This is a genomic window from Acidovorax sp., assembly GCF_034519795.1.
GTDB lineage: Bacteria > Pseudomonadota > Gammaproteobacteria > Burkholderiales > Burkholderiaceae_C > Acidovorax.
Genome location: NZ_JAXHOB010000001.1, coordinates 283,004 through 378,814, shown reverse-complemented (window position 1 = coordinate 378,814; position 95,811 = coordinate 283,004). Strand labels below are relative to the sequence as shown.

The window sequence follows — 95,811 nt, the reverse complement described above, 5'->3', positions numbered from 1 at the left end:
CATCCATTGACGGGTTCACTATGCCCCTGCTGTCATCGAAATGCAATCCCTTACCGCCCCTGCCCGCTGGGTTATGCCCGACGAGGTGCCAGCGGCCCGAAAAGGGCGCACAATGGCTGAGTTGGCGGGGAGCCCCACCTCTTTCGCCACGCGATTCAGGCCTTTGCTGCAGTCGCCGGCGCTGCGCCATGCAGCACCAGCCGCCCCACCACCACGATGGACAGCACGCTGGCAACGATGCCCACCACGGCCGCCATCCAGTAGCCCTGCACCAGGCCCTGTGCATCGCGGCTGATCAGCACCCCTCCCACCAGTGACGCCACCCCCATGGCCGCCGACTGCACCGACGCATTGAGCGTCATGAAGGTGCCGCGCAGTTGCGGATTGGCGGCCGAGGTGATGATGGCCATGCCGGGAATCATGCGCCCGCTCATGAAGGCGAACATCAGCGTGGACACGATCAGCACGGTCCACAGCGGCACCCCATGCACCAGCGTGATGCCCAGCAGGCAGGGCCCGACCGCCAGCGCCAGCCAGCGGAAGGTGGCCACCTTGCCGCGCGCATCCGTCAGGCGCCCGAACAGGCGCGCGGTGAACAGGGTCACCACCCCGCCGCACAGGTAGATCAGCGGCACCTGGTCGGTGCGCACGCCGGCATTGGCCTGCATGTAGATGGTGATGTAGGGGATCACCGTGAAACCGGTGAACATCAGCAGGCCCGAGAACAGGAAGGCCTGCCGGTGGTTGGCGTCCCGGAGCACCTCGGCAATGCCGCCCAGCGCCGTGCGCTGCTGGCCTGCGGCCAGGTGGGCGTTCATCGTGGGCAGCGCACGCGCGGCAAACACCAGCAGCAGCAGGCACATGGCGGCGATGGCGAAGAACGGCATGTGCCAGCCTCCGTACTCGGCGAACACCAGCCCCAGCGGCACCCCGGCCACCGTGGACACCGAGAACGAGGTCATGACGATACCCATGGCGCGCCCGCGCCGTTCGAAGGGGATGACATCGGCCACGATGGTCTGGCACAGGGCCGAGAGCACGCCGCCGAACATGCCGGCCAGCACCCGCGCCACCATCAGCGTGGCATAGGTGGGCGCCAGGCCGCAGGCCAGCGTGGCCAGGCCGAACAGCGCGTACAGCGCCAGCAGCAGCCGCTTGCGGCCAAAGCGGTCGATGTAGGTGGAGGCCAGCAGCCCCGAGACGCCGGCCGAGAGCGTGTACGCCGACACCAGCAGGCCGAACTGCGCGTCGCTGATGGAGAAAATCCGCGTGAGCTGTGGGCCCAGCGGCATCATGATCATGAAATCCAGGATGTGGGTGAACTGCACGCCCGCCAGTGTCAACAGCAGCCACAGTTCGCGGCGGGGAGTGAGGGGATGGGAAGTGGGCACAGGGGGTTGCCGGCAAGGGCATGGTGAAAGCAAGCCCGGCAGTGTGCCGCCCCTCGGGATGCGCCACAAGCCCCTGCCCGACCGGACCGCCCGCCCCGGCGCGTAAAATCGCAGATTGCACAGAATGTGGCCGCGCGGGTGCGCGCCCTCCCCCTTTTCCCCAAGGCCTGCCTGCAGCGGACACCGACTGCCCCACACCGACACCATGACCCAGCCCAGCTCCAACGCCCTGCACACCTCCGCCCTGACCTCGCTGCCGCTGCTGGCGCGCGGCAAGGTGCGCGACAACTACGCCGTGGGCGACGACCGCATCCTGATGGTGGCCAGCGACCGCCTCTCGGCCTTCGACGTGATCATGGGCGAACCCATCCCCGGCAAGGGCGAGTTGCTCACGCAGATGGCGCTGTTCTGGTTCGACAAGCTCGGCCATATCTGCCCCAACCACCTGACGGGCGACGCCCCCGAGAGCGTGGTGACGCCCGCAGAAGCCGAGCAGATCCGCGGCCGGTCGATGCTGGTGCAGCGCCTCAAGCCCATCCCGGTCGAGGCCGTGGTGCGCGGCTACCTGGCCGGCAGCGGCTGGAAGGAATACCAGGAATCGCGCTCGGTCTGTGGCGTGCCGCTGCCCGAGGGCCTGACCAATGCGGCCAAGCTGCCGGCGCCCATCTACACGCCGGCCGCCAAGGCCGCAGCCGGCGAGCACGACGAGAACATCACCTTCGAGCGCACGGTGGAGATGATCGGCCTGCCCCTGGCCACGCAGATCCGCGACCTGAGCATCGCCATCTACCAGGCCGCCGCCGAGATCGCGCTCACCAAGGGCATGATCATTGCCGACACGAAATTCGAGTTCGGCCTGGCGCCCGACGGCACCCTGGTGTTGATGGACGAAGTGCTCACGCCCGACAGCTCGCGCTACTGGCCCGTGGAAGGCTACGAAGCCGCGCTGGCCGCCGGCCAGAACCCGCCGAGCTACGACAAGCAGTTCGTGCGCGACTGGCTGGAGCAGGCCCAGGTCAACGGCAAGCCCTGGGACAAGACCCCGCCCTCGCCGCGCCTGCCGCGCGAGGTGATCGAGAAGACCGCAGCCAAGTACCGCGAGGCGCTGGAACGGTTGATCGGCTGATTTCCCGGTCCCCGCAACGAAAAGGCTCCCGAGGGAGCCTTTTGCGTTGCAGGGTGCCCGTCAGCTGAGCACGACGCTCGACAGGCGGCGGCGGTACGTGGCCACCACCGGGTCATCGGGCGGGATCTGGCCGTCGGCTACCTTGGCCTTGGGCTGCTCGATGATCTCCAGGATGGCGACATAGGTCTTGCGCGCCACCTCTTCACCCCAGGCCTTGTCGCGCATGAGGATCTCGAGCAGCTCGTCCATGGCATCCGTCCAGCGCTGCTCGGTGATGAGCCAGCGCGCCTGCGCCAGGCGGGCGTCGAAGTCGCGCTTGTTGGCCGCGATCTTCGCGTCGAACGCAGCCGTGTCGCCCGCGCCCTCGGTGGTCGCCACGGTATCGATGGCGTCCATCCAGACCTTGAGCGCGGCGATCTTGCGCGAATTCGGGGCCTTGGCGATCACCGGGGCGAAGGCCACCTTGGCGTCGTCGTCGCGGCCCAGTTGCAGCAGCAGCTTGACGTAGTCGAAGCGTGCGTCGTCATTGCCCGGGTCGGTGGCCACGGCGTGCTGCAGCTTCTCCAGCGCGGTGCCGGTATCGCCTTCGGCCAGGGCGTCCAGGGCTTCTTCCTCCTGCTCCTCGGCTTCCAGGACCTCGGCCGTGGGCACATGCTTGTCGAGGAATTCGCGCACCTGGCCTTCGGGCAGGGCGCCCATGAAACCGTCCACGGGCTGGCCGTTCATGAGCAGCACGCAGGTGGGAATGCTGCGGATGCCGAACATGCCGGCGAGCTGCTGCTCCTGGTCGGAATCGATCTTGGCCAGCTTGAAGCGGCCGTCGTACTCGGTCTCCAGCTTCTCCAGCACCGGACCGAGCGACTTGCAGGGGCCACACCAGGGCGCCCAGAAATCCACCAGCACGGGCACGTCCATCGAGGCGGCAATCACCTCGGCTTCAAAATTTTCTACGGTGACATCAATCATGGTCGGGGGCCCAGGGCCGGTGAAGCAAGTTGGCGCTATTTTGGCGCATTGAAACAACCCCGTGGCAGGGGGGCCATCGCAAATCGTAAAATCGGGGGTTCCACCTACAGCACTGCGGCAGACCGGAGTCCGCCGCAGCGCCCCCACACACACCATGAAACCCATCCAGATCGGCGTGGTCATGGGCTCCAGCAGCGACTGGGAGACCATGCAGCATGCAGTGCAGATTCTTGAGCAATTCGGCATTTCCCACGAGGCACGCGTGGTGTCGGCGCACCGCATGCCCGATGACATGTTCGCCTATGCCGAAGCCGCTGTCGGCCGGGGCCTCAAGGCCATCATCGCCGGTGCGGGCGGCGCAGCGCACCTGCCCGGTATGATCGCCGCCAAGACCACCGTGCCCGTGCTGGGCGTGCCCGTGGCCAGCCGCCACCTGCAGGGCGTGGACTCGCTGCACAGCATCGTGCAGATGCCCAAGGGCATCCCCGTGGCGACCTTCGCCATCGGCACGGCTGGTGCCGCCAATGCCGCCCTGTTCGCAGTGGCCTTGCTGGCCAGCGAAAACCCGGAGCTGCGCCAGCGCCTGGAAGCCTTCCGCGCCGAGCAGACCGAGGTCGCCCGCAACATGGCCTTGCCACCGGCTGCTGCATGAGCACACTGACTGCACCTCTCCTGCCGGGCGCCACGCTCGGCGTGCTCGGCGGTGGCCAGTTGGGCCGCATGTTCGTGCACACGGCCCAGGCCATGGGCTATTTCACGGCTGTGCTCGACGCCGATCCGACCAGTCCCGCCGGGCTGGTGAGCCACCACCATATCCAGACCGGCTACGAGGACGCCGCCGGCCTGGCTGAGCTGGCCCGCGTGGCCGATGCCGTGACCACCGAGTTCGAGAACGTGCCCGCCACCGCCCTCGCGGCCCTGGGCGCGCTGCGCCCGGTGTCGCCCGCTGCGGGTGCCGTGGCTGTGGCGCAGGACCGCGCGCAGGAAAAAGCCCATTTCGTGCGCTGCGGCGTGCCCTGCGCCCCCTATGCGGTGATCGAGACGGCCGCGCAACTGGCGGCCGTCCAAGCCGACCTCTTGCCCGGGATCCTCAAGACCGCCCGCATGGGCTACGACGGCAAGGGCCAGGTGCGGGTGAGGACCGCCGCCGAACTCGCGGCCGCCTGGGATTCGGTGGGCCAGGTGGCCTGCGTGCTCGAAAAGATGCTGCCGCTGGCGCTCGAATGCTCGGTCATCGTCGCGCGCGGGGCCGATGGCGCCTGCGTTCACCTGCCGGTGCAGCGCAACCTGCACCGCGACGGCATTCTGGCCGTGACCGAGGTGCATGCCGGCAACCTGCCCGATACCTTGGCGCGCCAGGCCATTGCGGGTGCCATCTCGATTGCCACCGGCCTGTCGTACGTGGGCGTGCTGTGTGTGGAGTTCTTCGTGCTGCAGGACGGCAGCCTGGTGGTCAACGAGATCGCCCCGCGCCCGCACAACAGCGGCCACTACAGCCAGAACGCCTGCGATGTCTCGCAGTTCGAACTGCAGGTGCGCACCATGGCCGGCCTGCCACTCACACAGCCGCGCCAGCACAGCCCGGCCGTCATGCTCAACCTGCTGGGCGACCTGTGGTTCGCCGCCGACGGCAGCGGGCAGACCCCACCCTGGGCTGAAATCCTGGCCCTGCCCGGCACCCATCTGCACCTGTACGGCAAGCGCGACGCCAAGCCCGGACGCAAGATGGGGCACCTGAACATCACGGCCGACAGCGCCGATGCGGCACGCGCCACCGCCCTCAAGGCGGCTGCCCTGCTGGGCATTGCGGCGTTCTGAACCGGCCCCGGACCGCATGCCATGATTCTTGACGGCACCCAGCCCGAATCCATCGCCGCTGCCGCCCGTGCGGTGCGCAGTGGCGCCCTGCTGGGCCTGCCCACCGAAACGGTGTATGGCCTCGCGGCAGATGCCAGCAGCGATGCCGCCGTGGCCCAGATCTTTGCGGCCAAGGGCCGGCCCAGCGACCACCCGCTGATCGTGCATGTGGCAGATGCCTCGGGCATTGCCCATTTCGCCAGCGAGGTGCCGGCCTTTGCGCAGGCCCTGGTCGACGCATTCTGGCCCGGGCCGCTGACCATCATCCTGCCGCGCCGCCCCGGCGTGGCAACGGCCGCCACCGGTGGCCAGGACAGCGTGGGCCTGCGTTGCCCGGCCCATCCCGTGGCACATGCCTTGCTGGCCGCGTGTGCGGCCCCCGGCGATGGTGGCGAACTTGGTGGCCCGCCCGTATGGGGCGTGGCAGCGCCCAGCGCCAACCGCTTCGGCCGCGTGAGCCCCACCACCGCCCGGCATGTCGCCGACGAGCTGGGGGAGGACTTGCTGGTGCTCGACGGCGGCCCCTGCGGGGTGGGGATCGAGTCGACCATCGTCGACTGCACGCGTGGCACGCCGGTGCTGCTGCGCCCGGGGGCCATCGCGCGCGCGCAGATCACCCGCGCCTGCGGCATCGCTCCGCTGTCCAAGGAAGACCTGCCCGAGCACACGCCGCGCGCCTCGGGCACGCTGGAAGCCCACTACGCCCCCAACGCCAAGGTGCGGCTGATGGATGCCAAGGCCCTGCAGACAGGCCTGGACCTGCTCGGCGCCGATGCCGCCCACATGGCCATCTATGCCCGCGCGGCGCTGCGCACGCGCTCGTCCAGGCTGCTCATGCGCCGCATGCCCGATGATGCGTCTGCCACGGCCCAGCAGCTGTTTGCCGTGCTGCGCAGCTTCGACGATGCCGGGGTCAAGCTGATCTGGATCGAAGCTCCGCCTCCCACCCCGGAATGGGAGGGCGTGCGCGACCGCCTGCAGCGCGCTGCGGCAGCCTGAGTACCAATATGGCCGCACTGTGACAATGCTTTACATGGCTTGACATGGCGTCGTTAAACTAACCCCCCATTTTCTGGAGAAATACATGGCAGCAAATTGGATGCGCCGCACCGTACTGGTGGCCGCATGCGCGTCGGCCACACTGCTTGCGGCCTGCGGTTCGAGCACGACGGAGTCGGCTTTCAACCCTGAACGCCTGGTGGCCTTTGGCGACGCTTACAACGACATCGGCCAGAAGGGAACGCGCTACTCGGTCAACGATGGCAGCGTGAACAACTGGACGCTGCAGATCGCATCGCGTTACGGCAAGACCCTGGCCGCATCGTCCGCTGCTGGCGGCCGCAGCTACGCCGTGGGCAACGCGCGCGTGGCGATCAAGCCCGATGCCGCCGGCGTGGCGACCACGCCCACGGTAACGGAGCAGATCGACGCCTTCCTGGCCGCCGGCGGCGTTGCCACGAACGACCTGATCGTCATCAACGGGGGCCCGAGCGATGTGATCGCCGGCATGGCCGCCGTGACGGCCGGCACCCAGAGCACCACCGACATGGTGGCTGCTGCGCGCAAGGCTGGGCAGGACCTGGCCACCCAGGTGCGCCGCCTGGTCGCCGCGGGCGCCAAGAACGTGGTCGTCACCGGCACCTATGACCTGGGCAAGACGCCCTGGGCCAAGACCATCAACCGCGAAGCCCTGCTCAGCGATGCCAGCAGCCGTTTCAACGAAGGCCTGCTGGTGAGCATTGTCGACCTCGGTGCCAATGTACTCTACGTGGACTCGGCCTACTATGTGAACCTGTATGTCGGCACCCCTGCCAACTACGGTTTCAACAACGCCACCACGCCCGTGTGCACCTCGCTGGACACCACCAACGGCATCGGCATCGGCGCCGGCCAGGTCAACTCGGCCCTGTGCACGACCTCGACCCTCCTCACGGGTGCCAACCAGGATGCCTACGTGTTCGCCGACAGCGTCTACCTGACGCCCAACGCCCACCGCCAGTTCGGCAACTACGCCTACGACCGCCTGCGCGCGCGCTGGTAAGCGGGTTTCTGCCGGGCCTGGCCCACAAAAAAGGCCGACCCATGGGGTCAATGCCAGTCAGTTAAGCACCCAGGCCGTTAAGCCCCCAGGCCAACTGATGCAGTAAAAAGGTAACGTGTTCAACACGTTCCCTTTTTTGCTTGATGAGCCTGCTTCGGCGCGCACTGCGCGATACCTTGCCCCGAGTTCCAGATCGGCTTGACGAGCTCAGCGCGTTGATAGACCCCGCCTGGATCGAGCAGGCGCTGGCAGCCAGCGGCAAAGCCTCGATCAGGCGACGCAAGCTGCCTGCCGAGCACGCCGTGTGGCTGGTGATCGGACTGGCACTGTTTCGCGATCGGCCACTCTGGCAGGTAGTGCAGCAGTTGGACTTGAGCCTGGATGGGCAAGCACTTCCCGCGCCGAGAGCCAGCGTGCAGGTCCGCCAGCGCTTGGGAGAGGCCCCCCTGGCTGAGCTGTTCTCTTTGCTGACCCAAGCCTGGAGTCGCCCAGTGGCGAATGCAAAGCAGCCCCTGCGCGTGCTGGCCGTGGATGGTGTGGTCTGGTCAGCCCCGGACACGCCCGAGAATCGCGCGCAACTGGGCAGCAGCAGCAACCAGCATGGCCCCTCGCCCTGGCCGCAGATCCGCGCCACCTGCTTGATGGATACCCACAGCGCAGCTTCCCCAGGGTTGTCAAAAATCGTGCTCCCAAATTCCCAACGAAAAAAAATGCCAGTCAGGGTTAACTGACTGGCATTGGACCCGGAGGTCGGCTTTGGCCGTTGGCGCAGCGGCTCGCTTACTTCACGATGATGTCGAACGCAGCACGCGCCTGGGCGTGGCAGAACGGTGGCTCATAGGTGCCGTGGTAGGCACCATAGTAGGTGGCAAAGGCCGCGGAAGTCGGGTCGGTAGGCGCTGCGCCACCGGGGCCGAAGGCGGTCTGGATGGCACCGTCCACATCCACCGAGATCACGTTGGTCACGCCGCGTGCGGCGAAATCGGCGGCCATCACGCGCTGGTGCACGGCAGGTGGCACCGTGGGATCGCCCGAGCCACCGCACAGCAGCACGCGCGACTTGGGCGTCCAGCCCAGAAGGTCGTTCTTCTGCGCTGCCAGATAGAGTGGATCGTTCGCATTCGTCTGGCTGCTGGCAATGAAGGCCGGCTGGAACAGCGCATCGCGCGCCTGGTTGGGTGTGCCGGCCGGCAAGGTGCCCGAGGTCACCAGCGTGGTGTAGTTCATCGTCGGGTTGGGCAGCAGGGTCTCGATGTAGTTCGAGTACGGCGCCTTGAAGGCCAGCTTCACGTCGCTGTAGATGTTGCCGTAGACCTTCTGCCAGGCCGTCACGAGGTAGGGCACGAAGAACTGCACGCCCGCGATCGCATCGGGGATGCGCAGCGAACCCGACAGGTTGTAGGGTCCTGCCAGGTGGGCACCAGCCGCCACGTCGAACTCGTTGCCGTAGTCACGCTCGGCGGCACGGTGGGCGGCCATGGACGCATGCCCCCCCTGCGAGTACCCGGTGAACAGAATGCGGCCCGACAGGTTGCCCCCCACCGAAGCGGCGGCCTTGCGCGCAGCGCGCACCGAGTCGATCACCGAGGTGGCTTCCGAATCGGCATGCAGGTAGGGGTGGTAGCTGTAGCCCGACTTGGCAAACCCAAGGTAGTCGGTGGCCACCACGGCATAGCCCTGCGAGGCGTACATCGCGGCCAGCAGGAAGGTCTCGCTGTCCTGTGGGTTGGCCAGGGTGCGCGGCTTTTGCACGTCGGTGCCCTTGGCGTAGGCCAGCAGGGCGGTCTTTTCCGTGCTGCAACTGCCCGCGGGCACCAGCATCACGCCCGAGGCGTTGGTGAGCTCGCCGGCCTTGACGCCTGCCGTGTAGTAGTTGATCGCCACCACCTTCACATCGCAGCGTGCCTTGCCGGCAATGGCACGCAAGCCGCTGGACGTGGTGCCCGCGTCGATCTGGTCGGCGGTGAGCGTGGTCAGGACGGTGGGGATCTCCACCAGGTCCCCGCGTCCGTGGTCGTCGGAGCCACCGCAGGCGGCAAGCAGGGCCGCTACCGCGGCGACACAGGTCAGGCGAAAATACTTCATGGGCGCATCCTCCGGTCTATAGGTATGTGGTTTGGTCGGTTGATCGTAACGCCGCATCGTGCGCGCACCAGCGCCAGAGCCGCCATTAGGGAATACGAGGACCTGCGGACGCCTGGGCGACACGGGTTCGTGCCCCAAGCCGTCGCCTACTGGTCGCGCGCGGCCCAGTCGGTCAGCGCATCGAGCACCGGGCGGGCGGCACCGGCATTGGCATGGTTGACCATGGCCACCAGCACGTAGCGCCGTCCGCTGGCGCCGTGCACATAGCCGGCAATGGCCATCACATCGCGCAGGCTGCCGGTCTTGAGGTGGGCCGCGCCCCGGGCCTGGCTGCGGCGCAGGGTGCCATCCACGCCAGCGATGGGCAGGGAGGACACCAGCTCGGGCATCACTGGCGAAGCCCAGGCCGATTGGAGCATGCGCGCCAGGCCCTGGGCCGTGATGCGCGCATCGCGGGACAGGCCCGCGCCGTTGTCGGCCACAGGTTGGTCGGTATCGCCAAAGCGCAGTTGCCACCAGCGGCGCAGGGCCTCGCGCGCCCCGTCGAAGGTGGCCGGCGTCCCCTTCGTCCCCAGGGCCAGCGTGAGAAACACCTGCTGTGCCATGACGTTGTTGCTGTACTTGTTCACGTCGCGCACCACCTCGGCCAGCGCGGGCGAGGAGGCCACGAAGGCGGGCTTCAGGCCAGCCGGCACCTTGCCGTCGCGCACGCTGCCCGTGAGCTTGCCGCCCAGCTCGCGCCACATGCCCTCCAGCGCGCGCGCCGCAAAGCCGCGCGGGTCCGACGGCGCAATCGGCCACACGCGCTCACCGCAACTGGCCGGGAACACGCCCTGGAAGGCGATGCGCGCGGGGTCGGCCAATTCCGCCTTCAAGGCGCCGCGCCAGTCGCCGCAGTCCGCCCCAGGCGCGGCCAGCGCCACGGAAGTCTGGCGCTGCACGCCGGCCATCGGGGGGTCGTACTGGATGCGCGCCAGACCGGCGGCGGCATCGGGCACGAAGGTCATGACCTGGGACTTGTAGTTCACCAGCAGCGCATCGGGCGAGGCGTTGTAGGGCCGCAGGGGCTCATTGTCGAAGCTGCCGGGGTCCTGCTCGGGCACGTCGAAGGCCGTGCGGTCGAGCACGATGTCACCCACGATGACCTGGATGCCCTGGCCCTGCAGGCGGCGCAGCAGCAGCCACAGCCGCTCCATCACCAGCTTGGGATCGCCCTGGCCCTGGATGTAGACGTTGCCGCGCAGGCTGCCGTCCTGCACCGTGCCCTGCACGTAGACGGGAGTGTTCCAGGCATAGGCCGGGCCCAACTGATCGAGCGCCGCGTAGGTGGTGACCAGCTTCATCACCGAGGCCGGGTTCATCGGCACCTGGGCGCGGTGCGCTAGGCGCGCGGCCTGGCGCGGGCCGCCCTGGGCATCGACCACCAGCACCGAGAGCGCCTCGCGTGGCAGGCGGGCACGGGAGAGCGCGGCCTCCACCTCGGGCGGCAGCGGCGAAGGGCTGGGCACCTGGGCCTGGGCACCGGGAAGCGCCAGGCCCCACAGCAGCGCCAACGGGGCGGCAAGGCGCCACGCTGGCGCAAAGAATGGCAGGGGCAGGCAGGTCAACGGGCGTACGGACAGCATGGACGGGGAGTCTATCGCCCCCCACCGGCACGGCCTGCCCGGCGCGCCGATAATCCCCGGATGCGCTTTTCTCCCCGCGCCATGGGCCTGCTGGCGGCCCTGGTGACCGTCACCCTCTGGACCAGCTTCATCGTGATCGCCCGCGCCTCGGCCCAGCGCAGCCTCACGCCCCTGGACATCACGCTGCTGCGCATCGTCGGCGCCAGCGTGGTGCTGCTGCCCTGGGGCTGGTGGCTGGTGCGCCGGCGCCGTGCGCTGCTGGGCGCCAGTGCCCCCGCCTCCAGCCTGGGCGGCATCTCGCCGCTGCCGCTGTCCACCACGGCCCTGCTGGGCGTCTTCGGCGGGGTGCTGTACGCCGTGCTGGCCTACGCCGGCTTTTTCCACGCCCCGGCCACCCATGCCGCCGTGCTCATGCCCGGCAGCCTGCCGCTGTGGACGGCGCTGCTGGCCGTGCTCGTGCTGCACGACCGCATCACGCCCTTGCGCGCCATGGGCCTGGCGCTCATCGTGGCCGGCGACCTGCTGGTGGGCGGGCGCAGCCTGCTGGCCGGCTTTGCGGGCGGCGATGTGTGGAAGGGCGACGTGCTCTTCATGCTGGCGGCCGCGAGCTGGGCCGCCTACAGCGTGCAGGCGCGGCGCCTGGCCGTCGATGCGGTGCAGGCCACCATCGCCATCACCGCCTTCGCGCTGCTGGTGTACGCACCCGTGTACGCGGTGCTGCTGGCGCTGGGCGCGGTCACCAGCCACCTGGGGTTGGCGCCGTGGAGCGAAATCCTCTTCCAGCTGATCTTCCAGGGCGGCGGCTCGGTGGTCATCTCGGGGATTGCGTTCACGCGCATGATCCAGCACTACGGCCCCGTGCGCAGCACCATGATCACGGCGCTGGTGCCCGGGCTGTCGGCCATCGGCGCGGTGCTGCTCCTGGACGAACCCATGCACTGGAACCTGGGCGCGGGCCTGGCGCTCGTGACCACGGGTATCCTGCTGGGCGTGCTGCGCAAGAGCCCCGCGCCCGCCTCTGTGCCGACCGCCGCCCCAAAATCCGCAGCCTGATTTCCCCGCCTGCCACCGCCATGAACCTGCTTGCCTTCGATACCAGCACCGATACCCTGTCCATTGCAGTGCAGCACGGGGACGCGGTGCGCGAGCACACGGGCCCTGGCGGCGCACTGGCCTCGTCCACGCTGATCCCGGCCATCAACCGCCTGCTGGCAGAGGCCGGCCTGTCGTTCGCCACGCTGGACGCCATCGTCTTCGGCCGGGGCCCAGGCTCCTTCACCGGTCTGCGCACCGCCTGCGCCGTGGCCCAGGGACTGGCCTTCGGCGCCCGCGGCGGTGCGGGCGTGCCCGTGCTGCCGGTGGACACCTTGCTGGCCGTGGCCGAAGAGGCCCGCCACCAGCATGGCTGCACGCAGGTGGTGGCCGTGCTCGACGCGCGCATGGACGAGGTCTACAGCGCCCGCTGCGAATGGCGGCCCACCGAGAGCCGCTGGCTGGCCGATGCCGACTTCGGCCTGGGCGCGCCCGATGCCGTGCAAGTGCCAGCCGGCTGGAGCGTGGCCGGCAATGCGCAGGCCCCCTATGGAGAGCGCCTGGCGCCCCTGGCCAAGCATGTGCGGGCCCTGCCCACGGCCACCGCGCTGCTGCGCCTGGCGCCGGCCCTGCTGGCCGCAGGGGAGGCCGTGCCCGCCAGCGATGCCCTGCCGCGCTACATCCGCGATAAAGTGGCGAAAACCACGGCCGAGCGGGACGCGTTGCGCGCTGCCCAGGCGGCCGCTACGACCAACCCCTGAACCAACGACTTTCGCCATGAGCGCCGTACCCACCCCGTCTGCGGATGCCCCCGAGGCGCGACTGCAAGCCCTCACGCTGTCCCAGCTCGACGCCGTGCTGGAGGTGGAGCAGCGCGCCTACACCCACCCCTGGACGCGGGGCAACTTCATCGACGCCATGGCCTCGCGCTACGAGTGCCAGTTGCTGATGGGCGGCGACCAGTTGCTGGGCTACTTCGTGGCCATGATGGGGGTGGACGAAGTGCACCTGCTGAACCTCACCGTCACGCCCGAGTTCCAGCGCCAGGGCTGGGCCCGCGTGCTGCTGGACGCGCTGGCCCTGTGGTCGCGCGGCAAGGGTGCCCAGTGGCTGTGGCTGGAGGTGCGTGTGAGCAACCAGCGCGCCCAGCAGATCTATGAAACCCATGGCTTTCGCCGCGTGGGTGAGCGCAAGCGCTACTACCCGGCCCACCATGGCCTGCGCGAAGACGCGGTGGTCATGAGCCTGCCATTGTGAGAACCACCCCATGAGCCTTTCCCTCGATGCGCGCCAGCGCGCCATGCTGCAGGAGATGGGGGTGACCGTGTGGGCCCCCGGTGAAGCCACTGCGGCCCCGCCCGCCGTTGCCTCCGTGGCTGCGCCGGCCGCCCGGGCCGTGCCCGCCCACGACGGAGCAGTGGCCACGGCGCTACGGCCGGCCCCGCAGTCGCCGGCGCCCGCCGCACCGCAGCCAGCGCAGGCGCACGCCCCCGCACCGGCAGCGCCACGCGCAACCGCAGCCAGCACACCGGTGCCCCAGGCCGCTGTAGCAGCGGCCACCGGCCTCTCGCTCCACACACCCCAGGCGCTGTATCCCACGGCAGACCCGGCGCGCACGCCGGCAGGCCTGGGCGGCGGCTGGCTCATCGTGGCCGAAATCCCCCAGCCCGCCGAGCCACTGTCGGGTGATGCCGGCAAGCTGCTGGACAACATGCTGCGCGCCATGCAGCTGCACCGCCACCCGCGGGTGTTCCTTGCGGCGCTGCAGCGCATTGCGCCTGGCGGCCACGGCGGTGATGCCGACGTGGCCGGGCAGTTGTCCGAAGCCGTCACCGTGCTGCAACCGGCCATGGTGCTGGTGCTGGGCCATGTGGCCGCCCGGGCCGCTCTGGCCAGCACCGAGCCCCTGGGCCGCCTGCGCGCGGGGCCGCACACGCTGGCGGGCTGCCCGGCCGTGGTCACCTACGACCCGGCTTTCCTGCTGCGCTCGCAGGACAACAAGGCCGCCGCCTGGGCCGATCTGTGCCGGGCGCTGGCCACCGTGCGCGCAACCACCCCAGCAGCCTGAGGCGCAACCAGGCCCGGTGCTGTCACAGACACGCCTGCGGCCCAATGCGATAATCCGCCGCTTGCACTTTTGACGGAGAACGCTCCTTGGAAACCTACCCGAGTTGGTAGCTTTCAGCTCCCCGGCCTGCCGTGGGGTTGAAAGCAACCCCTGACCCCCCACCGCAGACGCCAATTACCAAGGGAGTGAGCCCATGCTCAACATCTTTACGCTTGCCAATGGCCGGCTGTTCCAGGAAGAGATCGAATCCCTGGAAGAGCTCGCCAGGTTCCAGCCGATCTGGGTGGACCTGGAAGCCCCCACGCTCGAAGAGAAGCGCTGGATCAAGCAGCACTATGGCCTGTCCATCCCCGAGGATGCGATGGACGAGGACATCGAGGAGTCCGCCCGCTTCTACGAGGAAGACAACGGCGAGCTGCACATCCGCAGCGACTTTTTGATCGACGACGACGAGAACCCGCGCTCGGTGCGCGTGGCCTTCATCCTGAACCAGCACAACGCCAACCTCAAGAGCCGGGGCGTGCTGTTCTCCATCCACGACGAGGACGTGCCCGTCTTTCGCCTGCTGCGCATGCGCGCGCGGCGTGCGCCGGGCCTCATCGAGGACGCCAAGGAGGTGCTGCTCAAGCTGTTCGACGCGGATGCCGAGTACTCGGCCGACACGCTGGAGAACATCTACGACGAACTCGAAGCGGTGAGCAAGCAGGTGCTGGCCGGCGATGTGACCGACACCCGCGCCGGCGAGGTGCTGGCCGCCATCGCGCGCCAGGAAGACTTGAACGGCCGCATCCGCCGCAACGTGATGGACACGCGCCGCGCGGTGAGCTTCATGATGCGCAGCAAGATGCTCAACTCCGAGCAGTTCGAGGAGGCGCGCCAGATCCTGCGCGACATCGAGTCGCTGGACAACCACACGGCCTTCCTGTTCGACAAGATCAACTTCCTGATGGACGCCACGGTCGGTTTCATCAACATCAACCAGAACAAGATCATCAAGATCTTCTCGGTGGCCAGCGTGGCCCTGCTGCCGCCCACGCTGATCGCCAGCGTGTATGGCATGAACTTCAAGTTCATGCCCGAGCTCGACTGGTCGCTGGGCTACCCCTATGCGCTGGGGCTGATGCTGGCCAGCGCGCTGGGGCCCATGTGGTACTTTCGCAAACGCGGCTGGTTGAAATAGGCTCCCCCCTGTGGCGCTGCGCGCCTTCCCCCCTGAGGGGGGACGCCACCCCTGGACCGGCAAAGCCGGATCCACGGTGGCGCTGGCAGTTGCACTTCGGGCGCTGCGCACCCTTGTGCTGTCGGGTCACAGCGTTTGCATGAGCACCCGCACCATGTGCTCGGCGTAGCGGCTGGCGACGGTCTGGACGAAGTGGGCGAAGTCGACGTGGGCGGTGTCGTCGGCGCGGTCGGAGATGGTGCGGATGGCGGCGAAGGGAATGCCGTAGTCCAGGCAGACCTGGGCCACGGCTGCGCCTTCCATTTCGACGGCGAGTGCGTTGTGGCCGGCCAGACCCAGGGCTTCGCGCAGTTGCCGGGCTTCCTGGGCACTCGCGACGAACCGGTCGCCGCTGGCGACGAGGCCGTGGTGCACGCGGTGGGCTCCATCGTCCAGACCCGGCAGGCGGGCGGCGCCGGACAGGCAATCGCGGGCCGCGTCGCGCAGCAGGGTGGACAGGTGGAGATCGCAGTCCAGGCGCGTGCGCGCGTAGCCGGGCAGCTCCCAGCGCGGGAACAGCGGCGATGCGTCCATGTCGTGCTGCACAAAGGTCTCTGCCACCACCACGTCGCCCACGTTCACCCCATCGCCCAGGCCGCCGGCTACGCCGGTGAAGACGATGCGCGCCACGCCGAAATGCTCGATGAGCGCCGTGGCCGTGGTCGCTGCCGCCACCTTGCCGATGCCCGAGAGCGCCAGCACCACGGGCCGCTCACACAGCTCGCCGCGCCAGAAGGAGCGGCCGGCGTGCGTGAGGCGCTGGGCGCGCTCGAGCCGGGCAACGAGGCTGGCCTGCTCTTCGGGCAGGGCGCTGAGGATGGCAGTGGTCATGGAACTTCGGGCAAAAAGAAAAAGAGCCTGCGGCCGGGTACGCAGGTCTGCGATTATTCCAGCCGGAGGCCCTCTTCGAACCAGTCGCTCCAGACACCGGATCGTGGTGCCCGAAGGTGGTTGCTCACTTCTTGTCGCGCAGCTCGCGGCGCAGGATCTTGCCCACGGGGGTCTTGGGCAGCTCGGTGCGGAACTCGATCACGCGTGGCTGCTTGTAGCCCGTGAGGTTGGCCTTGCAGTACTCCTTGACCTGGGCCTCGGTGAGCCCCGGGTCCTTCTTCACGATGACCAGCTTGACGGCCTCGCCGGTCTTCTCGTCGGGCACGCCGACCACCGCGCATTCGAGCACACCGGGGCAGTTGGCAACCACTTCCTCGACCTCGTTGGGGTAGACGTTGAAGCCGCTGACCAGCACCATGTCCTTCTTGCGGTCCACGATCTTGAAGTAGCCGCGCTCATCCATGATGCCGATGTCGCCGGACTTGAAGTAGCCGTCATCGGTCATGACCTTGGCCGTCTCGTCGGGGCGCTGCCAGTAGCCGGCCATGACCTGCGGGCCCTTGATGGCGATCTCGCCGGGCTGGCCCAGCGTGGTGACTTCGTGGCCTTCGTCGTCCAGCAGTTTCATCGACGTGCCGGGGATCGGCACGCCGATGGTGCCGGTGTATTCCTTGGCCGTCACGGGGTTGCAGCTGGCCGAGGGGCTGGTTTCCGAGAGGCCATAGCCTTCGCAGATGGGGCAACCGGTCTTCTCCAGCCAGAGCTTGGCCACGGCACCCTGCACCGCCATGCCGCCGCCCACCGAGACCTTCAGGTTCTTCCAGTTGACGGTGTTGAAGTCGGGGTGGTTGGCCAGGCCGTTGAACAGCGTGTTCACGGCCGGGAAGCTGTGGAAGGTGTGCTTGGACAGCTCCTTGAGCACGGCAGGCAGGTCGCGCGGGTTGGGGATCAGGATGGTCTTGCCGCCCGTGCGCATGGACAGCATCATGTTCACGGTGAACGCGAAGATATGGTACAGCGGCAGCGCGCAGACGCTGGTGGGCTGCTCGCCCGAGGGCACCTTGGCCATCACGGGCGCGTTCCAGGCCTCGGACTGCAGCACGTTGGCGAGCACGTTGCGGTGCAGCAGCACGGCACCCTTGCTCACGCCGGTGGTGCCACCGGTGTACTGCAGGAGGGCGATGTCGTCGGGGCGGATGTCGGGTTTCTTGAAGCTGCCGCGCGTGCCACGGGCCACCGCATCGTTGAAGCGCACGGCGCCGGGCAGGTCATAGGTGGGCACCATCTTCTTGACGTTGCGCACCACGTAGTTCACCAGCGTGCCCTTGAGCAGGCCCAACTGGTCGCCCATGGCCGCCAGCACCACGTGCTTGACGGGCGTGTTGGCGATGCACTGCTGCAGCGTGCTGGCAAAGTTCTCGATGATGACGATGGCCTTGGCGCCCGAGTCCTTGAGCTGGTGTTCCAGCTCGCGTGGGGTGTACAGCGGGTTCACGTTGACCACCACGAAGCCGGCGCGCAGGATGGCCGCCACCGTCACGGGGTACTGCGGCACGTTGGGCATCATGATGGCGACGCGGTCGCCCTTGACCAGGCCCAGGCCCTGCAGGTAGGCCGCAAAGGCACTGCTCAGCGAGTCGGTCTGGGCGTAGCTCACGTCCTTGCCCATGAAGCTGTAGGCCACGCGGCTGGCGTACTTGCTGAACGCTTCGTCCATCAGCGCAACGAGCGAGGGGTACTGCGAGGTATCGATATCGGCGGGGACGCCTTGCGGATAGGCGGCCAGCCAGGGGCGGTCGGTCATGGTGCGTGTCTCTCCAAACTTCTCATTGCAATGGAACCCCGGCATTGTCTCTGCCGGTGCGGGTTCCGTGGGTGGTTAGTTTCCCCTAGGCCGCAGGGCTTTTGCCGTAGCACCCAAAGGGTCTCTCGCCGCGGGGAAGGATTACTCAATGGCCTTGCCGATGTCCTCGACGACCTTCTTGGCATCGCCGAAAACCATCATGGTCTTGTCCATGTAGAACAGCTCGTTGTCCAGGCCGGCATAGCCTGCCGCCATGGAGCGCTTGTTGACGATCACGGTCTTGGCCTTGTAGGCCTCCAGGATGGGCATGCCGTAGATGGGGCTGCCCTTGGTGTGTGCGGCGGGGTTCACCACGTCGTTGGCGCCGAGGATGATGGCGACATCGGCCTGGCCGAACTCGCCATTGATATCCTCCATCTCGAACACCTGGTCGTAGGGCACCTCGGCCTCGGCCAGCAGCACGTTCATGTGGCCGGGCATGCGGCCTGCGACCGGGTGGATGGCGTACTTCACCGTCACGCCCTTCTCGGTGAGCTTGGCGGCCAGCTCCTTGACCGCATGCTGCGCGCGCGCCACGGCCAGGCCATAGCCGGGCACGATGACCACGGTCTCGGCATTGCCGAGCACGAAGGCCGCATCGTCGGCGCTGCCGCTCTTGACCGGGCGCTGCTCCTGGGCGCCGCCGGCCGCCGTGGCGGCGTCACCGCCGAAGCCGCCCAGGATCACGTTGAAGAACGAGCGGTTCATGGCCTTGCACATGATGTAGCTCAGGATCGCGCCCGAGCTGCCCACCAGCGAGCCGGCGATGATCAGCATCGAGTTGTTGAGCGAGAAACCGATGCCCGCCGCCGCCCAGCCCGAATAGCTGTTGAGCATGGACACCACCACCGGCATGTCGGCGCCGCCGATGGGGATGATGATCAGCACGCCGAGGATGAAGCCGAGCGCGATCACCAGCACGATGTCGATCCAGCTTTGCGAATGCCAGAAGCCGAAGCAGAAGAACAGCACGGCCAGGCCCAGCACCAGGTTGAGCTTGTGCTGACCCGCAAACTGCACGGGCGCGCCCTGGAACAGGCGGAACTTGTACTTGCCCGAGAGCTTGCCGAAGGCGATCACCGAGCCGCTGAAGGTGACGGCACCGATGAAAGCCCCGAGCGCCAGCTCGATGCGGTTGCCGCCGGGGATGGGCGCGTCCTTGGGCACGATGGCAAAGGCCCAGGGCTCGGCCACCACGGCGACGGCGATGCACACCGCTGCCAGGCCGATCATGCTGTGCATGAAGGCCACGAGCTCGGGCATCTTGGTCATCTCGACCCGGTTGGCCATGATGGCGCCGGCCGCGCCGCCGACCACCAGGGCCCCGAGCACGTAGACCATGCCCTGCGCCTTGCCGCCCGACAGCTCGACGATGAGTGCGGCGGTGGTGAGCACGGCAATCGCCATGCCCGTCATGCCGAAGACATTGCCGCGGATCGAGGTCGTGGGGTGCGACAGCCCCTTGAGCGCCTGGATGAAGCAGACGCTGGCCACCAGGTACAGCAGCGTGACGAGGTTCATGCTCATGCCTGGCCTCCTTCAGCCTTGGGGGCGGCTTTCTTTTCCTTCTTCTTGAACATCTCGAGCATGCGGCGCGTCACGAGGAAGCCGCCGAACACGTTGACCGCAGCCAGTGCCACGGCCAGCACGCCCATGCTCTTGCCCAGCGTGGTCTCGGTGAGCGCAGCGGCCAGCATGGCGCCCACGATGACGATGGCCGAGATGGCGTTGGTCACGGCCATCAGGGGCGTGTGCAGCGCGGGCGTCACCGTCCAGACCACGTGGTAGCCCACGTAGATGGCCAGCACGAAGATGATGAGGTTGATGAGGGTGGGAGAGACGGCATCCATGGAAAGGTGTCCTTCTTCAATTGGCGTTAGGTTCCGGCAGACCAGGGGCCTTTGGCGGCATTCTTCTTGGCGAAATAGGCATCCACAGCGTCGATCAGCTGCTGCTGGGCCGCGTTGATCGGCGGCTCGATCAGAGCTGCCGATCGCATCACGGTCTTGAGCGTTTGCACGTGGTAATCGGTGAACTTGTCGGCGCTGCGCGCCAGCACCTCGGGCAGCTCGGAGAGCGCCAGGGCACGGTTGCGCAGCAGGTGCGCGCTGGCCACCCAGAGGCTGCCGGCATCGCCATCGGTCAGCGCCAGGTGCTCGCGCAGCAGCGCCTGCACGCCGGTCTTTTGCGGCACGGTGATGGCGCCCGTGGTCTGCACCGTGGCCAGGGCCAGCACGGCGACCACGTCCACCGGGTGGTCGAGCGCGTAGAGCGGTGGTGTCGTGACTTTCTTGCGCCAGGCGCGCCGGTGGAAGAAGGTCAGCGGGTTGAGCCAGCCCACGTCGATGCCGAAGCGCCGCAGCGCCTCCATGGCCATGGTGAAAGTGATGACCAGGCCCAGGATTTGCAAAATGGTCCCCATGTTCCGTACCTCCCTTGGCTTTTTTATTTATTGCGGCAGTGCAGCGGGGAACGGCGGCACGGCCAGGAATCCATCGAGCATGCCGACGCTCACGCGCGCCGCCCGGGCCATCTGCTGGCTCCAGACCTCGGCAGGCAAGCCAGCGCGCAGGTAGTCGGGCGTATTGCCTGCGGGCAGCTTCAGCAGGCGCAGGTCGACCAGGGCATTCACCTCGATGTAGGCGCCGCCCTCGGTGGCATAGCGGTAGTTCACATGCGAGTAGGGCTGCGTGAGCGCCACGCCGCGCTCACCGATCCAGCGCACCAGGCCCGGGTGGGCCTTGTCCATGAAGCGGTCGCTGGTGTGGGCCCAGCGCTTGAAGCGCAGGCAATCCACGCGCACCGGGCTGTCGGCAGCGGCATCCTTCACCCACAGGCCCTGCTCCTGCGCACAGGAGGCCGTCCACAGCGCGCGGTCGCGCGGGTCGCTGCGCTGGTGGGACTGCACCAGCATCACCGCCAGCACCTCGTTGCGGGTGCCGCGCAGCGCCACGGCGCGGGTCTGCAGGGGAACATTGGCAGGTGGTGGCAGGACCAACAGGGTCTCGTCGAAACTTCCCAGGTCCTCCCAGGCGGAAGATGGCAGCACCACGCGCGTGCGCCCGGCGCTGAACTCGGCCGGGCCGGCAGGCATCGGTGCGCAGGCGGCGAGAACCGCCAGCGCCGCCGCAGCGGCCAGCAGGCGGGGCAGCAGCGCCCTCATGCGCGCTTCACCGTGCCTTCGTGGGCCATCAGGCAGGCGGCCACGATGTCGTCCTGCAGGTCCATGTGCAGGGCACCTTCCTTGTTGATGATGAGCTTGAGGAAGTCGAGCACATTGCGTGCGTACAGCGACGAGGCATCGGCCGCCACCAGGGCCGGCAGATTGGTCTCGCCCACCAGCGTCACGCCGTGCTTGACCACCGTCTTGCCAGGCTCGGTGAGCGGGCAATTGCCCCCTTGGGGCGCGGCGATGTCGACGATCACCGAGCCGGCCTTCATGGATTGGACCATCTCCTCGGTCACCAGCACGGGGGCGGCGCGGCCGGGGATCAGGGCGGTGGTGATGACCACGTCGGCCTGCGCCACGCGCTTGGCCACCTCGGCCTTCTGGCGCTCCAGCCAGCTTTGCGGCATGGGGCGGGCATAGCCGCCCACGCCCTCGGCGGCGTCCTTTTCTTCCTGGGTCTCGTAGGGCACGTCGATGAACTTGCCGCCCAGCGACTCGACCTGCTCCTTGACGCTGGGGCGCACGTCCGACGCCTCGATCACGGCGCCCAGGCGCTTGGCCGTGGCAATGGCCTGCAGGCCCGCCACGCCCACGCCCAGGATCACCACGCGTGCGGCCTTCACGGTGCCGGCCGCCGTCATCAGCATGGGGAAGAAGCGCTGATAGCGGTCGGCCGCGATCATGACGGCCTTGTAGCCGGCGATGTTGGCCTGGGAAGACAGCACGTCCATGCTCTGGGCGCGCGTGGTGCGCGGCGCGGCTTCGAGCGCATAGGCCGTCACGCCAGCTGTGGCCAGGCGCTGCAGGCCGGCGGCATCGAAGGGGTTGAGCATGCCGACCAGCGTGCTGCCTGCGCGCAGGCGTGGCGTCTCGGCTTCGGAGGGGCAGCGCACCTTGAGCAGCAGGTCGGCGCCCCAGGCACCTGCGGCATCGGTGATCTCACCACCGGCAGCCTCGTAGGCGGCGTCGGTGACGCTGGCGGCGATGCCGGCACCGGCCTCGATGCGCAGGGTATGGCCCTGGGCCTTGAGTTTCTTGACCGTCTCGGGCGTCACCGCGACCCGGGTCTCTCCGGCCATGGACTCTGCAGGCACACCAATCAGCATGTCGTCTCCTTGCTCAGGGGGTAAGGTCAGTGGAATTACTTACTTGCTGACCATGAGCTTACATGAAGAAACTTTGCTGCCTGCCGCTTTCGCCTGATGTAGAGGGAACTCCCCATCGCAAAGGAGACACTTCGGGCCAGAAAAAAGCCCGCGAGCGCAGGGCTGGCGGGCTTTGCGGGGGCGGGACCGGGTCAGTGCACGACCTGGGCCAGCGTACCGGCGGCGTACTGCTGGGCCACCTGCTGCAGGCTCAGGCCCTTGATCTTGCTGCCCTGGCCTTCGCAACCGAATTCGAGGTAGCGCGCCTTGCAGACCTGCTTGGCGGCTTCGCGGGCGGGCTTGAGCCATTCGCGCGCGTCGAACTTGTCGGGGTTCTCGGCCAGGAACTTGCGCACCGCGCCGGTCATGGCCAGGCGGATGTCGGTGTCGATGTTGATCTTGCGCACGCCGTACTTGATGGCTTCCTGGATCTCCTCGACGGGCACGCCGTAGGTCTCCTTCATCTTGCCGCCGTACTGGTTGATGATGGCCAGCAGCTCGGCGGGCACCGAAGAAGATCCATGCATCACCAGGTGGGTGTTGGGGATGCGCTTGTGGATTTCCTTGACACGGCTGATGGCCAGGATGTCGCCCGTGGGCTTGCGGCTGAACTTGTAGGCGCCATGGCTGGTGCCGATGGCGATGGCCAGGGCGTCGAGCTGGGTGGCCTTGACGAACACAGCGGCTTCCTCGGGGTCGGTGAGCATCTGGCTGTGGTCGAGCTTGCCCTCCGCACCGATACCGTCTTCCTCGCCGGCTTCACCGGTTTCCAGGTTGCCCAGGCAGCCCAGCTCGCCTTCGACGGTGACGCCGACCTTGTGCGCCATGTCGACGACCTTGCGGGTGACTTCCATGTTGTATTCGAAGGACGAGGGGGTCTTGCCATCTTCCATCAGCGAACCGTCCATCATCACCGAGCCGAAGCCCAGGTCGATGGCGCCCTGGCAGATCTTGGGCGAGGTGCCGTGGTCCTGGTGCATCACCAGGGGAATGTGCGGGAAGGCTTCGACGGCGGCCTGGATCAGGTGCTTGATGAAGGGCTCGCCGGCGTACTTGCGCGCGCCTGCGCTGGCCTGCAGGATCACCGGTGCGCCCACTTCGTCGGCGGCCGCCATCACGGCCTGGACCTGTTCCAGGTTGTTGACGTTGAAGGCAGGGATGCCATAGCTGTGGGCGGCGGCGTGGTCGAGCAGTTCGCGCATCGAGACGAGAGGCATGGTCGTGGGGTCCGTTCAGGTTGAGGGGCGCCTGGGGCCTTGGGGGCAGGCAGTGCGCGGTTGGTAACCGCTTGGTAACCTGCGATTTTACCCGCCCGCCGCCGCAGAGGTTGTAGGAAATTCCAGCCGGTAGCAGGTGGTAAAGGGCGCAGGCGCGGACATGGCGCCAAAAGTGGCGCCATGCACCTCGGCCACCCGGCGCACGATCTCGTGGCCCAGGTGCAGGCTGTCGGCAGGCGCCACGGTGCGTTCCGCACCCGCATTGCGGGCCCCGTCGTCGCAGACCTGGAGCCACGCGGCACCGGCATCGGTCCAGCCCATCTGCACGGCGATGTGCGTTCCCTCGGGGGTGTGCTTGAGGGCGTTTTCCATCAGGTTGCGCAGCGCCAGGTCCAGCAGCACGGGGTGCCCCAGCACGGCCATCGTTTCGGGCCCTGCCAGCGCGATCTCGTCGCCCCGCTGCCAGGCGGCCTGGGCGTAGTCCGCGCACACGGCCCGGCTGATGTCCACCAGGTCCAGCGGCGCCTTGGCGTCGTGCAGCTCGGCCCGACTGGCGCGTGCCAGGGCCAGCAGTTGGCTGAGCACATGGCCTGCGCGCAGCGCGTCCTGTCCGATGCGTGCCACCGCCTGGGCCTGGCCATCCGCGTCGAGCCCCTTGCCCAGCGCACTGGCCTGCAGCGCGATGGACGACAGCGGCGTGCGCAGCTCGTGCGCCACCTCATTGGCCAGGCGGCGCTCGCGCGCCAGCATGGCCTGCTGGCGTTCGAGCAAGGTGTTGATGGAGGCCACCACCGACTCGAACTCGCTCCAGGCATGGCGCGCCGTCAGCCGCCCGGCATTGGCAGGATCGAGCCTGGCCACATCGCTGGACAGGTCGTACAAGGGCCGCAATCCACGCCACAGCGCCAGACCCAGTGCCAGTGCGACCACGGGCAGCAGCCACAGGCCCGGCTCCACCATCTGCTCGGCGATGTCCTCGGCCAGGTCGTCGCGCTCGCGCAGGTCCAGCAGCACCGAGATCTTGCGGCTGCGGTCCGACGACCATTGGCCGAAGCTGCGCCATGCCGTGGCATTCGGACCGAGGGAGAGGTTGGAGAATCCTTCGGCGGCACTGAAGGGCGGCAGCGGCGCACTTCCGATGTGGGTCAGCAGCCGACCCCGGGCGTCCCATTGCACCACGCTGATGGATTGCTGGTAATCGTGCGCCTTGAGCCACGGCATGGCAGCGCGCTGGGTGGTGTTGGCGGCATCGACCTCGCCCGCCACCTGCAGGTTCAGCAGCAGCGCGGCCACGCCGGCCAGATGGCCGTCGGTGAGCTCATCGGCCTCGTGGATGCCTGTCTGGTATCCCAGGTACACGAAACTGGCCCATACCGAAATGAGGGCCCCGAGCGACCACAGCAGCAGTTGCCGCGTGAGCGAGGGACGCCCCGCCCCTCGCAGCAGGCGCCGACCCAGGGCCTTCATGTATTTCCCTGCGGCATGAAGTAGCCCACGCCACGCATGGTCTGGATGCAGCTGCTCCCCAGCTTGCGGCGCAGGTGGTGGATGTAGACCTCGATGGCATTGCTCTCGATGGCCATGTCCCAGCTGTAGAGGCGCTCCTCGATCTGCGGGCGTGACAGCACGCGCCCGCGCGCATCCATCAGCACCCAGAGCACCGAGAACTCGCGCGGCGACATCTCCACCAGTTGCCCGGCCTGGTGCACCGTGCGCGCTCCGGGGTCGAGTTCGATGTCGGCATGGCGCAGCGTGGGCGTGGCCCGGCCCGTGGCACGGCGCAGCATGGCGCGCAACCGGGCTTCGAGTTCGTCCACGTTGAAGGGCTTGACCAGGTAGTCGTCAGCCCCCTGGTCCAGGCCCGCAATACGTTCGGTGACATGGTCGCGCGCCGTGAGGATCAGCACCGGTGTGGCCGGGTCCGGCAGCGCCACTGCGGCCTGTGCGCCGGCCGTGGCAGCCGGGCTGGTGCGCAGGCGGCGCAGCACCTCGCTGCCATCGCCGTCGCGCAAGCCCAGGTCCAGCAGCACGGCGTCGAAGCGCTCGGCGCGCAGGGCCGCCCAGGCACCGGCCACGCGATCACACAGGTCCACGGCATAGCCACGCTGCTGCAGGTTGGTACGCAGGCCGCTGGCAATGCCGGCATCGTCTTCCACGACAAGGATTCGCATGCGCGGATTGTGCCTGCGGACTTTAAGACGGCCTTAAGAGCCCGCTTCTATCGTCGCGCCATGCCTTTGCCGCCCGCTCTCCACCCGCAGCCTTCCCACCGCCAACGCCACCGGGCACTCTGGACCCTGGCGGCCCTGGCGCTGATCGCGCTGTGGGATGCGCTGGGCCAGGACCCACTGCTCGCCCGCCTGTTCGGCAGTGCATCGGGCTTTCCGCTGCGTGAACAGTGGTTCTTCGTGCACGTGGCGCATGAGGGGGCGCGCCGCCTGGGTTGGCTGCTGGTGCTCCTCCTGGCGCTGGGCGTGTGGTGGCCGCTGGGCGTGCTGCGCAGGCTGGACACGGGCGAGCGCCTGCAATGGGCCGTGAGCACGCTGCTGGCCCTGGCGGCGGTCAGCATCGCCAAGAACCTGAGCAACACCAGTTGCCCCTGGGACATGACCGAGTTCGGTGGCGTGGCGCGCTACACCTCGCACTGGGCGTGGGGACTGGTGGATGGCGGCGGTGGGCGGTGTTTTCCGGCAGGCCACGCCTCGGCCGGATTCGCCTTTGTCGGCGGCTACTTCGCGCTGCTGCGTGCGCAGCCCAAGGCCGCACGCATTTGCCTGGCCGCCTCGCTGGCATCCGGGCTGCTGCTGGGCCTGGCCCAGCAGGCCCGAGGCGCGCATTTCATGAGCCACACCCTGTGGTCGGGCTGGCTGTGCTGGGCGGCGGCGTGGATGTGCGACATCGGGGCCAGCCTGCTGCGCGGGCGCTTCGGGCAGCCGGCCGCGCACACCGCACCGGCGGCCTCCTGACAAGGCCCGGCGGGCCGCTCAGCTGGCGCGGCAGATCTTGAGCATGTTGGTGCCGCCCGGCGCCCCCATGGGCTCGCCACAGGTGATGGCGTAGACGTCGCCCTTTTGCACGATGTTGCGCGTCTTGAGGTGGCCTTCGGCCTGCTCCAGCGCGGTGTCGCGGTCGGCGCTGGTGTCCATCAGCAGCGGGCGCACATTGCGGTACATGGCCATCTTGCGCTGCGTGGCCACCTTGGGCGTGAGCGCGTAGATCGGGATGTGGATGCGGTGGCGGCTCATCCACAGCGCCGTGGCGCCGCTGTCGGTCATGGCCACGATGGCCTTGGCGCCCAGGTGGTGGGCCGTGAACAGCGCGCCCATGGCGATGGACTGGTCGATGCGGCCAAAGGTCTGACCGGTGAAGTCGGCGTCCAGCGGGTGGTCCTCGGCGGCCTCGGCGGCGGCACAGATGGTGGCCATCTCCATCACCGTTTCCAGCGGGTACTTGCCAGCCGCAGTTTCGGCGCTGAGCATCACGGCATCGGTGCCATCGAGCACGGCGTTGGCCACGTCGCTGACCTCGGCGCGCGTGGGCACGGGGTTGGTGATCATGCTCTCCATCATCTGCGTGGCGGTGATCACGACCTTGTCCAGGTCGCGCGCCATGCGGATCATCTTCTTTTGCAGCGCTGGCACGGCCGCATTGCCCACTTCCACAGCCAGGTCGCCGCGCGCGACCATGATGCCGTCGCTCACGCGCAGGATGGCCTCCAGGTGCGGGATGGCTTCGGCGCGCTCGATCTTGGCGATCAGGCCCGGCTTGTGGCGGAACTCGGACGCCGCCACGTTGCACAGCTGGCGCGCCATCTCCATGTCGGTCGCGTTCTTGGGAAAGCTCACAGCCACGTAGTCGGCCTGGAAGCTCATCGCGGTGCGGATGTCCTCCATGTCCTTGGCCGTGAGCGCGGGCGCCGTGAGACCGCCGCCCTGCTTGTTGATGCCCTTGTTGTTGGACAGCTCGCCGCCGATCTTGACGGTGGTGTGCACCTCTTCGCCGCGCACGGCATCCACGGTGAGCACGATCAGCCCGTCGTTGAGCAGCAGCACGTCGCCGGCCTTCACGTCGCGCGGCAGCTCCTTGTAGTCGAGCCCCACGCCATCGTTGTCACCGGGCTCGGTGCGCGAGGCATCGAGCACGAACGGGGCACCCGACACCAGTTGCACCTTGCCCTCGGCAAACTTGCCGACGCGGATCTTGGGACCCTGCAGGTCGGCCATGATGGCCACCTCGCGCCCCGCACGCTGGGCAGCGGCGCGCACGGTGGTGGCCCGGTCGATGTGGTCCTGCGCCTTGCCATGGCTGAAGTTCAGGCGCACCACATTGACGCCCGCGCGGATCATCGCCTCCAACAGTTGCGGGTCGCTCGAAGCGGGGCCCAGGGTGGCAACGATCTTGGTGGCGCGGCGGGTTTGCATGGGCTTGTCTCTTTCGTCGGTTATGTAATCGAATTTCAATTTTCACACGAAAGCGGTTACATGCCGATTACCAGCAGCCCGGCCGGGCCATCGCCTGGGCACCCGCCTGGATGCAGCGACCACAGAAAACACGCACGACTGTTTCCAAAACTGGAACAGTCAGTTCGCGACTGGATGGTTTTTCTTTGATCACCTGCGGCGTACAGTTCAACCCATCGATGAGCCGAACCCGCAAGGCGACTCACCGAACCCGGTTCGAAATGGTTTTGTCCCGGTTTTTTGAGTCACTTTTTTCTTCCAAGGATTTCATCATGAACACGACCGCACGCTTCCTCTCCATCGCCGCTGTTGCCGCTTTCGCTTCTTTCGGTGCCCAGGCCGACGAAGCCGATGCTTCGCAATTCGCCACGAAGTTCGAAACCAACCGCACCCGCGCCGAAGTGGCCGCTGAGGCCGCTACCGTGGCCCAAACCCGCAGCATCGAGCCTGCTGGTTCGCGTGTGGTGACCTACAAGTCGACTGCTGACCGCGCTGCCGTGCGTGCCCAGGCTGCTGACGCGGTGCGCACCGGCCAGATCTCTTCCGGCGAAATCGGCGCTCTGTAAGCCGCCCCGAATCGAACTGACCTGACCCCCTGTCAAACCCAACAAAGAATCGAGATCACCATGAACAAGACGGCACGTTTCCTCTCCATCGCCGCTGTGGCTGCTTTCTCCGCTTTCGGTGCCCACGCCGACGAAGCCGACGGCTCGCAGTTCGCCCTGAAGTTCGACACGAACCGCACCCGCGCCGAAGTGGCTGCTGAAGCTGCTACCGTGGCACAGACGCGCAGCATCGAGCCAGCAGGCTCGCGCGTCGTGACCTACCAATCGACGGCTGACCGTGCTGCGGTGCGTGCCGCTGCGGCCGAAGCCGTGCGCACTGGCCAGATCCCTTCGGGCGAAATCAGCGCGATGTAATTCGCGCCGGGTGGGTTGCTGCCCCCGCAGCAGCATCCTGCCACCATGCAAAAAGGCCGGAGCCCCCTGGAGGGTTCCGGCCTTTTTGCATTGGTGATGCAGCGCTTTCACTCAACCACGTCGAAGTGGAACACCTTGCTCACAATCTGCCAGCGCCCATCGAGCTGCACCAGCGTCAGGAAATCGGTGAAGAAGCGCGGCGCAATCGCGCACTCCACCCGCGCAAAGGCCGTGACCGGGCCTGCGAACTCGATGGACAGGATACGGTCGCGCCGGGCCTGCCCACGGCTGGCAGGTGACGGGCGCTGGTCCACGAAGGGAAAGTACTCCGCCATGCTCCGGTGCAGCAATGCCCCCTCGGTGGCGCAGCAGTAGATCGCCTGCGGATGAAAAACCTGCGCCAGCCGGCCGGTATCGCTGTGGTGCAGGCCGTCGAAGTAGGTGTGCAGCGCAGCGGTGACGCCGCTGAAATCGGAGGCGGCGCTCATGGCTTGCGCTTTCGGAACTCGGCCACGGGCAAGCCGCCCACGCCCCAGTTGTCGAGGTCGACCTCGTCAATCACCACATGCGTGGTCGCGGGATTCTTGTGCAGCACGCGCACCAGCAGCTCGGTGACGCCGGCGATGAGCTCGGCCTTCTGTTCGCGCGTCACGCCTTCGCGGGTGACCTGGATGTGGACGTAAGGCATTGCCAATCCTTTCAGTCGATGCGGCCGGCAACTTGCGCAATGCGCTCGCCGAACGCCCGGGCGGTCACCAGGTCGCCGGCGACCATCTCGTCAGGCGTTGCGTCGGAGGGCGTGGCGGTCATCAGGCCGGCGAAGGAGGCCAGGTAGTTCAGGTCATCACGCAGCGCAGCCTTGGTGTTGCTGGGCGCCATGGCCGTGCCCGCCCAGAGCATGCCGTGCTGCTGTGACAGCGAAAACAGGGTGTAAAGAGTGCTGAGCTTGTCCCCGTTGATCCCGGCACTGTTGGTGAAGCCGGCGGCCAGCTTGTCCCGCCACCCCTGGCGGGCCCAGACGGCGGAACTGGCGTCCACGAAGCGCTTGAACTGCCAGCTCACGTTGGCCATGTAGGTTGGCGAGCCAAACACGATGGCGCGCGAGGCATCGAGCTGCGCCCAGCCTTCTGGGGAGAGTTCGCCCTGGTCGTCGATGGCCAGCAGCATGCCGCCGCTGCCCGCAGCGACCGCTTTCGCGACCTCGCGGGTATGGCCGTAGCCACTGTGGAAAACGATGGAGATGGGAGGGTTCATGGGGCTTCCTTGCCAACAAAAAGAGGAAGCCCCAGGTTATGGAATACATACGAATCGATAAACAGGCCCACAATCACTTCATTCATTACATGGAGTAATGTATGGCCCGCGAATTTGGCGATGTGATGCTCGGAAGCATCGAACTCTTCTGCCTAGCTGCCGAGGCCCAGAGCTTCACGGCCGCCGCCCGGGAGGCGGGGCTGACCCCGGCGGCGGTGAGCCGCTCCATTGCGCGGCTGGAGGAGCGCCTGCAGGTGCGGCTTTTCGTGCGCAGCACGCGCAAGATCCGCCTGACCGATGGCGGCCGGACCTACTTCGACCAGTGCCGCCAGGCACTCAACCGCCTCAGCGAGGCCGAGCGAGAGCTGACCGGCACGCAAGCCGAGCCCGCCGGCAAGCTGCGCATCAGCGTGCCCACCACGCTGGGACACTGCCGCGTGCTGCCGGCGCTGGTGGGTTTTCGCGCGCGCTACCCCAAGGTGCAGGTCGAGGTGCAGTTGAGCAACCGCAATGTGGACTTCACGGCCGATGGCTTCGATCTGGCGGTGCGGGCACGGGCCCAGGCCGATTCAGGCCTGGTCGCAAGAAAGCTGATGGATGCGGAACTGGTCGTGGTCGCCACCCCGGGTTACCTGCAGTCTGCGGGTCGGCCCCGGAGCCTGGCCGATCTGGCGTCCCATGAGTGCATCCAGTTCTTGCTGCCCAGTACCGGGCAGGCGGTTCCCTGGGTCTTTCGCCAGGACGGGCAGGACGTCGAGGTCGGCACCGCTGGCAGCCTCACCTGTTCCGATGATCTGCTGGGCGTGGCCACCCTGGCACGCCATGGCGCGGGGCTGCTGCAGACCTACCGCTTCATCGTGGAGAACGACCTGCGGCAGGGCACCCTGGTGGAGGTGCTGCAGGACCTGGGCGGCCGCTCCCGGCCGTTTTCGATCCTCTACCCAGCGACGCGCCACATGCCGCTGCGCATGCGGGCTTTCATCGACCACCTCGTTGCCAGCGTGTAGCCGCGGCGGTTCCTGGCGCGGGTGCCAGCCTCGTCAGCCGCGAATCAGCGCATCAGCGCCTCGATCTCGTCCGCATCCACCGGCACGCCACGCGTGATCAGCTCACAACCGGTGGCGGTGACAATGGCGTCGTCCTCGATGCGGATGCCGATGCCGTGGAACTGCGCGGGCACGCCCTCGGCGGCGCGCACGTACAGGCCCGGCTCGATGGTCAGCACCATGCCGGGCTGCAGCACGCGGCTCGGGCGGTTGAGGATGATTTCCCCCGAGAGCGGATCCTTGCGCTCGGTGGTCCGGTCGGCCTCACCGGGCTCCACGTAGCTGCCGCAGTCGTGCACGTCCATGCCCAGCCAGTGGCTGGTGCGGTGCATGTAGAACGGGAAGTAGGCACGCTTGTCGATCACGTCCTGCACGCTGCCGACCTTGTTGGCGTCGAGCAGGCCGAGGTCCAGCAGGCCCTGCGCCAGCACGGCGATCGTGGCATCGTGCGGATCGTTGAAGCGGGCACCGGCGCGGGTGGCGTCCACGGCCGCCACCTGGCTGGCCAGCACCAGGTCGTACAGCGCGCGCTGCGGCCCGGTGAAGCGGCCATTGGCGGGGAAGGTGCGCGTGATGTCGCTGGCATAACCGTCAAGCTCGCAGCCCGCGTCGATCAGCACCAGCTCGCCGTCACGCACCGGCGCGGCATCGGCCCGGTAGTGCAGCACGCAGGCGTTGGCCCCGGCCGCCACGATGGAGCCGTAGGCCGGGTACTGCGAGCCGCCATCGCGGAAGGCGTGCAGCAGCTCGGCGTCGAGGTGGTACTCGCGCACGTCCTCGCCGGCGCGCAGCATGCGGGCCGAGCGCTGCATGGCGCGGATGTGGGCGCGGGCGCTGATGTCGCTTGCGCGGCGCATGATGTCCTGCTCGTGCGCGTCCTTGATGAGGCGCATCTCGTCGAGCGGCCCACACAGGTCCTGCTGCACGGCGGGGCACTGGGCGCCGTAGCGCACCCGGGCGCGCACGGCGTTGAGCCAGCCTTCCACGCGCGCGGCCAGGCCGCTGTGCGTGGCATAGGGGTACCACACGGCCTGGCGGTTTTCCAGCAGGCGCGGCAGCTGCGCATCGAGCACACTGCTCGAATGGGCCGCATCCACGGCCAGCACACCGGGCGCCGCCTCCGGGCCCAGGCGGTAGCCGTCCCAGATCTCGCGCTCCAGGTCCTTGGGGCGGCAGAACAGCGTGCTGTGCCCTTCGGCCGTGAGCACCAGGCAGGCACCGGCCTCGGTAAAGCCGGTCAGGTAGTAGAAGTAGCTGTCGTGGCGGTACAGGAAATCGGTATCGCGATTGCGCGGGTACTCGGGTGCCGTGGGAACGATGGCGATGCCCCCGGCACCCAACTGGGCAGCGAGGCGCGCGCGGCGCTGGGCGTAGATGGAATGCGAGGACAGTGAATTCATTCGCCATTTTTATCGCGAATCCACGTCCCCTCGCGGCCACAGGCCATCCGCCTTGCAAACAATTCCAAAAACCCAACGAACCCTGGATTTGTTGACAAACGCATTCACATGAATACCATTGCATCCAACCCCACTTCGGATGGACGCCATGGTCACCACCTCCACCACGATGGAGCCCCTCTCCGCACGCATACCGAGCGATCTCTACCTCTGGCTGGCCCAGCTGCAGGTCGAGGGCGCAACCACCAACAGCGACAAGCTGCGCGTGCTGCTGGGCCAGCTCAAGCGCCACCATGACGGTGCGCTGGACTACGTGGCCGCCCATGCCTGGGCGCGCGACATCACGGGCCGGCTGCGCGAATCGCTGGTGCGCACCGAGGGCCAGACGGGCCGGCATTCGGACGTGCTCAACGCCATGCTCGACCATGTCACGACCTGCCTGGCCATCGTCGTGAGCAACGCCCCCGCCTCGGAGCAGGAGGCCGCGCGGCTCGAAGACCTGCTGGTACGCCGGGGCTTTGCGCTCAGTGAGATGCTGCTGCGCCAGGCAACCACCGCGCAGGCCAGCGCGTACGATCCGGCCGTCGTGCAGCGCCATGCCGCCGCAACCCTGGAGCTGGCCCAGACCATTCGCTCCCCTCTCTCGAAAGGAGCCTGAGATGGCAGATTCGCTCAAGACACGTGTCGGCCGCATCATTGCCGGCAGCGTGCATGCGCTGGTGGACCACCTGGAGAACCATGCCCCGCTGGCGGTGATGGAGCAGTCGCTGCGCGAGGCCGACACCGTGATCGGCGAGGTGCGCCACGAGCTGGGCCGCACCAGTGCCAACCGGCACCTGGCCCAGCAGCAGCATGCCCACCTCAACGGGCAGCACGGCAAGCTCGCCGAGCAGATCGACCAGGCCCTGGCCGCCGGCCGCGAAGACCTGGCGCGCGCCGCGGTGGCGCGCCAGCTCGACATCGAGGCGCAGATCCCGGTGCTGGAGACCACGCTGGCCGACTTCGCCCGGCAGGAGAGCGAACTCACAGGCTACGTGGCCGCCCTGCTGGCCAAGCAGCGCGAGATGGCCGACGCGCTCGAAGGCTTTCGCCAAAGCCGCGCCAGTGCAGCGCAAGCCCCAGCAGCCCCCCCGGGCAGCGCCGCCAGCCGCATGGACGCCGTCACCGGCGCCTTCGACCGCCTGTACGCACGCCAGACCGGCCTGTCGGGCACCGACCGCAGCCACACACTGGACCAGGCCGCCAAGCTCAAGGAGCTCGATGAGCTGGTGCGCGAGCACAAGATCGCCGAGCGCATGGCGCGCCTGAAGACGGGCCAGCCGTGATCACCTCGCTGTTCACCGCCCCGGAGACCTGGCCCTTCGGCGTGGCCTTTGCGCTCATCGTCGGCATCGCGCTGATCGAGGGCCTGGGCATGCTGGTCTCGCTGAGCCCGAGCAACTGGCTCGATGACCTGCTGCCCGATATCGACGGCGATACCGGGCTGGACCGGGTGCTGGGCTGGCTGTACATCGGCAAGGTGCCCTCGCTGGTGCTGCTGGTGCTGTTCCTCACGGGCTATGCCATCTTCGGCTACAGCCTGCAGAAGGTGGCCCACGGCCTGCTGGGCGGCTACCTGCCCGTGTGGCTGGCGGGCCTGGTGGCCGTGGCACCCGGCATGGCCACGGTGCGCAGCCTGGGCGCGCTGATCGCCCACATCATCCCGCGCGATGAAACCTCGGCCGTGAGCGAGATGTCGCTGATCGGGCGGGCCGGCATTGTCTCGGCCGGGGCCGCGCGCCGGGGCCTGGCCGCGCAGGCGCGGGTGCGCGACGCCCACGGCCGCACCCACTACCTGATGGTGGAGCCCGACGTGGACGACGAGGTCTTCGACGAAGGCGCGCAGATCCTCATCGTGCGCAAGGCCGGGGCCTTCTACCGCTGCATTGCCAACCCGCATCCGGGCTTGATGTAGCCGCAGATTCCCATCACCATACCAACACCAACCGAGGGAGCCACCGAGAAATGACCAACCTGTTCGAACTGGGCGTAATCGCCGCCATTGCCCTGCTGGCGCTGCTGACCATCGGCATCGTCCTTGCGCGCCTGTACAAGCGCTCCACCAAGGAGACCGCCTTCGTGCGCACCGGCCTGGGTGGCCAGAAGGTCATCATGGATGGCGGCGCCATCCTGCTGCCGGTGTTTCACGAGCGCGTGCTGGTGAACATGAACACCCTGAAGCTCGAAGTGGTGCGCCGCGCCAAGGAAAGCCTGATCACCAAGGACCGCATGCGCGTGGACGTGACGGCGGCCTTCTTCGTGCGCGTCAAGCAGACCGAAGAGGCCGTGAGCATCGCCGCCCAGACCCTGGGCGCGCGCACCATGAGCCCTGAGGAGCTCAAGGCGCTGGTGGAAGACAAGTTCGTGGATTCGCTGCGCGCCACGGCCGCCACCATGACCATCCAGGAGCTGCAGGACAAGCGCCGGGATTTCGTGCAGGCGGTGCAGAACGCCGTGGCCGAAGACCTGGAGAAGAACGGGCTGGAGCTCGAGTCCGTGTCGCTGACCAGCCTGGACCAGACCGACAAGCAGTTCTTCAACCCCAACAACGCCTTCGACGCCGAGGGCCTGACGCGCCTGACGGAGCAGACCGAAGCCCGCCGCAAGCAGCGCAACGACGTGGAGCAGGACACCGAAGTGCAGGTGCGCACCAAGGACCTGGAGGCCACGCGCCAGAAGCTCACCATCGAGAAGGACCAGGAGTTCGCCTCGCTGTCGCAAAAGCGCGAGATCGAGAACACCCGCGCCGAGCAGTCCGCGCTGATCGCCACGCAGCAGGCCGAGCGCAGCCGCGAGGCCGAGGCCTCCAAGATCGAGGCCGAGCGCCAGGTGAGTCAAAAGCGCATCGAGGCCGAGCGCGAGATCAAGGCCGCCGAGATCGAGAAAAACCTGGTGATCCAGACGCGCGAGATCGAACTGGAGCGCCACACCGAGACCAAGCGCGCCGAGCAGCGCAAGCAGGTGGAGATCGCGCGCCAGGACACGCAGATCGCGATCGCCAACAAGTCGCGCGAGCAGTCGGACGCCGATGCCGCCGCCAACCTGGCGCGCGCCGAGGCCGTGAAGGCCGAGGAAGCCGTGAACACCGCGCGCCAGGTGGCCGTGGCCGAGCGCGACAAGAACATCCAGCTGATCGAGGCATCGAAGGACGCCGAGCAGAGCGCCATCTCGGTCAAGGTCTCGGCATCGGCCGAGAAGGAAGCGGCCCTGGACCGCGCCGAGGCCATCACCATCGAAGCCCGCGCACGCCAGGCGGCGGCCCTGGCCGAGGCCGAGGGCAAGCGCGCATTGAACGAAGCGCTCAACACGCTGTCGGCCGCCCAGGTGGACCTGCAGGTGCGAACCCTGCTGCTGCAGCAACTGCCGCTGATCATCCAGCAGGCCGTGCGCCCGATGGAGAAGATCGACTCGATCCGCATCGTGCAGGTCGGCGGCCTGCCCGGCGGCGCGGGAGGCCAGGGCACGGGGCAGCAGGGCGGCAGCGGGTCCCAGGGCACCTTCCCCGAGCAGGTCATGAACTCGGCCCTGCAGTACCAGATCGCCAAGCCCATCGTCGACGCAGTGATGAAGGACGCTGGCCTGTCCAACGAAGGCATCACCGGCCTGGCGCACAGCCTGGCCGGCATGCTGGGCAGCCCGCCGCAGGCCGCGCAGGCGCCTGCCGGCCACGCCGCAGAGTGAGCCTCCGGCCCCACGCGGCATAGCACGGCCTGGCGGGCCCCACCGCCAGCCTGCGTGGCTTGTGCGCCACGCAGGGCCCTGCCGCCCCGGCCGCCCTGGCCACGGGCGTGGCAGACTCGGGCACCATGCTTCTCCTGCTCGGCTCCCTGTTGAACTTCATCTTCACGCTGCTGCTCCCTGTGCTGGGACTGGCACTGACGGGGGCCTTGCTGGTGTATGCCGCCTACGTACGCTTCGTGGACATTCCACAGAAATGGATGCTCACCCGGCGCGCGCTGCAGGTCCTCTGCGCCGTGGCCGTGCTGTGCCATGCGCTGATCGTCCTGAAGTGGTACCTGTCCGTTCGCACAGAGCAGGCGCGGCAGGACGGTGCCCTGGTGCGCGCCAGCCGGGAGCGCTTCGTGCTGCCCGCGGATTTCCAGTACGGTGAACTGCTCATCCCGGCCGGTAGCCTCATCAACCGCAGCGACCCCTTCGACAAGGGCGAGCCGGGCAAGCCGGTTGCGCTGCATGGACTGGAAGCCGTGCGCTTTGCGCAGCCCGTGGAGATTGCCGGCGCCTGGGTCAGCGCGCTGCAGACCACGCCGCTGCGCCTGGAACTGGCGCAGGACCAGACGCTGGGCCCCGTCTACCGCTTCGACAGCAACACCCAGGGCTGGGTGGAGCACAAGCTGGTGCCCGCCTTGGCCTGCCGCAAGGGGCAGATGGCGGTGTTCCAGGTGCCCCCCATTGCCTACGATGTGCAGGCGGAAGTCGGCAAGCCCGCGCCCGATGGCCCCGACGCGCGCTTTCGGCCCAGCGAATGGCTGCTGCGCGCCTGCGAGAACGGCCCGGCCATTGCCGTGCAGCCCGCACATGCGGCAGCCAGCGGCGCGGGCCAGTGACCCCCGTGTTCAGCGGTTGAGTTCAGCCAGTCGTTCGGGGGTGCCCACGTCGGTCCAGCGTCCCGTGTAGAGCGAGGCGCCCACGCGGCCCGCGTCCATGGCCCGCCGCAACAGCGGCGCCAGCGGCGCCTTCACCCCGCCCGGGTTGCCCACGGGGATGTCGCACCATGGCGTGAAGAACAGCTCGGCATGCAGCAGCGCGATGGTGCTGTAGGTATAGCGCGGCGCCGGGTCATCGGCCGGCAGGTTCAGCGCCAGGCCTTCGGGCGACAAACCGAAATCGCCGCGCGGGTGGTGCTCCGGGTTGGGCACCAGCCACAGGTGGGCCAGTTGCCGGCTGGCTTTGAAGGCCTGCACCGCCCGGGCATCGAACACGAAGTCCGGCACATACACGTCCCCGGCCGCGAGCCAGAAAACATCGGACTCCACCAGCGGCAGCGCGCGCGCGATGCCGCCTGCCGTCTCCAGCGCGCCGCCGAAATCACGGCCCTCGCGCGAATAGGCGATCTCGATGCGGTGGTTGCCCCGGCGCGAATGGTGCGTGCCGAAGGTGGTGCCGCAGTGGGCTTCGATCTGCTCGCCCAGCCAAGCGGTGTTGATCACCACCTCGCCCACGCCGGCCTCGGCCAACGCCTGCAGGTGCCACATCAGCAGCGGCTGGCCTTGCACCGGCAAGAGGGGCTTGGGCGTGGAGTCGGTCAGTGGCCGCATGCGCTCGCCACGGCCGGCGGCCAGCAGCAGGGCGGGTACCTGGGCGGCCGCGCTCATGCTGCCACCCCATGGGAGACGGCCCCACGCTGCAGCGCATGGCGCTGCACGCGGGTGGGCTCGAACAGCGCCAGCAACGCATCCATGAGCGCGCGCGCCCGGCCCGAATGGTCGGCGCCGAAGTTGCAGACATAGACGTCGAGCGTCACGGCGCGCTGCTCGGGCCAGGTGTGCACGCACAGGTGCGACTCGGCCAGCAGCACCGTGGCCGTGACCCCACCGGGCCCCTGGGCGGTGGCCGGGAAACCATGGAACAGTTGGCCCACGGGCTGCAGGCCCGCAGCGCGCACGGCGTCCGTGCAGGCGCGGCCCAGGGCGGCGGGATCCAGCAGCCATTCGCAGGCGCAGCGGCAACCATGGAGATCAGCGGTGAGGTGCAGTCCTTGCATCAGCCGCACTGTAGTGCATCGGCTGCCGGCCCGGGCGCAGGAACGTGTTTACCGCCATGGAAACAGGCGCTCGGGCGGGCACCGGTAAAATAGCGGGTTTCCCCTGAACCTCCCCCCACCCGGAGCCGCTCTTTCCATGGCCAACACCCTGCAAAACCAACCAATGGCAAACGCGATCCGCGCGCTGGCCATGGACGCCGTTCAACAAGCCAACTCCGGCCACCCCGGCGCCCCGATGGGCATGGCCGACATGGCTGTGGCCCTGTGGGGTCGCCACCTCAAGCACAACCCGACCAACCCCCAGTGGTTCGATCGCGACCGTTTCGTGCTGAGCAACGGCCATGGCTCCATGCTGCTGTACGCGCTGCTGCACCTCACGGGCTACGACCTGCCGATCGGCGAGCTCAGGAACTTCCGCCAGTTGCACAGCAAGACAGCCGGCCATCCCGAAGTGGGCATCACCCCCGGCGTGGAAACCACCACTGGCCCGCTGGGCCAGGGCATCACCAATGCCGTGGGCTTCGCGCTGGCCGAGAAGCTGCTGGCCTCCGAGTTCAACCGTGATGGCCATGCCGTCGTGGACCACAACACCTACGTCTTCCTGGGCGATGGCTGCCTGATGGAAGGCATCAGCCATGAAGCGGTGTCGCTGGCCGGCGCCTGGAAGCTCAACAAGCTGATCGCCCTGTACGACGACAACGGCATCAGCATCGACGGCCAGGTGGCCCCCTGGTTCGCCGACAACACGCCGCTGCGCTTCGTGGCCAGCGGCTGGAACGTGATCGGCCCCATCGACGGCCACGATGCCGAGAAGGTGGCCACGGCCATCGCCGACGCCAAGAAGCAGACCGAGCGCCCCACGCTGATCGTCTGCAAGACGCATATCGGCAAGGGGAGCCCGAACCGCGCCAACACTGCCAAGGCCCACGGCGAACCCCTGGGCGCCGAGGAAATCGCGCTGACGCGTGAAGCCCTGGGCTGGAGCCACGAGCCTTTCACGATCCCCGAAGACGTGTACGGCGCCTGGAATGCCAAGGACACCGGCCAGGCCGCAGAAGCCAGCTGGAACGAGCGCTTTGCCGCCTACACCACCGCCTTCCCTGAGCTGGCCGCCGAGCTCACGCGCCGCATGCAGGGCCAGTTGCCCGCCAATTTCGCCCAGGTGGCTGTGGACACCGTGGTCGCCGCCCACACCAAGGGTGAGACCGTGGCCAGCCGCAAGGCCAGCCAGTTGGCACTGGAGGCCTTCACCGCTGCCCTGCCCGAACTGCTGGGCGGCAGCGCCGACCTGACCGGCTCCAACCTCACCAACACCAAGAGCACGCCCAACCTGCGCTTCGACATGCAGGGCAACGTGGTGCAGACCGAAGTGGCCGAAGGCCAGAAGATCGGCGGGCGCCACATCAACTACGGCGTGCGCGAATTCGGCATGGCCGCGATCATGAACGGCATCGCGCTGCATGGTGGCTTCATCCCCTACGGCGGCACCTTCCTGACCTTCAGCGACTACAGCCGCAACGCCATCCGCATGGCCGCGCTGATGAAGCAGCGCGTGATCCACGTGTTCACGCACGACTCCATCGGCCTCGGTGAAGACGGCCCGACCCACCAGTCGGTGGAGCACGCCGCCAGCCTGCGCCTGATCCCCAACCTGGACGTGTGGCGTCCCGCCGATACGGCCGAAACCGCCGTGGCCTGGAGCGTCGCGCTGACCAACAAGGACAAGCCGACCGCTCTGCTGCTGTCGCGCCAGAACCTGCCTTATGCACCCAAGCGCGACTTGGGCGACATCAGCCGCGGCGCCTACGTGCTCAGCGAGCCCGCCGACGTGGGCCTCAAGAAGAAGGCCGTGGCCGTGATCATCGCCACCGGCTCCGAAGTGCAATTGGCCCTGAAGGCGCAACGCCTGCTGGCCGACCGCAAGATCGCCGTGCGCGTGGTCTCCATGCCCAGCACCACCACCTTCGACCGCGAAGAGGCCAAGTACAAGAAGTCTGTGCTGCCCGCCGGCATCCCCCGCGTGGCGGTGGAAATGGGTGTCACCGACGGCTGGTGGAAGTACGGCTGCGCCGCCGTGGTGGGCCTGGACACCTACGGCGAATCGGCACCGGCACCGGTGCTGTTCAAGCACTTCGGCTTCACCGAAGAGAACGTGGCTGCCACCGTGCAGACCGTGCTCAAGGGCGGCCGCTGACAGGACACGGCGGAGCAGGAACGTAACATTGTGCAAATATGCAGAGGTTTCGCGTGACTTACAGCACGTTGCGGCCTCTTTGCATGCTTGACGCCGTTACATGTGACCGGCACGCTTGGCGTCTTCATTGACTTTCCTTCCAAGGAGCTGCCATGACCCCGACCCTGTTCACCCGCAAGACCCTGGCCACTGCCGCCCTGCTCTCGCTGGCCTGTCTTTCGGCCCACGCCCAGTTGGAGATCACCGATCCGGCGGCAGACCATAACTTCGGCAAGATCCCGCTCAATGCCGAGTTCGCGACACAGTATTTCTCCGTGTTCAACCGAGGAGGCTCTGCGGTGCAACTGGGCAAAGTGATCTCCAGCGGCGCCGGGGTCTCGACCTGCGCGGGCATCGGTTGCCCCGTCATCTCGCCCACGGACTTCCTGATCCCTGCGGGCTCGGACGGCTGCAGCAACGCCGTTCTGCAACCGGGCCAGGGTTGCTCGACGCTCGTGAGCTTCTCTCCCAAAGAGCCTGGTGCGCGGATATCCGAGTTGGTCATCCCCCTGAGCAACGGTGCGCCCGGCACGACGCGCATCATGCATGGCACGGGCGTCTCCAAGCCTCTGGACTGCGTGCTCGACTGGGCCGAGAAGAGCTTCCCGCAGCTGCTGACCACGCCCACCGGTACGGCCACCGTGTCGCCCTTCCACCTGCGCTGCTACGCCAACGGCACGATGTGCCTGGGGGCCGACACGGCCGTGCCCACCTTCGACCAGCCCAGTGTCTACTTCTACCAGACGCAGCCCACACCTTCGGTGCAGCGCCTGGGATACCTCTCGACATTCGCACAGGCGGCGCAATGTCAACCCTGATTCCTTAACGTTTGGAGAACCTTGGAAATGACGATCAAGATTGGCATCAACGGCTTTGGCCGCATCGGCCGCAACGTGCTGCGCTCCGCCATCCAGAATTTCAGCGACATCGAAGTCGTTGCGATCAATGACCTGCTGGAGCCCGAGTACCTGGCGTACATGCTGCAGTACGACTCGGTGCATGGCCGCTTCAAGGGCGAGGTGTCGGTAGAGGGCAATACCCTGATCGTCAACGGCAAGAAGATCCGCCTGACGCAAGAGCGCGACCCCGCCAACCTCAAGTGGAACGAGGTCGGCGCGGACGTGGTGATCGAATCCACCGGCCTGTTCCTGGACAAGGTCACGGCCCAAAAGCACCTGGATGCCGGCGCGAAGAAGGTCATCCTGTCGGCGCCTTCGAAGGACGACACCCCCATGTTCGTGTACGGCGTGAACCACACGAGCTACAAGGGCGAGGCCATCGTCTCCAACGCGTCGTGCACCACCAACTGCCTGGCCCCCGTGGCCAAGGTGCTCAACGACAAGTGGGGCATCAAGCGCGGCCTGATGACCACGGTGCATGCGGCCACCGCCACGCAGAAGACGGTGGACGGCCCCTCCAACAAGGACTGGCGCGGCGGCCGCGGCATCCTGGAAAACATCATCCCATCGAGCACCGGCGCTGCCAAGGCCGTGGGCGTGGTGATTCCCTCGCTCAACAAGAAGCTCACCGGCATGTCCTTCCGCGTGCCCACCAGCGACGTCTCCGTGGTCGACCTGACCGTGGAACTGGAAAACGCCGCCACCTACGAAGAGATCAAGGCCGAGATGAAGGCCCAGTCCGAAGGCGCGCTCAAGGGCGTGCTGGGCTACACCGAAGACAAGGTGGTGGCTACCGACTTCCGCGGCGATACCCGCACCTCCATCTTCGATGCCGACGCCGGCATCGCGCTCGATGGCACCTTCGTGAAGATCGTCAGCTGGTACGACAACGAATGGGGCTACTCGAACAAGTGCCTGGAAATGGTGCGCGTGGTGGCCAAGTAAGCCGCCCTCGCTACTGACAAAGGCCGGCCGCCCACAGGGGTGGCCGGCCTTTTTCAATGGTGCCTGCGGCCTCAAGCGCCACAGTGCAGCGCCCGCTCGAAGAGGCCTTCCCGCCCCATCTCGCTGGCCGAATCGCGGCGTGCCCGCGGTCACGGAGATCTCGGAACTGGGGCAACTCGCAGCGCGTGGGCTACGTGGGCATGGACAACCGCGCCGCGGGGCCGCACCGCAGGCTACCTAATCGGCCGTTTCATTGGCGCGCGCGATGTCAAGGTGGCGCTGGTGGCCGGCTTCCTGCATGTGCTCGAAGAGCTGTTCCCACAGCTCGCGGTAGTCGGCCTGCGCGAAAGGCCTGACGACTCCGAGAAGCGCTGCCACCAGACCCGCGCCCTGCTCAAGCGCCATCCGGACCAGGCCTGCCTCTACAACGGTCGTGGCGCCTCGCAAGGCATTGCACAAGGCGTGGCGTGGAGACCGCGCGCAGCCAGGGGATCTTTCGCCAGAACCTGCCCCGACCGACCTTGGTGACCTCCTGCGCCTGCGCGGACCGGGCATCGGCTCGACACGTAAGCCGATGTAAGACCTGGCCCACAGGCGAACTGAGGCAGGGACTACGCGGCTTGAAGGTCCCTGCACGAACAATGCATCTGAACCAGCAGCGTCTCCTGGTCGCCCTCTCGCCCGGCATGCCGGCATCGGGGAGGGCAGATCCCATCCCCCCCTTCACAGGAGTTCAGAACACCATGCCTTCATCCGCACCCATCCGTCTTGCCATTGCCGTCCTCGCCCTGGGCGCCCTGGCCGCCTGCTCCTCCACGCCGCCGCCCACGGAACAGATGGCCGTGAGCCGCACCACGCTGACCCGCGTGTCCGCCGCGCCCAGCGTGACCGCGACCGCACCCGTCGAACTGCAGCGTGCCCGCGACAAGCTCATGGCCGCCGAGAAGGCCATGGGCGCGCAGGACTACACCGCCGCCCGCCGCCTGGCGGCCGAGGCCGAAGTGGATGCCCGTGTGGCAGAGACCCGCGCCGACGCCGAGCGCAATGCCGGCAGCCTGGCCCAAGTGCAGGACGGCATCCGCGCGCTGCAGGAGGAAATCAACCGCCGCGCCGCGCCCACCCGCTGATCGCCCCAGCCCCCACTGCGCCAGCCGTCACGCCCCGTGACCCCGAATCTTGAAGGAATACCCACCATGCACCCCATTCTTCGCCGTACCACTGCCCTGGCCACCAGCCTGATCGCTGCGGGCCTGCTGGCCGCGTGCGCCAGCACCGCCCCCTCCGCCGCCTTGGAACAGGCCCGCACGGCGGTCAGCCGAGCGGGTACCGATCCCGCAGTGGCCCAGTATGCCCCCCTGGAACTCAAGCAGGCCAGCGATGCGCTGGCGCGCGCTGACCGCTTCTGGGCAGACGAGCGCGACGAGTCCGAGACCAACCACCTGGCCTACATCGCCACCCAGCGCGCCGAGATCGCCACCAATGCCGCGCGGGCCCGCATGCTGGACGCCAGCATCCAGAGCGCCAACTCCGAAGCCGACCGCATCCGCCTGCAGGCCCGCACCCGCGAAGCCGACGAAGCGCGCCTGCGTGCCGATGCCCAGACCCGCAACGCCCAAATCGCCCAGGCCCAGGCCCTGAGCGCCGAACAACGCGCTGCCCAACAGCAGGCGCAGGCCAATGCCGCCCTGGCCCAGGCCAGCGCCGCCCAGGACCGCGTGCGCATGCTCGAAGCCCAGTTGCGCGAGATGGAAGCGCAGCAGACCGAGCGCGGCCTGCTGGTCACCCTGGGTGACGTGCTGTTCGCCTTCAACAAGGCCGAGTTGTCTGCGCAAGCCGGGCCTCGACTGGACAAGCTGGCCGACTTCCTCAAGCAGTTTCCCGAGCGCAAGCTGCTGATCGAGGGCTACACCGACAGCGTGGGCTCGGACGTGTACAACCAGGAACTGTCGGCACGCCGTGCCGGTGCCGTGCGCGATGCGCTGGTGGCGCGGGGCGTGGACACAGGCCGCATCACGGCGCGTGGCTACGGCAAGGTCTACCCGGTGGCGGACAACGCCTCACCCGAGGGCCGGGCCATGAACCGCCGCGTGGAGATCGTGATCGCCGACGACAAGGGCAACCTCAAGGGCCGCTGACGCCCGCTTCTGAAGTGGCCCGCCGCCGCTTCGGCCTTCACCCGGACCGCACCGTTCCTACCGTGCGGTCTTTTTCATGCCCACTGCTGGACCGCCCCGACCAGAAGGTGGATTCATCTAAGTGAGCGGTCACCTATATGTAACATTTCGCGCGTTGCCCATGGTGCATGGGAATGGTGCAGGCACCGCGTGCTGGTAACACCAATAACCCACCAGGGTAAGCCCCATGCGGGGCGGCACAGCTTTTGCTGTTCAATTTCTGCCACGGGCGGGTCACATGCATCTGTTACATATGGAGCCGATGCAGACCACGCCTTTCAGCGTCTTGAAGGAAACAGCCACCATGCATCCCATGCTCCGCAGCACTACCGTTCTCGCCATCAGCGCGATGGCCGCAGGGTTTCTGTCCGCTTGCGCCACCGCCCCGTCCATGGCCCTCGAAAGGGCCCGCACGGCGGTCAGCGCCGCCAGCGCCGACCCGGCTGTCGCCCGGCACGCGGCCCTGGAACTGAAGCAGGCCACCGACGCCCTGGCCCAGGCCAACCGCATCTGGAGCAAGACCAGCGACGAGGCAGAAACCAACCACATCGCCTACATGGCGGCGTTGCAGGCCGAGGCCGCCACCAATGCGGCACGCGCGCGCATGCTGGCGGCCAACATCCGCACCGCCAACTCCGGCACCGCCCAGGTCAGCCTTCACACCGACGCCCAGACGCGCCGCTGATGCGATCCGCCCTGCAGTGGTGCAGGGCACTGCATTGTTTCAGGCAAACGTCTCGGTATCCACCTCGCTGGCGCTCTGGGCACTGTAGCGGGGGCCCACGACGTTGTGCTGGCCGATGACACTGTCGAGTGCGGCCATGGTCGCCGCATCGAGTTGCACGCTGGCGGCACCCAGGTCGTCGTGCAGATGCGCCACGCTGGTCGTGCCCGGGATGGGGATGATGTGTTCGCCCTGGTGCAGCAGCCAGGCCAGCGCCAGTTGCGCCGGGCTGCAGCCGACCTGGCGGGCTATCGCAAAGTAGCGGTCCAGCAGCGCCAGGTTGGCCGCGTAGGCTTCGGGCGCAAAGCGCGGCATGGCGCGCCGGATGTCCTTGGCGTCCAGGGTGGACACATCTTTCAGGTCGCCGCACAGGTAGCCACGCGCCACAGGGCTGAAGGCGACGAAGGCCACGCCGAGCTCACGGCATGCGTCGAGCACCGCGATTTCGGGGTTGCGCGTCCACAGCGAATACTCCGTCTGCAGCGCCGCGATGGGGTGCACCGCATGCGCGCGCCGCAGCGTGGCCGCCGACACCTCGGACAGGCCGATGCTGCGGATCTTGCCCGCGCGTACCAGGTCGGCGAGCGCACCCACGCTGTCCTCGATGGGCACCTGCCTGTCCCAGCGGTGCAGGTAGTACAGGTCGATCACGTCGGTCTGCAGGCGGCGCAGGCTGTCTTCGCAGGTCTGGCGCAGGGTGGCGGGGCGCCCGTCGATCACGCGCACCAGCTTGCCGTCTCCGGCCACGTCCACGCCCTGCATGCCGCACTTGCTGGCCAGGGTGAAGCGCTGGCGGTGCGGTTTCATCACGCGGCCGACCAAGGTTTCGTTGGCGCCGAAGCCGTAGAGCGTCGCGGTGTCGAACAGGGTCACGCCCGCGTCCAGCGCAGCCAGCAGCACGCGCTCGCCCTGCTCGGGCGAGACGGGGGCGCCGTAGGCGTGGCTCAGGTTCATGCACCCCAGGCCGATGGCGCTGACTTCAAAGGGGCCGAGTTTGCGTGTCTGCATGGTGGTCATTGCTCCATGAAAAACGCCCACAGCGTTCCGTCTGCGGGCGGATTGATTGGTTGATCGGGATGGTCTTAGAGCGGATAACAAAACTCAGCGAAGCGGTTCTGGCCAGGCGCTATACGTCAGATGTATTGCAGGCAGTACGAGCAATACGACAAGACGCGGCAACGACGCCAGAAGAGTTTTGTCAGCCTCTCTTACTGAAGCTGCTGCTCCAGGTCGTGCAGCACCTGGTAGCAGGCCAGCACGCTGGCCACGCTGGAGTTGGGCTCCCGGCCTTCGCGGATGGCGGCAAAGAACTCGCGGTCCTGCAGCTCGATGCCGTTCATCGACACATCCACCTGGCTCACGTCGATCTTCTCTTCCTTGCCGTTGACCAGGTCGTCGTAGCGCGCGATGTAGGTGCCCGTGTCGCCGATGTAGCGGAAGAAGGTGCCCAGCGGCCCGTCGTTGTTGAACGACAGCGACAGCGTGCAGATCGCGCCGTTGGCCGCCTTGAGCTGGATGCTCATGTCCATGGCAATGCCCAGCGTGGGGTGGATGGGGCCCTGCACGGCATTCGCCTTCACGATGGGGCTGCCCGCCTGGTAGGCGAACAGGTCCACGGTGTGGGCGGCGTGGTGCCACAGCAGGTGGTCCGTCCAGCTGCGCGGCTGGCCCAGCGCGTTCATGTTGGTGCGGCGAAAGAAGTAGGTCTGCACATCCATCTGCTGGATGTTGAACTCGCCCGCCTGGATCTTCTTGTGCACGTACTGGTGGCTGGGGTTGAAGCGGCGCGTGTGGCCGCACATGGCTACCAGGCCCGTCTCCTTCTGCAACGCCACAACGTCCTGCGCACCCTTGAGGCTGTCGGCCAGCGGGATCTCGACCTGCACGTGCTTGCCAGCCTTCATGCAGGCGATGCTCTGCTCGGCATGCATCTGCGTGGGCGTGCACAGGATCACGGCGTCCACCTCGGGCAGGGCCAGGCTGTCGGCCAGGTCGGTGGTGACGTGGCCGATGCCGTACTTGGCGGCGACTTCCTTCGTCTTGTCCAGGTCGCGGCTGATCAGCGAGACGACTTCCACGCCGTCGATGTTCTGGATGCCGTCCAGGTGCTTGATGCCGAAGGCACCGGCGCCCGCCAGGGCGACCTTGATGGTCTTGTTGTTTGCAGTCATGTCAGGAGTTCTCCAGGATCAGGTGGCCCACGGCCGTGTTGGACGCAGGCACATGGTAGAAGCGGTGCGCGAGCTTGGGTGGCTTGCCGCCGGCCACGTCGGCCATGGCGCCGCGCGCGATGAGCCACATCACGAGCTCGATGCCCTCGCTGCCGGCCTCGCGCACGTAGTCGATGTGCGGGATGCTGGCGGCGGCCTCGGGGTCGCTGATGAGCTTGTCGAGGAAGGCGTTGTCGAAGTCCTTGTTGATCAGGCCGGCGCGCGGGCCCTGCAGCTGGTGGCTCATGCCGCCCGTGCCCCAGATGTGCACGTTCAGGTCTTCGTCGTAGCTCTCGACGGCCTTGCGGATCGCCTGGCCCAGGTTGTAGCAGCGCCGGCCGCTGGGCACGGGGTACTGCACCACGTTCACCGCGAACGGGATCACCGGGCAGGGCCAGGCGCCGGCCACCGGGTCGGGCTGGCCGCACATCAGCGACAGCGGCACCGTGAGGCCGTGGTCCACGTCCATGCGGTTGACGATGGTCAAATCGAAGTCCTGCTGGATCACCGACTGCGCAATGTGCGAGGCCAGGTCGGGGTGGCCGATGACCTTGGGCACCGGGCGCGGGCCCCAGCCTTCGTCGGCCGGCAGGTACTCGGCCGCCGTGCCGATGGCGAAGGTGGGAATCATCTCCAGGCTGAAGGCCGTGGCGTGGTCGTTGTAGACCAGAAAGACGACGTCGGGTTGGTTGTCCTTCATCCACTGCTTGGAGAAGTCGTAGCCGGCGAACAGCGGCTTCCAGTAGTCCTCTTGCGTCTTGCCCAGGTCGAGCGCGGCGCCAATGGCGGGCACATGCGAGGTGAAGACGGAGGCGGTGATACGCGCCATATTCAGGTTCCTTTCTTTCCCGCAGCACCCTGCGGCTGGCGGTGCGCCTGGGCATCGCCGTCTTCGCCGACCACGCGGTTGCCCTGGGCCGAGCGGCCGCCGCCGATCATCATGTTGCGGTATTCCTCTTCCGTCATGCCGGTCATGGAACCCGCCATCTGCTGGAAGCTCTTGCCATCGGTAGCGCCGATCTTGGCCAGGAAGTAGATGTTGCCGCCCAGGCGGATGCACCAGTTGAGGTCGCGCGCCAGCACGGCCTGCTTCTGCTCCTCGGACATCGCCCACCCGTCGAGGTAGGCGCGCTCGTCGGCCTTGAAGCGGGCGCGGTTGTCGGCCTTCATGAGGCTCATGCAGAACTGGTTGAGCCAGTAGCCCTTGCGGCTTTGCTCGGCGTCGAAGATGGTCGTGCCGGGCACGTCCAGGTAGGGTTTGTCGAGGGACATGGCGTCAGCCTTTTGCTTCTTCCGGCCAGTACAGCCGCATGGGATTGTCCACCAGCAGCTTGCGCTGCAGCTCGGGCGTCGCCGCAATGTGCGGGATGAAGTCGACCAGCAGGCCGTCGTCGGGCATGTGGTCCTTGAGGTTGGGGTGCGGCCAGTCGGTGCCCCAGAGCACGCGCTCGGGGAATTCCTCGACCACGCGGCGTGCGAACGGCACCACGTCGCGGTAGGCCGCCTGCTCGCCATCGAGGGCCTTGGGGCCGGTCACGCTCAGGCGCTCGGGGCAGCTGACCTTGCTCCACACGTTGGGGTGCTGGCGCATGAACTTCAGGAACAGCTCGAACTCGGGCCCGTCCACGGGCTTGGACACGTCAGGACGGCCCATGTGGTCCACCACGATGGTGGTCGGCAAGGCCGTGAAGAAATCCCACAGCTCGGGCAGGTCCACCGCCTCGAAGTAGATCACCACGTGCCAGCCCAGCTTGTGGATGCGCGCGGCGATCTCCATCAGCTCGTCCTTGGGCGTGAAATCCACCAGGCGCTTGACGAAGTTGAAGCGCACGCCGCGCACGCCGGCGTCGTGCATGGCCTGCAGCTCCTCGTCGCTCACCGAGCGGCGCACGGTGGCCACGCCACGCGCCTTGCCGCCCGAGTGCACCAGCGCATCGACCATGGCGCGGTTGTCCGCACCATGGCAGGTGGCCTGCACCACCACGTTGCGCGCGAAACCCAGGTGGTCGCGCAGCGCATACAGCTGCTGCTTGCTCGCATCGCAGGGCGTGTACTTGCGCTCCGGCGCGTAGGGAAATTCGGCGCCAGGGCCGAACACATGGCAATGGGCGTCGACAGCGCCCGCAGGCACCTGGAAGCGCGGCTTGCTCGGGCCGGCGTACCAGTCGAGCCAGCCAGGGGTCTTGGTGAATTCACTCATGCGGTGTACTCCTTGGTGCTCAGTCCAGCGAGACGTTGGCCTTCTTGATCACGTCGCCAAAGCGCTGGCTCTCGTCCTTGACGAACTGCGAGAACTGCGCACGCGTGGTGGGGAACTGCTCGTAGCCGAAGGTCTTGAACTTCTCGGCCACGTCGGCGCCCGTCAGCGCCTGCTCGATGTCGCGCTTGATCTTGTCGGCGACGGCAGCGGGCAGGCCAGGCGGCACGGCAATGGCGTTCCAGCCCGTGACGGCGAAGTCTTTGGGGCCACCGGCTTCGGCGACGGTAGGCACGTCGGGGAACTCGGCCGAGCGCTTGGGGCCTGCAAACGCCAGCAGGCGCAGCTTGCCGGCCCGGTACAGCGGGCCCGCCGTGGCGGCGCTGCCCAGTGCGAAATCGATCTCGCCCGTGGCCACCGAGGTGTACAGCTGCGTGGTCTCCTTGAAGATCACGTGCTCCATCTGCGTGCCGGTGGCGCTCTCGAACAGCTCCGATCCCAGGTGCACGGGGTTGCCCACGGACCAGGAGCCGTAGTTGAGCTTGCCCGGGTGGGCCTTGGCATCGGCCACGATGTCGGCCACGGTCTTGTACTTGCTGCCCGTGCCCACGGTGAAGAAGAAGTGGGTCTTGAACAGTGGCAGCAGGGTGTCGAAATCCTTGGCGACGTCGTAGGGCAGCTTCTTGAACAGGCTGGGGTAGGCGGCCAGGTGCACGTTGTCGAGCACCAGCAGGTCATGCCCGTCCTTGGCGCCACGCTTGAACGCATCGATGGCGATGAAGCCGTTGCCGCCGGGGCGGTTCTCGACCACCACGGGCTGGTTCCAGGCACGGCCGAGCTTTTCGGCCACGATGCGGGCTACGCCGTCCGGGCCGCCGCCCACCGGGAAGGGCGTGATGATGCGCACCGCCTTGGTGGGAAACTGCTGGGCGGCCGCGAACTGCGGCGCCATGCCGGCGGCGGCCAGGCCCAGTGCCAGGGCGGCGCGGCGGGAGAGGGAGGAAGAAAGAAGGCGCATGGTAGGTATCGTCAATATCAAAATAGGTGCCGCGCCGTGCGCAGCGGTGCGACATCCGCCGCGCGGCAGACGTCACTGGAGCGGTTATCGCGTGGTGGCGCTCAGTCGATGTACCTGAGCCCGGCTTTCTCGAGCCCGGGACGCATGTTGTACATGTCCAGGCCGAGCACGCCCGAGGCGAGCTTGGCGCGCTTTTCGCCCTCGAAGCTCTCGCGCTTTTGCGCGGCTTCGAGCGTTTCGACGGCGCGTGCGGCAGGCACGCAGACCACGCCATCGTCGTCGGCCACGATCACGTCGCCCGGCGTGACCCACATGCCGGCGCAGACCACGGGGATGTTCACCGAGCCCAGCGTGGCCTTGATGGTGCCCTTGCTCGAAATGGCGCGGCTCCACACCGGGAAGTTCATCTCCTGCAGCGTCTTCACATCGCGCACGCCAGCGTCGATGATGAGCGCGCGCGCGCCGCGCGACTGGAACGAGGTGGCCAGCAGGTCGCCGAAATAGCCGTCGGTGCATTCGGAGGTGACGGCCGCCACCACCACGTCGCCGGGCTGGATCTGCTCGGCCGCCACGTGCATCATCCAGTTGTCGCCGGGCTGCAGCAGCACCGTGACCGCCGTACCCGAGACCTGTTGGCCGGCATAGATGGGCCGCATGTAGGGCTTGAGCAGGCCCACGCGGCCCATGGCCTCGTGCACGGTGGCCGAGCCCAGCGCGGCCAGGCCGTCGGCGGCGCTGCGGTCGGCGCGGGTGATGTTGCGGTAGACAACGCCTAGTTCATACATGTCAGAGCCCCTTTGCCTTCAGGCGTGAATCGAGTCGGGAGAACACGCGGCGCACGTTGCCTTCGTAGATCTGGTGCTTGTCTTCGCCGCTCAGGATCTTGCTGGCCTCGATATAGCGCTTGGTGTCGTCGTAGTAGTTTCCGGTGGTGGGGTCGATGCCGCGCACCGCGCCGATCATTTCCGAGGCGAAGAGCACGTTCTTCACCGGGATCACGGTGTTCAGCAGGTCGATGCCGGGCTGGTGGTACACGCAGGTGTCGAAGAAGATGTTGTTGAGCAGGTGGTCTTCGAGCAGCGGCTTCTTCATCTCCTGCGCCAGGCCACGGAAGCGCCCCCAGTGGTAGGGCACGGCACCGCCGCCGTGTGGAATCAGGAACTTGAGCGTGGGGAAGTCCTTGAACAGGTCGCCCTGGATGCACTGCATGAAGGCCGTGGTGTCGGCGTTCAGGTAGTGCGCGCCCGTGGTGTGAAAGCAGGCGTTGCAGCTGGTGCTCACGTGGATCATGGCGGGCAGGTCGTACTCCACCATCTTTTCGTAGATGGGGTACCAGTGGCGGTCGGTCAGCGGCGGACTGGTCCAGTGGCCACCCGAAGGATCGGGGTTCAGGTTGATGCCCACGGCGCCGTATTCCTTGACGCACTTTTCCAGCTCGGGAATGCAGGTGGCGGGGTCCACGCCGGGGCTTTGCGGCAGCATGGCCACGGGCACGAAGTGCTCGGGGAACAGGGTGGAGACACGGTGGCACAGCTCGTTGCAGATGGCCGCCCAGGTGCTGGAGACGTTGAAGTCGCCGATGTGGTGGGCCATGAAGCTCGCGCGCGGCGAGAACAGCGTGATGTCGCTGCCGCGCTCCTTCATCAGGCGCAGCTGGTTGCTCTCGATGGACTCGCGCAGCTCGTCGTCGCTGATCGACAGGTCCGCCACCTTGGGCATGGCGGCCGGGTCCTGGATGCCGGCGATCTGCTGGTTGCGCCAGTTTTCCAGCGCCTTGGGTGCCGTGGTGTAGTGGCCATGGCAGTCGATGATGAGGCTCATTGCTTTGTGCTCCTAGGATCTTGTAGGTGGTGTCAGGCGGGTTCCATGCCCTGGCGTTGCTTGGCCTGCGCCGCTGCGGGCGATGCCAGAAAGTCGAGCAGCGCCTTGGCCGCTGCGGGCTGCTGGCTGGCGACGCCCACGCCCGACGAGAAAATGGTGGTGATCTGGATCGCGGGCGGCAGCGGGCCCACGACGGTGATGCCCTCCACGTTCAGCAACTCGCTCAGCTGCTGGAAACCCAGCTCCACATCGCCGCGTGCCACGAGCGAGCCCACGGGCACGCCGGGAGGGGCCTGCACCATGCGGCCCGCCACCTCGTCGGCAATGCCCCAGCGCGCGAACAGCCTGGCCAGCGCCACGCCGCTCGGGCCGGTGGAGTAGCTGATGCTGCGCGCGGCCAGCACGGCGCTGCGCACCGCGTCTTCGGAGGCGATGTCGGGCAGCGGAGCCCCGGCGCGCACGGCCACGGCCACGCCGGAGCGCACCCAGTCGGTCTTGCTCGCGGCATCGATGGCACCGGCGGCGATGAGCTTGTCGATGGCGTCGGAGGCCAGCACCACCACGTCGAAGGCCTCGCCAGCCTGCACGCGCCTGGCGGCGTCCACCCCGCCCACGGCTTCGATGACCGCGCGCTGGCCGGTCTGCTGCTCGTAGGCCACCAGCAACTCGGCCAGCACCTGGCGCGTGGCCATGGACGAAATTCCACGAAGGGTGGGGGCACTCATGGGAGGATGGCAGGCGCTGTATACATGCCGCGATTGTGGGCAGTGCAGGCCCCGATACAAAGCCGGCAGGGACACTACCAGATATATCATTCTTCTATTGTCGAATTGGAGCTATTGCAAATAGCAGAGAGCACACCCCCATGGACCTAAAGCAGATCGAGTACTTTGTGCGCGTGGCCGAACTGGGCAGTTTCACCCGCGCCTCGGTGGTGCTGGACATCGCCCAGCCGGCCCTGAGCCGCCAGGTGCGCCTGCTGGAGGTGGAGCTGCGCCAGAACCTGCTGGTGCGCAATGGCCGCGGGGCCATACCGACCGAGGCCGGCAAGCTGCTGCTGGAGCACGGGCGCGGCATCCTGCACCAGGTGGAGCGCGCGCGCGAAGAACTCGGTCGCGTGCGCGGGGCGCTGGCCGGGCGCGTGGCCATCGGCCTGCCGCCGACCATGGCCAAGGTGCTCACGGTACCGCTCACGCGCGCCTTCCGCGTGCAGATGCCCGATGCCGCCCTGGCCATCAGCGAAGGCCTGACGGTAGCCATGCGCGAATCGCTGACCACCGGGCTGCTGGACATCGCCCTGCTCTACAACACGCCCGCCTCGCCAGGCATCGAGATCACGCCGCTGCTGGAGGAAGACCTGTTCCTCGTGCAGCGCCGCTCCGTGGTCCAGAGCGACGCCGACATCGATGCCCAGGCACGGCAGCCCGTGGCACTGGAGGAACTCACGCGCTTTGCGCTGGTGATCCCCACCCGGCCCAACTCCATCCGCATGCTCGTGGAGTCGGAGCTGGCGGCCCTGGGCCTGCGCCCGCAGATCAGCCTGGAGATCGACGGCGTCGCCGCCATCCTGGACCTGGTGGCCGATGGCGCGGGCAGCGCCGTGCTGCCCATGAATGCGGTCACCACCTCCGGCAAGCCCGAGGTGTTCGGCACCCGGCCCATCGGCCAGGCGGGCGAGCCCCGGCTGCGCAGCAAGCTGTCGATGGCCGTGAGTTCGCAGCGCCCGGCCACGCTGACCCAGCAGGCCATGGCAGAGCTGATCCGCAGCACGCTGCAGGCGATCTACAAGGCGCCCTGATCCCTCTTCGGTGCAGCATCCAGGTGCGCCAGCAGCCGGTCGGCATAGTCCTGCCACGGTGCATCCTTGGGCAGGCCCGCGAACACGCCCTCGCGCGCCATGGCCGCCACCGCCGCCTGCTTGTGCGCAATGGCACTGGCCATCAGCGGCTCCACGCCGGCCTCGCGCACGGTGCGGGCAGCCTCGTGCATCTCTTCGGACCGGCGCTGGCCGTGCTGCACCACGCGGCTGAAGAAATAGCTGCCTTGCTTTTCCCAGTCGATGGAGGGAAAGGTCTCGGCCAGCGTGGGCAGCACATGCGCCTCCACACCGTACTGGCGGGCCGTGGCATAGCTTTCGATCACCAGGGCTTCGAGCCCCTTGATCATCACGCTGCGGCACATCTTGATGGCGCTGGCCACGCCCAGCTGTTCGCTGACCGGCGTGGCGTCCATGCCCCAGACCTGCAGCACGGCGGCCAGCGCAGCGGCCTTGCCACCACCGAGCAGCATGGGCACGCGGATGCCATAAGGCGGCACCGAGGTCATGACGCCCGCCTCCACATAGTGCGCGCCGCGCGCCTCGACCAGCGCGGCTGCCTGCTGCTTGGTGCCGGGCGAGGCGGAGTTGAGGTCCAGGAACAGCGTGCCGGGCCGGATGCTGGCGGCCACTTCCTGCGCCACCTCCAGCGTGCGCGATGCGGTGACGGCGGAAATCACCAGGTCGCTCGCCGCGCACAGTGCAGCCGCCGAGTCGTGGACGACAACGCCGTGCTGCGCGGCATGCGCGAGCTCGACCTCACGCGTGGCAGCCTGGGCGAACTTCAGGTCCCATGCGCCGACACCGGTGACGCCGGGCTGCGGCTGCAGCCCCAGCGCAAAGGTCTTGCCGACTTCGCCATAGCCGATCAGGCCGATGTGCTGGATGGTCATGGTCGGTTCCTGTCCGTGGCCTCACCGGGCCACTCCCAGCAGCCGGTCGAGCAGTTCGGGCTGCGCGCGCAGATCCGCCGCAGTGCCGGTGTGCACCACCGTACCCCGGTCAAGCACGGCGGCGTGGTCCGAGATCGCCAGGATCGCCTGCGGGTGCTGCTCCACGATGATGGCCGAGAGCCCCTCCTCGCGCGTGATGCGGCGGATGGCGCGCAGCAGCTCCTCGACAATGATGGGCGCCAGGCCCTCCAGCGGCTCGTCGAGCAACAGCAGGCGCGGGTTGAGCACCAGCGCGCGGCCCACGGCCAGCATCTGCTGCTCGCCGCCGGACAGCTGCGTGCCCAGGTTGGTCTTGCGTTCGGCCAGGCGCGGGAACATGGCATACACCTTGTCGGGGGTCCACGGCGCTGCCGTGGCGCCCTTGCGGCCGGGCCGTGCCACGGCGGTCAGGTTCTCGTGCACGGTGAGCGACTTGAAGATGTTGCGCTCCTGCGGCACCCAGCCGATGCCGGCGGCCGCGCGTTCGTGCGACGGCAGGCGGTGCAAGGCCACCGGGCCGAGCGCCACCGTGCCCGCATGCTGGCGCGTGGCGCCTGCCAGGGTGTTGATCAGCGTGGTCTTGCCGGTGCCATTGCGGCCCAGCAGGGCCAGGGTCTCGCCCTCGGCCAGCGACAGGGAAACACCCTGCAAAACGACAGCTTCGCCGTAGCCTGCGCTCAGGCCCTCGATGCGCAACAGCTGCTCAGACATGCAAGTCTCCCGCCCCCACGCTCCCCGCTGCGCGTGGTTCGCTGCCCCCCATGGGGGCCCTCGCGCCTTGGGGCGGCCCGGCGTCGCTCGATTGCTCCCCATGCCCCAGGTACACGGCCTTGACCTGCGGGTCGTTGGCGATGGTGTCGGGGTCGCCCTCGGTGAGCACGGTGCCGTTGACGAGCACCGTCATGCGCTTGGCAAAGCTGAAAACCAGGTCCATATCGTGTTCGATCAACAGCACCGAGACGTCGGCGGGCAGCGCCGCCACGGTCTGCAGCAGTTCTTCGCGCTCGCCTGCGGGCACACCGGCCACGGGCTCGTCGAGCAGCAGCACGCGCGGTTCGCAGGCCAGGGCAATGGCGATCTCCAGCAGGCGGCGCTTGCCGTAGGCCAGCACCTTCGTCGGCTCGGCCATCACTGCCGTCAGGTGGAATTGCTCCAGCAACTGCTCGCAACGCTCGTTCACCGCGCGCTGCGCACCCAGTGGCTGCCACCACTTGCCGCCAAGGCCGCACTGCTGCGAAACCGTGAGCGCCAGCGTCTCCATCGGCGTGAGCGAGTCGAACAACTGGTTGATCTGAAAGGTGCGCACCATGCCGCGCTGCACGCGCTGGTGCGGTGCCAGGCGCGTGATGTCCTGGCCTTCGAGCACGATGGAGCCCTCGGTAGGCTCCAGCACACCGGTGAGCAGGTTGATGAGCGTGGTCTTGCCGGCACCGTTGGGGCCGATCAGCGCATGGCGCGCGCCCTGGCGCAGGTTCAGCGTGACATTGTTGGTCGCGGTGATGCCGCCGAAGCGCTTGACCAGGCCCTGCGCGGCCAGCACCACCGGTGCGTCGTTGACGGTGGTGGTGTTCATGCCTTGCGCCCTCCGAACCAGGTCCAGGGGCGGATCAGGCGCTCGCGCCCCACCAGCACCAGCACCACCAGGAACAGGCCGATCCAGAAGGTCCAGTACTGCGGCGTCACGGCCGAGATCATGTCCTGCAGCAGCTTGAAGCCGATGGCGCCGACCACGCCGCCATAGAGCCAGCCCACGCCGCCGATCACCAGGATCAGCATCACATCCGCCGAGCGGTGGAACTCGAACAGGTCCAGCGAGGCAAAACCCGTGGTCTGCGTGAGCAGTGCGCCCGCCGCCCCCGCCAGCGCGGCCGCCAGCGTGTAGACCTGCGCCAGCTTGGTGGTCACCGGGATGCCGATGGCCATGGCGCGCAGCCGGTTGTCGCGGATGGCCTTGAGCGTGGCGCCGAAGGGCGACTGCACGACACGCCGCGCCAGCAGGAACAGCACCAGCAGCACGCTCATCGAGTACCAGGCCGCCGTGCGCCCGAACAGGTCGAACTCGAACCTGCCGAGCACCGGACCCATCACAACGCCTTGCAGCCCGTCGGCACCGCCGGTCAGCCAGTCGAGCTTGTTGGCCAGCTCCAGCATGATCAGGCCCACGCCCAGCGTGACCATGAGGCGCGTGAGGTCGGTGCCGCGCATGACGGTGAACGAGGCCACCGCGCCCAGCACCGTGGCGGCAGCGATGCCCACCGCCAGACCGACCAGCGGGTCGGGCATCACGTGCTTGGCGAACAGGGCCGCCGCATAGCCGCCCATGCCGAAGAAGGCGGCGTGGCCGAGCGAGACGATACCGGAATAGCCCAGGATCAGGTCCAGCGAAATCGCGAACAGCGCCACGATGGCGATCTCGTTGATGATCAGTGCATGGCTGGGCAGGGCTGCAGGCGCGGCAAAGGCCAGCAGCCACAGCACGGGCTCCCAGGGCCGCATGCGGCGGCTGTGCAGCAGCACATTGCGGGTGGCGTCCATGCTATTTGCCCCCCTTGCGCACGAACAGGCCCTGGGGCCGCCAAATCAGGATCAGGATCATGAGGCTGTAGACGATGAAGGCGCCAAGCTTGGGGATGTAGTACTTGCCTGCCACGTCGGCAATGCCGAGCAGCAGCGCGGCCAGCAGCGGCCCGGTGATGGACGAGGTGCCGCCCACCGCCACCACGATCAGGAAATAGATCATGAACTTGAGCGGAAAGCTCGGGTCGAGCCCGAGCACCTCGGCCCCGAGCGCACCGCCCAGACCGGCCAGGCCCGAACCGAAGGCAAAGGTGGACAGGAACACGATGTTCACGTTGATGCCCATGCCGGCGGCCACGCGCTGGTCGTCCACCGAGGCGCGCAGCCGGCTGCCAAAGCGCGTGCGCGTGAGCACGTACTGCAGGCCCACGGTCAGGGCCGCGCACACCGCGATGATGAACAGCCGGTAGTGCCCCATGCCCAGCATGAAGGCGCCGCTGCCGATCTCGGTGCGGCCCTTGAGCCAGGCCGGCAGCTGGATGATCTGGCCCGTGGAGCCCACGAAATAGTCCACCGTGGCCACGGCCATGAACACCAGGCCGATGGAGAACAGCACCTGGTCCAGGTGGGCCTTGTGGTAGAGCGGGCGGTACAGCGTGCGTTCGAGCACCGCCCCCAGCAGCGCCGTGCCCACGAAAGCCAGCGGCAGGCACCACAGAAAGGGCACGTCCAGGCGTTGCATCAGCAGCACCGTGATGTAGCCGCCCGCCATGGCGAAGGCCCCGTGCGCCAGGTTGATGAAGTTCATCAGCCCCATGGTCACGGCCAGCCCCACCGCCAGGATGAACAGCAGCATGCCGTAGGCAACGCCGTCGAAAAGAATGGTCAGCATGCAATCACACTTCAGTCAGGAAACGGCCATGGGCAGACTCACCCCGCTCGCCAAATCGCCCGTGGTTTACGAAACTGGCACGCCGCAAGCCAGCGCCACCGTGGAACTGGCTTCGCCAGACCAGGGGTGGCGTCCCCCTGCAAGGGGATGGCGCGAAGCGACTCAGGGGGTTACCTATTTCGTCTTGCCCGGGTCTTTCACGTCCTTGATCACGTCGAACTCCACGTTGTAGAGCTGGCCGTTGACGCGCTCGACCTTCCGCAGGTACACGTTCTGCACGATGTCGCGGGTCTGCGCGTCGATGAACACCGGGCCGCGTGGGCTCTCGAAGACCTGGCCCTTCATCGCGGCCAGCAGGGCGTCGCCGCCGCCTGCGCCCTTGGTGGTCTTGAGCGCTTCGTAGATCACGCGCATGCCGTCGTAGCCGCCCACGGCCATGAAGTTGGGGCGCAAGCCCTTGTTGGCCTTCTCGAAGGCCTCGACGAACTTCTTGTTCAGCGGCGAGGGGTGTGCGGCCGAGTAGTGGTGCGAGGTGACCACGCCCAGGGCGCCGTCGCCCATGTCGTTGAGCTGGTCGTCATCGGTCACATCGCCGGTGGCGATGAGCTTGATGCCGGCCTTGTCCATGCCGCGCTCCAGGAACTGCTTCATCACCGCAGCGCCCGCGCCCGAGGGCACGAAGACGAACAGCGCATCGGGCTTGGCATCGCGCACCTTCTGCAGGAAAGGGGCGAAGTCGGGGTTGCGCAGCGGCACGCGCAAAGCCTCGGTCACCTGGCCGCCGTTGAAAGTCAGGCGCTGGTTGAAGAATTTCTCGGCATCGATGCCCGGGCCGTAGTCGCTGACCAGGGTCACGACCTTCTTGATGCCGTTCTTGGGCGCCCAGTCGGCCAGGGCCACGGACACCTGGGGCAAGGTGAAGCTGGTGCGCACCACATAGGGCGATGCTTCGGTGATGCTCGACGTGGCCGCAGCCATCACCACCAGCGGGGTCTTGGCCTGCGTGGCCAGCGGCGCCGTGGCCATGGCCGAAGGCGTGATGCCCATGCCGGCAAGCACGTTGACCTTGTCGTTCACCACCAGCTCCTGGGCCAGGCGGCGCGTCACGTCGGGCAGGCTGGTGTCGTCCTTGACGATGAGCTGCACCTTCTTGCCGCCGACCGTATCGCCGTTTTGCGCCATGAACAGGCGCGCCGCAGCCTCGATCTGGCGGCCCGTGGTCGCCTGCTGGCCCGTCATGGGCAGGACCAGGCCGATCTTGAAGACGTTGTCCTGGGCCGCAGCCGGCAGGGCCGTGAGGCCGCCGGCCAGGGTCAGGGCGGCAGCGGCCGAGGCGCGCAGAAGGTGGCGTTTGTGCATGGTGCTTTGTCTCCTGTGGAATGTCGTTGTATACAGCGTGTGCTGGCCGGAGTCTGGTACCGCGCAGGACAACGCACAAGCGGGATTTCGGACTTTTAGATATCGCCGATTGTGATAACTTGCAACAGTTATAGGTCAGGCGCCTTCCCTGATGAGCTGCACCCCGGGCAAACCCTGACCCTGTGATGCCTGCACGGCTGCGAGCAGGTTGCGCCGCGTGATGCGCGAGTGCTCGCGCATGATGGCCTCGGCCCGCGCGCCCTCGCGCCGCTCGATGGCGTCCAGCACCTGGCGGTGCTGGTCCTGCGCCACCACCAGCATGTCGCGCGCGGCGGGCGAATGCGCCTGCACCACCACGAAGGCCGAGGGCGAGGCGAACGGCAGGCCCTTGACCCGGTCGAGCTCGCGCACGATGACTTCGCTGCCCACCATGCGGCTGAGCAGGTGGTGAAAGCGCGCATTGAGCGCCACATAGGCCGAAAAGCCCTCATCGTCGAGCGAGCGCGGCGCCAGCACGGCGTCGATCTCGTCCAGGCACTGCACGCTTTCGGCCATCACGCCCGCGTCCACGCCGCGCTCGGCCGCCAGCCGCGCGGCCAGCCCTTCCATGGTGCCGCGCAGCTCGATGGCATCAGCCACGTCGGTCTCCGAAAAGGTGCGCACCGCATAGCCGCCGCCCGGCAGGCGGTGCAGCAAGCCCTCCTGCTCCAGCCGCATCAGCGCAGCCCGGATGGGTGTGCGCGAGACCCCGAGCATCTCCACCAGTGGCAGCTCGGCAATGCGCGCGCCACCGGCCAGCTCGCCGGCCAGGATCATCTCGCGCAGCCGCAACTGGGCCTTGACCGACTGCGAGGCGCCGGCTTCGGCCGCATCGCCAAGGGCGGCCAGGGCCAGGGGTTCGGGATGGTTCATGGTCGGTGCAGGGGCAGGAGTTCGGGCGCAAAGCCGAATGTATACATAAATCCGGCAAACCTCCATCCCGAATCCGCCTCACTCCATACAAAACAACAACTTACGGGATATGCCAATGAGCGATAACTGATTTATGGCTTTTTTATGTATACAGAAATCCGGCTTTTTCGCACAATCCACCCACGAATACAGCGATCCGCAGGCTGCCTGTATACCAAGCCTGCGGCGCGAGACATCCTTCCCCCACGGAGAGAGACAAGCACCATGTTTCCCAAGAACGCCTGGTACGTCGCCTGCACCCCCGACGAGATTGCCGACAAGCCCCTGGGCCGCACCATCTGCGGCGAGAAGATGGTCTTCTACCGCCCGGCACCCGACCAGGTCGCGGCGCTCGACGACTTCTGCCCGCACCGCGGCGCGCCGCTGTCGCTGGGCAAGGTCTGCGATGGCCAATTGATGTGCGGCTACCACGGCCTGCGCGTGGGCTGCGATGGCAAGGCCGTTTCGATGCCGGGCCAGCGGGTGCAGGGCTTTCCGCGCACGCGCAGCTTTCCGGTGGTGGAGCGCTACGGCTTCATCTGGGTCTGGCCCGGCGATGCCGCGCAGGCCGACCCGGCGAAGATCCACCACCTCGCATGGGCCGAGAGCCCAGAGTGGGCCTACGGCGGCGGGCTGTACCACATCGCCTGCGACTACCGGCTGATGGTCGACAACCTGATGGACCTGACGCACGAGACCTATGTGCATTCCAACAGCATCGGCCAGAAAGAGATCGACGAGGTGCCGTGCAAGACCCGGGTCGAGGGCGACGAGGTCATCACCAGCCGCTTCATGGAAGGCATCCAGGCGCCCCCGTTCTGGCAGATGGCGCTGCGCATGAACGGCCTGCCCGACGACCAGCCCGTGGACCGCTGGCAGATCTGCCACTTCACGCCGCCGAGCCACGTGCTGATCGAGGTGGGCGTGGCGCTCGCCGGCCACGGTGGCTACGAGGCCCCTGCCGACAAGAAGGCATCGAGCATCGTCGTGGACTTCATCACGCCCGAGACCGAGACCTCGATCCACTACTTCTGGGGCATGGCGCGCCACTTCAAGCCCGACGACCCGGCCCTCACCGCGCAGATCCGCGAAGGCCAGGGCAAGATCTTCTCCGAGGACCGCGAGATGCTGGAACTGCAGCAGCTGAACCTGCTGCGCCACCCCGAGCGCAAACTGCTCATGCTCAACATCGACGCAGGCGGCGTGCAGTCGCGCAAGGTGATCGAGCGAACCCTGGCGGCGGAGCAGACCGCATGACGACCGCGCAGGAAACCCTGCAGGTGCGCGTGGTGCGCAAGCAGGCCGAGGCCGAAGGCATTGCCAGCTTCGAGCTGGCCCGCACCGACGGCGCGCCGCTGCCGGCCTTCAGCGCGGGATCGCACATCGACGTGCATGTGCCGGGGGGGATCACACGCCAGTACTCGCTGTGCAACAGCGCCAGCGAGCAGCACCGCTACCGCATCGCGGTGCTGCGCGACGCGGCTTCGCGCGGCGGCTCGGTGGGCATGCACGATGCAGTGCACGAGGGTGATGTGCTCACCATCAGCACGCCACGCAACCATTTCGAACTGCACCCCGCCCAGCGTACGCTGCTGTTGGCCGGCGGCATCGGCGTGACGCCGCTTCTGTGCATGGCCGAACGCCTGGCCCACACCGGCGCCGACTTCACGCTGCACTACTGCACGCGTTCATTGGCACGCACGGCGTTCACCCAGGAGATTGCGGCATCGGCCATGGCGCCCCACGTGCAGGTGCACACCGACGAAGGCGGGCCCGAGCAGAAGCTCGACCTCATGGCCGTGCTGGCCGACATCGCGCCCGATGCGCGCCTGTACGTCTGCGGCCCCGCCGGGTTCATCGACCATGTGGTGAACACCGCCAGGAACCTGGGCTGGCCGGCCGAGCGCATCCACCTCGAATACTTCGGTGCGCCGGCACAGGACACCTCGGGCGACGGCGCGTTCGAGGTGCGCATTGCCAGCACCGGCAGCACCTACACCATACCGGCCGGTATCTCCATCGTCGATGCGCTGCGCCCCCAGGGCGTGGACATCATGACCTCGTGCGAGCAAGGCGTGTGCGGCACCTGCCTCACGCGTGTGCTCGAAGGCGAGGTGGACCACCGCGACATGTACCTGACCGACGAGGAAAAGGCGTCGAACGAGCAGTGCATGCCCTGCTGCTCACGTGCAAAAGGCAGGCTGCTGGTGCTCGATCTCTGAGAGGCTGCGGCCTATTCCGCCTCGGCCGTGCGGATGGTGTCGCGGCCATGGCGGTCCTTGGCGCGGCCCAGGTCCGTGTCGAGCGCGCGCGCCAGCTTGTCGGTGGCGCCGATGAAGGCGTTGGCCATCTTGTCGGCCTCGTCCGTCACGGTCACGGGCTGGCGACCGGTCACGCGCGCCTCGATGCGGCAGCGCTTGTCCTTGGCTCCGGACTTGCCGGCATCGACATCGGACAGGAACACCTCCAGCCGCGTCACATGGTCCTGAAAGCGCGCCAGCCGGCTCTTGGCTTCATCGGTCACCCATTGGGCCAGGGATTCGCTGCCGTTGATGTGGTCGTCGGTGTTGACTTGTACTTGCATGCTGGGCTCCTTGGGTGGTTGCGAGAGAAAGGCGGCGGTGCAGGACCGCAGCCATGGCCTCATGGTGGCTCCAAAGCCGCCACAGCGCGAATCGGCCGCGTAAGAACCTGTGAAACACAGGTTCTTACAACTTGTCCAGCGCAACGGCGGTGGGCCAGGGCACGCCTGCGGGCAGGGTCGCCGCTTCGGCCACGCGGGTCTGCAGGCGCAGGGCAGCCGGGTCGCCAGGGCAACGCTGCAGCAACTGGTCGAGGTGAGCCGCGGCCGTGACCGCATCGCCCCCGTGGAAGGCATCCAGGGCTGCGACAGACAACGCGCAGACCTCGCTGTCGGCGCACAGCGTGAAGACGCGCACCGGCTCGGCCCGGCCCTTGACGATGACCTCGTCGAGCACGCGCACCGGCAGGGTGGCCGGCAGTTGCCGCGCCGTGGCCTGCGACAGCAGGATGCCTGTGCCGAAGGCCTTGTTCGCACCCTCCAGGCGCGCCGCAAGGTTCACCGCATCACCGATCACCGTGTACGAAAAGCGCTGCTGCGAGCCCACGTTGCCCACCACCACCCGACCGGTGTGCAGGCCGATGCGCATCTGCAGCGGCGGCAGGCCGCGCGCGCGCAGGGCGGCCACCAGCGGCTCCATGGCCTGCTGCATCTCCAGCGCAGCACGCACCGCATGCTCGGCGTGCTGCGCATCGTCGAGCGGCGCGCCCCAGAAGGCCATCACGGCGTCGCCGATGAACTTGTCCACCGTGCCGCCGCTGGCGTGGATGATGGGCGTCATGGCGTCGAAGTAGCCCGAGAGCAGTTCCACCGTCTGCTCGGCGCTCAGCTGCTCCGACAGGGTGGTGAAGTTGGCCAGGTCGGTGAACATGACCGTCACCTCGCGCACCTCGCCGCCCAGGCGCATGAGTTCGGGCTCGGCCACCAGGCGTGCCACCACCGCAGGCGGCACGTACTGCGCAAACATGGCGCGGGTCTGAAGGGCCCTCTGGCGCACCGTGGCGTAGATGACCAGCGCCGTAGCGCTGCTCACCCCCAGGGCCGCGACGATGGGCATCAACGGCGGCCACCACAGCCGTGCGTAGGCGAACAACAGCCACGAGGCGAGCCCCATGGCGGCCACCAGGGCCACCATCAACACAAGCGCCCAGCCTGTGTGCAGACGCCGCCCCGCCAGGATCACCAGAGGGACCATCAACAGCACCAACAGCGCTGTCCAGTGCCCCGGTGCGCTGCGCAGGCCATCGCCCGCGAGCAGGTTGTCCACCTGCGTGGCCTGCAGTTCCACGCCGGGAAAAAGGCGGTCGCCTCCGACAGAACCGAAAGGCGAATTGAACAGGTCCGCGCGCGCATTTTCAAGCTCCGAAGCGCTCAGCGCAGACCGCCCGACCAGCACGATCTTGTCCTTGAAAAAGCCAGGCGGCAGCAGCCCGGGCTCCAGCGCCTGGTAGTACGAGCGCGTGTCGAAGGTGCCGCGCGGGCCCCGGTAGGCCAGCCACTCGGCGGGCTGCAGGCCGTTGGCTCCAGCGCCTGCCACCCGGCGCGCCAGCTGCATGGCCAGGCTGTCGGACTCGCCGAAGGCGCGGCGCACCACGAAGTCGTCGTCGGGCTGCACCAGCGCGCTGCCCGCCCGGCCGCCGGCGGCCAGCAAGCGCTGCAGCGGCGGCACATCGGTCCACAGCGTGGCATTGCCGCTGTCGATCTTCTCGCGCGCCGAGGCCAGCACCACCGGCGCGGCCGTGGCCACCGCACGTTCCAGCGCGGCATCCTCCTCTTCGCTGGTCGGGTCGGCGAACACCACGTCCATGCCGATCGCCGCGGCACCATCGGCATGCACGCGCTCGATCAGGCGTGCGTGCAGGCTGCGCGGAAAGGGCCAGTGCTGCTGCAGCTCCTGGAAGCTGGGCTCATCGATCGCGAGGATCACCACGGGATAGGTGCCCCGCTGGGGCGCTGAAAGCGCCGTGAGCACATCGAAGGTCTTGAACTCCAGTGCGTGCCAGGGCCGCGTGAACGTGGCAGCCCAGGCGAGCAGCAGCACCAGCGCGCTGGCGGCAAGCGCCAGGGCCGCTTCGCGCCATGCGCGCCTAAAAACGGTAGCGCGCATCGATCACGTACCGCACGGACTGGCGGTCGGAACGGTCTCCGAACAGGTTCAGCACCCCTGCGCCCACCACCCAGTGCTTGTCCTGCGTTTCCCAGTAACCCGCGATGTCCAGGTTCCAGCCCGCAGGACGGCGTGTGAGGTTCTGCTTGTCCTCGAAGCGCTCGGACCGGTAGACCGCCCGGGCGCTCAGGTACACGCGCTGCGCGCTGGCCCAGGTGGCGCCGACCACCGCCGTGTGGCGCGGGATGTAGGGGATGCGCAGGTCACGCACCAGGCTGTTGCTGGTGCTGTCCAGGTACTGGCTGCTGCTGCGCTGGAACAGGTACTTGGCGTAGCCCGACCATTGGCGGCTGAACATGCGGTTCACGCCGGCGCCCAGGGCCTGCAGGCTGCCCTCCTCGAATCCCGGGGTGCCTTCGAGCACGTCGGTGGTCGACAGATTGACCATCTGCGCGTTGCGCATCTCCTCCAGGAAGGGCATGCTGGGCGTGCGCAGGTCCACGCCCAGCACCCCGGGGTTGCGCACGCGCAGGTGGTCGGCGCGCAGGCTCACGAAAGTGCGCTCGTCGATCTCCATGCCCAGCTGTGCCACCGTGCGCCGATGGCGCCCACCGGCCTCCACCAGCCGGTCTTCGACCGGAATGCCGGCGGTCTCGACGCTGGTGAGGGTGGACGCACTCAGCGGGCGCAGCCAGTCCTGGTAGGCCATGCGCAGCGTGCTGCCCGCCGCCGGGCTGAACACCAGGCCCACGCGCGGGGTGGCCACCCGCTCCGTGTCCGCACGGCGCGCCTGACTCGATTCGCTGACGTCCCGCACCAGCAGGCCCACCGCATTGCCACCGCGCACCCGGTGGCGGATCTGCTGCAGGCCCAGTGCACCATCGAGCAGCAGGCCCGGCGTGAACTGCTGGCTGCCGGCCAGGGTCAGGCCGGTGTAGCGCCGGTCGATCTCGTTGACGCCGGCAAACACCATGATGTCGGGGGCCACGGCGCTGTCCCGCAGGATCAGGGGGCCGTAGCCGCTCACCACGCTGGACTGCTTTTCCGCCACATGCTCCAGCGTCACGCTCAGGCGCTGGCCGGGCTCCGGGTCCACCGTGTGGCGCAGCTGCAGATCGGTGAATGCCTTGTCGGGTGAGGCCTTGAGGCCCATGAGGGCGGCCAGCGGCTGGAACAGGAACAGGGTGGGGTAGTTCTCGGAGCGCGTGTGCTCCGTGCTGCGCCCCAGCTTGAGCCAGGTCTGCTGCACCGGGCTCCAGCGGTAGGACAGCCCCGCCATCCCCAGACGCACCCGGCTGCTTCCCGTGGTCTGCAGCACCTCGGACCCATCGCCCCAGAGGTCGAGCCGGTTGCGCCCCTGCAGCGACACGTCGAACTGGTTGGCATACACGAACAGGTTCAGGCGCTCGGTGGGCTGCATGCCCAGGCCCAGCGTCAGCACGTCGGCCCCCACGTCGGCGCCTCCCGTGGAGTCGTGAAACGCCGGTACGTTGAAGACCCCCACGTCGATCGGAAAGCGCTTGCTGCGGGCGTTCTGCGCCTTGAAGAACCAGGACACCGGCACCTGGCTGTTGTCCATGCCATTGAGCGTGAGCGAGGGCGCGCGCATGCGGTAGAACTCGCGGTCCAGCATCATGCCCATCGCCCCATGGCTGCCTGGCCGCTGCAGCAGTGACGAGTGCAGCTGGCTGGCGCCGAAGGCCATGGGGTCGGTCAGAAAGCCCTGGAACAGCGCCGAGTTCTTGTTGAATTCGCCGCGGTAACGGTCCGCCAGGAACAGATGGCTGCCGCCCCAGTAGGGCGAGAAGCTCTTTTGCGCCAGCTCCAGCGCCCAGTCCTCCATGCCGAAGAAGGCCAGCGAGGCGCCCAGGTTGGCGCTGCCCTTCTGGTCATTGGCCACCTGGTTGAGCGACTTGAGGTAGGGCATGCGCTGCAGGGCCGCGCGCGCGGAGTCGACGGCATCCCCCGGCTGGAACAGGTCCGTCTGGATCTGCGCCAGCAGCAGGTAGGGCAAGGGATCCTTGTCGTCGAGGCTGCTGGCCTGGCGCAGCGTGGCCAGCGCATCGGGCGTGCGCCCGAGCTGGTAGTAGGCCACCGCCGTCCAGACCTTGGCGCGCGCATAGCGCGGCTCCATCACGCCGGCGCGCAGGAAATCGTCGAGCGCGGCCTGCGGCCGGCCTTGCTTGAGGTGCATCAGCCCCTGGCCGGTGAGCGCGACATAGTCGGCAGGGTTGTCGTGCAGGGCGGTCTCGAACGCCAGCCCTGCTTCGGTGAACTGGTTGACGAAGGTCGCCAGCGTGCCCCGCTCACCCTGCGCCCCCGGCGCCTGCGCATCGAGCGCCAGCGCCTGGCCCAGTGCCCTGCGTGCCGGGCCGGTCTCCTCGCGCTCCACATGGGCGCTGCCCAGACCCTGCCAGGCCCGTGCATCGCCGGGCATGCGCGCCGTGGCCTCGGTGTAGGCCGCGATGGCCGCCGGCCCATCGCCCTGGCGACGGGCCAGCTCGGCGCGCACCAGCGCCAGGCCCCCGTCGCCCGTGCCGGCACCTGCCAGCGCGGCCTGCGCTTCGTCCACACGGTCGGTGAGCAATTGCACGCGTGCCAGTTGGGCCACCAGGGCCGGGTGCTCGGGCCAGTGCCGTGCCAGCGCCATGCGCAGGGTGTTCACGGCGGCGGGCCCGTCACCGTCGAGCAGCTGCAGGTCCGACTGCATGAGCCAGGCGGCCAGCACGGGCTGGCCCGCGCCGTCGACCTGCTGCGCAAGCTGGGCGCGGGCGGCCTGCAGGTCGCCCGCCTGCAGCGCCACGGCAGACTCCATCGCGGCGGCCCAGCCTGCGGGCACCTGGCTGCGCATCTGGGCCAATGCGGCGGCTGCAGCGACCGCATCGCGGGCAGCCAGCGCGCGCCGCACCGGGTCCAGCGCGGCAGGCATGCCACCATCGGTACTGCCCTGCGCCGCGAGCGAAGGCAGCGGGTCGGCGCGCAGCGCATTCACCCACTGGATGCGGTCGCGCGGCTGGCTCAGCACCATTTTCACCGGTGCCTGGCCGACCTCGGCGTAGGCGGCCTCGTTGGCCGCCACCGACACCTGCCCCTGTGCATTGCCGAACTCCACCGTGCCCGAGAGCACGGTGATCAGCGTGCGGCCATCGCCGGCGACCTCGATGTCCCAGTCCGTGCCGCGGATCGCGGCCGTGGCGGCCGGCGTTTCCAGCGTCAGGCGGCTGCCGTCGGCGCGGCGCGTCTGCGTCCAGGCCCGGCCGGCGCTCAGCATCAGCGTGGTCATGGGCTGCGCGGGCGTGGCCACGGCCTTGACCTGCAGCACCGTGTTCTGGTGCAGGCGCAGTTGGGTATCGTCGGCGAACAGCAGGGCCATGCGCGCGGCTTCGCGCGTGCGCACGAAGTCACCCGCGGCCAATGCCTGGGCCTGGCGCGCGGGCTTCCAGTCCTGCACGCTGGCTGCGCGCTGATCACCCGGTCCCTGCAGGCCCACGATCTCGGCCGCTGCGCCCGGGGGTACGGCGGCATGGCTGCAGGGCCAGGCCAGGGCCATAAGCGCGGCCAGCGCGGAAAGGTGCATCGTGGAATGGCGCATGGAGGTGCCTTGTTGTCTTGTCGGGCGGGGCGGGCGGCGCAAGTGCGGCCACGGACTCGCTGGCCGCAGCCGGCCACACCCGGTTACCGAAATTATCGGGAGCGGGCGCGGGCCGCAGCACACCGCGTACCGGCGGCAGACCGCCATTTCATGAAGAAAGCCACATTTCATAGCACCGTGTGGCGCAGCCACAGGCGTGCACGGCCCTTTCCTACAGACGGCGCCGGGAGCGGGTGCTACAACGTAAATACCTATTGCCTTGCATGCACAGCCTTCCGTGCGCATGCCTATGGAGCCCCCACCCATGTCCGCCTCTCCCCGCCTCAAGATCGGCCTGTCCGCCTGTTTTCAGCATGCCGACCCCGCCCGCTCCCTGTTCACCAACAAGACCCTGCAGTATGTCGAGCAATCCATCGCGCACTGGCTCATGTCGGCCGGGGCCATGGTGGTGATGGTGCCCTGCCCCACGGGCGAAACCGCGCGCGGCGACGTCACACTGGCCCACTATGCCGACTGGCTCGATGGCGTGGTGATGCACGGCGGTGCGGACGTCTGGCCGGGCAACTACGGCGAGGAGCCCCTGCGCGAGGAATGGGTCGGCGACCGCGTGCGCGACCTGTACGACCTGGCCGTGGTCAAGGCGTTCGCCGAAGTGCGCAAGCCCATCTTCGGCGTTTGCCGGGGCCTGCAGTTGATCAACGTGGCCTTCGGCGGCGCGCTGTACCAGGACATCGAGTTCCAGCACCCCGGCGCGCAGCAGCACCGCAACGCCACCACCTACGACCAGCATTTCCACGACATCCACATCGTGCCCGGCTCACGCCTTGCCCAGCTGTACCCCGACAGCCCGCGCGCACGGGTCAACAGCATCCACCACCAGGGCATCAAGCGGGTGGCACCGGACTTCGAGGTCGAGGCCCTGAGCGAACCGGATGGCGTGCCCGAAGCCATCCGCCTCAAACCTGCGCCCGGGCGCGGCTACATTGCTGCAACGCAATGGCACCCCGAATTCCACAAGGTGGGCTCGGACACGCTGGACGACACCGCCATCCTCGAGGATTTTCTCGCCGCCTGCGCCAAGGCCAAGGCGCAGGCCCCCATGGAGCACCGTGTTTCACCCCTGCGTGACCGTGCCACCCGGCTGCTGCAGCGGGCGTTGCGCAAGGACCGGCAGAAGGCCGGGGAGTGACGGCCGCGAGGCGGTGCCTTGCACGCGTGGCGCGGCAACACCGGCCCATCGCCACCAGGCGCTGAAAAGCAGCCGAAACCGCTGATTTCCTCCCCAGGGCGAGGCTTGCGCTGCGCCCGCCTCTTCTGCCACCGCCCAACATCCTGGATACTTGGTGCTTGTTAAGCCCCCATCCCGCGAGAAGCGAGCCTGCACCATGAGTATCTTCGACCGCCTTCTGGGCGGCATGCGCAAGACGACGGACCGTCCCGACGCACCCCCTGCACGTGCCGCAGAGCCCCTGGAGCGGCGCAAGCACCGGCGTGTCAATGCGCGAAAAGGCACCAGGGTGCTGATCATCGACGACTCGCCGACCGTGGTCGCCGTCCTGCGCAAGACGCTGGTGTCGGCGGGCTATGAAACCCGCGAGGCACTGGATGCCGAGCAGGGCCTGGCGCTGATCGCCGAGGAACCGCCCGAACTGATCTTTCTCGACATCATCCTCCCGGGCATGAACGGGTTCAATGCACTGCGCGCCATTCGCAGGACGCCTGCTTCGCAGCACATCCCGGTGATCATGATCAGCGGCAACGAGCACGCCACCGAACAGTTCTATGCCAATCGGATCGGCGCAGACGATTTCATGAAGAAGCCGTTCTCGCGCCATGAGATCTTCGCCCGCATCGAAGCCTTGCTCGACGCGCAGCTCATTCCCCGGCGCAGCGTTGGCGCGCCGGGCGGTGCTGCGGCGGACGTGCCGCCCGCCCCTTTCTGATACCTCTGCGGCCCCGGGCGACCCCGCTTTGCGCTGGCCGGCTGACCGCCCGCTACAGCCGACCCAATAACCCTGCGCTGGTCAAAACCCTCAGATCACTGTAAATTCATACAGTGATCTTGCAATCCAAACTGGCCATATTGGCCGACGCCGCCAAATACGACGCCTCCTGCGCGTCGAGCGGCGCCGCGCCGCGCGATTCGGTGGGCGGGCGCGGCATGGGTTCGACCGAGGGCATGGGCATCTGCCACAGCTATGCGCCCGACGGGCGCTGCATCTCGCTGCTCAAGATTTTGCTCACCAACTTCTGCCAGTACGACTGCCTGTACTGCGTGAACCGGGTCAGCAGCAATGTGCCGCGCGCCCGCTTCACCGTGCAGGAGGTGGTGGACCTCACACTCGATTTTTACCGGCGCAACTGCATCGAGGGGCTGTTTCTCTCCAGCGGCATCATCCAGAGCCCCGACTACACCATGGAGCAGGTGGTGGAAGTGGCGCGCGTGCTGCGCGAGGAGCATGATTTCCGTGGCTACATCCACCTCAAGACCATCCCCGATGCCTCGCCCGAACTCATGGAGCGCGCCGGCCGCCATGCCGACCGGCTGAGCATCAACGTGGAGCTGCCCACGCCCGAGGGCCTTGCCGCGCTCGCTCCGCAGAAGGACGGCGCAGCCATCGCACGCTCGATGGCGCGCATGGCGGTGCACATCGAGGACGCGCGGCAGGCGCGAAAGGAGCAGGCGGCCACCAAGGCGGTGTCCATGCCCGCCTCGGCGCGCGCCCGCCGGGCCCCGGCCCCGCACTTTGCGCCGGGCGGCCAGAGCACGCAGATGATCGTCGGCGCCGACGCCACCGATGACCGCACCATCCTGGCCACCAGCGCAGGCCTGTACGGCGTGCACCGGCTGCGGCGCGTGTACTACTCGGCCTTCAGTCCCATCCCCGATGCAGCGCGCGCGCTGCCGCTGATCGCGCCGCCCACCGTGCGCGAGCACCGGCTGTACCAGGCCGACTGGCTGATGCGTTTTTATGGCTTCGCGCATGGCGAGATCGTGCCCGCAGGCCAGGACGGCATGCTGGCGCTGGACATGGACCCCAAGCTCGCCTGGGCGATTGCGCACCGCGAGCGCTTCCCCGTGAACCTGAACACCGCGCCGCGCGAGCTGATGCTGCGCGTGCCCGGCTTCGGCGTGCAGACGGTGGACCGCTTGCTGGCCGCGCGCCGCGTGCGCCGGCTGCGCCACGCCGACCTGGCGCGGCTGCGCGTACCGCTCAAGAAGGTGCTGCCTTTCGTGGAGGCTGCGGACTACCGTCCGGGCCGTGCGCTGGATGCGGCCGACCTGGCGGCACGCATGGCCCCGCCCCCCGCACAGCGCGGGCTGTTCGACTGAAGGGCATACGCCATGGGCCAGCACACCATCACCCTCGCACACGCCACCGACTGGCCGGGCTTTCGCCGGGCGGCACGCATGCTGGTGCAGGCCGGCGTGCCGTCGCAGGAGGTGGAATGGTTCACCACGCAAGGCGCGGCGCAGGACCTGTTCGCCGCGCCCGCACCATCGGGCCTGCCCCTGGATGCGCTGCCACGCCAGGCAGGAGGCTCAGCGCCGCGGGTTCCCGAGGATTTTCTGCGCCTGTGCGAACGCCTGGTGCTGCACCGCAACCCGGCGCGCTTTGCCCTCATGTACCGGCTGCTGTGGCGCCTGGCGCACGAGCGCGCGCTGCGCCACGACCCGCTCGACGCCGACCGCATGCAGGCCCACCACATGGTGCGCGCCGTGGCGCGCGACATGCACAAGATGCACGCCTTCGTGCGCTTTCGCCCGGTGACCGACGGGGAGGGCCGCACCGTGCAGGTGGCCTGGTTCGAGCCCGACCACTTCATCACCGAGGCCAACGCCGGCTTCTTCGTACGGCGCTTCACGCAGATGCACTGGGCCATCCTCACGCCCGATGCCAGCGTGCGCTGGGACGGCAAGGCGCTGCACACCGGCCCCGGCGGCCAGCGCAGCGATGCGCCACCGCCCGACGCCGGCGAGGCCCTGTGGCTCACCTACTACCGCCACATCTTCAACCCCGCGCGCCTGAAGACCGACATGATGCGCAAGGAGATGCCGCAGCGCTACTGGCACAACCTGCCGGAGGCCGCGTTGATCACCGAACTGAGCCGGGGTGCCCACGAGCGCAACGCGCGCATGGTGGAGGCCGAGGCCACCACGCCGCGCAAGGCCATCGCGCCACTCATTCCATCGCACGCGCACGCATCGCGCTGAACTGCGGTGCGGGCTCGGCCGCCGTCCAGCGCCAGGGCAAGGCATTCGCGCGCCAGATGCCGCCCAGCACCTGCAGCCGCAGCACGCGCTGCGCGCCGGGCCAGCGCACACGCGAGGCCTCGTCCCAGAGCAGCTCGGCGCGGGCCGCCACATGCAGCAGGCCGCCGTCCTCGTAGTCCAACCACAGCAGCCCGGCCTGCGGGTGCAGCGCGAGGTTGCCCAGGGTGTTGAAGAACAGGTTGCCGGGGTAGTCGGGCAGGGTGAGCACCAGTCCGTCCGCAGTGGCCTGGGCATGCACGAAGCCCGGCTCGCCGCCGCGGTGCGACACATCCACGCCTTCGTTGCGCCGTGTGCCCGGCTGTGCGGCCGAGGCGCTGGCGATGAACATCGTGTCGCTGCGCGCGATCAGGCCCAGCGCGGCGGCATCGAGCCCCACCCCCAACACCTCGGCCGGTGCCGGAGGTGTCACCACCGCGCGCAAACCCGGAGCGCGCGCCTGGATGTACTTGGGGCAGTTGCCAAAGCTCTGCGCCACACTGACCTCCAGTCCGTGGGCACCGAACGCAGCCACGCGCCCATTCATGCGATTGCGCCTGCGCGTGTGCGGCTCCAGCCCGAGCACGCCCACCGGCGCACCGGGCACCAGCCGGGCCAGTACCGGGTCAGCGGCATCGGGCGCCACGTCCAGGTGCATGGACCCGGCATCGGGGGTGTGCACGAAACCGGGTGGACCGGCCACCATGGTCGCCCAGGGCTGGCCCTCGGCATCAAGCGCGCCCAGCAGCAAGGTGGGCAGCTTCTCGAACAACTCGCGGTGCTGGTCGGGCATGTGGTCGCGCAGCACCACGGGCCCTACGGCGGCCATGCGCTCGCGCACGCCCACGCGCTCCTGCAGGGCCTGCTCGCCCACGTGGAAGGCGGCGGCGGGCGCGGCGCTCATGCCGGCACCACAACGCCAGGGGCGGGCAGGCGGTCGGCCAGCGGCACATAGCCCGGCAGGGCTTCCATGCGCGCCACCCAGGCGGCGATGCGCGGATAGGCGGCGAGAGACAGCCCGCCGATCGGCGCCTGCGAGGTGTAGCTCACCATGGCGATGTCGGCCAGCGTAGGGCGGGCACCGCCCAGCAGCCAGTCGCGGCCTTCGAGCGCGGGCTCCATGAAGTCGAACAGCCGGCGGCCGATGGCGAGCGCCGCCTCGCTGGGCTCGCGGCCCGTGATGGCCGCGAAGCGTGCGCTCGATGCCCCGGGCGCCAGCATGCCGGCCGCCAGGCTGAACCAGCGCTGCAGGCCGGCCTGGCCCACCGGGTCCTGCGGCATCCAGTGGCTGCCGGGTGCATAGCGCTGCACCAGGTAGACCAGGATGGCGTTGCTGTCGGACAGCACCAGGTCGCCATCGACCAGCACCGGGATCTGGCCCAGCGGGTTGCGCGCCAGGTGGGCAGCCTGGCGGTGCTCGCCGGCGATCACATCCACATGGACCAGCGCATGGGGCAAGCCGAGCATGGACAGCATGAGCTCGACCCGGTGGCTGTGGCCCGAGATGGGCATGCGGTAGAGCGTGAGGGGTGCGGAGGGGGCCATGGAGAAATGTCCTTGTCAGAGGTGGAATGCACAGAAGACTCGACGATATCCATTGCCAAATCCGCTGTGAATAGCCATATTGCGGCAATCAAAATTGCGGATATCGCAACAATGGACCATCTGGACACCCTGCGCTGCTTCATCGCCGTGGCCGATGCCGGGGGCTTTGCGGCGGCGGCGCGGCGCCTGGGGGTGTCGGCCACGGCCGTCACGCGCGCCATTGCGGCGCTGGAGGCGCGCCTGTCGGTGCTGCTGTTCCAGCGCAGCACGCGCACGGTGCGGCTGACCGAGGCGGGCGAGCGCTTCCTGGTCGACTGCCGCCCAATCCTCACCGACCTGCAGGAGGCCGAGCAGGCTGCCAGCGGGGCGCAGGCCGAGCCCCAGGGGCTGCTGGCCATCACCGCGCCGCAGATGTTCGGCATGCGGCATGTGGCGCCCATCGTGCAGGCCTTTCTGCACGCCCAGCCGCGCGTGCAAGTGCGCACGCTGTTCGTGAACCGGCTGGTGCATCTGCTCGAAGAGGGCATGGACGTCGCGATCCGCATCGCCCACCTGCCGGACTCGGGCCTCACCGCCGTGCAGGTGGGGGCACTGCGCCGGCTGGTGGTGGCCTCGCCCGCCTACCTGGCGCAGCATGGCGAGCCGCGCCACCCCGATGAGCTGGCGGCGCACCGCGCCATCGGTTTCTCGTTCGACAACAACAGCGTCTCGCCCTGGAAGTTCAAGGAGGGCGTGGTCGGCCAGCCGCATTTCAGCTGGATCAGCAACAGCAACGAGGTGGACATCGCTGCGGCCGAGTCGGGCCTGGGCCTCACGCGCTGCCTGGCCTACCAGGCGGCGCAGGGCGTGCGCGCGGGCCGGTTGCGCGTGGTGCTGGCCGCGCACGAACCCCCACCGGTGCCGGTACACATCGTCTACCCTGCGGGGCGGCGCGCACCGGCCAAGGTGCGGGCCTTCGTGGAGTTCGCACGCGAGCGGCTGTCAGCCGAGCCCGTGCTGCAGGGACGCGGCCTCACCCGCAAGGCCTGAAAAGGCCTGCCGGTAGCGCGAGGGCGCCGGCAAGCGGTGCAGGCGGAAATGCCGGCGCAGCGATTCGGGCGAGCCCAGGCCCGCGAGGTCGGCCACCGCGTCGATGGGCATGGCCGGGTGGGTTTCGAGCAGTTCCTTGGCGATGGCCACACGCTCGCGCACCAGCCAGTCCTGCGGCGACAGGCCCGTGCTCTCCTTGAAGCGGCGCTGCAGCGTGCGCCGGCTCATCTGCGCAAACGCCGCCATGGAATCCACCGTGTGCGCCTGGCGCGCGTTCTCGCGCAGCCAGTCGAGCAGGCGGGCGATGCTGCTCACCTCGGCGCTGGGCATGGGCCGCGGCACGAACTGCGCCTGCCCGCCGTCGCGGTGCGGCGACATCACCAGCCGCTGCGCCACCGTGTTCGCCACGCGCGCGCCATGGTCGCGCCGCACCAGGTGCAGCAGCATGTCCAGCCCTGCGGCGGAGCCCGCCGAGGTGATGGCCTGCCCCTCGTCCACGTAGAGCGCCGAGACGTCCACCGTGATGTCGGGGAACTCGTGGGCCAGGCGCTCGGCATGGCGCCAGTGCGTGGTGGCACGCCGGCCCGCGAGCAGCCCCGCATGCGCGAGCACGAACACGCCCGAGCAGATGGAGCAGATGCGCGCACCGCGCCGCCAGGCGCGCTGCAGGGCGCGCAGCAGCGCCTCGGGCGGGCGCTCGGCCGCATCGCGCCAGCCGGGCACCACGATGGTGTCGGCGCGCGACAGCATGGCCAGGCCATGCGGCGCCTGCACCTGCACACCGCCCATGGCGCGCAGCGGGCCGGGCTCCACCGCGCACACGGCGTAGCGGTACCAGTCCACCGCCTCCAGCTCGGGCCGCTCCAGCGCGAACAGCTCGACCGCGCAGCCGAATTCGAAGGTGCACAGGCGGTCGTAGGCGAGGATGGCAACCAGGTGGGGCATGGCGCGATGTTACCGAAGATTGTCATGGCGGCCACTGGCCGTGGAAGGGCCCCATGGCGACACTGGAGCCCTCTGAAACGCCACCCAGGAGCCTGTTGCCATGACCTCTTCCCCCAGCGCCGTCGCCGCCGTTCCCGCCGCCCCCAGTGCCGCAGCGCTCGTGCACTTCGAATCCGCCTTCACCTTCGAGGCCGACTGCTGGGACGTGCACGACGCGATGGACCGTGGCCTGCAGGACTTCGTGCTGCTCGACGTGCGCAGCCATGCGCTGTACGAGGCCGGCCATGTGCCCGGCGCCATGAGCCTGCCCCACGCCAAGATCATCGAATCGAAGATGGCCGCCTATGCGCCCGGCACGCTGTTCGTCGTCTATTGCGCGGGCCCGCACTGCAACGGCGCGCACCGCGGCGCCGTGCGGCTGGCGCGGCTGGGCCGGCCGGTGAAGCTGATGATCGGCGGGGTGACGGGCTGGCTCGACGAGGGCTTCAGCCTGGAAAAGGGCGCGCAGGGCGGGTGAACGCCTGGCAGGTCAGCCCGGCGCGTAGAGCACGTCCGAGCGCAGCACGTACTTCGTGCCCTCGGTGACGGCCTGGCCTTCGTGCCAGGTGTCGTGGATGAAGAGCAGCGCCGCACCGGTGGCAGGCGGCACCACGAAGTCCCTGAAATCGGTGTCCCCGCCCGCAAAGCCCGCGTTGAGGTAGACCAGCAGTGTGAGCCGGCTGGTCATGCCGGATTCGGTCCAGGGCCCGTCCTTGTGCATCTTGAAGCGCTGGCCCGGGGCATAGCGGTAAAAACGCAGTTCCTTGGGCAGGCCTTGCGCCGCTTCTCCATCGAGCAGCGGCAAGGCCACGCCCTGCAGCCGCTGCCACAGGAGGGCCACCCAGACGGCGGACTCGACCAGCACCCGGTCGTTGTTGCGCACCAGGGGCATGGGCTTGGGACCACCTGCCGTGCGCACGCCAGCGGCCTCGAAGCCCTCGCGCTCGGCCAGCACGATGAGTTCATCGCACTCGCCAACCGACAGGAAGCCGGGGATGGAAAAGGCCCTTTCCGAATGGGCAACCGCCTGCAGCGCTGCCATCGCAGGGCTCAATGGTGATGGCCGTGGTCGCCGTGCACGTGGCGGTGGGCGATCTCCTCGGCGCTGGCGGCGCGCACGCTCGCCACCTTGCACGAGAAACGCAGCGCCTGGCCGGCCAGCGGGTGGTTGCCATCCAGGTGCACTTCGGGGCCCTTGATCTTGACCACATTGAACACGGCGGGCTGTCCATCGCTGCCCACGCCCTGCAGCTGGCCGCCGACCTTCACGCCCGGCGGGAATTCGGACTTGGGGATGGTACGCACCAGGCCTTCGTCGCGCACGCCGAAGGCGTCTTCCACGGCCAGATCCAGCGTGGTGCTGTAACCCGCGGACTGGCCTTCGAGGGCGGCTTCGACCTTGGGGAAGATGTTCTCGTATCCGCCGTGCAGGTAGGACAGGTTGCCCGCATCGAGGGGCTTGCCCTCAAGGGTGGTGACCTTGTAGGCGATGGTGACGGCGGTGTCTTTGGCGATGTTCATGGATGGCGCGCTTTCATGCAAGGAAAAGCAGGGGGCGGCAGGGCCGCCGCCCTGCGGATCGGAATGCCGGATTGTCCACGACCCCGCCACCCTCTGCCCGGCTGGGGTGGCAATGCCTCACACCGCGGCAGGCACCTCGTCCTCGGCCTGGCCGGGGTAGCGCGCAAAGCGCCGTGCCTCGGTGCCGTGCACCGGGTCGCTGTCGGGCCAGGGCCAGCCGCCGAACTGGGTGCGGCGGTAGTCCTGCATGGCCTGCATGATCTCCTGCTGCGTGTTCATCACGAAGGGGCCGTACTGCGCCACGGGCTCGCCGATGGGGCGGCCCTGCAGCACCAGGCATTCGGCCACGGTGGCGCCGGTGTTGGTCAGCAGCCAATCCTGGCGCGCATCGAGCTCCAGCGCGGCATGCTCAGCCACGTCCTGCGGGCCCACGCGCAGGCCATCGCCCACGAAGAAGTAGAGCATGCGGCGCGTGCCCTCGCCCTGCGCAGCCGGCATGGGCCACTGGGCACCGGGGTCCAGGCGCAGCGTCCAGATGGCCACATCGGAGCCGGGCTGCGAGGCCCAGGACTCGGGTGGCGGCGCCAGCGGTGCCGGCGCGGCGGGCAGGGCGCCGGCCACCACGGTGGCAGTGGTCGTGCGGCCGGCCTCGTCGTGGTGCACCAGGCGCGGGATGCGCTCGTTCCAGAGCATGGTGAAGTGCGGCTCCACCATCTTGTGGCGCGCAGGCAGGTTCAGCCAGATCTGGAACAGCTCCAGCGGATTGGGCTCGGTGGCGCTGAGCAGCGGAAACATCTCGGAGTGCACGATGCCCTTGCCGGCAGTGACCCACTGCACATCGCCGCCGCCGAAACGCGCAGCCGCGCCGAGCGAGTCGGAATGGTCGATGAGCCCCTTGCGCACCAGCGTCACCGTTTCGAAGCCGCGGTGCGGGTGGCCGGGAAACCCGGGCACGGTCTCGCCGTGGTACATGCTCCAGCCGTCCTTGCGGCTGAAGTCGCTGCCGATCTGGCGGTCGTCCACCGGCACGGCCGGTCCGAAGGCCGCGTTGCCGGCGGGGTAGGCATCGTCGTGGTGGGCGCAGAACAGGAACGGGTCGAGCGTGGGCCACAGCGGGCCGAGCGGCTGGCTGTGCAGGATGGGCGTGGATTGGTTGTTCGACATGGGGCCTCCTTCGGTGGTGCGCCGTCGTGATCGTGAGCGGCATGCCCGCAACAGATGGGGCCATTGCAGCGCCACAGAAGTGCCACCGGTGGAACGGTGCGGTGCATGCCGCAGGACAATCGGCGGGCGACCGCAGCGATTCTAGAGACAAGCGCGCCAGCCCGCTGACAGCGCCCTCACGGCACGCGAACACCGTTTGCGCGCCCTCGGCGGGCACCGCAGCGCCAGCCCGCCGCCACGCCATGTCGGGTGCAGGCTCAGGAGGTCTTGCGGCGGTAGGTCGCCTTCATGAACTCCTTCCAGCTGCCATCGGGCTGCTGTGTAGAGGAGGTCAGCGTGCGCTCGTCGGGGCCGAGGAGGGTGATGGTGTCGCGGTATTTCGCGGTGCCGCCGTCGCCTGCGAAACTCGGGCCTTCGGTCTCGAGCGGGAGCACCTTTTCGGTGGCATCGAGCGTGCCGCGGTAGACCCACATGTGGGTCATCATCGAGCCGATCCAGGTGCCGATGAAGACCGCCTTCTCGGGATCGTAGCCCAGCGTGATCAGCATGCGCGCGTTGCCGCCGCCGGGCAGGGTGCCCGTGCCTTCGCCCAGCACCCACAGATCGCCGAGCTGGCGCACGTGTTCGGTGCCGGTGGTGGTCATGGGCGGCTCGCCGGGGCCGGCGTCGCAGGTGGATTCGCAGGTCCAGTCGCCGAGCAGTTGCTGCAGCCAGCGGTGCTGTGCCTGGGGTTCGGGATTCATCATGCCAAGTCTCCTTCGAGGAACGGGGGGTTACATTGCCAGACCGTCATGGTGGTGCACGGGGATGGCGTCGAGGTCCACGCCGTCGAGCGTGCGCAGGTTCACGGCCGCCATCTTGTGGCCTGCGGGGTGCGTGCCTTCACCAAAGGTGTGGATACAGCAGGCCGGGCCAAAGCGGTGCTGGATGACGTGCTGGTGGAAGGTGTAGCTGGCCAGGTCCGCCGCTGGCGTGGTCAGGCGCAGTTGCCCGTGCGGCACGAACCACAGCAGCGAGCCGCGCCGGCGGCACATGGTGCAGTTGCAGGCCAGGGCGCTGTCGATGCTGCCTTCCACCTCGAACGCCACCTTGCCGCAGTGGCAGCTTCCCTGGTAACGCATAGGTCCGGCTCCTGGTGTGGGGGCGCCCGTCACTGCGGTACCACCAGCATCCACGATACGCCGAAGCGGTCGGCGACCATGCCAAAGGCGGGCGAGAAGAAGGTCTTTCCCAGGGGCATCTGCACCTGGCCACCTGCGGCCAGCGCTTCGAACAGGCGCTTGGCCTCGGTTTCCGTCTCGGGTGCCAGCGACAGCGAGATGCCCTGGAAGCTGGCCTTGCCCGAACCCATGCCGTCGGAGGCCATGAGCTGGGTGTCGCCCACATTGAACGAGGCATGCATGACCATCTCGGGCTGGGGCCCTGCGCCGGCACTGCCGTCGACCGAGCAGCCGGCACCGGCAGCGGGCTCGGGGTTGTCCTTGTAACGCATCAGCATGGTCACCTCGGCGCCCAGGGCCGTGCGATAGAACTCCAGCGCCTCTTCGCAGCGGCCTTCAAAGAAAAGATACGGTTCGACCTTCATGGCGGATCTCCTTAAGTGGGTCAAAAAAAACGGACATCCGCGCATTGTGGACACCGTTCACAAACAATACCAAAGATAATGGACAGTGTCCACATTGAAATCCCCATGTCCGTAACCACCCGCAACAGCGCCCTGCCAGGCGGCCCTTCCTCGCCGCGCAGTACCTACCGCCATGGAGACCTGCGCCGCGCACTGCTGGACGCAGGCATCGAGCTGGCGCGCCAGGGCGGGCCCGATGCCGTGGTGCTGCGCGAGGCCACGCGCCGCGCGGGCGTGGCGCCCAATGCCGCCTACCGCCATTTCGCCAACCGGCAGGACCTGCTGGCTGCAGTGCGCGCCGCCGCCGTGGCTGCGGTGGCCCAGGCCATGGAGGCCGAGATGGCCGGGGTGCCCACCGGCGGCACGCCCACCGAGCAGGCCCATGCCCGAGTGCGCGCCGTGGGCGCCGGCTACATGCGCTTCGCCCATGCCGAGACAGGGCTGTTCCGCACTGCGTTCGGCGGGCAGTTCAGCGTGGAGCAGAACCCCGACCCCGCCATGGGCGGCCTGACCGGCCTGAACCCCTTCGAACACCTGTCGGCCGCCCTCGACGACCTGGTGACCGCAGGCGCACTGCCGCCCGAGCGCCGGCCCGGCGCCGAGTACCTGGCCTGGTCCACCGTGCACGGCATGGCGCTGCTGAGCATCGACGGGCCCTTGCGCGGCACACCCGCCGACATGCTGCAGCTGCTGGGCCAGCGGCTGCTGGACATGGTGGAACGCGGTTTGTAGCGCGGCTCAGCGCAGGCCATAGAGCCGCGCCGTGGCTTCGATGCGCTCCACCAGGGCGCGCCGCAGTGCGGCCGGGCGCAGCACCTCGACCTCGGGCGATTGGCGCATCAACTGGCCGCAGGCGTGGGCCACCGATTCGATGGGAATCGTGAGCGCCACCCGCCCGTCCTTGCGCCGAGAAGGCGGGGCCGCAGCCACCGCGCGGGCCACGGCACTGCTGAGCGCACTCAGGCCCTTGAGGCCTGCAGGTGTGGCCAACAGTTCGGCCTCGCCGGTGTACAGGCCCGATTCGAAACGGCGGATGGACTCGCGCCAATACGCCGGCAGATCGAAGCGCGCCGGTCGCCGCACAGGCGTGCCCAGCGCCGTGGCCGCGCGGATGTTGGACACGCGGTAGGTGCGCGGCCCGCCGTCCGCCGAGACCTTGCCCACGGGCAGTGCCACCAGGTACCAGACACCCGCCTTGAGCACCAGGCCCAGCGGGGCCACCGTGCGCTCCACCGTATCGGCCCAGCTCTCGTAGCACAAGGCCAGTTGCTGGCCGCCCCAGACGGCGGCAGCGACGGTGGCCAGGTGGGGCGTGGGCTCGCTCTCGCGGTACCAGTCCACCGGGTCGAGGTGCAGGCGATCGCTCACGCGCTGCGCATCCTCGCGCCACGGGGCCGGCAGCGCGGCCAGCAGCTTCAGTCGCGCACCCTGCACCTCATCGCCCAGGCCCAGGTCGCCGGCCGGGCCGGGCAGGCCGCCCAGGAACACGGCCTGCGCCTCGGACGGTGTGAGCCCCGTCAGCGTGGTCTTCCAGCCCGGCAGCAGCGCAAAGCCGCCATGGCGCCCGCGCTCGGCAAAGATGGGCACGCCCGCCGCCGTGAGCTGGTCCACGTCGCGGTACAGCGTGCGCACCGAGATCTCCAGCGCATCGGCCAGCGCCTGCGCGCTCATGCGGCCCCGGGTTTCGAGCAGCATCTGGATGGACAACAGGCGGCTGGCACGCATGGGTGGCACAGGTAAAAGCGACGGTGTGCAGTATGCAGCGAATACCTGCCATGCCTTGGCAGGTATTGCGCCGCAGACTGCGGGCTTCTCTCTTTTCGCTTGACCCAAGGAAACCCCGCATGCCCGCCACCCCCTCGATTTCCGACTGCACCATCGTCGAGCTGCGCCAGTACACCCTGCACCCCGGCCAGCGCGACGTGCTGATCGACCTGTTCGACCGCGAGTTCCTCGAAAGCCAGGAGCGCGAAGGCATGCGCGTGATCGGCCAGTTCCGCGACCTCAACCAGCCGGACCTCTTCGCCTGGCTGCGCGGCTTTGCCGACATGGCCGCGCGCCAGCGGGCGCTCGAAGCGTTCTACAGCGGCCCGGTGTGGGCCGCGCACTGCCATGCAGCCAACGCCACCATGGTCGATTCGGACAACGTGCTGCTGCTGCGCCCCGCATGGTCAGGCGCCGCAGCAGAACTGTCGTCCGACCGTGCCGCGCCCGGCGCCAGCGGCTCGGCCCCGGGCCTGCTCGATGCCACCGTGTTCTACCTCAAGGAGCCGGCAACACCCGCACTGCTGGACTATTGCCGCGAGCGCATGGACCCCACGCTGCGCACCGGTGGTGCGCGCCGTACGGCCTGGTATGCCAGCGAAGCAAGCCCCAATACCTTTGCGCGCCTGCCGGTGCGCGAGGGCGAGCCCGTGCTGCTGGGCCTGGCGCTGTTCGACGATGCCGGCGCGCTGGACGCCTTTGCGCAGGGCGGAGCCTGGCAACGCGAGGTGGCCCCGGGCCTGGCGCCCTGGCTGGCGCGTGCTCCCGAAGCCCACCGGCTGCAGCCCACGGCGCGTTCGGCCCTGCACGCATGACGCACACCCATCCCGGAGACACCCCATGCCGATCACCCCACCCACGGGCGATGCCCACGATTTCGACTTCCTGATGGGCCCCTGGCGCATCCGCAACACCCGCCTCGTGCAACGGCTCGCAGATTGCACCGACTGGGAGACCTTCGAGGCCACGGGCACTGCCCGCCCCTTGTCGGTCGGCATCGGCAACTGCGACGACTTCATCCCCGAGGCCTGGAACGCCGGCTACGTCGGCATGGCACTGCGCCTGTTCAACCCCGAGGCGCGGCGCTGGAGCATCTACTGGCTCGACAACGTGACGGGTGGTCTGGACACGGCCACCGGCCTGTTGAAACCACCTGTGATGGGAGGCTTCGCAGGCACCGATCAGGGCCTGTTCGTCGGCGATGACACCTTCGAGGGCCGCCCGGTGCGCGTGCAGTTCCGGTGGAGCAAAAACCTGGAGACCCACGCGCCGCGCTGGGAACAGGCCTTCTCCGACGATGGCGGGCAGACCTGGGAGACGAACTGGACCATGGAGTTCTCGCGTCCCCCGGCCTGAACCACTGGCACGCTGGCAGGGTCAGCGCGTGTTCTGCGTCACCTCGGCCAGCCAGCCCATGACCCTGATCCTCGCCAATGAGCTGCACGGCAGCAACATCACCGTGAATGCCGGCGCCCCCAGCCCCACGGCCACCGCCCTGTTCCTGGACGGCGGGAGGGGGAAGCCCCCGGTGCGGCGGGGCGGCCCTTGCACGGGGGCACTTGCCTTGGCCGCGCCAGTTCCACACGCTGCCGACGGCAAGTAACTATGTAGGGGTTCAGGCTGCGGCTTGCACCGGGAAGTCCGTGGAGGCTGCCAGGTCACGCCAGGCGGCCGTCTCCTTCTCCACGAAGGCGTGCTTGTCGGCAATGGTCTGCAATGTGTCGGTGCCCAGCGGCAGGCGCAGCGGAGGCGTGGGGCTGGCCACCAGCTGCACCACGGCCTGGGCCAGGCGCACGGGGTCGCCGGGCTGGTTCAGGTTGATGCGGCGGGCCGCCTCGCGGACCGCGCCCGCGCTCTCTGCGTAGTCCTCCAGCACCAGCGGGGACACCGACAGCGAAGCCGTGTCGAGGAACTCGGTGCGAAAGTAGCCCGGCTCCACCACCGTGGCATGGACGCCCAGCGGCGCCAGTTCGGCGTGCAGCGCCTCGGTGAGGCCTTCCACGGCGAACTTGGTCGAGCAGTACACGCCGAAGCCTGCTGAAGAGCGCACCCCGCCCAGCGACGATATGTTGATCACATGGCCGGCGCGGCGCGCGCGCATGGCGGGCAGCACGGCGCGCGTCACGTTCAGCAGGCCGAACACATTGGTCTCGTACAGGCGGCGCACCTCGTCGGCCGTGGCCTCTTCCACCGCCCCCAGCAGACCGTAGCCCGCGTTGTTGACCAGCACGTCGATGCGGCCGAAGCGCTCCAGCGCAGCGCCGACGACGTGGCGGGCCTGCGCCTCGTCGGTCACATCGAGCGCCAGGGGCAGCAGCGCATCGCTGGCACCCAGGCGCTCTGTGACGGAGTCGGCGCTGCGCGAGGTGGCCACCACGGCATCGCCCTGGGCCAGTGCAGCCTCGGCAATGCGGGCGCCGATGCCGCGCGAGGCGCCGGTGATCAGCCAGATGCGGGGAAAGGAAGAAGAGGAAGACGTGTGAGCGGTCATGGCAGAAGTCCTTGGGAAAGGGGTTGGTAACGGGGCTCTGGCAGACCTGACGTGCTGCCATGGGGATGAACTGTAGGCACGCCATTGCCATCGTACTAGCCCATAATCATTGACTTCATTCACAAGTAACACTTGTCAATCAATGGCCATCAACGAATTGCGCGCCATCGCCACCTTTGCCAAGGCGGCCGAGCTGGGCAGCCTGCGCCAGGCGGCTTCGGCCCAGGGCATCACGCCGCAGGCGGCCAGCCTGGCGCTGGGGCAGCTCGAATCGCACCTGGGCGTGCGCCTGTTCCACCGCACCACCCGCAGCCTGAGCCTGACCGAGGAGGGGCGCCAGTTTCTCGACGCCGCGCAGCCCGGGCTGGCCACGCTGCAGCGGGCCGTGCACGGCGCCCGGCGCGGGCGCGAGGAGATCGCCGGGCCGCTGCGCGTCACCGCCCCGCGCTCCATGATGCTGGAGGTGATCTGGCCGGTGGTCGACGAATTCGTGCGCCGCTACCCGCTGGTGGAACCCGACGTGCAGCTCGACGACCGCATCGGCAACTGGGTGGAGGACCGGGTGGACGTGGGTTTTCGCTCGGGCTACCCGCCCGAGGGCGGGGTGATCGCCCGGCGCCTGCTGTGGCTGCAGCTGGTGGTGTGCGCCACGCCGGCCTACCTGGCGCGCCATGGCACGCCCCAGCGCATCGAAGATCTGGCGCAGCACCGGTGCAGCGGCTTTCGCCACCCGACCACGGGCAAGCCCATGCCCTGGGAGTTCCGCGTGGGCGAGGACATCGTCGCCCACGCCATTCCACCCGCCTTCTGCGCCAACGACATCGAGCTGGAGGCGCGCGCCGTGCTCGGTGGCCACGCCATCGGCCAGCTGGTGGGTGTGACGGCCGCGCCGCTGGTGCGCAGCGGGCAGCTGGTGCCGGTGCTCACCGATTTCATCCCGCAGCACCTGGGCCTGTACGTGTACTACGGCAGCCGTGCGGCGCAGCCGGCACGGGTGCGCGCCTTCATCGACCTGGCGGTGGAGATGCTGGCGGACAACCCGGTGTTCGGCCTGAGCGCCCAGGAACTGGCGGATGCCGCCAGAAAGCCGCGCCGGCGCAGGCCAACAGCCCCCTGAGCCGCGACCTGCACACCGCTTTTGCCCGGCGAGAAAGGGCAATTGTTCACGGTTTGGCAAACAGTCCGTTGTGAAAAACGGTATTTATCGTTTCGGGCTTCCACAATACAGTCGGTTCACTCACCCCAGGCACGAACCGGACAACGCCCATGACCACCTTTGCCACCACGGTCCAGACGCACATCAAGGCCTCGCCCGCGCAGGCGTTCGGTCACATCGCGCCCATTGATCCCACGACATTGTTCACCGGCTACGGCCCACTGCCGGCGGTGACGGGCACGCGCGACCAGACGGGTGCCTGGGATGCGCCGGGTCAGACGCGCACGGTGGCCATGTCCGACGGCAGCAGCGCGCAGGAGGGGCTCAAGCACTACCGCCCGGCCCAGTACTTCGCCTATACGGTCAGCGGCTTCACTGGGGTGCTGCGCTGGCTGGCGACGGGGGCGGACGGCGCCTGGTGGTTCGACCCGCAGGCCGGCGGCACGCAGACCACGGTGCGCTGGCGCCATGCCTTCCACGCACGCTCGAAGTGGGCCGCACCGGTGCTCTGGCTGCTGGCCAGCGTGCTGTGGCGCGGCTACATGCGCAAGGCGCTGCGCCTGGCCAAGGCGCAGATCGAGACCGCGCCGCGCGCGCCCGTCGGAGCACTGTCGGCCTGAGAGGCTGAGAATCTTTCGTCCAGGCCCACCCTCGCCAAAAAAAATCCCAGCCTCTGAGCAGCCGGCCTGTCAGTTGGCCTTGGCTTCGAAGAAGGGCTTGCCCTGAACGGCTGACGGGCTGACAGTGAAGGTCTTCACAGGTTCCAGGCCCTTGTTCTGGCCGGGCTTGAGCGGACGTGGAACACCGGGCTTCAATGCGGGATCGATGCAGCCACTGCGCACCGCCTTGAGCACCTCGGGGTTCAAGGGCCGGCGCTGGCCCAGGCGGCTGCCGGACAGGAACAGCATCTGGCCCTTGAGCTCGGCCCGCTGGTCCATGAGGGGCATGGCCTGCAGTTCGTCGAAACCTACGCGCACGGAGTTGCCGCTCTCCAGCCGGTACTGCACCAACTTCACCACCGGCGACTTCCCGGGGCTCTCTTCCACGACGTCACCCAGGTAGAAATAGCGCACCGACTCGGCCGGCATGGCGGGCAGCTTGTAGCTTTCGGACCAGTTGCTGTTGCCCTCCGTGAACAAGGGGCGCAGCGTGGCGGGCACCTTGTCGTCCGCCGACACGGCGAACACCGGCGCGCGGGCATTGGACAAGGTGTAGCCATGGAAGTCGAACTCCACCATGGCGCCCTGCGCATCCACCTGGCGGGCGAATGCGGGGAACAGGGTCTGCTCCTGCCGCACCTGCTGCAGCCGGATACCGTTGCCCTCGGCCTTCCAGCGGCCAGCGGCCACCAGGTCCAGCGCACCACCCGTGAAGGCGTAGCAGTAGGTGTTGTCGTCCAGCAGCGCGAGCTGGGCCACGGTGTCCACCGAACCGCCCCGGTATTCGCCCACATAGCCGGACTCGGCCGGGGTGACGGCACCAGTGGTGAAGGCGGCCACCAGAAGGGTCAGGGCCACTGCGGTGGTGCGGGCGTTGCGCGGAAAGCGGGGGGTGTGGTGCACGGCATGGTCCCAAGGTGGAATGGTGGGCCACTATAGAGCCTATCCTTCCAGGCCCCGGTAGCGCGCCATGCCTTCGGCCAGGAAGTCCACGGCTGCGCGCACCGAGGGCAGTTGCCCGCGCCGGTGCGAGATCAGCAAGGTGGTGGTCATGCCCGCGCCATAGCGACAATCCGCCAGCAGCCGCACCAGGCGGCCGGCCTCGATGTCGGGTTGGCACAGGCCGCGTGGCAGGCAGCCGATGCCCACGCCCGCCAGGGCCGCCTGCAGCAAAGTCCAGGGCTCGTCGGCGAAGAAACGCGGCACCGGCCGCACAGCGAAGGATTCGCCACCGCGCTGGAAATTCCACATCTGGGCCGATGGCGCAGGCGAGAGCAGCAGGGCATCGTGCGCAGCCAGATCGCGCGGGTGGAGGGGTGCGCCACCGTGCGCGTCAAGGTAGGCCGGCGAGGCCACCGCGTAGAACGGCTCATAGCCCACGCGCCGCTGCACCAGCTCCGAGTCAGGCAGCGGCGACGAATGGTCGCGCACCCCGATGTCGAAGCCCTCCTGCACCAGGTCCACGAAACGGTCGGTGGCATGCAGCATCACCTGCAACCGGGGGTGGCGCGCCGCCAATGCGGGCAGCAACCCTGCCAGCACCAGTTGCGCCGTGGTGACCGAGGCCGTGATGCGCACGATCCCCGCCGGCTCGGCCTGCAGCCCGCGCACCACATTCTCGGCCGCCTCGGCCTCGATCAGCATGGCCGCCGCGTGGCGGTAGAAGGCCTGGCCGGTGTCGGTCACCACGAACACGCGCGAACTGCGCTGGATGAGGCGCACCCCGAGCGAGGCCTCCAGCAGTGCCACGCGCTTGCTCAGCGTGGACTTGGGCACTTCGAGCGCGCGCGCGGCGGCCGCAAAGCCGCCGTGGTCCACCACGCGCACAAACCATTGCAGGTCATTGAGATTGAGCATGCAGCATCCTCGCCGCCAAACGGCGCGGCCATCGTTCACATATAGGAACGATGAGTCTACTTTTGACGGACTACCGAGGCAAAGGCCACACCCGTATCTTTGGTGCTCCTTCCCTCAACCCCAGGATCTGCAATGACCCCGACCCTTTTCTACGGCGTTCCCCAAGGCTGCTCACTGGCCAGCGTCATCGCGCTCGAATGGCTGGGCGCGCCTTATGCGCTGTCTCGCATCGAGATGCTCGAACACCCATGGCCTGCGGCCTATGCGCGCATCAACCCCTTGAACCTGACCCCTGCCTACGTGGCGGCCGATGGCAGCGTGGTCGCCGAAAGCGTGGCCATCCTGCTGCACCTGGCAGCACAGAGCGGCCACCGACTCGGCTACCCGCAGGGCAGCCCGGCGTACGACCGGCTCAACCAGACGCTGGCCTACCTGGCCACGGATTTCTTCGCCGCCTTCGCGCCGCTGTGGGCCGCCTACGAAATGGCCACCGACCCGCCACGCCAGGAGGTGCTGCGCGAGCTCGGCCGCCCGCAGGTGGCCAAGGGCTGCGCGCACCTCGACGAATTGCTCGCACAGCGCGAGTGGATGGACGGCGGCAGCAAGAAGACCGTGGCCGATGCCTACCTGGTGGCCGTGGCGCGCTGGGCCGAATACCACGGCGTGCTGCAGGTCGATGCCTACCCGCACCTGGCGGCCCACCTGGCAAAGCTGCGCACCGACCCGGGCGTGGCGTTCGCCGATGCCATCGAGCGGCAGCAGCCCGCCACCGGCAGCGGCGGGTTCCAGGGGCATGTGGCGCTGGACGAGGTGGTTTCGCAGTTGCCCGCCTGATACGGATTTGCATTCGGCCGTACAACGAGGCGGGAGCCGCAGACAGTGCTGTAGCACGGCAAGGTGAACCAACGACGGTATACGGTTGAAGGCAAATCCGTATGAGGTCAGGCGGCGAACCCGCCGTCGATGAGCAGGCTGGCACCCGTCACCATGCCCGATTCGGGCCCGGCCAGGTAGGCCACCATGCCAGCGATCTCGGCCGGGTCGGCATGGCGGTTGACCGCCATCATGCCGTGCATGTCCTTGGCCATGGGGCCATCGGCGGGGTTCATGTCGGTGTTCACCGGGCCGGGCTGCACATTGTTCACGGTGATGCCGCGCGGACCCAGGTCGCGCGCCAGGCCCTTGGTGAGCCCCACGATGGCGGCCTTGCTCATGCCGTAGACGCTGAAGCCGGCCCAGGGCAGGCGCTCGGAATTGGTGCTGCCGATGGTGATCACGCGGCCGTAGGCGCCGCCCTGGCCCATGTGGCGCACGGCGGCCTGGGTGGCGACGAACACACCGCGCACGTTGACGGCGAGGGTGCGGTCCAGGTCTTGCAGCGGAAAGCTGCCGATATCGCCCATCACCGCCACACCCGCGTTGTTCACGAGGATGTCCAGGCGGCCCAGTTCGCGCGCGGCACCGTCGATGGCGGCCGTGATGGCCTGGGCATCGGCGCTGTCGGCGCGCAGCGCCAGGGCGCGGCCGCCAGCGGCCCCGATCTCGGCGGCCAGGGCATTGGCCGGTGCCTCGTTGCTGGTGTAGGTGAAGGCCACGGCAGCGCCGTCGCGCGCCAGGCGGCGCACGATGGCGGCACCGATGCCGCGCGAGCCGCCGGTAACGAAGGCGGCCTTGCCGGCCAGGATGCCAGCGGTCGATACGGGGGAAGATGAAGAAGTGGTGGTCATGGTTTGCTCCAGTGGGTGGACCAGTGAATGCACTGGCAACACCTGCAGTGTCGGCAAACCATTGCATGCGCGGTAGCCATGAATCGGCTGTACCAATTTCAACTGCCAGTTGAAAATATGCCGGATGCAACCACTCAGCCACCTCGAATCCTTCGTCAAATCCGCCGAGTCCGGCAGCTTCTCGGCCGCCGCGCGGCTCATGGGACTGACCCCTGCGGCCGTGAGCAAGAACGTCGCGCGTCTGGAGGCCAGCCTGGGCGTGCGCCTCTTCCAGCGCAGCACGCGGCGCCTGGTGCTCACCGAGGGCGGCCAGCGCCTGCAGCAACAGATCAGCACGCCCCTGGCCACCCTGGCAGACGCCGTGGAGCACGCGGCCGAGGCCGACCGCCAGCCGGCGGGCACGCTCAAGGTCAGCATGGGCCAGGCCTTCGGCCGCGCCTACCTGGTGCCGCTGCTGGGGGAGTTTCTCGCGCGCTACCCGGACATCCAGCCCGATTGGCGCTTCGAGAACCGGCAGGTGGACCTGGTCGGCGAGGGCTTCGACGCGGGCATCGGCGGCGGGCTCAACCTGAACCCCGGCATGGTGGCGCGCACGCTGGGCGCCATCCACATCGTGGCCGTGGCATCGCCTGCCCAGCTGCAGGGCCGCAAGGCGCCGCGCCACCCCTCCGATCTGGCGCAGTGGGACGGCATTGCGCGCCGCTCGATCCAGACCGGGCGCATCCCCGTCACCACGCTGCGCAACAAGGCGGGCGATGCGGCAGCGGCCGAACTGCGCCCGCGCATCGTCTTCGACGACCCCGAGGCCATGTGCCAGGCCGCCCTGATGGGCCTGGGCGTGGCGCTGCTGCCCATGCCGTTCGCCCAGCCCTGGCTGGCCAGCGGTGACCTGGTGCGGCTGCTGCCGGGCTGGTGGTCGGACGCAGGACCGACCTCGCTGTACTACCCCGACCGCAAGCTGCTGCCCGCGCGCACGCGGGTGTTCGTCGAATTCATCATCGAGCAGTTCAGCCAGCGCGGGTTTGCGCAGCGGGTGCGGGGGGATTGACCTCCCGCGAGGGTCAGGCGCCAAGCTGCTGCTGGCAGGCGCTGCTTTGCGCAGGGAGGCAAGCGCTGGGCGGTTACGGCACCGGCTTGTTCACGAACGCGATGGACAAGCCTCTGGGCGTGACGCTAATGGCCCCAGGCTGCATCCCCAGGCCGTCGAGCACGCCCAGGTCCTGCGGGCGCAGCCGGTGCAGCACCACTTCGCGCAGCGACTGCTCGGCCAGGGCAGGGCCATAGCTGTTGAGCATGGCCACCACCTCCGGCCGCAAGCTGGGGAAATCCAGCCGCCCCACGCGCAACTGGTGCGCACGCAGGCTGCGGTCAATGGCTTCGTAGCGCAGGGCGAACTCCACCTCCAGCGTGCCGCCATGGCTGCGCCGCAGTGCGGGGCCTGCGGCCTTCAGCGCGAATGCGGCGCTCAGGCGGTTGCTCTCGGGCAGCAGCGACAGGCGCGGGGCCTGCACGTCCACATCCACCAGGCCCGCCACGGGATAACGCAGCGGAAAGCGCTGAGCCACCGCCTCCTGCAGCTGCTCGGCCGAGACGGTGTAGGCCGGCTGGGACCGGGCGCTGCGGGCGGCTACCAGCGCAAGGCTGGCCAGCGCCCAGCGGTGCGCCGCGGCAGCAAGAAAGAATCGGCGGTGCATGCAGTGGCTCCTCGGGTGAGTGGCGGGCCGCGGAAGGCGAACCAACGACGTTGTACGGTCGAAGGCAAATCCGTATGAGCAGCAGGGCGCCGAGCATGCACGGCATCGGGTACTTCACCGCCAGCGGCGTGCGCGCATCGCTGGCCACCGTGTGGCTGCCGGTGTCGGCGCTGTTGCTGTCGGTGGTGTTTCTCGGGGAAGCTATCCGTGCCTGGCAGTGGCTGGGCCTGGGCTGCGTGGTGGCCGCGGTGCTGCTGGCCGCGCTGCCCGGCGAGCGGGGCCCGCAGGCATGAAGGCAGCAGTGGTCAGCGGCCCACCACCGACCAGCCTGCATGCAGGTTGGTCTTGTCGTTCTCGTATTCCCAGGCGGTGCCGCAGCGGTCGCACTGGTAGCGGGTGAAGGTGACTTGGCCGTGCTCGCGGTCTTCCTTGCGGTTGCTGCGCTGCACCAGCTCGGCGTGGCCGGGGGCGCGGCGCCAGTTGCGCTGGATGCCCTTGCAGGGCTCGCACAGCTCCATGGGTTTGAGTTCGGTCTGCCGTTCGTGTTGTTTGGTCATGGGAAAGGCCTTGCCGTTCTGGGATGGTGGGGTCGTGTCGAAGGGGCGCCTGTACCGGGCCACCCCGCTATTGTCCCACCCCTGCGCCGCCGGGCAGAAGCAGCTTGGCCATGCGGGCATTGGCGAGCACCACGCCGTGGCGCTCGACCTGCTGGCGGGCTTCGACGGCAAAGCCGCATTTTGCGAAGAAGGGCTCGGCCGTGAGGCTCACATCGGCCCACAGGCGCCCTGTTCCACGCAGCGCGGCCTGGGCATGGATGTGCGCCATCAGCGCCCCGGCCACGCCCTGGCCGGCATGGGCGGGCGCGACAAAGAAATGGTCGATGTAACCGCTGGCCTGCAAGTCGGAGAAGCCGGCGATTTCCGTGCCGGTATCCGATGCCATTTCAGCCACGAAGGGCTGGTTGGCCTGCAGCCGCGCCCTCCACTGCGCCATGTCGTACACAGGCGGCGCCCAGGCAGCGCGTTGCTGTGGGGAATATTGCGCCCCGGTCAGGCCGTGCACTGACGCGTGGAACAGGGCACGCAATGCAGGCGCATCGCCCGGGCGGAAGTTGCGGATGAGGACAGGCATGGCGGCAGGGCTGGAGAAAGGCAGGCAAAAGGCAGGGGGCGCCGATTGTGCCCTGCCGCGGCCCCGCGGTCAGCCGGCTGCCATGCGCAGGCGGCGTGCCGCCTCTTCGGCGCGGGCGTCGTCGATCTCACGCAGCACGCCCTGCATGTCCACATCGGCGTGCTCGGGCGCGTAGATGCCCGTGAGCGGCGTGTCGTTGGTCAGCAGCCCGCTCTGGTACAGGCTCCAGATCTCGGGGCCGTACTGGGTGGCCAGCAGCTCGGGAGCGAACTGGCCGAAGAAGTCGCGCAGGTTGGCCACGTCGCGCATCAGCATGCGCGGCGCATGGTTGTTGCCGGCGGCATCCACGGCCTGCGGCAGATCGATGATGACCGGGCCCTCTGTTCCTCCTTCGCCCTCTGCGCCATCGGCCCCGGGCAGGTGCGCCAGCAGGATGTTGAACTCCGACAGGTCGCCATGCACCACACCGGCACACAACATGCGCACGACCTCGGCGACCAGCGTGGCGTGGTGGGCGCGCGCCTGTTCGGGCGTGAAGGCCACATCGTTCAGGCGCGGCGCGGCATCGCCGTGCGCGTCGGTCACCAGCTCCATCAGCAGCACGCCTTCGTGGAAGTTGTAGGGCTGGGGCACGCGCACCCCGGCGGCGGCCAGGCGGTACAGGGCATCCACCTCGGCGCTCTGCCAGGCGGCCTCCTGCTCCTGGCGGCCGAACTTGCTGCCCTTGGCCATGGCGCGGGCCGAGCGCGAGTTCTTGACCTTGCGGTTCTCGGTGTAGTCGACCGCCTGGCGGAAGCTGCGGTTGTTGGCCTCCTTGTAGATTTTGGCGCAGCGCGTGTCGTCGCCGCTGCGCACCACGAAGACCATGGCCTCCTTGCCGCTCATGAGCTGGCGGACCACGGTGTCGATCAGGCCTTCCTCGATGAGGGACTGCAGGCGGGGAGGTGCTTTCATGGGCGCATTGTGCGCCCTGGGCGCAGCGCGTCCAGGCGCTGGTGCACCTCGTCGCCCGGGTCCACGGGCAACTGGTGCTTGGACTGCAGGTAGTGGTTGGTGAACACGTCGAGGTAGGCTTCGAGCGTCTGCGCGGCGTGGGTCTCACCCGCGAGCTCCAGGCACAGGGCACCGACCTCGGACGTGCAGAAATGGTCTTCGCGCGTGGAGCGGCGCAGCCGGTAGCGCGAGAGCTGCTCGGGCGCCAGGCTGAGCACCGGGAAGCGGTCCAGATAGGGGCTCTTGCGGAACATCTTGCGCGCCTCAGGCCAGGTGGCATCGAGCAGGATGAACAGCGGGCGCTTGCCGCCTTGGGCACTGTCCACGGCCATCACGACGCGCTCCGGCGCCACGAACTCGCCAGGGAACACCACACAGGGTTGCCATTGCGGATCGGCCAGCAGGGCGAGCAGGGCCGGGTCCACTTCGGTGCGCGCCCAGCCGAAGGCCCAGGTGTCGGCCACCACGTCGGCAATCAGCCAGCCGGTGTTGCTGGGCTTGAGCGGTTCGATGTCGGCCATCAGCAGGCACACGCCTGCCTGCGGAGTGAGCAAGGGGCGCAGCGCGCACAGGCAATGGCTGGGCACCAGGCGGCAGCCCGGGCAGCGCTCGCCGCGCGGTCCGCCCCGGGCCAGGAAGGGCTTGGCGGCGCGCGCCAGCCGCGCAGCACGCAGGCGCGATACGGCATGGGGCAGCGCCGGCACGGGCATGGGGGCAGCCGTCACTGGCCGCCCGCGTGTTCGAGCGCAAACAGCGGCAGTTCGGTCTTGGGGCTCAGCCACACGCCGCCGCCCAG

105 protein-coding genes (1 of these 105 running past the window's edge) are annotated in these 95,811 nt (G+C 68.2%); 44 read left to right on the top strand and 61 right to left on the bottom strand.

Annotated features, from left to right (window positions below):
- Positions 1–155: 155 nt before the first annotated feature.
- Positions 156–1,391: an MFS transporter gene (locus tag U5N23_RS01780; protein WP_322591161.1), complete on the bottom strand. Its 1,236-nt coding sequence runs from the start codon at positions 1,389–1,391 to the stop codon at positions 156–158.
- Between the two features lie 205 nt (positions 1,392–1,596).
- Here U5N23_RS01780 and U5N23_RS01775 point away from each other — a divergent pair, with 205 nt between their 5' ends.
- Entirely contained in the window at positions 1,597–2,517 is a 921-nt protein-coding gene (locus tag U5N23_RS01775; protein ID WP_322591160.1) for a phosphoribosylaminoimidazolesuccinocarboxamide synthase, read from the top strand.
- 60 nt (positions 2,518–2,577) lie between these two features.
- Here the strand turns inward: U5N23_RS01775 and trxA are convergent, their stop codons facing one another.
- Positions 2,578–3,483 (bottom strand): thioredoxin, encoded by a 906-nt coding sequence (trxA, locus tag U5N23_RS01770; RefSeq protein ID WP_322591159.1) that lies wholly within the window; start codon positions 3,481–3,483, stop codon positions 2,578–2,580.
- Positions 3,484–3,637: 154 nt separating this feature from the next.
- On the opposite strand from trxA, the gene purE reads away from it, so the two are divergent.
- The 5 genes from purE to U5N23_RS01745 all read left to right on the top strand — a co-directional run bounded on the left by purE (position 3,638) and on the right by U5N23_RS01745 (position 8,112).
- A complete protein-coding gene (gene purE / locus U5N23_RS01765) occupies positions 3,638–4,135 on the top strand; it encodes a 5-(carboxyamino)imidazole ribonucleotide mutase (RefSeq protein ID WP_322591158.1) in 498 nt (165 codons plus the stop codon).
- Positions 4,132–5,301 (top strand): 5-(carboxyamino)imidazole ribonucleotide synthase, encoded by a 1,170-nt coding sequence (locus U5N23_RS01760; RefSeq protein ID WP_322591157.1) that lies wholly within the window; start codon positions 4,132–4,134, stop codon positions 5,299–5,301. The genes purE and U5N23_RS01760 overlap by 4 nt, the downstream gene beginning before the upstream one ends.
- 21 nt (positions 5,302–5,322) lie before the next feature.
- On the top strand, positions 5,323–6,339 hold the full coding sequence (locus U5N23_RS01755) for an L-threonylcarbamoyladenylate synthase (RefSeq protein ID WP_322591156.1): 1,017 nt from the start codon (positions 5,323–5,325) through the stop codon (positions 6,337–6,339).
- 85 nt (positions 6,340–6,424) lie between these two features.
- Positions 6,425–7,381: an SGNH/GDSL hydrolase family protein gene (locus U5N23_RS01750; RefSeq protein WP_322591155.1), complete on the top strand. Its 957-nt coding sequence runs from the start codon at positions 6,425–6,427 to the stop codon at positions 7,379–7,381.
- 143 nt (positions 7,382–7,524) lie between these two features.
- Entirely contained in the window at positions 7,525–8,112 is a 588-nt protein-coding gene (locus tag U5N23_RS01745; protein WP_322591154.1) for a transposase domain-containing protein, read from the top strand.
- A gap of 49 nt (positions 8,113–8,161) precedes the next feature.
- Here the strand turns inward: U5N23_RS01745 and U5N23_RS01740 are convergent, their stop codons facing one another.
- Together U5N23_RS01740 and dacB are read right to left on the bottom strand one after the other, a co-directional pair.
- Positions 8,162–9,466 (bottom strand): lipase family protein, encoded by a 1,305-nt coding sequence (locus U5N23_RS01740; RefSeq protein ID WP_322591153.1) that lies wholly within the window; start codon positions 9,464–9,466, stop codon positions 8,162–8,164.
- 146 nt (positions 9,467–9,612) lie between these two features.
- Positions 9,613–11,091, bottom strand: coding sequence for a D-alanyl-D-alanine carboxypeptidase/D-alanyl-D-alanine-endopeptidase (dacB, locus tag U5N23_RS01735; protein ID WP_322591152.1), 1,479 nt, complete (start codon positions 11,089–11,091; stop codon positions 9,613–9,615).
- 60 nt (positions 11,092–11,151) lie between these two features.
- Between dacB and U5N23_RS01730 the strand changes: the two genes are divergently transcribed.
- From U5N23_RS01730 to corA, 5 genes are all read left to right on the top strand, one after another.
- Positions 11,152–12,144, top strand: coding sequence for a DMT family transporter (locus U5N23_RS01730; RefSeq protein ID WP_322591151.1), 993 nt, complete (start codon positions 11,152–11,154; stop codon positions 12,142–12,144).
- Between the two features lie 20 nt (positions 12,145–12,164).
- Complete coding sequence (gene tsaB / locus U5N23_RS01725; RefSeq protein ID WP_322591150.1) at positions 12,165–12,884, top strand: tRNA (adenosine(37)-N6)-threonylcarbamoyltransferase complex dimerization subunit type 1 TsaB; 720 nt, start codon at positions 12,165–12,167, stop codon at positions 12,882–12,884.
- 16 nt (positions 12,885–12,900) lie between these two features.
- On the top strand, positions 12,901–13,380 hold the full coding sequence (rimI, locus tag U5N23_RS01720; protein WP_322591149.1) for a ribosomal protein S18-alanine N-acetyltransferase: 480 nt from the start codon (positions 12,901–12,903) through the stop codon (positions 13,378–13,380).
- Positions 13,381–13,390: 10 nt separating this feature from the next.
- Positions 13,391–14,191 carry a uracil-DNA glycosylase family protein gene (locus U5N23_RS01715; protein WP_322591148.1) on the top strand — a complete coding sequence of 267 codons (801 nt, stop codon included), beginning with the start codon at positions 13,391–13,393 and terminating at the stop codon, positions 14,189–14,191.
- Positions 14,192–14,384: 193 nt separating this feature from the next.
- Complete coding sequence (gene corA / locus U5N23_RS01710; RefSeq protein WP_322591147.1) at positions 14,385–15,371, top strand: magnesium/cobalt transporter CorA; 987 nt, start codon at positions 14,385–14,387, stop codon at positions 15,369–15,371.
- 126 nt (positions 15,372–15,497) lie between these two features.
- On the opposite strand, the gene U5N23_RS01705 is transcribed toward corA, so the two are convergent.
- The 10 genes from U5N23_RS01705 to U5N23_RS01660 form a co-directional block, all read right to left on the bottom strand.
- Positions 15,498–16,241 (bottom strand): 5'-methylthioadenosine/adenosylhomocysteine nucleosidase, encoded by a 744-nt coding sequence (locus U5N23_RS01705; protein ID WP_322591146.1) that lies wholly within the window; start codon positions 16,239–16,241, stop codon positions 15,498–15,500.
- A 124-nt stretch (positions 16,242–16,365) separates the two neighbouring features.
- Entirely contained in the window at positions 16,366–18,045 is a 1,680-nt protein-coding gene (locus U5N23_RS01700; RefSeq protein ID WP_322591145.1) for a long-chain-fatty-acid--CoA ligase, read from the bottom strand.
- 141 nt (positions 18,046–18,186) lie between these two features.
- On the bottom strand, positions 18,187–19,611 hold the full coding sequence (locus U5N23_RS01695; protein ID WP_322591144.1) for an NAD(P)(+) transhydrogenase (Re/Si-specific) subunit beta: 1,425 nt from the start codon (positions 19,609–19,611) through the stop codon (positions 18,187–18,189).
- Positions 19,608–19,934, bottom strand: coding sequence for an NAD(P) transhydrogenase subunit alpha (locus tag U5N23_RS01690; protein ID WP_057200753.1), 327 nt, complete (start codon positions 19,932–19,934; stop codon positions 19,608–19,610). The genes U5N23_RS01695 and U5N23_RS01690 overlap by 4 nt, the downstream gene beginning before the upstream one ends.
- A gap of 26 nt (positions 19,935–19,960) precedes the next feature.
- Positions 19,961–20,506 (bottom strand): phenylacetic acid degradation protein, encoded by a 546-nt coding sequence (locus U5N23_RS01685; protein ID WP_322591143.1) that lies wholly within the window; start codon positions 20,504–20,506, stop codon positions 19,961–19,963.
- Between the two features lie 27 nt (positions 20,507–20,533).
- Positions 20,534–21,247: a hypothetical protein gene (locus U5N23_RS01680; protein WP_322591142.1), complete on the bottom strand. Its 714-nt coding sequence runs from the start codon at positions 21,245–21,247 to the stop codon at positions 20,534–20,536.
- Positions 21,244–22,359: a Re/Si-specific NAD(P)(+) transhydrogenase subunit alpha gene (locus U5N23_RS01675; protein WP_322591141.1), complete on the bottom strand. Its 1,116-nt coding sequence runs from the start codon at positions 22,357–22,359 to the stop codon at positions 21,244–21,246. The genes U5N23_RS01680 and U5N23_RS01675 overlap by 4 nt, the downstream gene beginning before the upstream one ends.
- A gap of 191 nt (positions 22,360–22,550) precedes the next feature.
- The gene (fba, locus tag U5N23_RS01670; protein WP_322591140.1) at positions 22,551–23,615 is read right to left on the bottom strand and encodes a class II fructose-bisphosphate aldolase; all 1,065 of its coding nucleotides are present in this window, start codon (positions 23,613–23,615) and stop codon (positions 22,551–22,553) included.
- 87 nt (positions 23,616–23,702) lie between these two features.
- Positions 23,703–25,082, bottom strand: coding sequence for a histidine kinase dimerization/phospho-acceptor domain-containing protein (locus tag U5N23_RS01665; protein WP_322591139.1), 1,380 nt, complete (start codon positions 25,080–25,082; stop codon positions 23,703–23,705).
- Positions 25,079–25,786: a response regulator transcription factor gene (locus U5N23_RS01660; protein ID WP_322591138.1), complete on the bottom strand. Its 708-nt coding sequence runs from the start codon at positions 25,784–25,786 to the stop codon at positions 25,079–25,081. The genes U5N23_RS01665 and U5N23_RS01660 overlap by 4 nt, the downstream gene beginning before the upstream one ends.
- A 60-nt stretch (positions 25,787–25,846) precedes the next feature.
- Between U5N23_RS01660 and U5N23_RS01655 the strand changes: the two genes are divergently transcribed.
- Positions 25,847–26,581, top strand: a complete 735-nt coding sequence (locus tag U5N23_RS01655) for a phosphatase PAP2 family protein (RefSeq protein ID WP_322591137.1) — start codon at positions 25,847–25,849, stop codon at positions 26,579–26,581.
- A gap of 18 nt (positions 26,582–26,599) precedes the next feature.
- Here U5N23_RS01655 and pyk read toward each other — a convergent pair whose 3' ends face one another.
- Positions 26,600–28,036: a pyruvate kinase gene (gene pyk, locus U5N23_RS01650; RefSeq protein WP_322591136.1), complete on the bottom strand. Its 1,437-nt coding sequence runs from the start codon at positions 28,034–28,036 to the stop codon at positions 26,600–26,602.
- Between the two features lie 311 nt (positions 28,037–28,347).
- On the opposite strand from pyk, the gene U5N23_RS01645 reads away from it, so the two are divergent.
- Together U5N23_RS01645 and U5N23_RS01640 are read left to right on the top strand one after the other, a co-directional pair.
- Complete coding sequence (locus tag U5N23_RS01645; RefSeq protein WP_145699468.1) at positions 28,348–28,641, top strand: DUF4148 domain-containing protein; 294 nt, start codon at positions 28,348–28,350, stop codon at positions 28,639–28,641.
- Positions 28,642–28,701: 60 nt separating this feature from the next.
- Entirely contained in the window at positions 28,702–28,995 is a 294-nt protein-coding gene (locus U5N23_RS01640; protein WP_322591135.1) for a DUF4148 domain-containing protein, read from the top strand.
- A gap of 107 nt (positions 28,996–29,102) precedes the next feature.
- On the opposite strand, the gene U5N23_RS01635 is transcribed toward U5N23_RS01640, so the two are convergent.
- The 3 genes from U5N23_RS01635 to U5N23_RS01625 are packed head-to-tail and all read right to left on the bottom strand — an operon-like array spanning position 29,103 to position 30,249.
- Positions 29,103–29,483 (bottom strand): nuclear transport factor 2 family protein, encoded by a 381-nt coding sequence (locus U5N23_RS01635; protein ID WP_322591134.1) that lies wholly within the window; start codon positions 29,481–29,483, stop codon positions 29,103–29,105.
- Entirely contained in the window at positions 29,480–29,683 is a 204-nt protein-coding gene (locus U5N23_RS01630) for a 4-oxalocrotonate tautomerase family protein (RefSeq protein ID WP_322591133.1), read from the bottom strand. The genes U5N23_RS01635 and U5N23_RS01630 overlap by 4 nt, the downstream gene beginning before the upstream one ends.
- 11 nt (positions 29,684–29,694) lie before the next feature.
- Positions 29,695–30,249, bottom strand: coding sequence for a flavodoxin family protein (locus tag U5N23_RS01625; protein WP_322591132.1), 555 nt, complete (start codon positions 30,247–30,249; stop codon positions 29,695–29,697).
- A gap of 101 nt (positions 30,250–30,350) precedes the next feature.
- On the opposite strand from U5N23_RS01625, the gene U5N23_RS01620 reads away from it, so the two are divergent.
- Complete coding sequence (locus U5N23_RS01620; RefSeq protein ID WP_322591131.1) at positions 30,351–31,256, top strand: LysR family transcriptional regulator; 906 nt, start codon at positions 30,351–30,353, stop codon at positions 31,254–31,256.
- Between the two features lie 44 nt (positions 31,257–31,300).
- Here the strand turns inward: U5N23_RS01620 and U5N23_RS01615 are convergent, their stop codons facing one another.
- Positions 31,301–32,695, bottom strand: a complete 1,395-nt coding sequence (locus U5N23_RS01615) for an aminopeptidase P N-terminal domain-containing protein (protein WP_322591130.1) — start codon at positions 32,693–32,695, stop codon at positions 31,301–31,303.
- A gap of 148 nt (positions 32,696–32,843) precedes the next feature.
- Between U5N23_RS01615 and U5N23_RS01610 the strand changes: the two genes are divergently transcribed.
- The 5 genes from U5N23_RS01610 to U5N23_RS01590 all read left to right on the top strand — a co-directional run bounded on the left by U5N23_RS01610 (position 32,844) and on the right by U5N23_RS01590 (position 37,299).
- The gene (locus U5N23_RS01610) at positions 32,844–33,353 is read left to right on the top strand and encodes a hypothetical protein (RefSeq protein ID WP_322591129.1); all 510 of its coding nucleotides are present in this window, start codon (positions 32,844–32,846) and stop codon (positions 33,351–33,353) included.
- Between the two features lies 1 nt (position 33,354).
- Positions 33,355–34,020 (top strand): PspA/IM30 family protein, encoded by a 666-nt coding sequence (locus U5N23_RS01605; protein WP_322591128.1) that lies wholly within the window; start codon positions 33,355–33,357, stop codon positions 34,018–34,020.
- Entirely contained in the window at positions 34,017–34,649 is a 633-nt protein-coding gene (locus U5N23_RS01600) for a YqiJ family protein (RefSeq protein ID WP_322591127.1), read from the top strand. Before U5N23_RS01605 ends, U5N23_RS01600 begins: the two co-directional genes overlap by 4 nt.
- Before the next feature lie 50 nt (positions 34,650–34,699).
- A complete protein-coding gene (locus U5N23_RS01595; protein WP_322591126.1) occupies positions 34,700–36,415 on the top strand; it encodes a flotillin family protein in 1,716 nt (571 codons plus the stop codon).
- 125 nt (positions 36,416–36,540) lie between these two features.
- Positions 36,541–37,299 carry a hypothetical protein gene (locus U5N23_RS01590; RefSeq protein ID WP_322591125.1) on the top strand — a complete coding sequence of 253 codons (759 nt, stop codon included), beginning with the start codon at positions 36,541–36,543 and terminating at the stop codon, positions 37,297–37,299.
- Between the two features lie 9 nt (positions 37,300–37,308).
- On the opposite strand, the gene U5N23_RS01585 is transcribed toward U5N23_RS01590, so the two are convergent.
- Entirely contained in the window at positions 37,309–38,067 is a 759-nt protein-coding gene (locus U5N23_RS01585; RefSeq protein ID WP_322591124.1) for a nucleotidyltransferase family protein, read from the bottom strand.
- Positions 38,064–38,456: an S-adenosylmethionine decarboxylase gene (locus U5N23_RS01580; protein WP_322591123.1), complete on the bottom strand. Its 393-nt coding sequence runs from the start codon at positions 38,454–38,456 to the stop codon at positions 38,064–38,066. The genes U5N23_RS01585 and U5N23_RS01580 overlap by 4 nt, the downstream gene beginning before the upstream one ends.
- Before the next feature lie 136 nt (positions 38,457–38,592).
- Here U5N23_RS01580 and tkt point away from each other — a divergent pair, with 136 nt between their 5' ends.
- From tkt to gap, 3 genes are all read left to right on the top strand, one after another.
- Positions 38,593–40,650, top strand: coding sequence for a transketolase (gene tkt, locus U5N23_RS01575; RefSeq protein ID WP_322591122.1), 2,058 nt, complete (start codon positions 38,593–38,595; stop codon positions 40,648–40,650).
- A 152-nt stretch (positions 40,651–40,802) separates the two neighbouring features.
- The gene (locus tag U5N23_RS01570) at positions 40,803–41,507 is read left to right on the top strand and encodes a hypothetical protein (protein WP_322591121.1); all 705 of its coding nucleotides are present in this window, start codon (positions 40,803–40,805) and stop codon (positions 41,505–41,507) included.
- A 27-nt stretch (positions 41,508–41,534) separates the two neighbouring features.
- Positions 41,535–42,533 (top strand): type I glyceraldehyde-3-phosphate dehydrogenase, encoded by a 999-nt coding sequence (gene gap, locus U5N23_RS01565; RefSeq protein WP_322591120.1) that lies wholly within the window; start codon positions 41,535–41,537, stop codon positions 42,531–42,533.
- Between the two features lie 237 nt (positions 42,534–42,770).
- On the opposite strand, the gene U5N23_RS01560 is transcribed toward gap, so the two are convergent.
- On the bottom strand, positions 42,771–42,911 hold the full coding sequence (locus U5N23_RS01560; RefSeq protein WP_322591119.1) for a hypothetical protein: 141 nt from the start codon (positions 42,909–42,911) through the stop codon (positions 42,771–42,773).
- Between the two features lie 365 nt (positions 42,912–43,276).
- Between U5N23_RS01560 and U5N23_RS01555 the strand changes: the two genes are divergently transcribed.
- The 3 genes from U5N23_RS01555 (at position 43,277) to U5N23_RS01545 (ending at position 45,392) form a co-directional block, all read left to right on the top strand.
- Entirely contained in the window at positions 43,277–43,660 is a 384-nt protein-coding gene (locus U5N23_RS01555; protein ID WP_322591118.1) for a DUF4398 domain-containing protein, read from the top strand.
- Between the two features lie 66 nt (positions 43,661–43,726).
- Complete coding sequence (locus tag U5N23_RS01550) at positions 43,727–44,668, top strand: OmpA family protein (RefSeq protein ID WP_322591117.1); 942 nt, start codon at positions 43,727–43,729, stop codon at positions 44,666–44,668.
- Between the two features lie 343 nt (positions 44,669–45,011).
- Entirely contained in the window at positions 45,012–45,392 is a 381-nt protein-coding gene (locus tag U5N23_RS01545) for a DUF4398 domain-containing protein (protein ID WP_322591116.1), read from the top strand.
- A gap of 39 nt (positions 45,393–45,431) precedes the next feature.
- Here the strand turns inward: U5N23_RS01545 and U5N23_RS01540 are convergent, their stop codons facing one another.
- From U5N23_RS01540 to U5N23_RS01500, 9 genes are all read right to left on the bottom strand, one after another.
- The gene (locus U5N23_RS01540; protein WP_322591115.1) at positions 45,432–46,439 is read right to left on the bottom strand and encodes an aldo/keto reductase; all 1,008 of its coding nucleotides are present in this window, start codon (positions 46,437–46,439) and stop codon (positions 45,432–45,434) included.
- 200 nt (positions 46,440–46,639) lie between these two features.
- Positions 46,640–47,602, bottom strand: coding sequence for a Gfo/Idh/MocA family oxidoreductase (locus tag U5N23_RS01535; protein ID WP_322591114.1), 963 nt, complete (start codon positions 47,600–47,602; stop codon positions 46,640–46,642).
- Between the two features lies 1 nt (position 47,603).
- A complete protein-coding gene (locus U5N23_RS01530; protein ID WP_322591113.1) occupies positions 47,604–48,470 on the bottom strand; it encodes a class III extradiol dioxygenase subunit beta in 867 nt (288 codons plus the stop codon).
- A gap of 2 nt (positions 48,471–48,472) precedes the next feature.
- A complete protein-coding gene (gene ligA, locus U5N23_RS01525; protein WP_322591112.1) occupies positions 48,473–48,913 on the bottom strand; it encodes a protocatechuate 4,5-dioxygenase subunit alpha in 441 nt (146 codons plus the stop codon).
- A 4-nt stretch (positions 48,914–48,917) separates the two neighbouring features.
- Positions 48,918–49,841, bottom strand: coding sequence for an amidohydrolase family protein (locus U5N23_RS01520; protein WP_322591111.1), 924 nt, complete (start codon positions 49,839–49,841; stop codon positions 48,918–48,920).
- Between the two features lie 19 nt (positions 49,842–49,860).
- Positions 49,861–50,856 carry a tripartite tricarboxylate transporter substrate binding protein gene (locus U5N23_RS01515; protein ID WP_322591110.1) on the bottom strand — a complete coding sequence of 332 codons (996 nt, stop codon included), beginning with the start codon at positions 50,854–50,856 and terminating at the stop codon, positions 49,861–49,863.
- Between the two features lie 101 nt (positions 50,857–50,957).
- Entirely contained in the window at positions 50,958–51,641 is a 684-nt protein-coding gene (gene ligK / locus U5N23_RS01510; RefSeq protein ID WP_322591109.1) for a 4-carboxy-4-hydroxy-2-oxoadipate aldolase/oxaloacetate decarboxylase, read from the bottom strand.
- Position 51,642: 1 nt separating this feature from the next.
- Entirely contained in the window at positions 51,643–52,677 is a 1,035-nt protein-coding gene (locus tag U5N23_RS01505; protein WP_322591108.1) for an amidohydrolase family protein, read from the bottom strand.
- Between the two features lie 32 nt (positions 52,678–52,709).
- Positions 52,710–53,369, bottom strand: a complete 660-nt coding sequence (locus U5N23_RS01500; RefSeq protein WP_322591107.1) for a substrate-binding domain-containing protein — start codon at positions 53,367–53,369, stop codon at positions 52,710–52,712.
- Between the two features lie 173 nt (positions 53,370–53,542).
- Here U5N23_RS01500 and U5N23_RS01495 point away from each other — a divergent pair, with 173 nt between their 5' ends.
- A complete protein-coding gene (locus tag U5N23_RS01495; RefSeq protein WP_322591106.1) occupies positions 53,543–54,475 on the top strand; it encodes a LysR substrate-binding domain-containing protein in 933 nt (310 codons plus the stop codon).
- On the opposite strand, the gene U5N23_RS01490 is transcribed toward U5N23_RS01495, so the two are convergent.
- The 7 genes from U5N23_RS01490 to U5N23_RS01460 all read right to left on the bottom strand — a co-directional run bounded on the left by U5N23_RS01490 (position 54,460) and on the right by U5N23_RS01460 (position 61,105).
- Positions 54,460–55,386: an NAD(P)-dependent oxidoreductase gene (locus U5N23_RS01490; protein ID WP_322591105.1), complete on the bottom strand. Its 927-nt coding sequence runs from the start codon at positions 55,384–55,386 to the stop codon at positions 54,460–54,462. The two genes, U5N23_RS01495 and U5N23_RS01490, sit on opposite strands and share 16 nt — an antisense overlap.
- 21 nt (positions 55,387–55,407) lie before the next feature.
- The gene (locus tag U5N23_RS01485) at positions 55,408–56,136 is read right to left on the bottom strand and encodes an ABC transporter ATP-binding protein (protein WP_322591104.1); all 729 of its coding nucleotides are present in this window, start codon (positions 56,134–56,136) and stop codon (positions 55,408–55,410) included.
- Positions 56,129–56,998 carry an ABC transporter ATP-binding protein gene (locus U5N23_RS01480; protein WP_322591103.1) on the bottom strand — a complete coding sequence of 290 codons (870 nt, stop codon included), beginning with the start codon at positions 56,996–56,998 and terminating at the stop codon, positions 56,129–56,131. The genes U5N23_RS01485 and U5N23_RS01480 overlap by 8 nt, the downstream gene beginning before the upstream one ends.
- Positions 56,995–57,960: a branched-chain amino acid ABC transporter permease gene (locus U5N23_RS01475; protein WP_322591102.1), complete on the bottom strand. Its 966-nt coding sequence runs from the start codon at positions 57,958–57,960 to the stop codon at positions 56,995–56,997. Before U5N23_RS01475 ends, U5N23_RS01480 begins: the two co-directional genes overlap by 4 nt.
- Before the next feature lies 1 nt (position 57,961).
- The gene (locus tag U5N23_RS01470; protein ID WP_322591101.1) at positions 57,962–58,834 is read right to left on the bottom strand and encodes a branched-chain amino acid ABC transporter permease; all 873 of its coding nucleotides are present in this window, start codon (positions 58,832–58,834) and stop codon (positions 57,962–57,964) included.
- A gap of 174 nt (positions 58,835–59,008) precedes the next feature.
- Positions 59,009–60,193, bottom strand: coding sequence for an ABC transporter substrate-binding protein (locus U5N23_RS01465; protein ID WP_322591100.1), 1,185 nt, complete (start codon positions 60,191–60,193; stop codon positions 59,009–59,011).
- A 135-nt stretch (positions 60,194–60,328) separates the two neighbouring features.
- On the bottom strand, positions 60,329–61,105 hold the full coding sequence (locus U5N23_RS01460) for a GntR family transcriptional regulator (protein WP_322591099.1): 777 nt from the start codon (positions 61,103–61,105) through the stop codon (positions 60,329–60,331).
- Between the two features lie 264 nt (positions 61,106–61,369).
- On the opposite strand from U5N23_RS01460, the gene U5N23_RS01455 reads away from it, so the two are divergent.
- The gene (locus U5N23_RS01455) at positions 61,370–62,401 is read left to right on the top strand and encodes an aromatic ring-hydroxylating dioxygenase subunit alpha (protein WP_322591098.1); all 1,032 of its coding nucleotides are present in this window, start codon (positions 61,370–61,372) and stop codon (positions 62,399–62,401) included.
- The gene (locus U5N23_RS01450; protein WP_322591097.1) at positions 62,398–63,366 is read left to right on the top strand and encodes a PDR/VanB family oxidoreductase; all 969 of its coding nucleotides are present in this window, start codon (positions 62,398–62,400) and stop codon (positions 63,364–63,366) included. Before U5N23_RS01455 ends, U5N23_RS01450 begins: the two co-directional genes overlap by 4 nt.
- Before the next feature lie 11 nt (positions 63,367–63,377).
- Here U5N23_RS01450 and U5N23_RS01445 read toward each other — a convergent pair whose 3' ends face one another.
- The 3 genes from U5N23_RS01445 to U5N23_RS01435 all read right to left on the bottom strand — a co-directional run bounded on the left by U5N23_RS01445 (position 63,378) and on the right by U5N23_RS01435 (position 69,424).
- On the bottom strand, positions 63,378–63,728 hold the full coding sequence (locus tag U5N23_RS01445) for an HPF/RaiA family ribosome-associated protein (protein ID WP_322591096.1): 351 nt from the start codon (positions 63,726–63,728) through the stop codon (positions 63,378–63,380).
- A 124-nt stretch (positions 63,729–63,852) separates the two neighbouring features.
- Positions 63,853–65,832 (bottom strand): adenylate/guanylate cyclase domain-containing protein, encoded by a 1,980-nt coding sequence (locus U5N23_RS01440; RefSeq protein WP_322591095.1) that lies wholly within the window; start codon positions 65,830–65,832, stop codon positions 63,853–63,855.
- Positions 65,813–69,424, bottom strand: a complete 3,612-nt coding sequence (locus U5N23_RS01435; protein WP_322591094.1) for a TonB-dependent receptor domain-containing protein — start codon at positions 69,422–69,424, stop codon at positions 65,813–65,815. The genes U5N23_RS01440 and U5N23_RS01435 overlap by 20 nt, the downstream gene beginning before the upstream one ends.
- Before the next feature lie 304 nt (positions 69,425–69,728).
- On the opposite strand from U5N23_RS01435, the gene U5N23_RS01430 reads away from it, so the two are divergent.
- The 4 genes from U5N23_RS01430 to U5N23_RS01415 all read left to right on the top strand — a co-directional run bounded on the left by U5N23_RS01430 (position 69,729) and on the right by U5N23_RS01415 (position 73,640).
- Complete coding sequence (locus U5N23_RS01430; protein WP_322591093.1) at positions 69,729–70,613, top strand: type 1 glutamine amidotransferase; 885 nt, start codon at positions 69,729–69,731, stop codon at positions 70,611–70,613.
- Positions 70,614–70,809: 196 nt separating this feature from the next.
- Positions 70,810–71,367, top strand: coding sequence for a response regulator (locus U5N23_RS01425; protein ID WP_322591092.1), 558 nt, complete (start codon positions 70,810–70,812; stop codon positions 71,365–71,367).
- Positions 71,368–71,480: 113 nt separating this feature from the next.
- Positions 71,481–72,758 (top strand): putative DNA modification/repair radical SAM protein, encoded by a 1,278-nt coding sequence (locus U5N23_RS01420; RefSeq protein WP_322591091.1) that lies wholly within the window; start codon positions 71,481–71,483, stop codon positions 72,756–72,758.
- A gap of 12 nt (positions 72,759–72,770) precedes the next feature.
- Positions 72,771–73,640: a TIGR03915 family putative DNA repair protein gene (locus U5N23_RS01415; RefSeq protein WP_322591090.1), complete on the top strand. Its 870-nt coding sequence runs from the start codon at positions 72,771–72,773 to the stop codon at positions 73,638–73,640.
- On the opposite strand, the gene U5N23_RS01410 is transcribed toward U5N23_RS01415, so the two are convergent.
- Entirely contained in the window at positions 73,609–74,580 is a 972-nt protein-coding gene (locus U5N23_RS01410; RefSeq protein ID WP_322591089.1) for a pyridoxamine 5'-phosphate oxidase family protein, read from the bottom strand. The two genes, U5N23_RS01415 and U5N23_RS01410, sit on opposite strands and share 32 nt — an antisense overlap.
- Entirely contained in the window at positions 74,577–75,221 is a 645-nt protein-coding gene (locus tag U5N23_RS01405; RefSeq protein ID WP_322591088.1) for a glutathione S-transferase family protein, read from the bottom strand. Before U5N23_RS01405 ends, U5N23_RS01410 begins: the two co-directional genes overlap by 4 nt.
- Positions 75,222–75,332: 111 nt before the next feature.
- On the opposite strand from U5N23_RS01405, the gene U5N23_RS01400 reads away from it, so the two are divergent.
- Positions 75,333–76,250 (top strand): LysR family transcriptional regulator, encoded by a 918-nt coding sequence (locus tag U5N23_RS01400; protein ID WP_322591087.1) that lies wholly within the window; start codon positions 75,333–75,335, stop codon positions 76,248–76,250.
- On the opposite strand, the gene ftrA is transcribed toward U5N23_RS01400, so the two are convergent.
- Positions 76,203–77,195 (bottom strand): transcriptional regulator FtrA, encoded by a 993-nt coding sequence (ftrA, locus tag U5N23_RS01395; protein WP_322591086.1) that lies wholly within the window; start codon positions 77,193–77,195, stop codon positions 76,203–76,205. The genes U5N23_RS01400 and ftrA overlap by 48 nt on opposite strands.
- A 100-nt stretch (positions 77,196–77,295) precedes the next feature.
- Here ftrA and U5N23_RS01390 point away from each other — a divergent pair, with 100 nt between their 5' ends.
- The gene (locus U5N23_RS01390) at positions 77,296–77,712 is read left to right on the top strand and encodes a rhodanese-like domain-containing protein (RefSeq protein ID WP_322591085.1); all 417 of its coding nucleotides are present in this window, start codon (positions 77,296–77,298) and stop codon (positions 77,710–77,712) included.
- Positions 77,713–77,724: 12 nt separating this feature from the next.
- Here the strand turns inward: U5N23_RS01390 and U5N23_RS01385 are convergent, their stop codons facing one another.
- From U5N23_RS01385 to U5N23_RS01360, 6 genes are all read right to left on the bottom strand, one after another.
- A complete protein-coding gene (locus U5N23_RS01385) occupies positions 77,725–78,276 on the bottom strand; it encodes a 2OG-Fe(II) oxygenase (RefSeq protein ID WP_322591084.1) in 552 nt (183 codons plus the stop codon).
- Positions 78,277–78,284: 8 nt separating this feature from the next.
- The gene (locus U5N23_RS01380) at positions 78,285–78,755 is read right to left on the bottom strand and encodes a peptidylprolyl isomerase (RefSeq protein WP_322591083.1); all 471 of its coding nucleotides are present in this window, start codon (positions 78,753–78,755) and stop codon (positions 78,285–78,287) included.
- Between the two features lie 117 nt (positions 78,756–78,872).
- The gene (locus U5N23_RS01375; protein ID WP_322591082.1) at positions 78,873–79,919 is read right to left on the bottom strand and encodes a pirin family protein; all 1,047 of its coding nucleotides are present in this window, start codon (positions 79,917–79,919) and stop codon (positions 78,873–78,875) included.
- 257 nt (positions 79,920–80,176) lie between these two features.
- Positions 80,177–80,665 (bottom strand): DUF1579 domain-containing protein, encoded by a 489-nt coding sequence (locus tag U5N23_RS01370; RefSeq protein WP_322591081.1) that lies wholly within the window; start codon positions 80,663–80,665, stop codon positions 80,177–80,179.
- Positions 80,666–80,692: 27 nt separating this feature from the next.
- On the bottom strand, positions 80,693–81,040 hold the full coding sequence (locus tag U5N23_RS01365) for a GFA family protein (protein WP_322591080.1): 348 nt from the start codon (positions 81,038–81,040) through the stop codon (positions 80,693–80,695).
- Between the two features lie 29 nt (positions 81,041–81,069).
- The gene (locus U5N23_RS01360; RefSeq protein ID WP_322591079.1) at positions 81,070–81,504 is read right to left on the bottom strand and encodes a VOC family protein; all 435 of its coding nucleotides are present in this window, start codon (positions 81,502–81,504) and stop codon (positions 81,070–81,072) included.
- Between the two features lie 105 nt (positions 81,505–81,609).
- On the opposite strand from U5N23_RS01360, the gene U5N23_RS01355 reads away from it, so the two are divergent.
- On the top strand, positions 81,610–82,275 hold the full coding sequence (locus tag U5N23_RS01355; RefSeq protein WP_322591078.1) for a TetR/AcrR family transcriptional regulator: 666 nt from the start codon (positions 81,610–81,612) through the stop codon (positions 82,273–82,275).
- Positions 82,276–82,281: 6 nt separating this feature from the next.
- Here U5N23_RS01355 and U5N23_RS01350 read toward each other — a convergent pair whose 3' ends face one another.
- Positions 82,282–83,268, bottom strand: coding sequence for a helix-turn-helix transcriptional regulator (locus tag U5N23_RS01350; protein ID WP_322591077.1), 987 nt, complete (start codon positions 83,266–83,268; stop codon positions 82,282–82,284).
- Between the two features lie 119 nt (positions 83,269–83,387).
- Here U5N23_RS01350 and U5N23_RS01345 point away from each other — a divergent pair, with 119 nt between their 5' ends.
- From U5N23_RS01345 to U5N23_RS01335, 3 genes are read left to right on the top strand one after another with little or no spacing between them, the layout of a single operon-like run.
- Positions 83,388–84,122, top strand: coding sequence for an NIPSNAP family protein (locus tag U5N23_RS01345; RefSeq protein WP_322591076.1), 735 nt, complete (start codon positions 83,388–83,390; stop codon positions 84,120–84,122).
- Between the two features lie 25 nt (positions 84,123–84,147).
- Entirely contained in the window at positions 84,148–84,663 is a 516-nt protein-coding gene (locus U5N23_RS01340) for a hypothetical protein (protein ID WP_322591075.1), read from the top strand.
- A 58-nt stretch (positions 84,664–84,721) separates the two neighbouring features.
- Entirely contained in the window at positions 84,722–84,910 is a 189-nt protein-coding gene (locus U5N23_RS01335) for a hypothetical protein (RefSeq protein WP_322591074.1), read from the top strand.
- 12 nt (positions 84,911–84,922) lie between these two features.
- Here the strand turns inward: U5N23_RS01335 and U5N23_RS01330 are convergent, their stop codons facing one another.
- On the bottom strand, positions 84,923–85,798 hold the full coding sequence (locus U5N23_RS01330) for an oxidoreductase (protein WP_322591073.1): 876 nt from the start codon (positions 85,796–85,798) through the stop codon (positions 84,923–84,925).
- 142 nt (positions 85,799–85,940) lie between these two features.
- On the opposite strand from U5N23_RS01330, the gene U5N23_RS01325 reads away from it, so the two are divergent.
- Together U5N23_RS01325 and U5N23_RS01320 are read left to right on the top strand one after the other, a co-directional pair.
- Positions 85,941–86,915 (top strand): LysR family transcriptional regulator, encoded by a 975-nt coding sequence (locus U5N23_RS01325; RefSeq protein WP_322591072.1) that lies wholly within the window; start codon positions 85,941–85,943, stop codon positions 86,913–86,915.
- Positions 86,916–87,064: 149 nt separating this feature from the next.
- Positions 87,065–87,574: an SRPBCC family protein gene (locus tag U5N23_RS01320; RefSeq protein WP_322591071.1), complete on the top strand. Its 510-nt coding sequence runs from the start codon at positions 87,065–87,067 to the stop codon at positions 87,572–87,574.
- A gap of 69 nt (positions 87,575–87,643) precedes the next feature.
- On the opposite strand, the gene U5N23_RS01315 is transcribed toward U5N23_RS01320, so the two are convergent.
- Complete coding sequence (locus U5N23_RS01315; protein WP_322591070.1) at positions 87,644–88,516, bottom strand: hypothetical protein; 873 nt, start codon at positions 88,514–88,516, stop codon at positions 87,644–87,646.
- Positions 88,517–88,555: 39 nt separating this feature from the next.
- Positions 88,556–89,470: a LysR substrate-binding domain-containing protein gene (locus U5N23_RS01310; RefSeq protein WP_322591069.1), complete on the bottom strand. Its 915-nt coding sequence runs from the start codon at positions 89,468–89,470 to the stop codon at positions 88,556–88,558.
- 132 nt (positions 89,471–89,602) lie between these two features.
- Between U5N23_RS01310 and U5N23_RS01305 the strand changes: the two genes are divergently transcribed.
- Positions 89,603–90,304: a glutathione S-transferase family protein gene (locus U5N23_RS01305; protein ID WP_322591068.1), complete on the top strand. Its 702-nt coding sequence runs from the start codon at positions 89,603–89,605 to the stop codon at positions 90,302–90,304.
- A gap of 107 nt (positions 90,305–90,411) precedes the next feature.
- On the opposite strand, the gene U5N23_RS01300 is transcribed toward U5N23_RS01305, so the two are convergent.
- The gene (locus tag U5N23_RS01300; RefSeq protein ID WP_322591067.1) at positions 90,412–91,197 is read right to left on the bottom strand and encodes an SDR family oxidoreductase; all 786 of its coding nucleotides are present in this window, start codon (positions 91,195–91,197) and stop codon (positions 90,412–90,414) included.
- 124 nt (positions 91,198–91,321) lie between these two features.
- Here U5N23_RS01300 and U5N23_RS01295 point away from each other — a divergent pair, with 124 nt between their 5' ends.
- Positions 91,322–92,245, top strand: a complete 924-nt coding sequence (locus U5N23_RS01295; protein WP_322591066.1) for a LysR family transcriptional regulator — start codon at positions 91,322–91,324, stop codon at positions 92,243–92,245.
- A 73-nt stretch (positions 92,246–92,318) separates the two neighbouring features.
- Here U5N23_RS01295 and U5N23_RS01290 read toward each other — a convergent pair whose 3' ends face one another.
- Complete coding sequence (locus U5N23_RS01290; RefSeq protein WP_322591065.1) at positions 92,319–92,891, bottom strand: DUF1439 domain-containing protein; 573 nt, start codon at positions 92,889–92,891, stop codon at positions 92,319–92,321.
- Positions 92,892–92,965: 74 nt separating this feature from the next.
- On the opposite strand from U5N23_RS01290, the gene U5N23_RS01285 reads away from it, so the two are divergent.
- Complete coding sequence (locus U5N23_RS01285; RefSeq protein ID WP_322591064.1) at positions 92,966–93,184, top strand: EamA family transporter; 219 nt, start codon at positions 92,966–92,968, stop codon at positions 93,182–93,184.
- Positions 93,185–93,196: 12 nt separating this feature from the next.
- Here the strand turns inward: U5N23_RS01285 and U5N23_RS01280 are convergent, their stop codons facing one another.
- The 5 genes from U5N23_RS01280 to U5N23_RS01260 all read right to left on the bottom strand — a co-directional run.
- The gene (locus U5N23_RS01280) at positions 93,197–93,448 is read right to left on the bottom strand and encodes a hypothetical protein (protein WP_322591063.1); all 252 of its coding nucleotides are present in this window, start codon (positions 93,446–93,448) and stop codon (positions 93,197–93,199) included.
- A gap of 67 nt (positions 93,449–93,515) precedes the next feature.
- A complete protein-coding gene (locus tag U5N23_RS01275) occupies positions 93,516–94,022 on the bottom strand; it encodes a GNAT family N-acetyltransferase (RefSeq protein ID WP_322591062.1) in 507 nt (168 codons plus the stop codon).
- A gap of 69 nt (positions 94,023–94,091) precedes the next feature.
- A complete protein-coding gene (locus tag U5N23_RS01270; RefSeq protein WP_322591061.1) occupies positions 94,092–94,976 on the bottom strand; it encodes a PA4780 family RIO1-like protein kinase in 885 nt (294 codons plus the stop codon).
- Positions 94,973–95,725, bottom strand: coding sequence for a tRNA-uridine aminocarboxypropyltransferase (locus U5N23_RS01265; RefSeq protein WP_322591172.1), 753 nt, complete (start codon positions 95,723–95,725; stop codon positions 94,973–94,975). The genes U5N23_RS01270 and U5N23_RS01265 overlap by 4 nt, the downstream gene beginning before the upstream one ends.
- Positions 95,726–95,736: 11 nt before the next feature.
- On the bottom strand, positions 95,737–95,811 hold the final stretch of the coding sequence (locus tag U5N23_RS01260; RefSeq protein ID WP_322591060.1) for a class I SAM-dependent methyltransferase. The gene runs 555 nt beyond the window's last position; 75 of the gene's 630 nt are visible here — the last part of the coding sequence; its start codon lies off the right edge, out of view; it ends in the stop codon at positions 95,737–95,739.

Bases quoted from the DNA above. Each gene is read 5' to 3' on its own strand.
- U5N23_RS01640 (WP_322591135.1), top strand. From the start codon at position 28,702: ATGAACAAGACGGCACGTTTCCTCTCCATCGCCGCTGTGGCTGCTTTC.
- U5N23_RS01775 (WP_322591160.1), top strand. From the start codon at position 1,597: ATGACCCAGCCCAGCTCCAACGCCCTGCACACCTCCGCCCTGACCTCG.
- U5N23_RS01515 (WP_322591110.1), bottom strand. From the start codon at position 50,856: ATGCGCCTTCTTTCTTCCTCCCTCTCCCGCCGCGCCGCCCTGGCACTG.
- U5N23_RS01445 (WP_322591096.1), bottom strand. From the start codon at position 63,728: ATGCAAGTACAAGTCAACACCGACGACCACATCAACGGCAGCGAATCC.
- ligK (WP_322591109.1), bottom strand. From the start codon at position 51,641: ATGTATGAACTAGGCGTTGTCTACCGCAACATCACCCGCGCCGACCGC.
- U5N23_RS01300 (WP_322591067.1), bottom strand. From the start codon at position 91,197: ATGACCACCACTTCTTCATCTTCCCCCGTATCGACCGCTGGCATCCTG.
- U5N23_RS01360 (WP_322591079.1), bottom strand. From the start codon at position 81,504: ATGAAGGTCGAACCGTATCTTTTCTTTGAAGGCCGCTGCGAAGAGGCG.
- U5N23_RS01570 (WP_322591121.1), top strand. From the start codon at position 40,803: ATGACCCCGACCCTGTTCACCCGCAAGACCCTGGCCACTGCCGCCCTG.
- U5N23_RS01580 (WP_322591123.1), bottom strand. From the start codon at position 38,456: ATGCAAGGACTGCACCTCACCGCTGATCTCCATGGTTGCCGCTGCGCC.
- U5N23_RS01705 (WP_322591146.1), bottom strand. From the start codon at position 16,241: ATGACCACTGCCATCCTCAGCGCCCTGCCCGAAGAGCAGGCCAGCCTC.
- U5N23_RS01660 (WP_322591138.1), bottom strand. From the start codon at position 25,786: ATGCGAATCCTTGTCGTGGAAGACGATGCCGGCATTGCCAGCGGCCTG.
- ftrA (WP_322591086.1), bottom strand. From the start codon at position 77,195: ATGCCCCACCTGGTTGCCATCCTCGCCTACGACCGCCTGTGCACCTTC.
- U5N23_RS01500 (WP_322591107.1), bottom strand. From the start codon at position 53,369: ATGGCCACGCGCCAGGTGCTGGCCGAGTTGCTGGTGGCCTACGAGCAG.
- U5N23_RS01595 (WP_322591126.1), top strand. From the start codon at position 34,700: ATGACCAACCTGTTCGAACTGGGCGTAATCGCCGCCATTGCCCTGCTG.
- U5N23_RS01680 (WP_322591142.1), bottom strand. From the start codon at position 21,247: ATGAGGGCGCTGCTGCCCCGCCTGCTGGCCGCTGCGGCGGCGCTGGCG.
- U5N23_RS01370 (WP_322591081.1), bottom strand. From the start codon at position 80,665: ATGATGAATCCCGAACCCCAGGCACAGCACCGCTGGCTGCAGCAACTG.
- U5N23_RS01310 (WP_322591069.1), bottom strand. From the start codon at position 89,470: ATGCTCAATCTCAATGACCTGCAATGGTTTGTGCGCGTGGTGGACCAC.
- U5N23_RS01590 (WP_322591125.1), top strand. From the start codon at position 36,541: ATGCTTCTCCTGCTCGGCTCCCTGTTGAACTTCATCTTCACGCTGCTG.
- dacB (WP_322591152.1), bottom strand. From the start codon at position 11,091: ATGCTGTCCGTACGCCCGTTGACCTGCCTGCCCCTGCCATTCTTTGCG.
- trxA (WP_322591159.1), bottom strand. From the start codon at position 3,483: ATGATTGATGTCACCGTAGAAAATTTTGAAGCCGAGGTGATTGCCGCC.
- U5N23_RS01535 (WP_322591114.1), bottom strand. From the start codon at position 47,602: ATGACTGCAAACAACAAGACCATCAAGGTCGCCCTGGCGGGCGCCGGT.
- U5N23_RS01365 (WP_322591080.1), bottom strand. From the start codon at position 81,040: ATGCGTTACCAGGGAAGCTGCCACTGCGGCAAGGTGGCGTTCGAGGTG.
- U5N23_RS01290 (WP_322591065.1), bottom strand. From the start codon at position 92,891: ATGCACCGCCGATTCTTTCTTGCTGCCGCGGCGCACCGCTGGGCGCTG.
- U5N23_RS01380 (WP_322591083.1), bottom strand. From the start codon at position 78,755: ATGAACATCGCCAAAGACACCGCCGTCACCATCGCCTACAAGGTCACC.
- U5N23_RS01425 (WP_322591092.1), top strand. From the start codon at position 70,810: ATGAGTATCTTCGACCGCCTTCTGGGCGGCATGCGCAAGACGACGGAC.
- U5N23_RS01285 (WP_322591064.1), top strand. From the start codon at position 92,966: ATGAGCAGCAGGGCGCCGAGCATGCACGGCATCGGGTACTTCACCGCC.
- pyk (WP_322591136.1), bottom strand. From the start codon at position 28,036: ATGCAAACCCGCCGCGCCACCAAGATCGTTGCCACCCTGGGCCCCGCT.
- U5N23_RS01270 (WP_322591061.1), bottom strand. From the start codon at position 94,976: ATGAAAGCACCTCCCCGCCTGCAGTCCCTCATCGAGGAAGGCCTGATC.
- U5N23_RS01330 (WP_322591073.1), bottom strand. From the start codon at position 85,798: ATGACCGCTCACACGTCTTCCTCTTCTTCCTTTCCCCGCATCTGGCTG.
- U5N23_RS01540 (WP_322591115.1), bottom strand. From the start codon at position 46,439: ATGCAGACACGCAAACTCGGCCCCTTTGAAGTCAGCGCCATCGGCCTG.
- tkt (WP_322591122.1), top strand. From the start codon at position 38,593: ATGGCCAACACCCTGCAAAACCAACCAATGGCAAACGCGATCCGCGCG.
- U5N23_RS01630 (WP_322591133.1), bottom strand. From the start codon at position 29,683: ATGCCTTACGTCCACATCCAGGTCACCCGCGAAGGCGTGACGCGCGAA.
- U5N23_RS01280 (WP_322591063.1), bottom strand. From the start codon at position 93,448: ATGACCAAACAACACGAACGGCAGACCGAACTCAAACCCATGGAGCTG.
- U5N23_RS01460 (WP_322591099.1), bottom strand. From the start codon at position 61,105: ATGAACCATCCCGAACCCCTGGCCCTGGCCGCCCTTGGCGATGCGGCC.
- fba (WP_322591140.1), bottom strand. From the start codon at position 23,615: ATGCCTCTCGTCTCGATGCGCGAACTGCTCGACCACGCCGCCGCCCAC.
- gap (WP_322591120.1), top strand. From the start codon at position 41,535: ATGACGATCAAGATTGGCATCAACGGCTTTGGCCGCATCGGCCGCAAC.
- U5N23_RS01700 (WP_322591145.1), bottom strand. From the start codon at position 18,045: ATGACCGACCGCCCCTGGCTGGCCGCCTATCCGCAAGGCGTCCCCGCC.
- U5N23_RS01435 (WP_322591094.1), bottom strand. From the start codon at position 69,424: ATGCGCCATTCCACGATGCACCTTTCCGCGCTGGCCGCGCTTATGGCC.
- U5N23_RS01750 (WP_322591155.1), top strand. From the start codon at position 6,425: ATGGCAGCAAATTGGATGCGCCGCACCGTACTGGTGGCCGCATGCGCG.
- U5N23_RS01455 (WP_322591098.1), top strand. From the start codon at position 61,370: ATGTTTCCCAAGAACGCCTGGTACGTCGCCTGCACCCCCGACGAGATT.
- U5N23_RS01605 (WP_322591128.1), top strand. From the start codon at position 33,355: ATGGCAGATTCGCTCAAGACACGTGTCGGCCGCATCATTGCCGGCAGC.
- U5N23_RS01625 (WP_322591132.1), bottom strand. From the start codon at position 30,249: ATGAACCCTCCCATCTCCATCGTTTTCCACAGTGGCTACGGCCATACC.
- U5N23_RS01305 (WP_322591068.1), top strand. From the start codon at position 89,603: ATGACCCCGACCCTTTTCTACGGCGTTCCCCAAGGCTGCTCACTGGCC.
- rimI (WP_322591149.1), top strand. From the start codon at position 12,901: ATGAGCGCCGTACCCACCCCGTCTGCGGATGCCCCCGAGGCGCGACTG.
- U5N23_RS01620 (WP_322591131.1), top strand. From the start codon at position 30,351: ATGGCCCGCGAATTTGGCGATGTGATGCTCGGAAGCATCGAACTCTTC.
- U5N23_RS01645 (WP_145699468.1), top strand. From the start codon at position 28,348: ATGAACACGACCGCACGCTTCCTCTCCATCGCCGCTGTTGCCGCTTTC.
- U5N23_RS01520 (WP_322591111.1), bottom strand. From the start codon at position 49,841: ATGAGTGAATTCACCAAGACCCCTGGCTGGCTCGACTGGTACGCCGGC.
- U5N23_RS01665 (WP_322591139.1), bottom strand. From the start codon at position 25,082: ATGAAGGCCCTGGGTCGGCGCCTGCTGCGAGGGGCGGGGCGTCCCTCG.
- ligA (WP_322591112.1), bottom strand. From the start codon at position 48,913: ATGTCCCTCGACAAACCCTACCTGGACGTGCCCGGCACGACCATCTTC.
- U5N23_RS01740 (WP_322591153.1), bottom strand. From the start codon at position 9,466: ATGAAGTATTTTCGCCTGACCTGTGTCGCCGCGGTAGCGGCCCTGCTT.
- U5N23_RS01555 (WP_322591118.1), top strand. From the start codon at position 43,277: ATGCCTTCATCCGCACCCATCCGTCTTGCCATTGCCGTCCTCGCCCTG.
- corA (WP_322591147.1), top strand. From the start codon at position 14,385: ATGCTCAACATCTTTACGCTTGCCAATGGCCGGCTGTTCCAGGAAGAG.
- U5N23_RS01340 (WP_322591075.1), top strand. From the start codon at position 84,148: ATGCCGATCACCCCACCCACGGGCGATGCCCACGATTTCGACTTCCTG.
- tsaB (WP_322591150.1), top strand. From the start codon at position 12,165: ATGAACCTGCTTGCCTTCGATACCAGCACCGATACCCTGTCCATTGCA.
- U5N23_RS01415 (WP_322591090.1), top strand. From the start codon at position 72,771: ATGGGCCAGCACACCATCACCCTCGCACACGCCACCGACTGGCCGGGC.
- U5N23_RS01295 (WP_322591066.1), top strand. From the start codon at position 91,322: ATGCAACCACTCAGCCACCTCGAATCCTTCGTCAAATCCGCCGAGTCC.
- U5N23_RS01355 (WP_322591078.1), top strand. From the start codon at position 81,610: ATGTCCGTAACCACCCGCAACAGCGCCCTGCCAGGCGGCCCTTCCTCG.
- U5N23_RS01430 (WP_322591093.1), top strand. From the start codon at position 69,729: ATGTCCGCCTCTCCCCGCCTCAAGATCGGCCTGTCCGCCTGTTTTCAG.
- U5N23_RS01375 (WP_322591082.1), bottom strand. From the start codon at position 79,919: ATGTCGAACAACCAATCCACGCCCATCCTGCACAGCCAGCCGCTCGGC.
- U5N23_RS01530 (WP_322591113.1), bottom strand. From the start codon at position 48,470: ATGGCGCGTATCACCGCCTCCGTCTTCACCTCGCATGTGCCCGCCATT.
- U5N23_RS01335 (WP_322591074.1), top strand. From the start codon at position 84,722: ATGACCCTGATCCTCGCCAATGAGCTGCACGGCAGCAACATCACCGTG.
- U5N23_RS01655 (WP_322591137.1), top strand. From the start codon at position 25,847: ATGCCTTTGCCGCCCGCTCTCCACCCGCAGCCTTCCCACCGCCAACGC.
- U5N23_RS01550 (WP_322591117.1), top strand. From the start codon at position 43,727: ATGCACCCCATTCTTCGCCGTACCACTGCCCTGGCCACCAGCCTGATC.
- U5N23_RS01465 (WP_322591100.1), bottom strand. From the start codon at position 60,193: ATGCACAAACGCCACCTTCTGCGCGCCTCGGCCGCTGCCGCCCTGACC.
- U5N23_RS01480 (WP_322591103.1), bottom strand. From the start codon at position 56,998: ATGAACACCACCACCGTCAACGACGCACCGGTGGTGCTGGCCGCGCAG.
- U5N23_RS01320 (WP_322591071.1), top strand. From the start codon at position 87,065: ATGACCACCTTTGCCACCACGGTCCAGACGCACATCAAGGCCTCGCCC.
- U5N23_RS01675 (WP_322591141.1), bottom strand. From the start codon at position 22,359: ATGCTGATTGGTGTGCCTGCAGAGTCCATGGCCGGAGAGACCCGGGTC.
- U5N23_RS01685 (WP_322591143.1), bottom strand. From the start codon at position 20,506: ATGGGGACCATTTTGCAAATCCTGGGCCTGGTCATCACTTTCACCATG.
- U5N23_RS01690 (WP_057200753.1), bottom strand. From the start codon at position 19,934: ATGGATGCCGTCTCTCCCACCCTCATCAACCTCATCATCTTCGTGCTG.
- U5N23_RS01490 (WP_322591105.1), bottom strand. From the start codon at position 55,386: ATGACCATCCAGCACATCGGCCTGATCGGCTATGGCGAAGTCGGCAAG.
- U5N23_RS01450 (WP_322591097.1), top strand. From the start codon at position 62,398: ATGACGACCGCGCAGGAAACCCTGCAGGTGCGCGTGGTGCGCAAGCAG.
- U5N23_RS01385 (WP_322591084.1), bottom strand. From the start codon at position 78,276: ATGGCAGCGCTGCAGGCGGTTGCCCATTCGGAAAGGGCCTTTTCCATC.
- U5N23_RS01345 (WP_322591076.1), top strand. From the start codon at position 83,388: ATGCCCGCCACCCCCTCGATTTCCGACTGCACCATCGTCGAGCTGCGC.
- U5N23_RS01695 (WP_322591144.1), bottom strand. From the start codon at position 19,611: ATGAGCATGAACCTCGTCACGCTGCTGTACCTGGTGGCCAGCGTCTGC.
- U5N23_RS01410 (WP_322591089.1), bottom strand. From the start codon at position 74,580: ATGAGCGCCGCGCCCGCCGCCGCCTTCCACGTGGGCGAGCAGGCCCTG.
- U5N23_RS01265 (WP_322591172.1), bottom strand. From the start codon at position 95,725: ATGCCCGTGCCGGCGCTGCCCCATGCCGTATCGCGCCTGCGTGCTGCG.
- purE (WP_322591158.1), top strand. From the start codon at position 3,638: ATGAAACCCATCCAGATCGGCGTGGTCATGGGCTCCAGCAGCGACTGG.
- U5N23_RS01635 (WP_322591134.1), bottom strand. From the start codon at position 29,483: ATGAGCGCCGCCTCCGATTTCAGCGGCGTCACCGCTGCGCTGCACACC.
- U5N23_RS01610 (WP_322591129.1), top strand. From the start codon at position 32,844: ATGGTCACCACCTCCACCACGATGGAGCCCCTCTCCGCACGCATACCG.
- U5N23_RS01440 (WP_322591095.1), bottom strand. From the start codon at position 65,832: ATGCGCGCTACCGTTTTTAGGCGCGCATGGCGCGAAGCGGCCCTGGCG.
- U5N23_RS01485 (WP_322591104.1), bottom strand. From the start codon at position 56,136: ATGTCTGAGCAGCTGTTGCGCATCGAGGGCCTGAGCGCAGGCTACGGC.
- U5N23_RS01350 (WP_322591077.1), bottom strand. From the start codon at position 83,268: ATGCGTGCCAGCCGCCTGTTGTCCATCCAGATGCTGCTCGAAACCCGG.
- U5N23_RS01745 (WP_322591154.1), top strand. From the start codon at position 7,525: ATGAGCCTGCTTCGGCGCGCACTGCGCGATACCTTGCCCCGAGTTCCA.
- U5N23_RS01760 (WP_322591157.1), top strand. From the start codon at position 4,132: ATGAGCACACTGACTGCACCTCTCCTGCCGGGCGCCACGCTCGGCGTG.
- U5N23_RS01325 (WP_322591072.1), top strand. From the start codon at position 85,941: ATGGCCATCAACGAATTGCGCGCCATCGCCACCTTTGCCAAGGCGGCC.
- U5N23_RS01475 (WP_322591102.1), bottom strand. From the start codon at position 57,960: ATGGACGCCACCCGCAATGTGCTGCTGCACAGCCGCCGCATGCGGCCC.
- U5N23_RS01730 (WP_322591151.1), top strand. From the start codon at position 11,152: ATGCGCTTTTCTCCCCGCGCCATGGGCCTGCTGGCGGCCCTGGTGACC.
- U5N23_RS01495 (WP_322591106.1), top strand. From the start codon at position 53,543: ATGGACCTAAAGCAGATCGAGTACTTTGTGCGCGTGGCCGAACTGGGC.
- U5N23_RS01505 (WP_322591108.1), bottom strand. From the start codon at position 52,677: ATGAGCCTCATCATCGACTGCCATGGCCACTACACCACGGCACCCAAG.
- U5N23_RS01615 (WP_322591130.1), bottom strand. From the start codon at position 32,695: ATGAATTCACTGTCCTCGCATTCCATCTACGCCCAGCGCCGCGCGCGC.
- U5N23_RS01275 (WP_322591062.1), bottom strand. From the start codon at position 94,022: ATGCCTGTCCTCATCCGCAACTTCCGCCCGGGCGATGCGCCTGCATTG.
- U5N23_RS01755 (WP_322591156.1), top strand. From the start codon at position 5,323: ATGATTCTTGACGGCACCCAGCCCGAATCCATCGCCGCTGCCGCCCGT.
- U5N23_RS01390 (WP_322591085.1), top strand. From the start codon at position 77,296: ATGACCTCTTCCCCCAGCGCCGTCGCCGCCGTTCCCGCCGCCCCCAGT.
- U5N23_RS01470 (WP_322591101.1), bottom strand. From the start codon at position 58,834: ATGCTGACCATTCTTTTCGACGGCGTTGCCTACGGCATGCTGCTGTTC.
- U5N23_RS01545 (WP_322591116.1), top strand. From the start codon at position 45,012: ATGCATCCCATGCTCCGCAGCACTACCGTTCTCGCCATCAGCGCGATG.
- U5N23_RS01400 (WP_322591087.1), top strand. From the start codon at position 75,333: ATGGACCATCTGGACACCCTGCGCTGCTTCATCGCCGTGGCCGATGCC.
- U5N23_RS01405 (WP_322591088.1), bottom strand. From the start codon at position 75,221: ATGGCCCCCTCCGCACCCCTCACGCTCTACCGCATGCCCATCTCGGGC.
- U5N23_RS01585 (WP_322591124.1), bottom strand. From the start codon at position 38,067: ATGAGCGCGGCCGCCCAGGTACCCGCCCTGCTGCTGGCCGCCGGCCGT.
- U5N23_RS01715 (WP_322591148.1), top strand. From the start codon at position 13,391: ATGAGCCTTTCCCTCGATGCGCGCCAGCGCGCCATGCTGCAGGAGATG.